Genomic DNA, 95769 nt, shown 5'->3' on the forward strand with positions numbered 1-95769 from the left:
GGCGAAGCCCCTCGATGGCGACGCGCTGGCGTGGTGCGCGGCCGCGCTGCTCGGGGAGCATCGGTTCTTCGGGTTCGCGGTTCGTGGCACGGCGCCGGACGATGACGACCATCGCTGCGAAGTTCGCTTCGCGCGCTGGCGCGTGGTGCCGGGCGGCATGGTCTTCGACGTCGAGGCCAATCGTTTCCTGCACCACATGGTGCGCTTCCTCGTCGGCACGATGGTCGAGGTCGCCACGCACCAGCGCCCGCGCGACGACTTCATCGCGCTGCTCGCCGCCGCTGCCAACGATGAGGTTTCACCGCCGGCGCCTGCCTGCGGACTGTGCCTCGAGCAGGTCACCTATCCCGCCGCCCTGTACCTCACCGCCTGATGCGCATCTTCCACGCTTCCGTCGCCCTCGATGAAGTTCGCTGGGCGTTCGCCGCCGGCTTGATCGATGGCATCGTCGCGACGCCGGCCGTCATCGCCTCGCAGCTCCCCAACGCCGACCCGCGCGAACTCGTCCAGGAGCTCTCGTCCGCGGTCCCGCTCCCCGTCATCGCCTCCGCCCGCGCCGTCAACCGCGACGACCTCTACAAGGGCGCCCGTGAGCTCACGCGGCTCGCCGAGCAGGTGATCGTCGCCATCCCGCTGGTGGAGGACGCCCTCCCCGCCATCAAGCGGCTGAGCGCCGAGGGAGTGCGCGTCGCGGCAACCCTGGTGCACAACGCCGCGCAGGCCACGCTGGCCGCCAAGGCCGGCGCCTCGCTCGTGACCATCGCGGTGGACGCGGCGGCGCACGTGGGTGACGACCCGACGCTCGCCATTTCCGAGTCGCGGGTCATCTTCGACCGCTTCGGCTTCGAGTGTGACATCATTGCCGCCGGCCCGGCGAGCGCCCGCGCGTTCACCGATGCGCTGACGGCTGGCGCCGACGGCGCCGTGGTCGCCACCGACGTGCTCAAGGCGCTGTTGCAGCACCCCCTCACGGACCGCGGCTTCGACCGGTTCCTCGGCGAGATCAGCCGCCGTCCCAAGCCCCGCCGCCCCCGATGAGCATGCGCCGCCTCACTCCGTTCTGTTTCGCCCTCCTGCTGGCCTGCGAGGGCGCCGCGCCCTCGCATTCGGCGGCGCAGGGCGTCACCGCGCGCCGCGACGCCAACGTGCAGATCGCGCAGTCGCGCCGCTCCGCCATCACCGAAGCCGTGGCGCGCGTCGCCCCGGCGGTGGTCACCGTGCAGACGGAAACGGTCTTCCGCTCCCCGGTCGACCCGTTCGCCTTCTTCTTCGGCAACAACCAGGGCGGAACGCAGACGCGATCGGGCATCGGCTCTGGCTTCATCACCGAGCCGAACGGGGTGATCGTCACCAATGCCCACGTCGTCTCGGGCGCGTCGAACGTGAGCGTGGCGCTGCGCGACGGAACCACCTATCCCGCCAAAGTCGTCGGCATTGACGAGATGAACGACCTGGCGGTGCTCAAGATCGAGGCGAAGAACCTCCCGACGGCGCCGCTCGGTGGATCACGCGACCTCCTGATCGGCGAGTGGGTGGTGGCCATCGGCAATCCCTACGGCTTCCTGCTCGGCAACTCCGAACCCTCGGTCACCGCCGGCGTCATCAGCGCCACCGGCCGCAACCTCGTGGGTCAGAGCGAGGGCCAGGGCGTCTACGTGGACATGATCCAGACGGACGCGTCCATCAACCCCGGCAACTCCGGCGGACCGCTCATCAATGCCGCGGGCGAGGTGATTGGCGTCAACAGTTCCATCTACACGCCCACCGGCGGTTCGGTGGGACTTGGCTTTGCCATTCCCATCGACCGCGCCAAGCGCGTCACCGAGGACCTGCTGGCGCACGGCACGGTGCGCCGTCCGTGGATCGGCGTGAAGATCGAGCTGCCGCAGCAGAACAACCGCGACGCGCTGCGCGGCGGCGCGATCATCCGCACCGTCACGCCGGGCTCGCCGGCCGCATCGGCCGGCTTGCAGGCGGGCGACATCATCGTGCAGTCGCGCGACCGCGTCGTGCGCAACGCGTACGACTGGGAAGCCGAACTCCTCGAGATGCGGGTGGGCGAGCAGGCCGACGTGCGCATCCGGCGCGCGGGGCGCGAACGCGCGGTCACCGTCCGCATCGCCGACCTGCCGGAAGTGGCCGCACAGAAGGTCTCCGTGCTCAAGGAGATCGAGCTGGTGTCCCTCACGCCGGCCATTCGCAGCGAACGGGGCATTCGCAGCGGCGCGGGGGCCGTGGTCTATCGCATTTCGACCCGCGTCACCGAGGAGCTGGGCCTGCAAGCGGGCGACGTGATTGTGCAGGTCAACCGCTCGCCGGTCACCGATGCGCAGCAGGCCGGGCGCCTGCTCGAGTCGATGACGGGACGTGGCCCCATCCGGATGATCATCGAACGCGGCGGTTTCCTGTATCCCATCGACTTCCAGATCCGATGACCGATTCCGCGACGTGGAGTTCTCCGCTGGCCGAGCGCTACGCCTCGGCGGCCATGCTGCAGCTCTGGTCGCCGTCGTCGCGCTACGGCCTGTGGCGCCGGCTCTGGCTGGCACTGGCTGAGTCGGAGCGCGCGCTGGGCGCGGACATTCCCGAGGCCGCGCTGGCCGACATGCGCGCGCACCTGGACGACATCGACTTCGCCGCGGTGGCGGCAAACGAGAAGCGCTTCCGGCACGACGTGATGGCGCACGTGCACGCGTTTGGCGATGCGGCGCCCGCGGCGCGCGGCGTCATCCACCTCGGCGCCACGTCGGCCTTCGTCACGGACAATGCCGACCTCATCCTGATGCGTCGTGGACTCGAGTTGCTGCGCGCGCGGGTCATCGCGATCCTGCGGGAAATGGCGGCGTTCGCCGAGCGGTGGAAGGACGAGCCGGCCCTCGGATACACGCATCTCCAGCCCGCCCAGCCCACGACGGTGGGCAAGCGCGCGACGCTGTGGATGCAGGATCTCGTGCTCGACCTTGCCGACCTCGACCATCGCGTGGCGACGCTGCCGCTGCGCGGCGTGAAGGGCACCACCGGCACGCAGGCGAGTTTCCTGTCGATCTTCGGCGGCGATCACCAGAAGGTGCGCGAACTGGACCAGCGCGTCACGCGCGCGATGGGCTTCGCGCACTCGCTGCCGGTGACCGGCCAGACGTACACGCGCAAGCTCGACGCGCAGGTGCTCGACGCGCTGGCCGGGGTGGCGGCGAGCGCGGCGAAGTTCGCGTCCGACATGCGGCTGCTGCAGGCCTTCGGCGAGATCGAGGAACCGTTCGAGAAGGAGCAGATCGGATCGTCGGCCATGGCGTACAAGCGCAACCCGATGCGGAGCGAGCGCATCAACTCGCTCAGCCGCTTCGTGCTGTCGCTCGCGCCCAACGCCAACCAGACGCACAGCGTGCAGTACTTCGAGCGCACGCTCGACGACTCGGCCAATCGCCGGCTCGCGGTGCCCGAGGCGTTCCTGGCCACGGATGCGCTGCTGATCCTGATGGAGAACGTGGTGCGCGGCCTCGAGGTGCACCCGGCGCGCATCCGCCGCCGGCTGGCCGATGAACTCCCGTTCATGGCAACGGAAGAGCTGATCGTGCGGGCCGTCCGGGCGGGGGCCGACCGGCAGGCGGTGCACGAAGTGATTCGCGGGCACAGCATCGCCGCCGCGCGCGCCATGAAGGACGACGGCGTGCCCAACGACATGCTCGACCGGCTCGCGGCGGATCCGGCGTATCCGGTGGCCATCGCCGACCTGCGTGACGCGCTCGATCCCGCCCGCTTCACGGGGCGCTCGGCGCAGCAGGTGACGGAGTTCCTGGCCGAAGTGGTGCAGCCGCGGCTGGCCGCCGCCGGCACCGTCGAGGCCGGACGCGAGGAGGTGCGCGTATGACCCCGACGCTGGTGGGCACCACCGACCTGCCGCTCCCGCTCGTGCGCCGCGGCAAGGTGCGCGACGTCTACGCGGTGGGCGACGACCGGCTGCTGCTGGTCGCGAGCGACCGGGTGAGCGCCTTCGACGTCGTGATGCACGAACTCGTGCCGTTCAAGGGCGCCGTGCTGACCCAGATCACCGCGTGGTGGCTGCGCCAGTTCGAGGACGAAGTGGCGCATCACATGCTGAGCGTGGACGCCGCCGAGATCGTGCGGCAGGTGCCCGTGCTGGCCCCGCATGCGCGGGAACTGCGCGGGCGCGCGATGCTCGGCCGTCGCACCGACGTCTTCCCCATCGAGTGCGTCGTGCGAGGGTTCATCAGCGGCTCGGCCTGGAAGGAGTACCAGGCGTCCGGCACGCTCGCCGGCGAAGCACTCCCGACGGGCCTTCAGGAAAGCTCGCCGTTTCCCCGCCCCGTCTTCTCGCCGGCGACCAAGGCGGAATCGGGACATGACGAGAACATCACGGTCGACCGGATGCGGGGCACCGTCGGCGACGACGTGGCCGGCACGCTGGAGCGGTTGGCGCGCCGCATCTACGAGCGCGGCCGCGACCTCGCGGCCACCCGAGGCATCATCATCGCCGACACGAAGTTCGAGTTCGGGCGCGCGCCGGATGGACGCATCCTCCTGATCGACGAGGTCATGACGCCCGACAGCTCCCGGTTCTGGCCCGCCGATCAGTATGCCCCGGGCCGCTCGCAGCCCAGCTTCGACAAGCAGCCGCTGCGCGACTGGCTGGACGGCGAGCGACGCGCCGGACGCTGGGACGGCAATGCGCCGCCCCCGACCCTTCCGAGCGCAGTGGTCGCCGCGACGAGCGAACGCTATCTCGACGCCTTCCGCCGGATCACCGGATCTCCCCTGGACACGAGCGCGCTGCAATGAGATTTGCCCGCGAAGGGCTGCCGTTCATGTGGGCCGCCGCCGTCCTCGCCCTGGCGGTGGTCGCCGCCGCGTTCCGCTGGCCGCGGCCGCTGCTGACGTCCGGCGCGGTGGTCTTCGTCCTGATCGCGCTCTGGGTCGCCTACTTCTTCCGCGATCCGGAGCGCACCGGTGAGCGCGGTCCGCGCCTCGTCATCGCGCCGGCGGACGGCAAGGTCGTGCAAGTCATGGAGGTGGATGAACCCGCCTTCATGCACGGCCGCGCCATCCGGATTGCCATCTTCATGAACGTCTTCAGTGTGCACGTGAACCGCTATCCGGTGAGCGGACGCGTCGCGTACACGCATTACAATCCCGGCAAGTTCCTCAACGCCGCGGTGGACAAGGCGTCGCTCGAGAACGAGCAGTCCTCGGTGGGCCTAGAGAGCGGCGCCCACCGCGTGCTCGTGCGCCAGATTGCCGGGCTGATCGCCCGCCGCATCGTCACGTACAGCCGGCCCGGCGACCAGGCGGACCAGGGCGAGCGCTTCGGCCTGATTCGCTTCGGCTCGCGCGTCGACGTCTATGTGCCCGTCGGCAGCACGCCGCGCGTGAAGCTCGGCGACCATACCTCGGCCGGGACCACCATCATCGCGGAGCTGCCCTGATGCGCCGCCCCAGCATCCCACGCCCGTCGCTCGTGATGCTCCCCAACGGCTTCACGCTGGGCAGCCTGTTCTTCGGCATCTTTGCCATCGTGGCGGCGGCGCGCGGCGAGCACGTGCGCGCCGGCTGGTACATCATCATCGCCGCGTTCGCCGACATGTTCGACGGTCGCATTGCGCGCGCCACGAACACCGGCAGCCGTTTTGGCGAGGAGCTCGACTCGCTGGTGGACGCGATCTCGTTTGGCGTGGCGCCGGCGCTGATGATGTACTTTGCCGAGCTGAACCACACCGGGTGGGACTGGATTTTCGTCTGGCTGTACGTGGCGTGCGCCGTCATGCGCCTCGCGCGCTTCAACATCGAGCAGGCGGGCAGGTCCAAGACGTTCTTCCAGGGCCTGCCCAGCCCGGCCGCGGGCGGCACGCTCGCCACGTACTACTGGTTCTCGCAAACGACGCTGTATCAGGAAACCATGATCGGCGACCTGCCGTGGCAGTCCATTTTGCGCTTCCTGATGGTGACGCTGGCGTTCCTGATGATCAGCAACGTGCCCTACCCGGCCTGGCCGCGCTTTTCCCTGCGCAACTGGTACGGCGCGTTCGGCGTGGTCGTGTTCCTCGCCGTCATCGCCGGCATGTTCTTCCTGCCGAAGCAGTTCTTCTTCCCGCTCGGCGTCGCGTACGTGGCGTCGGGCATCGTCATTGCCATCGTGCGGGGCCTCTTCGACATGAACTCGCCCTTCGACGTCAAGGACGACGACGACGAGTGCGATGACTCGACGGATGCCGAGCTGGCTCCCGCCGCCGCGGGGCATCGCCGTCCCGACGACTACCAACGCCGCCGGCGCCGCCACCGCAATCGTGGCGAGCGCGGCGGCCCCGACCAGGGCGCGCCCGAGGGCCCCACGCCGTGAAGTCATTCCGCGTCAGCGTTCACATCGTCCCGCGCAAGGGACTCCTCGACCCACAGGGCAAGGCCGTCGCCGACGCCCTGCACACGCTCGGCTTCCATTCCGTCACGGACGTGCACGTCGGCCGGCACCTCGTCATCGAGGCGACGGCGGCCGATGCCGCCGCCGCGGAGAAGGCGGTGCGCGAGATGTGCGCCCGCCTGCTGGCCAACCCGGTGACCGAGGACTTCGACATCGCCGGAGTGGCGGCCACATGAAGTTCGGCATCGTCAGCTTTCCGGGATCCAACTGCGACGACGATGCGGTCTTCGCGGCAACGGAGACGCTCCGCCAGCCCGCGGTGAAGCTGTGGCACAAGTCGCATGACCTCGAGGACTGCGACGTCATCGTCCTCCCGGGCGGCTTCAGCTACGGCGACTACCTGCGCGCCGGCGCGATCGCCCGCTTCTCGCCGATCATGCGCGAAGTCGCGGCGCATGCGCAACGCGGCGGGCCGGTGATCGGCATCTGCAACGGTTTCCAGATCGCCTGCGAGGCGGGACTGCTCCCCGGCGCCCTCATGCGCAATGCCGGACTGCAGTTCCTCTCGATGCCGGTGACGATCCGCGTCGAGAACTGCGGCACGCGCTGGACCTCGCTCTGCCAGGAGGGCCAGCGACTCACGATGCCCATCGCGCACGGCGAGGGACGCTATACCGTGGACGCGTCCACGCTCGAGCGCGTCGAGGGCGAAGGCCTGGTGGTCTTCCGCTACGTCGATGCCGCGGGCGAGGCCACCGACGCCGCCAACGTGAATGGGTCACTCGACAACATTGCCGGTGTACGAAACGAGGCCGGCAACGTCGTCGGGCTCATGCCACACCCCGAGCGGGCGCTCGACCCCCTGCTCGGCTCCGCCGACGGACGCGTGCTGTTCGAGTCCGTCCTTGCCACCGTGCACGCCTGAACGGAGCGACCATGCGACGCGCCTTCCTACTTCTTTTTCTCTCCGCCACTCCGCTCGCCGCCCAGGCGGTCATCGACCCGGGCATGGCGAAGGCCGTGGTCGTCCAGCGCCTCGGCGCGCCTGCCATCGAGCGCAGCAGCGGCGACGCGAGCTACCTGTTCTACAAGAACGGTTGCGAGCGCACGTGCGGCATGAATGACGTCGTCGTGCTCGAGAAGGGCGCGGTGGTTGACGCGGTCTTTCGTTCGGCGAAACGCCGCTACAGCGGCACGAGTTCCTCGCCGCGCATGATTCCGGCCGCCGAGGCGATCAAGGCCAAGCCGACCGCACCGCCGGCGGCCCCCGACGCACCGATCACCATCCAGTTGAAGGGACGCAAGCCCTCGCCGGCTGGCGCCTGATCCGCATCCCCCTGGCGGCTCCCCGCCCCGCCCGATTCACCTCTCCACTTCCGTGCAGCCATGCCTGACCATCACAAGACACATCATCCGGACGACTTCCAGCCGCCACGTCCGGCCGACTTCCGGAAGCCCCGCACCGAGGACGAGTACTTCCTCAAGCTCGACGCCGAGCTGATCAAGGCACACCGCGCCCGCCTCGACGCCGAGCGCAAGCACGCGGAGCGCCACGCGTCGCACAATAAGTGCCCCAAGTGCGGCGCCGACCTGCAGCCGACGAAGCACGGCCACATCATGATCGACGTCTGTCCGAGCTGCAAAGGCGTGTGGCTCGATGCCGGCGAGCTCGAGATGATCGAGCACGTGCAGGAATCCAAGGTCGGCACCTTCCTTTCGGACCTCCTGAAGGGCCTCAGCCAAAAGTGACCGCGACTCCACGCCCCGGCGATCCCGTCATCACCCCCGCGCTCGTCGCCGAGCACGGGCTCACCGCCGACGAGTTTGAGCGCCTGCGCGCCATGCTTGGCCGCGAACCCACGTTCACCGAACTTGGCATCATCTCGGCGCTGTGGAGCGAGCACTGCTCGTACAAGCACTCGCGCCCGGTGCTCAAGACGCTGCCCACCACGGCCCCGTACGTGCTGCAGGGGCCCGGCGAGAACGCCGGCGTCATCAGCATCGGCGACGGGCTGGCCGTCGCGTTCAAGATCGAGTCGCACAACCATCCCTCGGCGGTCGAACCGTATCAGGGCGCGGCCACCGGCGTGGGCGGCATCCTGCGCGACGTGTTCACGATGGGCGCGCGCCCGATTGCCATGCTCAACTCGCTCCGTTTCGGGTCGCTCGACACGCCGCGGGTCCGCTACCTGGTGGGCGGCGTCGTCAAGGGCATCGGCGATTACGGCAACTGCGTCGGCATTCCCACGGTCGCCGGCGATGTGATGTTCGACGCGGCGTACGAGGGAAATCCCCTCGTCAACGCCATGTGCGTCGGCATCCTCCGCGAGGAGGACCTGATCCGCGCCAAGGCCGAGGGCGTGGGCAATCCCATCATTGCGGTGGGCGCCCGTACCGGGCGCGACGGCATCCACGGCGCGTCCTTCGCGTCCGAGGACCTGAGCGACTCCAACGACGCCAAGCGCCCGCGCGTGCAGGTGGGCGATCCCTTCACGGAGAAGCTGCTGCTCGAGGCGTCGCTCGAGCTGATCACCAGCGGCCACATCGTGGCCATTCAGGACATGGGAGCCGCCGGCCTCACGTCGTCGTCGGCCGAGATGGCCGAGCGCGGCGAGGTGGGCGTCACCATCGACACGCGCAAGGTGCCGCAACGCGAACCGGGCATGACGCCGTACGAGATCCTGCTCAGCGAGTCGCAGGAGCGCATGCTCGTCGTCGCCAAGCAAGGGCACGAAGACGGCGTGAAGCAGATCCTGACCAAGTGGGACCTGACGGCTGAGGTGATTGGCGAGGTCATCGCCGAGCCGGTCTATCGCGTGACTGAGGGCGACCACATCGTCGCCGAGTTCCCCGGCACGCGCCTCGTCACCGACTGCCCGCAGTACCATCCGGAAGCGCGCGAGGCCGACGAGGCCGTGGCGCGCCGCACGCGCGACGTGCACGCGATTGCGGAGCGCCCCGAGGAAGCCGATCCGGCATGGACCCTCGAGCGCCTGCTCGAGTCGCCCACGATCGCGAGCAAGCGCTGGATCACCACGCAGTACGACTCGACGGTGCGCACGAACACGGTGATGGGCCCGGGCGAAGGTGACGCGGCCGTTATTCGTATTCGAGGCACGCGCAAGGCGATTGCCCTCAAGACCGACTGCAACGGCCGCTACGTCTATCTCGACCCGCGCGTCGGCGGCCGCATTGCGGTTGCCGAGGCCGCGCGCAACGTGGCCTGCACCGGCGCGCGTCCGATGGCCATCACGAACTGCCTCAACTTCGGCAATCCCAAGAAGCCCGACGTCTTTTTCCAGTTCCGCGAGGCCGTCTTTGGCATGGGCGATGCCTGCCGCGCGCTGGGAACGCCCGTGACGGGCGGAAACGTCTCGCTGTACAACGAGAATCCGCAGGGCGCGGTCTACCCCACGCCGGTCATCGGCATGGTGGGACTGATTGACGACGTGAAGCATGTCACCCGCGCCCCGTTCAGCGCCGAGGGACACAGCATCGTGCTGCTCGGCGACAACACCGCCGAACTCGGCGGCAGTGAATACCTCGCGTGGGTGCACGGCGTGGTGGCCGGCGCCCCGCCGGCCTGCAACCTCGAGGCGGAGAAGCGGCTCGTCGACGCGCTCCTCGCCGCCATCGGCGCCGGGCAGGTGGCGTCGGCGCACGACTGCTCCGAGGGCGGCCTGGCCGTGGCGCTCGCTGAGTGCTGCATCTCGAGGGAGGCGCGTCCGCTTGGCGCCCAGGTGGACCTGTCGGCCTGGTCGTCGCTCCCGCTCCGCGCCCTGCTCTTCGGCGAGGCACAGGGTCGTGTGGTCGTCTCCACCACCGACCCGTCCGCGGTGGTCGCCATGGCGAAGGCGCACGGCGTGCCAGCCGCCGTCATTGGGACGGTTCGCAGTGCCGGCGCCGGCCTCGTCATCACGGTGGGCGACCGGGGCATCCGCGCCTCGACGGCCCGACTGTCGCAGGCATTTCATGGCGCGCTCCCTCGTGCGATGCAGCGCGCCGCCGCCGAGGTCGTCACCGAAGACCCGGCGCTGGTCGGAGGGACTCGCTGATGTGCGGCATCTTTGGCATCAAGGGCAGCCCTGACGCGGCGCGCATCACGCACCTCGGCCTCTACTCGCTGCAGCATCGTGGGCAGGAGTCGGCCGGCATCGTCTCCGTATCGGAAGACGGCACGGCGCAGACCGTGCGCAAGATGGGACTCGTATCCGACGGCTTCGAGGAAGAACGGATCGCCCTGCTCGACGGCCCGACCGCCATCGGGCACACCCGCTACTCGACCGCCGGCACGAGCACGATCGACAATGCCCAGCCGGTCTTCGTGCGCTTCCGCGGCGGACACATTGCGCTGGCGCACAACGGCAACCTCACCAACGCCGTGCAGCTGCGCGAGGCGCTCGAGGCGGAGGGCTCGATCTTCGCGTCCAGCATGGACAGCGAAGTGATCGTGCACCGCATCGCGAAATCGCGCGCCGCCAAGCCGGAGGAGCAATTGGCGGATGCGCTCACGGGCGTGGAAGGCGCGTTCTCGCTGGTGGTCGTCATTGGCACGACGCTGCTCGCCGCGCGGGATCCGCACGGTTGGCGTCCGCTGGTCATTGGCCGGCTCGGCGATGCGTGGGTCTTTGCGTCCGAAACGTGCGCCCTCGACATCGTGGGAGCCAGCATCGTGCGCGATGTGAGCGCCGGCGAAATCGTCGCGGTGGACGCCGACGGCCTGCGGTCGCTGACCTTCGCCGCGCCGGGTCCGCTGCACCGGTGCGTCTTCGAGTACATCTACTTCGCGCGCCCCGACAGCCAGGTCTTCGGCGGGTCGGTGGACCGGGCGCGTCGCGCGCTCGGCCGGCAACTGGCCAAGGAACAGCCCGCGCCCGGCGCCGACATCGTCTTTGCGGTGCCGGACTCGTCAAACGCGGCGGCGCTCGGCTACGCCGAGGCATCGGGGCTGCGCCTCGAGCACGCGCTCATTCGCAACCACTACGTCGGGCGGACCTTCATTCAGCCGACGCAGGCCGGGCGCGACGCGAAGGTGAAGGTGAAGTACAACGCCGTGCGCGAAGTGCTCGATGGCAAGAGCGTCGTGATGGTGGACGATTCCATCGTGCGCGGCACGACGACGCGCGGCCTCGTGGCGCTGCTGCGCGGCGCCGGCGCCCGCGAGGTGCACATGCGGGTGTCGTCGCCGCCAATCACCGGTCCATGCTACTACGGCATCGACACGCCGGAGCGCGAGCAGCTGATCGCCGCCAACATGTCGGTGGCCGAGATCGCCCGTGCCATCGGCGTTGACTCCCTCGGGTATCTCTCGCTGGATGGCATGCTCGGCGCCGTCCCCGACGGACCGGATGGCTTCTGCCACGCCTGTTTCTCCGGCCAGTATCCCACGCAGCCCCCCTTGGACATCAAGCGCTACCGGTCCGGCATCTGACGCCTGATCGCCATCCCCTTGGAGGGGCTGCCCCGTGACGCAAAAGGTCTTTTTCTTTGGCGATGGCCGCGCGGAAGGGACGCGCGAATGGAAGGATCTTCTCGGCGGGAAAGGGGCAAACCTCGCGGAGATGACGAACATTGGCATCCCGGTGCCTCCGGGGTTCACGATTTCGTGCCCGATGTGCGACGCCTATCTGGCCGACGGCAAGATACCGGATGGCCTGCAGGAGGAAGTCGAAGCCGCGATCAGCCGCCTCGAAGCGTCGATCGGCCGCCAGTTCGGCAGCGTCGAACACCCGCTGCTCGTCTCGGTGCGCAGCGGCGCGCGCGTCTCGATGCCTGGGATGATGGAGACGATCCTCAACCTCGGCCTCAACGACCAGACGGTCGAGGGGCTCGCCAGGGAGAGCGGCAACCCGCGCTTCGCCTGGGATTCCTACCGCCGCTTCCTGCAGATGTACGGCGAAGTCGTGCTCGGCGCGTCGGCGCACCTGTTTGAATCGCTGCTCGCCGCCAAGCGCATGGTGTCTGACGTCAAGAACGACTCCGACGTCCCGGTCGAACTGCTGCAGGCGCTCGTCGTCGAGTACAAGGCGCTCATTCGGTCGCACACGGGGCGTCCCTTCCCGATGGAGCCGCGCGAGCAGCTGTGGGGTGCCATCCAGGCGGTCTGGCGCTCGTGGATGATCCGGCGGGCCGTGGACTACCGGCGCCAGTACAACATCGCCGAGGCGCCGGGAACGGCGGTCAACATCTGCTCGATGGTCTTTGGCAACCTCGGCACCGACTCCGGCACCGGCGTTGCCTTCACGCGCGACCCCTCCACGGGCGAGAAGCGGTTCTACGGCGAATTCCTCGTGGACGCGCAGGGCGAGGACGTCGTGGCCGGCATTCGCACCCCGCTCGCCATTTCCGAGATGGCGCGGCTCTGGCCGGGTCCGTACCAGCAACTGATGGAAGTGCAGGAGAAGCTCGAGCGCCACTTCCGTGACATGCAGGACCTCGAGTTCACGGTGGAGCGCGGCAAGCTCTTCCTGCTGCAGACACGCAACGGCAAGCGCACCGTGGGCGCCGCGGTCCGCATCGCGCGCGACATGGTGGGCGAGGGGCTCATCACGCAGGGCGAAGCGGTGCGCCGCGTGCAGCCCAACCAACTCGACCAGTTGCTGCACCCCGTCATCGACACCGGGCGCGGTCACACGCCCATCGCTACCGGCCTGCCGGCGAGCCCTGGCGCCGCGAGTGGCGTCGCGGTGTTCGACGCCGACGTCGCCGAGATGCACGCGAAGAAGGGCGACAAGGTCATCCTGATCCGGGACGAGACCACGCCCGATGACTTCCACGGGATCGTGGCGGCCCGCGCCGTGCTCACCGCCCGCGGCGGCATGACCAGCCACGCGGCCGTGGTCGCGCGCGGGATGGGCAAGTGCGCCGTCGTCGGCTGCGGCGCCCTCAAGGTGGACGCCGTGCATCGGCAGTTCAGTGTCGGCGACACGATCGTGCGCGAGGGCGAGTGGCTCACGGTGGACGGCGCCTCCGGCCACGTCTACGTGGGCGACCTGCCGACGCAGCCAAGCGAAGTGATGCGCGTGATGCTCGGCGAACTGCCGCCGGACAGCGCGCCCGTCTACCAGGCGTACAGCGACATCCTCGGCTGGGCCGACGGCGTGCGGCGACTGAAGGTGCGCACCAACGCCGATACCCCGCATGACGCGCGTCAGGCGCGCCAGTTCGGCGCTGAGGGGATCGGGCTCTGCCGCACGGAGCACATGTTCTTCGAAGGCGATCGCATCACGTCCATGCGTGAGATGATCTGTGCGCACGACGAAGCGGGCCGGCGGCGGGCGCTGGCCAAGCTGCTGCCGATGCAGCGGGCCGACTTCGAGGGGATTTTCGAGGCGATGGACGGTCTCCCCGTCACCATCCGCCTCCTCGATCCGCCGCTGCACGAGTTCCTTCCCCATGGCGGCGGCGAAGAGGCCAAGCTGCTGGCGCGCACGCTCGGCGTCACCCGGCAGGAACTGACGCACGTCATCGAGTCGCTGCGCGAGACAAATCCGATGCTCGGGCATCGGGGCTGTCGCCTGGGCATCACGTATCCCGAGATCACGGAGATGCAGGCCCGTGCGATCTTCGAGGCCGCCGCGCACGTCACCGCGCGGGGCGTGAAGGTGCTCCCCGAAGTGATGGTGCCGCTCGTGGGGTCGTTCCGCGAGTTCGAGAACCAGCGCGCCATCATCGACCGCATCGCCGCCACCGTGGCCAAGGAGACCGGCGTCGAGGTGCCCTTCCTCACCGGCACGATGATCGAGCTTCCGCGCGCCGCGCTCACCGCCGACGAGATCGCCGGTGCCGGCGCGCAGTTCTTCTCCTTCGGCACCAACGACCTGACGCAGACGACGCTCGGGCTCAGCCGCGACGACGCCGGTCGATTTGTGCCGTTCTACGTGGAGCGCGGGGTCTTCCCCAACGACCCGTTCCAGGTCCTCGACGTGGACGGTGTGGGCAAGCTGATCACCTATGCCGTGCGCGAGGGGCGCAAGGTGCAGGCGAAACTCAAGGTGGGCATCTGCGGCGAGCACGGCGGGGAGCCGCGCTCCATCGCCTTCTGCCACGAGCAGGGGCTTGATTACGTGAGCTGTTCGCCGTTCCGCGTGCCGATTGCCCGGCTCGCGGCGGCGCACGCCGCGCTCGAATAGGCAACCTGGAGCGTCGCTCGGCCGGGCCCCGCGCATTCCGCGCGGCCCGGCCGAGTGCTTTTGCGACGCGGCGGACTACGAAGAGAGCGATCGGCTCAGGACGCGCGCCAAGTTGTCGGCCATCGGCGCCACCGCGGCGGTGTCGAAGTCGCCCATGAACGACGTCTGCAGCCACTGTCGCGCGCGCAGGTAGCCGCTCTCCCAGCTGATCGCGAAGCCGGCGTTGTGCATGCGCGCGGCGAGTTCCGACGTGTCGCGCGCCGAGCCCGCCTGCCACGTCGCCACCGAGGGCGATGCATCGGCACCGGACACGAGCGGCTCGTGCCCGCTCGCCGCCATCCGCGCCCGCAGCACGCCATCGGCCGCGACGATCGCGGCGTACCGGGCGGTCCAGTCGGTCGTCGCGAGCGCCGTGGCCAACGCGCCCACGAGCATCGATGACTGCGTGTACGGCACGCCATCACCGTCGAGGTAACGCGCCAGGTCGAGATAGCGCGGCATGGACTCCTCGCCCGACTGCGGCAGCTCGTCGCAGCAGACGACGGACAGCCCGGCCACCGCGCCCAGCGCCTTGCCGCTCACGGCTGCGGCGAACGACACCCCGTCCAGCGTGAGGGGCACCGAGCCCACGCTCGAAGCCACGTCGAGCGCGAGCCTAGCCCCCACCACGCCACCGGCCTCGCGGAGCGCGTCGAGGTCGTTGAGCATGCCCGTGCTCGTCTCGTGGTGGACCATCCAGATCCATCCGGCGCCAATGCGTCGCGCGGCCTTGATTACGCGGTCCATCGGCAGCGGCGATCCCCACGGCACGCGCACCGCCTCGTGCTCGATGCGGTGCCGCCGCGCGTGATCGACCAGTCGCTCGCCAAACTCGCCGTTCGAGCAGACCACGGCGGGCGCACCGTCGCGCGCCAGCTGCGCCGCCACCGCGTCGTTGGCCAGCGTGCCCGATCCGGAGAAGACCGCCACGTGCCGTGCGCCGATCAGCGAGAAGAGCGAGCGCCGGATCTGGGCCAGGTCTTCGGCGAACTCCGGCGAGCGATGCGAGCGCAACGGCCCCTCGACACGCCGGCGCACCTCCGGCGACAACGTCACCGGTCCCGTAAGGAACATCGCGGGCTCGGCGCTGCGGTCGGAGGTGAGCCCGAGGAAAGAACCGGCATGCGCCACCGCCGCCTCGCGCGTGACGTACATCGGCTGAAAGGCGGCCTCTTCGGTGCCGACCAGCGGCCCGAACGGGACGAAGCCCATATGGGTGTACAGTTTCAGCTGCCGCGTCGTCGCCGAGATGACCGCCATGTCGAGCCCGCGCACCTCGCACTCCTCGACGAGGCGCATCAGAAGGGCGCGCAGCACCACGCCGTGGCGGTAGCCGGGCTCCACCGCGAGCAGGCGGATTTCGCATGGCTTCCATCCGGCCGGCAGGTAACGGTCCAGATCCGGCAGCTTGGCGTCGAGCGAGAACGGGCGCTCGTCGCGCAGGGCCAGCATTCCCGCCAGCTTGTCGCCATCGCGGACCACGAAGAAAGTCGAGACCCCCTCAAAACGGTCGACGAGGCGGCCGTCCTGACGGGGGGCATGTTGGGGAATCTCGGTTACGAACGTCTGGTGATTCAGCCGGCGGATGTCGTCGAGATCCGCGTCGGTAGCGATGCGGACCGTCAGGGCGGCACTTGCCTCTCGCATGTCTCCTCCGGGTGGCGAGGGTCGGAGGCCCTGTACGGCACGGCCCCCCCGGAACACGCCAGATAACGTAGCACGCCGCGCCCGAAGCGATAGGATGCCGGACGGGCACGCACGCCGCGACTGAAGCGTTAGTTTTGTAGGCACCGGCACTCACATCACGATCAGGAGATCTCTTCATATGGATCGCAAGGCAGAAGCGCAGTGGTTCGGCGACCTCAAGTCCGGCAAGGGGACGATGGCGGTCGGAAGCGGCGCATTCAGCGGGCCCTACTCGTTCATCAGCCGTTTTGAAGGGAGCAAGGACACGAACCCCGAGGAACTGCTCGGCGCCGCGCACGCGGCCTGCTTCTCGATGGCGCTCTCCAACACGCTCGCGCAGCGCGGCAAGCCCGTCACGAACGTCACGACGACCGCCGTCGTGACCGCCGACAAGACGGAGGCCGGCTTCGCCATCACGAAGATTGCGCTCACCACGCGCGGCATCGTCCCCGGCCTCTCGGCCGAGGAGTTCAAGAAGGTGGCGGAAGAGACGAAGACGGGCTGCATTGTGTCGCGCGCGCTCGCGGCGGTGCCGATGACGCTGGACGCCGATCTCGTCGGCTGAGCCTCGGCATCGTTCAACGCAGCATTGCACGACGGGCTCCCGGCGCGATGCCGGGAGCCCGTCGTGTTTCGCCGTGGCCACGCGTTAGGGCTGCACCGCGCACCCCGCCGCCTTCGCGCACTTCGGATCCACGGGCGGCAGCTTGAGACGCGCCGCCTCCTTGTTGAACGCCACAAGGTCCGTCTTCCACACCTGCGCCAGCCGGTCGGTCTGCACCTTCAGCTGACCCGACTGGATGTTAAGGATCTCCGGAATGTTCGACGTGGGTCGCCCGTCACCCGTGCTGACCGCCCGCAGCAGCGAGGCCAGCCGGTTGTTGATCTTGATCGGGAAGTTCAGGGGATCCTGGCCGCTCTGGTTCTGCACCTGATAGATGTCGTCCTCGACGTCGGCCGCGTTCGACGTGAGCCGACTGCCGGCTCCCTGCAACGCGTCATCGCTCGCGCGCGTCAGCCGGTCGGCCACCTGCGCCCTCACGTTGCGAATATCGATGACGGCCTGGTTCGCCTCGCTCACCTTGTCGCGGATGCGGATCGCAAGGTCGAACTGCGCCTGCAGGTCCGCATCCGTCGCCTCGTTGTTCCACGGATTGCGCTTCACCGTGAGCGGCTGGTTCTGCGTGTGGCCGTCCACGTTGAGCCGCACGGTGTATGTCGCCGGCGGCGCCGCCGGTCCGGCGGTGGTCGCGCCCCACAGGATCATCCCCGGGAAGGTCGTGGCCCCTGCAGAGTTCAGGTCCCACGTGAACCGGTGCAGCCCGGCAGTCTTCGGCGGCGGCGCGCTGACGGCGAAGCGGCGTCCACCCCCCGCCGCCGGCGCGACCGCCGCCGTGTCGGGGGTGAAACTGCGGATGACGTTCCCTTTCGCGTCCAGCACATCGATGACCACCGACTTCGCCGGCGTCTTGAGCCAGTAGTTGATGACCGCGCCGGTCGCCGACCGGTACGCCACCGCCGGCGCGAACAGATACGGCTCCGCCGCCGCCGCAATCGCCGGCGTCACCTGCCGCAGCGCCGACGCGTTGTCGAGCACCCAGAAGCCGCGGCCGTGCGTGGCGACCACCAGCTCGTTCTCCTTGACGAGCAGGTCGGAGACCGGCGCGTCGGGCATGTTGAGCCGCAGGGAGCTCCAGTGCGCGCCCTCGTCATGGGACACGTACACCCCGTGCTGCGCCGCGGCATAGAGCAGCCCGCGACGCCTCGGATCCTCGCGCACCGTGTGCACATAGTCATCGGCCCGAATGCCGGCGACGATCTTCGTCCACGTCTTGCCGTAGTCCGCCGTGCGGAAGATGTACGGCGCCTTGTCGTCCATCAGCGGCCGCCGCACCGAGACATACGCGGCCCCGTCGTTGAACGCCGACGCGTCGATCATGCTCACGCGCCCGAACGCCGGCATCTCCCGGGGCGTCACGTTCGTCCATGTCACGCCGCCGTCGCGCGTCACGTGCACCAACCCGTCGTCCGAACCGGCCCAGAGCACGTTCGTGTTCTTCTTGCCCGGGCCGAGCGCGAAGATCACCGCGTAGACCTCCGGGCCGTTCATGTCGCCCGTGATCGGACCGCCGGACGGCCCCATCGTCTTCGGATCGTGGCGCGTCAGGTCACCGCTGATCGCCTTCCACGTCTTGCCGCCATCCGGCGTCATCCAGACGCGCTGCGACGAGACGTACAGCAGGTTCGGATTGGCCGGCGAGAAGATCACCGGGTACGTCCACTGCCAGCGCTCGCGGATCTCGCGCGACGGTTCGCCGGAGTACATCCACGGATACGGATTGACCTCTCGCCCCTGCCCCAGGCGCCGGTCGTACTTGTCGAGGAATCCGCCGTTGTTGGTGCCGGCAAAGTAGATGTCCGGATTCTTCGGGTCGGGCGCCATGTAGCCGGGCTCACCGCCGCCCGCCGTGTACCAGAGCTGCGGCGCGCGTCCCTCCGGCAGCCCCTCGATCTGCCGGCCGCGCGCTGGGCCGAGGTTCCAGTTGAACGGAATGCACAACGTCGTGTTGTCCTGTTGCGAGCCGCACAGGTGATACGGGATGTGCGCCGTCGTGGCGATGCGATAGAACTGCTCGGTCGGGTAGTCCTCCTCGCTCCACCGCTGGCCGCCGTTCATCGACACCGCACCGCCACCGTCGTTGCCAATCACGAGGTGCTGCGGATCATCGGGATCGACCCACAGGTCATGGAAGTCGCCGTGCGTCCCGCTGCCCACCGACGTCATCGTCTTGCCCTGATCCGTCGACCGGAACGCGCTCGTGTTCAGCATGTACACGGCGTCCGCATTCTTCGGGTCGGCCGTCACATGCGTGTAATAGAACGCGCGCTGGCGCACATTGCGGTTGTCGGTCGTGAGGGACCACGTCGCCCCCGCGTCATCCGACTTGAACAATCCGCCCTTCGCATTCTCCACCAGCGCGTACACCCGGTTCGGGTTCGCCGGCGACACCGCCACGCCACTGCGGCCAATCAGCCCCGCCGGCAGGCCAGGATTGCGCGTGATCTCCGTCCACGTCTCGCCGCCATCGGTGCTCTTGAACAGTCCGCTCCCCGTGCCGCCCGACGACATCGTGTATTCCTTGCGGTACGCCTCCCACAGCGCCGCGTACAGCACGTTGGGGTTCGTGCGGTCGACGGTCAGGTCGATCGCGGCGGTGGAGTCATTGCGGAAGAGCACCCGGCGCCACGTCCGACCGCCATCGGTGCTCTTGAACACCCCGCGTTCCGCGTTCGGCGCCGAGTGCTTGCCGAAGGCGGCCACCCAGATGATGTCCGGGTTGGTGGGATGGATGCGAATCTTGGCGATGTTCTCCGAGCGCTCGAACCCCACGTGCGTCCACGTCTTCCCCGCATCGGTGGACTTGTAGACGCCGTCGCCGGCCATGATGTTGCCGCGAATGCAGGTCTCGCCCATCCCGATGAACACCAGGTCGGGGTTCGACTCCGAGACGGCCACGGCGCCCACCGACGCCGAACGGACCTGTCCGTCCGTCACCGGCGCCCACGTGTCGCCGCCGTCGGAGGTCTTCCACAGTCCGCCGCCGACCGCGCCGAAGTAGGCCTCCTTGGGACGCCCCTTCACGCCGCTCACCGCGATCGACCGGCCGCCGCGATCGGGCCCGACGTTGCGCCACTTGAGCGCCGCGAGCAGCGACGAATCGGGGAGTCCGTCAACGGCGCTGGCAGACGCGCCACTTGGGCGAGCCTCGAGCGGGCGTTGGCCGACGCCGCCGGTCAGGAACACGGCGCTGGTCAGCGCCAGGACCAGGGGCAACGATCGGGGGATTCGCGGCATGCAGGCACCTCGGTATGGAGACTCTGACGGCGGGTGACCAAACAGAACGAAGCAACGCCCGAGAACGTTGCGGTGCCGCCGCCGTCCTTGCAACGGCATAGATTCTGTCATCCTCATCCGATCCGGTATGCGTCCCACACTGATTGTCTCGCTCGCGGCGCTGCTCGCCGTCCCCGCGCTGGCCGCCGCCCAGGACACACCCTGGCGTCAGCATGACCTGAGCCGTCCGCGCCCGCCCGTGGTGTCGTCGGCGGCCGAACCCGGCGCGCCGCCCAGCGATGCCGTGGTGCTCTTCGACGGCACCTCGCTCGCCGCATGGCGCGGCAACAAGGGCGCAGAGGCGGCGCGCTGGGTGGTGCGCGACGGCTACATGGAAGCGGCGCCGGGGACCGGCGCCATCCAGACCGCGGCACCGCTCGGCGACATGCAACTGCACGTCGAATGGGCCGCGCCCACCCCGGTGAAGGGACGCGGTCAGGGCCGCGGCAACAGCGGCGTGATCATCATGGGGCTGTACGAGGTGCAGATCCTCGACTCGTACGAGAACACGACCTATGCCGATGGGCAGGCCGCCGCCGTGTATGGCCAGTATCCCCCGCTCGTGAACGCCTCCCGGCCGCCGGGCGCGTGGCAGTCTTATGACATCGTCTTTCGCGGGCCGCGGTGGAATGCCGCGGGCGCACTGACGCGACGGGCGCGCCTGACCGTCTTCCACAATGGCGTGCTCGTGCAGGACAATGTGCAACTGTGGGGCGGCACGGCCTGGCTGCGCCATGCGCGCTATGCGCCGCACCCCGACAAGCTCCCGCTCGTGCTGCAGGACCACAGCAACCCGGTCCGTTTCCGCAACATCTGGATGCGCGCGCTCCCCGACGAGCCAGCGACGCCGCCGCGCGCCGGCATCGCGAGCGATCTCCGCCGGGTGCCGCCCGCACGGTTGCGCGCCTATGCCGGCACCTATCGCACGGCCGACGGCGAAAGCTGTCGCGTGATCTTCGTCAACGGCCGGCTCGGCCTGAGCATTTTCGACCGGCCCGACACGATGCCGCTCGTGACGGCGGCCAATGGCGAGTTCACCTTCCAGGAAACCGCCGGTCGGGTGCGGTTCACGCCCGCCTCCGGATCGTCGCCGATCCAGCTCGACGTCTCGGTGGCCGAGGTCGAACGGCACTTTGTGCGTGTGCCATAGCGCACACTTCCGCGCCGGGCCGGTGACCGTAGCTTCTCCGTAGCACCTCACCCGAGGGAACATCGCGTGCAACTCGACATCATCGCGCTCAACCTGCTGTATGCCGTCGCCGGCGTCGTGCTCATGTTCGTGAGCTACCGCGTCATTGATCGCCTGACGCCCGAAGTCAACTTTCCCGCCGAGTTGAGCAAGGGAAACGTCGCGGTGGCCATCGTTGTCGCCTCGATCTTCATGTCCATCGCGTTGATCATCGGCAACGCGCTGAACTAGCGCCGCCATGCCCGCCCCGATCGGCCGCGCTCGGATGGCGTGGCGACATGCGCGCACCGAGGCACGTCGCTTCGTTCGCGTGATGCTCCCCGGCATGGCCCTTGCGCTGGCGTTCCCCCGCTCCGCGCCCACGCAGGACCCGCCGCCGAACGGCGTGCCCGCGCCGGACCCGCCGCGGAACAGCGCGGCCGCGCGGCGCCTGGCCGACCGGAACGCGAGCCGCTTCGACGACACGTTTCGCCGCTACAGCAAGCGCTTCTTCGGCCCCGGGTTTGACTGGCGCCTCTTCAAGGCGCAGGGAATGGCCGAGAGCGGACTCGACCCGAATGCCACGAGCTTCGTCGGCGCGCGCGGGATCATGCAGCTGATGCCCTCGACGTACGCGGGCATCGCCTCGCGGCGCGCCGAGTTTGGGGCGATCAATGACCCCGAGTGGAACATCGCGGCCGGCATCATGCACGATCGCTACCTCTGGAAGCTCTGGAGCCGCACCATCAGCGAGCCGGAGCGGCCGGCCTTCATGTTCGGCAGCTATAACGCCGGCGAGGGAACCATCAAGCGCGCCCAGAGCCGCGCGCTGACCGAGGTCGGCAGCGCCGAGCAGTGGACGCACATCGAACAGGTCGCGCCCAAGGTGCCGCGCTGGCGGTATCGCGAGACGCTCGACTACGTGCGGAAGATCGAGCGATATCACTCGGGGTTCGGCAACCGTCGCTGAACGGCGGTCGGCGCGCCACTCACGCCAGGTTCAATTGCTCCCACTGCACGCTGTAGTGGGTGAGGATGGAGGCGCGTTCTTCGGCTTCCTGCGGCGCGATGCTCACGTACGGGTGCTGGAACACCACCCGGCGCACGCCGCGCCGCACGAGGGCGCGCGTGCAGGCCAGGCAGGGCTCGTGCGTGACGTACGCCACGGCCACGTGACCGTCGCAGAAGCCGAGCGCATTTTCCTCGGCGTGGCTGGTGTGGAGGCATCGCTGGCCCGGCCGGCAGTTGTCCGGCGTGCAGTGTGGCATGCCCGGCAGCGCGCCGTTGAATCCGGCCGAGGCCACGCCACCGTCCGGGCGCAGCAGCACCGCGCCCACCTGCAGGCGGCAACAAGTGCCAAGTCGGCTCAGCTCACACGCCATGCGAAGGAAGACCTGGTCCTTGAGTGCTTGTCGGGTCATTGCCGCAGTCCCTGGGTGGTCGCCGCTTCGCCACCGCGCGGTTCGTCGCGGTGCGGCCGCATTTCGGTTGGACGGATGAGAGTCATCGCAGGCATCGAGAGCTCGCTCGACATCGAATGCGACGGCGCAAAAAATGCGACGGGGCCCCGCACGAGGCAATGATGCTCATCGTCTGGATGTACGTCCGCTCTGCCATCGAGGTCATCGTCGAGGATCGCGCCGCACAGACCGTTGTGATTGCGAGGCAGGGTATGGATTTCATCGTGGCCGAATAGGCCAGGCATCGGCGCCGCCACACGAAACCGCGAGAGGGCGCCCGGTTGGGCGCCCTCTCGCGGTCTGTTCCCCGGTACCACAGTGGAGGCGGAGGGAGTCGAACCCTCGTCTTGCACAGGATCATCCACAGCGTCTACGTGCGTAGCTCACCGATTGATGTTTCCGGCGGCTGGGTGGTGAGCGCCCGACCGACGGATGAGCCCTCTAGAGTTTCGCGATGCCGTCGAGGACGTACGGCCGCGCTATCCCGGATTTGCGATACCTGACGAGCCGCCCCGGGAGGGCTTCCCACCAGGCACTGCTGGGGTAAAGCCTAAGCTTTACGCAGCAAGAGCGAAGTTGTTGTTCGCAGTTAACGTTTCCCAGGCGGTTTTACGAGGAACCCGAGGACCTCGGCACGCAGCCACAGAGCCACCTACACAATCGAAACCAGGTCGCCCCCGACTAACCTTGGTAATATAGCGGCATTCCCAACGGTTGAGGATTGGGAATCCGGATTCGGATGCAGGATAACGACTTAGGATCACGACTGGCGACTTGACGTTCATCGCGGGTCATGGTCCGTAATCGTGGTCCACGATCCCGCTCCGAGTTCCATGTCCTAAGTCAGTCCCGCGACGACCTGGTTCCGGCCGCGATGCTTCGCCGTGTACAGCCGCTGATCCGCGGTCTTGAAGATCGTCGCTCGCCCCTCGCCGCCGGCACGGTAGACGGCGACGCCCATGCTCAGCGTCACGCGAATGGTGACCCCGCCCTGCTCCACGGCCATCGCCTCGATGCGTTGCCGCAGGCGTTCGGCCAGCTCCGCCGCGCCTTCCGCCGACGTCTGCGGCAGGATCAGGGCGAGTTCCTCGCCGCCAATGCGGGCGCAGACGTCGACCGTTCGCACCCCGTCGTGCATCACCTTGGACACCGCGCGCAGCACCGCATCGCCGGCCTCATGCCCGTAGGTGTCGTTGACCTGCTTGAAGAAATCGATGTCACCGATCACCAGCGCGCACGACCCGCCGAAACGGTCGGTTTCCGCCAGCACGCGCTCGAGCTGCTCGTCGAAGTGCCTCCGGTTCCACAACCCCGTGAGCGCATCGGTGCGCGACCGCCGGCTGGCATCGGCCAGTTCCCACGATGCCTCCAGCGCATTCACGGCCAGCGCCGACAGCACGCTCCCGTTGCGAATCTCGAGCGCGCGCAGCACGCCGGGGCGCGATGCGCCGACCAGCAGCGCCCCGATCGTGTGCGACCCGCGCAGCATCGGCAGCACGGCCATGGACCCCGCCACGATGCCGCCGTCATCATCGCGCAACAGCCCGCCGCGCTCGGCGAGAAAGCGGGCATCTTCCCAGAAAGCCGCGGTCCCTTCGATGCAGGCCGCGCCGGCCATCGACCCCGCCGTCACCGCCGAGTCGCGCATCGTCGCCGGCGCGCGGTCGCTCGACGCCGCCACGCGGCCGCTTCGCGCCTCCGCGTCCCAGCGCAGCAATACGGCGAACTCGCCCCCGGTGACCTCCACCGCGTAGTCGCAGAGCGATCGTTCCAGCATCTCCGGTTCGTGCGTGCGCTGCAGGTCGCGCGCAATGCGCAGCAGCGCCCGCGTGAAGCGGCTCTGCCGTGCCACCTCGTTGCGCGTCGAGAAGAGGCTCGCGAGGCGCCCCACCTGCGCCGCGTGCCGCGGCAGCCAGTCGCGCAGCGTGTCGCGGGCCGTCGTTAACCGCTCGGCGGTGGACAGCACGATGGCCCCCATCGGCTCGCCCGAGGCGTAGCGCACCGGACAGATGGCAATGCGCGGCTCGCCGTCGCGCCGCTCGAAGCCCACCATTTGCTCCGCGGCCGACCAGGCGACGAGCGCCCGCTCGGGCGCCGTGCCCCACGTGGCGCCCGGCGGCGGATCGCCAGCGCCCGTCCACGCCACGATGTCGAGCGCCGAAGACTCCAGGCCGAACTGCCGCCAAAGGGAAACTTCCGATGCCCCGTGCTGGCGGGCCACATCCTCGAGATACGGGCGCAACTCGGCCGCCAGTTCGCGGGCGTCGCGCTCCGCCAGCGCCGCCAGGTCCTCACCGCGCAGCACTTGCATGGGGTTGAGCGTCGGACGCACCGGTCCCGACACGCGCGGCGGGGGGCTGCTCACCTCGCGCCGCGATCCCCACCAGCGGCCGGCGACGGCACCGATCGCCAGGCCGATGACCAGGAGCGCGAACGCGGCGCCCACCGCTCAGCTCCCCAGCTCGAGAATGCGCGCGGCGGCCACGGCGGCGCCAAAGCCGTTGTCGATGTTGCACACGACGACGCCCGCCGCGCACGAGTTGAGCATCGTCAGCAGGGCCGCGAGCCCACCGAAGCTGGCGCCGTACCCGACGCTCGTCGGCACGGCGATCACCGGCACGCGCACCATGCCGCCGACCACCGACGGCAGCGCGCCATCCATGCCAGCGACCACGACGATCACGCGGGCCGCGCGCAGGTTCTCCTGCTGCGCGAGCACGCGATGGATCCCCGCCACCCCCACGTCCGCCACCCGCCGTGCGGCATGTCCGAAGGCGCGGAGCGCGACAATGCACTCCTGCGCCACGGGGAGATCGCCCGTCCCGGCCGTCACGACCAGCGCCCCCCGCTCGACGGGCGCCGGCGCTCCCTCGCGCCGCAGCAGCACGGTGCGGGCGAGCGCGTCGATTTCGGCGAGCGGGTATGCCTGCGACAGCGCGGCGCGCATGGCCGCATCAGCGCGCGTCACCAGAAATCCGTCCCCCTGCGCCGCGAGCCGCGCACAGACCTGCAGCGCCTGCTCCCCCGACTTCCCCTCGCCGAAGACCACTTCGGGGTAGCCCTGGCGCAGCGCGCGATGATGGTCAATCTGCGCGAACGACAAGTCTTCGATTGGCGCCGCGTCCAGCTGCGCGAGTGCATCCTCCACCGTGCGCCGACCGGCGGCCACGTCTGCCAGCAGGGAGCGCACGCGATCGCGCATCATGCGGCCGGCTCCACAATCGAGTCGGGGTCCGGCACGATGCTCCCACCGCCCCGGTCGTCGCGATGCGCCCAGTCGTTCTCGAGATAGTCGCGGAAGATCCCCTCGACTTCGTCGAACGACTCCACCGCATGCAGCTGCTTCCGCAGCGCCGCCGAATTGTGCAGCCCGCGTACATACCAGCCCAGGTGCTTGCGAAACTCGATCGCCGCCCCGACCGGATCGTGCTCATACTCCTGCACCATTCGCGCGTGCTCCAGCGCCGCCTCGAACCGGCCCGGCACATCCGGCGCCGCCGGCACCGGCGTGCCGTCGATGAGCGCGCGCGCCTCACGGAAGATCCACGGCTGGCCGAAGGCGCCGCGGCCGATCATCACGCCCGCGCATCCGGTGTGCTGCCACATGCGCAGCGCGTCCGCCGACGTCTTGATGTCACCGTTGCCGAGCACCGGGATGTCGAGCGCCTCCACGACCCGCGCAATCTCGTCCCAGTTGGCGGCGCCGGAATACATCTGGGTGCGAGTCCGCGCGTGCAGCGCCAACATGCGCGCCCCGGCATCCTGGCACCGCAGCGCGATGCCCACGGGATCGCGCATGTCCTCGTTCCAGCCGCTGCGGATCTTCACCGTCACCGGCAGATGGGTGCTCGCCGCGACGGCCCGGATGACCGCCTGCACCAGGTCGAGATCGCGCAGGCAACCCGAACCGCCGTTGCGGCGCACGACCTTCTTCACCGGGCAGCCGAAGTTGATGTCGATGTAGTCCGGGTCGAACAGTTCGGTCACCACCCGGGCCGCTGCACCCATCGCGTCCGGCTCCGCCCCGAAGATCTGCACCCCGATCGGCCGCTCGTCCGCCCCGAACTTCAGCTTGCCAAGGGTCGCCTCGTTCTCCCGGCGGATTCCCTCCGCCGACAGGAACTCCGTAACGACCACATCTGCGCCAAAGCGGCGGCAAAGGCGTCGGAATGGCGATTCCGACACCCCCGCCATCGGCGCCAGGAAGACAGGGACGTCCGAAGAAACCTGAAAGGGAAAATGGGGCATCCAGATCAACCTAATTGGAAGGCCAAGTCCGTGCAACAACTTGATTTGACTTCACTTGGCCCCGGCGCTAACTTCGGCTCAACAAGTCAAATCCTGTGTTGCGGGGAACTGCATGGAACTGCGTGAATTCTTTTCCGAAGATGCCGTCCAACTGAACCTGGCCGGCTCTACCAAGGACGACGTCTTGAAGGAGCTCATTGGCCTGCTCGGGCTCGATGAAAAGAACGAGCAGATGCTCTTCAAGATGCTCAAGCGCCGGGAGAACCTCGGCTCCACCGGCATAGGCCGCGGCATCGCCATTCCCCACTGCCGTTCGCTCGTGGTCAGCAAGCTCCGCGTCGCCTTTGGCCGCAAGAAGGAAGGCATCGACTTCAAGGCGATGGATGGCCAGCCGGTCCACTTCTTCTTCCTGATCGTGGCGCCGCCGCTGGAAGTCTCCAATCAGTATCTGCCCGTGCTCGGGAAGATCGCGCAGTTCTCGAAGGAGCCCGATCTGCCGGATCGCCTCCTCGCGCTCTCGCAGCCGTCGGAGTTCATGAAGCTCCTCGACGAAAAGGGCATCTAGCCCACACCGGCGGCGCGCTCCAGGCGCGCCGCAGCTGTTCTGGTGTCAGGAATTCGCGTGTGAATGCTCCACGACGACGCGCGAGATGTCGCTCCGCAGGCGACGCTGGACGCGCCACGCTTGCAGGAGCGACGCCACGATGAGTCCGGACGTCAGCCCCCACCAGATGCCGGCCCCGCCAAGCCGCGTGCGGAATCCCAGCACCGCCGCCAGCGGCACGCCGATCCCCCAGAAGCCGAACAGATGGAGGACCATCGGCACCTTGGTGTCGCCGGTGCCGCGCGCGAGGCCGCTGGCCACGGCCTGCGTGCCGTCGAAGACCTGAAAGACGCCGGCAATGGCGATCAGTCCGGCTGCCACGCCGATCACCGCGGTATCGCTGGTGAACCACCCGGCGATCGGCTGCGGGAAGAGGAGCATCGCCAGCCCGCTGCAGGCCATGAACCCGACGCCGAGCACCCAGGCGCCCGCGGCATGCCGTCGCGCCGAGGGCATGTCGCCCCGCCCCACCGCCTGCCCCACGAGCGCCGCCGCCGCCGTCGAGAATCCGACAGGGACCATGAAGGTGAGCGAGGCGAGGCTCAACGCCACCTCGTGTCCGGCCAGTGGAATCGTCCCCAGCCAGCCGAACATCAGCGTCGCCATCGCGAAGGCCCCCGCCTCGAAGAACCACTGGAAACCGATGGGCGCCCCCAGCCGCACGGTGTTCCAGAGCGGGGTGAACTGCAGGCTGGCCCGCCACGAGCCGGTGAGATGCGCGTGCAGGTCGCGCCATCCGGCCCCGAGCAGCACGGCCAACATGACCCAGCGGGCGAAGACCGTGGACCACGCCGAGCCGGCGATCCCCATCGCCGGCGCGCCTAGGTTCCCGAAGATCAGCACCCAGTTGGCGGCGACGTTCACCACATTCGCCACCACGACGGCGATCAGCACCGGACGCACGCGGAGCATCGCCTGCAACGACTGTCGCAGCACGATGAAGGCGAAGAATGGCGGGAGCCCCGCCGCGCTGATTGCCACGTAGGCGGTGGCGAGCGGCACCACCTCCGCCGGCTGGCGGAGGAGACGAAAGGCCGATCCGCTCGCCAGGAAGCCGGCGCCCACGGCGACGCTTACTAGCAGGGCGAGCAGCACGCCGCGCTGGATCCCCCGCCGCGCGCCGCCCATATCGCCAGCGCCAATGGCCTGCGACACCACCGGATCGAGCGCCATCAGGGTCCCCATCCCGAAGATGGCGATGTTGTAGAAGTAGAAGTTTCCCAGGGCGACGCCGCCGAGCGCGTCGGCCGAGATCCGGCCGACCATCAGGGTGTCGACGACCCCCATCAACTGGAGGCCCACCTGCACGACGACCACCGGCGCGGCGATGCCAAGCATCTCGCGCAGTTCCGAACGGGTGGGCCAGCTCAGGGAATGGGTGGACATGGGCGTCACAGAATAACACCGCGCGCGCGGTAGATGCGAAAGGAACGGCGGGGCGCTATGCTTACGGTCGAGCGGTCCCGGAGACTGCGCCGCGAGGCGCCCCAGAACTCGTCCGTACCGCCGCGAGCGCCCCGTTTCGTGAACCTCGCCGACTGATCCCGTGACCGAAATCCTGCTCCTCGACGACGATCCACTGCAACTCAAGCTGCTGGCCCGCACGCTCAACGGCCTCGGGTACAAGCAATTGCTGGGGTGCAGTTCCGCCGCGGCGGCGCTGACCGCGCTCAATTCACCGACGCGCAACATCGGGCTCATCCTGCTGGACCTCAACATGCCCGGCGTTGACGGCATCGCGTTTCTCCGGCTGCTGGGCGAGCGACGCGCCGAGATCCCCGTGGTGCTGGTGAGCGGTGAGGATGAGCGACTGATCGAGACGGCGGCGCGCTTCGGCGCCTCGCAGAACATCAAGATCCTCGGCTCGGTCCCGAAGCCGGTCTGGCCCGCTGAACTGCGCTCCGTGCTCGAGCGCTGGGAGACGCCCGCGCCGCCACCGCCGCGGCCGAAGCAGTATCCCGCCGAGGAAGTGGCTCGCGCCATCCTGCATGGCGAACTCGTGCCCCATTATCAGCCCATCGTCGAGCTGGCCACGGGTGCGCTGGTTGGCGTCGAAGCGCTGGTGCGCTGGCAGCACCCGCAGGATGGCATTGTCATGCCGGGCCAGTTCATCGCCGTCGCCGAGGAGCGCGGGCTGATCCGGGACCTCACGCGCATCATGATCCGGGCCGGCATGATGCAGCGCCAGCAGTGGCGCGACCAGGGACTCGAGATCTCGGTCGCCGTCAACGTGTCGATGGACGACCTCGGGCGCGCCGATTTCGCCGACTACGTGTTCAGCGAACTCGATCGCACCGGCCTGCCGGCCAAGGACCTCGTCCTCGAGGTCAGCGAGCAGCGCTTCGCCCAGAACCCCGACGCCGCCCTCGCGACGGTCAGCCGGCTCCGCCTGCGCCGCATCACGATGTCCATCGACGATTTCGGCACGGGCACCTCGTCGCTGGCGCAGCTGCGCGACCTCCCCTTCAACGAGGTCAAGGTCGACGGGTCGTTCGTCCACGGCGCGGGGAGCAACGCGATTCTCGGCGCCATCGTCAACTCGAGTCTCGATCTCGCCCAGCGCATCGGCATGCGCACCCTCGCCGAGGGCGTGGAGGACAGCGCCGACTGGGTCTTCCTGCGCGCCAACAAGTGCGACCACGCGCAGGGGTACTTCATTGGCACCCCGATGCCCGCCTCGGAACTCACGACGTGGCTCCCGTCGTGGGAGAAGCGGCGCCGGAAGCTCTTCGAGACCTGAGGGCCCGCCGCGCCGGGCGCGGCCGGATGAGAAGCAACGGGCGCCTTGCCGGGCGCGGTCGCATGAAGACCAACGGGCGCCTCGCGGCGCCCGTTGCTATTCCCACTCGATGGTCGCGGGTGGCTTGGAGCTGATGTCGTAGACGACGCGGTTCACGCCCCGCACCTCATTGATGATGCGGCTCGAGATCCGGCCCAGCACCTCGTGCGGGAAGGCGAACCAGTCGGCCGTCATGCCGTCGGTGCTGGTCACCGCGCGCAGCGCCACCACGTTCTCGTACGTGCGTCCGTCGCCCATCACGCCCACCGAACGCACCGGGAGGAACACGGCGAACGCCTGCCAGATCTTGTCGTACAGGCTGGCCGCGCGAATCTCCTCGAGGTAGATGGCATCGGCCTGGCGCAGGGTGTCGACGCTCTCCTGATCCACCGCGCCGAGCACGCGGATGGCGAGGCCCGGCCCGGGGAACGGGTGCCGTCCGACCATCTCCTCGGGCAAGCCGAGTTCGCGCCCCACGTTGCGCACTTCGTCCTTGAACAGTTCGCGCAGCGGCTCGATGAGCGTGAAGACCATGTCGGGCTTGAGCCCGCCAACGTTGTGGTGCGTCTTGATGGTCGCGCTGGGGCCGCCCTTGGCGCTCACCGACTCGATGACGTCGGGATAGAGCGTCCCCTGTACGAGAAACGCCGCCCCCTGTCCCGCCTCGGCCGCGGCCTCCTCGAAGACATCGATGAAGGTGTGCCCGATGATCCGGCGCTTCTGCTCCGGCTCGCCGACGCCCGCCAGCGCCGACAGGAACCGTTCCTCCGCGCGCACGGTGACCAGCTTGATCCCCAGGTGCCGCCCCATCGTGCGTTCCACCTGCTCGCGCTCGTGCAGCCGCAGGAGCCCCGTGTCGACGAAGATGCAGGTGAGCTGGTCGCCGATGGCCTTGTGCACCAGCGCCGCGGCCACCGACGAATCCACGCCGCCGGAGAGGCCGCAGATCACGTGCTGGCTGCCGACGAGGGCGCGGATCTTGGCGACTTCGATATCGATGAAATGCCCGGGCGTCCAGTCGGGGGTGCAGCCGCAGACGCCGAAGAGGAAGTTCTGGATGATCTCGGCGCCGCGCACCGTGTGCGCCACCTCCGAGTGAAACTGCACCGCGTGGACGGGCTTGGTCTCATGGCGAAAGCCCGCGATCACCCGGTCGCTACGCGCCGTCACCACGTATCCCGGCGGCGGAACTTCCACGTGGTCGCCGTGGCTCATCCAGACCGTGGACCGTTCACCCGCCGCGAAGCCCGCGAACAGCCCGGCCGGCTCGACGACCTGCACCTCGGCGCGTCCGTACTCCCGGCCGCCGCCCCCCACCACCGCGCCGCCTTCGGTGTGCGCGATCCACTGCATGCCGTAGCAGACGCCCAGCAGCGGGGCCGCATCGAGGATGCGCGCGTCGAACGTCGGCGCGCCCTCGTCGGTCACCGAACTCGGCCCGCCCGACAGGATGATGCCGGCCGGCTTCCACTCGCGGATCCACTCGAGCGAGCGCGTGGGCGGATGGATCTCGCAGTAGACGTGCGCCTCGCGCACGCGCCGCGCGATGAGCTGCGTGAACTGCGAGCCGCAATCGAGGATCAGGATGCGCTTCACTAGAGCTTCCACTCCGGTCCGTCGAGCTTCACGAATTCGACGTGCTTCGAGTCGAGGTCGATGATCGCCGCGCAGGGCGCGCCGTACACCCAGCCGCACGCCTCACCGGGATTCACGATCAGCGTGTCCCCGCGCGACTTCATCTCCTGCTTGTGCTCGTGACCGTGCACGACCAGGGCGTGCGACATCATGGACCGTTCGCTCACGTCGGCCAGGTCGTGCACCAGCAGGATCTTGTGGTCGCTGATCTGCGTCGAGTGCGGCGCTTCGAACAGTTCGCAGGCCAGGCACTGCGCCGCCGTCGCCCGCAGCCCCTCGCGATCGCCGTCGTTGCGTCCGAAGACGCCGACCAACGGCGAGGAGTTGTCGAGGAACGGCTGCAGCGAAAACGGCGAGCAGAAATCGCCGGCGTGCAGCACCATCTCCACCCCGCGCGCCTGGAACTCCTGCAGCAGGGCCGAGACGGCTGGCACGCGATCATGGGTGTCGCTGATGAGACCGATGCGCATCACCCCTCCGTCCATTCGAGGGTCTCGGCTTCGAGCCGGACCAGGTCATCCAGCGTCTCGCGGCGGGTGATGACCGCCCACCGCGTTCCGTCCACCAGCACCTCCGGGCCCCGCGGACGCGTGTTGTACGTCAGCGCCATCACGTAACCGTACGCCCCGACCGTATGGACCGCCAGCAAATCGCCGGGCGCCGGGTCGTCCATCAACCGGTCGCGCGCGATGAAATCGCCCGTCTCGCAAATGGGGCCGACCACGTCCACCGTGGCCGTGCCCTCGCGCGGCCGCACCGCCTCGATGGCGTGATACGCATCGTAGTGCGACGGCCGCAGCAGGTCCGACATCCCGGCGTCGCAGATCACGAAATCCGTGCCGCCGCTCGGTTTGCGGTAGAGCACCCGCGTGAGCAGCACCGCCGACTCGCCGACGACGAACCGGCCAGGCTCGACAATCAGCTCGAGCCCGAGCGATTGCACCGCCGGCACGATGATCTCGGCGAAGCGCGCCAGGTCCGGCGCCTCCTCCGCATCGTAGCGCGCCGGCAATCCGCCGCCCGCGTCGAAGAAGCGCAGCGGCGCCCCGCGGCGCTGCAGGTCGCGTGCGAGCTCGGTGAGCCGGCGCACGCCATCCCGGTAGGGCTCGAGATTGGTCAGCTGCGACCCCACGTGCATGTCGAGCCCGGCGAGCTCGATGTGCGACGATGCCAGCGCCTGGTCCGCCACCGCCGGCACGTCGCCCCACGGAATGCCGAACTTGTGCCCGCGCGATCCCGTGGCGATGAACTCGTGCGCGTTGGCCACGTGCACTTCGGGATTCACGCGGAAGGCGATGCGCGCGCGCACCCCGAGCGCCTTGGCCTCTTCCTCGACGATCTGCAGCTCCGCCGCGGACTCGACGTTGATCAGCAGAATCTCCGCCTCGAGCGCCGCCCGCACTTCGTCGCGCCGCTTGCCGACCCCGCCGAAGATGATGTGCTCCGCGGGAAAGCCGGCGCGCCGGGCGCGCATCAGTTCACCCCGCGAGACCACATCGGCGCGGCACCCTTCGGCGCGCAGCACCTGCAGGAGCCCGCGACTGCTGTTGGCCTTCAGCGAGTAATGGATGCGGTGCGGAATGCCGGCCAGCGCCGCATCGAGGGCGCGGTAGCGTTCCCGCAGCGCCGCGGCGCTGTACACGTACGCCGGCGTCCCGACCGCGGCGGCGATCGCCTCGAGCGGGACCCCGTCGCACCACAGGGTCCCGTCGCGGCGCGGAAATGGGCGCCCTAGTACGCCCGCGCCCACACGGCCTCGGCCTGAGACGGCTTGCCGCAGCAGAGGCACGTCGCCGGCGCCACCGGGCTCCGGAACTCCGCATCGGGCATGCAGCGAATGGTGGCCTTGGTCTCCTCCTTCACCTTGGCCTCGCACGCCGCGTCGCCGCACCAGCCGGCGAAGACGAAGCCGCCCTTCCCGTCCATCAGCGCCTTGAACTCGTCGTACGAGATCTTGCCGCGCACGCTGTTCGCCTCGCGCCGCGCCAGCGCCGCCGCGAACATGTCATGCTGGATGCGCTCGAGCAGCGCGGCGGCCGCGGCGGGCAGGCCATCCAGGGAGAGCGACTGCTTCTCGCGCGTGTCGCGCCGGGCGGCAAAGACGGCCTGCTTCTCCAGGTCCTTGGGACCCAGCTCGAAGCGCAGCGGCACGCCGCGCAACTCCCACTCGTAGTACTTTGCGCCCGACCGCATCCCATCGCGCGCGTCCACGTGCACGCGCAGCCGGTCGGTGGCGCCGCGTCCGGTCCACGCCGTCAGCTCTTCCTTCACCTTGAACGCGGCGGCGCACATGTGCGCCCGCTCCTCGTCGCTCTTCCAGATCGGGACGATCACGATCTCGATCGGCGCCAGGCGGGGCGGCACGCGCAGGCCGTTGTCGTCCCCGTGCGTCATCACGAGCCCGCCCACCATGCGCGTGCTCACCCCCCACGACGTGTTCCAGGCGAATGCCATCTCGCCCTTCTCGTCCTGGAACTGTAGTTCGAAGGCCTTGGCGAAGTTCTGCCCCAGGTTGTGCGACGTGCCGGCCTGCAGCGCCTTGTTGTCCTGCATCAGCGCCTCGCAGGCATAGGTCCGCAGGGCGCCGGCAAACTTCTCGCTTTCACTCTTCACGCCGGTCAGCACCGGCATCGCCATCCACTCTTCCATGAACGTGCGATAGACGCCCAGCATCCGGCGCGCCTCTTCCTCGGCCTCGTCGTGCGTGGCGTGCGCCGTGTGCCCTTCCTGCCACAGGAACTCCAGCGTGCGCAGGAACAGCCGCGTGCGCATTTCCCAGCGCACCACGTTGCACCACTGGTTCATCAGGATGGGCAGGTCGCGGTACGACTGTGTCCACTTGGCGAACATGTGGTAAATGATCGTCTCCGACGTCGGCCGAACGATCAGCGGCTCTTCCAGCTCCTTGCCGCCGCCGTGCGTCACCACCGCGCACTCGGGGGCAAAGCCCTCGACGTGCTCCGCCTCCTTCCGCATGAAGCTTTCGGGGATGAACAGCGGGAAGTAGGCGTTCTGGTGTCCCGTCGCCTTGAACATGTCGTCCAGGGCGCGCTGCATCCGCTCCCAGATGCCGTAGCCGTTCGGGCGGATCACCATCGACCCCTTCACCGGCGAATAATCGGCGAGCTCGGAGCGCAGCACCACTTCGTTGTACCACGCGCTGAAGTCCTCCGCGCGGGTGGTCAGCTTCTTGTCGTCAGCCATCGGTCGTTGGGTCAGTCTTCACGCGGAGCGGGAACCCCCGCCTCGGCGAGCGCAGCGAATCCGCGCTCGGGATCCATCAGGTCCAGCAGCTGAATCTCGGCGCCTTCGCGCGACGGGTCGCCCGGCCGGCGCGACAGCGGTCGCACTTCGACGCTCGTTTCGTCGCGCACCACCATCAGCCAGGCGGCGCCGGCCCGCTCGGCCGCCTTGATCTGCGCCGACGACTTCTGCGTCCGCAGCTTCTCCGCGTTCAGCACGTACTCCGCGGCGTATCCCATGCGCCGCAGCGTGGCGGCGGCCCGCAGGACCAGCGCCGGCGGGCTCTGCTCGGTGCTGACCACCCAGAAGTCGGGGCCGTCGCCCAGCGCGTCCTCGAACAGGCCGTGCGCCTTGAGCAGTTCGCCGAGCACCACATCGCCCATGCCGAACCCGAGCGCGGGGAGTTCCACGCCGCCGAGTTGTCCCAGCAGGTTGTCGTAACGCCCGCCGCCGCAGATGGCGCGCAGTTCACCCTTCGCGTCGAACAGCTCGAAGACCGTGCCCGTGTAGTACGCGAGACCGCGCACGATGGCGAGGTCCACGTCCACCCACGCCTCGACCCCCAGCGCGTGCAGGTGCGAGAGGTAGCGTCCGAACTGCGCGATGGCGGGCTTCGCGGATTCGACGTGCCCGAAGTCGCGGTCGAGATCATCCATCGTCGCGATGTCGGGCAGCGCCATCACCCGCCCGATCTGGGCGGGGACCAGCCCGGCCGCCTCGAGTTTCTCCCGCGAGACCTCGTGTGGCTGACGCTCGAACTTGTCGAGCACGCCGTACACGGCGCCCAGCTGTTCCTCGGCGATGCCGATCGCGCCCAGCAGCGCGTTCAGCAGCCGCCGATCGCTCACCCGGGCACGCACGTCGTTGGGGCTGAGCCCCAGTTCGCGCATGATGTCGATGGCCACGCACAGCAGTTCGGCGTCCGCCAGCTCGCTGGGCTCGCCGACGATGTCCACGTTCAGCTGGAAATGCTCGCGCAGGCGCCCGCGCTGGGCGCGCTCGTAGCGAAAGAGCTGCGGCACGGAGAACCACCGCACCGGCTTGGGCAGGGCGTTGGCGCGTGCCGCGACCATGCGCGCGAAGGTCGGCGTCATCTCCGGCCGCAGGGAGACGGCCCGCCCCCCCTTGTCCTCGAAGCTGTACAGCTGGCCGACGATCTCGTCGCCGCTCTTGGCCGTATAGAGCTCCAGCGGCTCGAGCGGAGGTCCGTCGTATTCGACGAATGCGTACCGGCGCGCTACCGCCCGCCAGGCGCGAAAGATCGCCGTGCGGCGTGCGAGGTCTTCAGGGTAGAAGTCGCGGAAGCCGGGAAGAGGGCCTTTCTGTTGCATCCATAGAAATTATCCGGCTGTGGGCGGCCCCGGCAACCACGCGACCTCGCATCGCGGGCCGAATTTGCCGACAAACTGCGCCAATTATGGCGTCGGCGACACCTCAAGCCGAACCATCGCGTCACCCACCGTGTGGAAGCTCCCCGTGACCAGCACGGTCTTCCCTTCCTCCGCGGCGCGGGCGAGCGCCCGGTCAAAGTCGCGCACCACCTCCGCGGCCCAGCCGTGGGCGCGCGCGTGGGCCATCACCTCGGTGACGTTCCACGCCCGGCTGGCCGGCGCCGTGGGCGTATTCGTGAGGACGAAGAGGTCCACATGCGGGGCGAGCGCGCCCATCATCGCCACCCAGTCCTTGTCGCTCAGCACGCTGAAGACGGCGGCGACCGGCCGGGGCATGCGCGTCTCCGCCAGCGTCTGCGCGAGCACCCGCGAGCCGTCGGGGTTGTGCGCCACGTCGAAGACGTACTTCCCCACCTGCTGGAATCGCCCCGGCAGGCTCACACCCTTCAGGCCGCGCACGACCGTGGCCGCATCCGGGCGCAGGTCGTTGGGGAGGCAGTCGAGCATGGCGAGCGCAACCGTTGCGTTGGAGGCCTGGTGCCGGCCCACCAACGGGGTGTGCACGCGCACGGCGGTATCGTCGTGGCGCAGGGTGAAGCGCGTCCCCTCCGCCGAGACCGAGACGTCCTCGATGGCCGACTCCCCGAAGACCGCCCGCACCGGCGTCGCGCCGTGTGCGCGCGCGTGCGTCACCAGCAGGTCGCGAATGCCCAGTTCGGGCTCGCCGACGATGGCCGGCACCCCGGCCTTGAAGATGCCGGCCTTTTCGAAGGCAATCTCTTCGCGCGTGGCGCCGAGGTACTCAACGTGGTCGATCTGGATGTTGGTGACGCCGGCCACGAGCGGCCGCAGCACGTTGGTGGCGTCGAGCCGCCCGCCCAGCCCGGTCTCGATGACGGCCACGTCCACGCCGTCCTCGAGGAAGAACTGGAACGCCATCGCCGTCGTCGCCTCAAAGAAGGTCGCCCCGAGCCGCTCGACCTCCGGCGTCCAACGCGTTACCCACTCCACGATGCGATCGCTCGCCACCGGCGCGTTGTTGACGAGGAAGCGCTCGGGGAAATCGACCAGGTGCGGCGACGTGTACCGGGCCACGCGCAGGCCGCGGGCCTGCAGCACGGCATCGAGCGTGGCGCAGACGCTCCCCTTCCCGTTCGTGCCGGCCACGTGGAGGGCGCGCAAGGCATCCTGCGGATCGCCCAGCGCCGTCAGCAGCGCCTGCACCTTGTCGAGGCCCAGCTTCCACTTGCCGGTCGTGCGCCCGTAGAGGAAATCGAGCGCGTCGTGGTACGTCTTCAGGTTGTTCGCCACCTGGCCACGACCGGCCCTAGGCCGTTGCTTCCCAGGCCGACGCGACCGGCTTGAGGTTCATGTGGGCCAGCAGGCGTCCCACCGTCGCCTTGAGCTGATGGCGGTGCACGACGACGTCCACCATGCCTCGCTCCAGCAGGAACTCCGCGGTCTGGAACCCCTCGGGGAGGTCCTGTCCCAGCGTCTGGCGAATGACGCGCGGTCCTGCAAATCCGATCACGGCGCCGGGTTCGGCGAGGATCGCGTCGCCCAGCATGGCGAACGAGGCGCTGACGCCGCCGGTCGTCGGGTTCGTGAGGATGGACACGTAGGGGATGGCGCGATCGTGCAACTGCGAGAGGACGGCCGAGGTCTTGGCCATCTGCATGAGCGAGAGCACGCCTTCCTGCATGCGCGCGCCGCCCGAGGCCGACACGATGATCAGCGGGAATTTCTTCTCAAGCGAGCGTTGGGCCAGCCGGGCGATCTTCTCGCCCACCACCGAGCCCATCGATCCCCCCATGAAGGCGAAATCCATGACGCCCAGGTTGACCGGCATCTTTTCCATGGTCCCGCTGGCCGTCAGGATGGCGTCGGTGTCCCCCGCCGAAGCCAGCGCCTTCTTCAGGCGCGCCGGATAGTCCGGAAACTGGAGCGGATCGATGGACCGAAGGTCCACGTCCTTCTCCTCGATGGACCCCTCATCGAGCAGGAGCGCGGCATACTCGTGCGCGCGCATGCGCCGGTGAAAGTCGCATGACGGACACACGTGCCAGTTCCGGACCAGTTTCTCCCGGATGTCCGTATGCCCACACGCCTCGCATTTCTCCCAGACGTCGGGCGGAATTTCCAGCCGCTCACGCCGCGGTTCGCGCGGCTTCTTTTCCTTTCGGAACCAAGCCATAGGCTCGAAATGTGATAGGGATCACACGAAGCGGCAAGGACTTAACCCACGCGGAACGAAGAGGGGGTAGAGGCGAAGCAAGGGGGAACGGGACGTGGAACGAGGAGGGAGTCCACTGGCACGCCAAAGATCCCTCTCCTCGTTCCGAATCCCCTCCCTCCTCGCCAGGCCTCTACCTCCTCCCCGTTCCGTCCTCGCTCAGATAACCAGCATATCCGCCGGCCCTCTCCCCTCGCTCGAAATCCGCCCAAGCATTCCCACCGACAGCCAGCACATCAGCATGAACGAACCGCCGTAACTGAAGAACGGCAGTGGAATGCCGGTGATCGGCATGAGGTTCAAGGTCATGCCCACATTCACGAGAATGTGCACGAACCAGGCGGAGGCGAGGCCGAAGGCGACGAGGCTCGGAAACGGGTCGGTGGATCGTGCCGCGATGCGCACCGAGCGCAGCAGGAGGAACAGGAACAGGGCGAGCGCGATCGTCACGCCCAGGAAGCCCAGTTCCTCGCCGACGACGGGGAAGATGAAATCGGTGTGCTGCGCCGGGAGGAAGGCGAGCCGCTTCTGCGTGCCCAGCGTGAACCCCTTCCCCAACCAGCCGCCGGAGCCGATGGCCACCTGGGACTGGATCACATGATAGCCCGAGGCCTGCGGATCGGTGGACGGATCGAGGAAGACCAGGAGTCGCTTCTGCTGGTACGGGTTGAGCCGGTCCCACAGCACCGGCGCCACCACGCCCGTGACGACGTTCGCCAGCACCACGGCAATTCCTTCCACGAGGTACGGTTTGTACCAGAGCACCAGCGCGATCAGCACCAGGAACCACGCCCCCCACAGCCCCGTGCTGAATGCGAGGATCAGGCTCACCACGGGGCTCGCCACAAGCACGAGCAGCTGCCACGACGCCCCGGCCCAGAAGAGCATCGCAAAGAAGATTCCCACGAAGACGATGCCGGTGCCGAGGTCGGGCTGCCGCATGATCAGCACCCACGGCACGAAGACCGCGAGTCCCGGCTGCCAGAGATCGATGAGCGACCGCGGCGCCGTGCGCCGCGCCGCGAGGATGCGGGCGAGCATCAGCACCACCGCGATCTTCGCCAGCTCGGAGGGCTGTCCCAGCCGCACGCCGCCGATGGCCAGCCAGCTCTTGGTGCTCGCCGCCGTGCCGGCGCCGGCGCCGATGAAGAGCAGCAGGAAGAGCAGGAAGATCGAGACGCCGTACGCCGGAATCGTCACCCAGTCCAGGAAGCGCACCGAGGCGCGGCTCACCGCGTAGGCCGCCCCCATGCCCAGGACACACCAGATGATCTGCTGGCGGTAGAGCTTCGCCACCGCGGTGGGGACGTCGGTCTGCCCCGCGCTGTACACCATCGCGATGCCGAAGAGCGACAGCGCGAGGGCGATGGCCAGCAGCATCGGATCCGCGATGCGGCGGCGCGGAGGACTCACTCGCCCTCCGTATTCAGCGTCTGCGTCGTCTGCACCTTCAGGTAGTGCTCGATGATCTTCGAGGCGATGCGCGCCGCCCGCGTGCCGTGCCCGCCAAACTCGAGCATCACCGCCACCACGATCTTCGCGTCATCGGCCGGCGCGAAGCCCACGAACCAGGCGTGGTTGAGTTCGGTGCTGCCGATGTAGCGTCCGCTCTGCGCGGTTCCCGTCTTGCCGGCGATCATCACGCCGCGAATCTGCGACGCCGCCGCCGTGCCGCGCTGCACCACGCCGGCCAGCGCCTTCTTGACGCCGTCCATCTGTTCCGCGGTCAGGTTGAACATCGACACGCGCTTGCCCTCGCCGCGCACGAGGCGCGGCTGGGCCGCCTCGCCGTTGGTGGCGAGCGCCGTGTAGAAGCGCGCCATGTTCACGACCGTTTGCGCGTTCTCGCCCTGCCCGATGGCGAGATTGAGCGACGCCGCGTTGCTCCAGCCGCGCGGCCCGAAGCGCCGGTTGTAGTACTCGGTCGCCGGGCTGCTCGGGAACGACGACCGCGTCTCGGACGGCAGGTCGATGCCGGTGCGCTCGCGCGCCGCCATCTCCACGCCGCCGGCCACCAGCCGCGAGAGCCCGATCTTCAGCCCCAGCTGGTAGAAGTAGACGTCGCACGACCGCTCGATGGCCTGCGCCAGCGTCAGGCTGCCGTGTCCCTTCGCGTCCCAGCACTTGAAGCGGCGGTTGCCGTACTGGTAGCCGCCATTGCAGGCCACCGGCATGCGGTCATCGAGCGTCACCAGCCCCTGTTCGATGGCCATCACGGCGGTCGCGAGCTTCCACGTGGATCCCGGGGCGTACGCCCCCTTGATCGCCTTGTTGTACAGCGGCCGGCGGACGTCCTCGTTGAGCGTGCGCCAGTATTCGGCCGGGATGCCGCCAATGAACCGATTGGGGTCGAAGGTCGGCGCTGAGTGCAGCGCGAGCACCGCTCCCGTCTTGGGTTCGATGGCCACCACGCCGCCGATCAGCGAGTCGCCAAACAGCTGGACGATGAACTTCTGCAGGTCGAGGTCGATGTTCGTGTGGAGCGGCGGAGCCGCCGTGGGAAGCAGGTCCTGCCGCGCCCCGGCCTCTCGCACCACCCGCCCGCGCGCGTCCACTTCGACAAAGCGGGTTCCCTCTCGCCCTCGCAGCAACGACTCGTACTGTCGCTCGAGACCGTCCTTCCCCACCTGCTGCCCCGCCTTGTATCCGCGAAACGCGGGGCTCGACAGCTCCGTCTCGTTGACTTCACCGGTGTAGCCGATGAACGCCGCCATCGCCGGCCCGTCGGGATAGTACCGCTTGGGCGAACTCTGGATGATGAGTCCCGGAAACTCCACGCGGTGCTCCTCGAGCACCGAGACGACGTCGAACGACGCATCCGGGAAGATCACCGCCGGGCGATTGGGCGCGCGCCGGAACCGGCGGATGGCCTGGTTGATCTGCTCGGGCGAGAGTGGAATCGTCCCCGACAGCCGGTGCAGCGCCGCGCGCAGCGAGTCCACGCCCGGCGCGAGCAGCGACACGGAGTAGCCCGGCAGGTTCTCGGCGATGATCTGCCCGTTGCGGTCGTAGACCACGCCGCGCGGCGCGGGGAGCGGCACCTCGCGCAGGCGATTCTCCTCCGACTGCAGCACGTACTGCGCATGCTGCAGCACCTGCGTGCGGAAGAACGACCCGATGAGAAAGACGAACGCGAGGAAGAGCAGCGCGGAGGCCAGCCGCGCGCGGCGCTGCATCTCGTTCGGATGGAAGCTCATCCCCGCGGGGTTCCCATGACCGGGCGCGCCACGACGAACACCGCCAAGCCCGCCAGGGCCGTCACCGCGGCCGCCAGCGGCGACCACAGCAGCGCCTGGGCGAGGAAGTCGCTGCCGCCCAGCCGATGCTCGGCCGCGAGGAAGATCAGGTCACCGACCCATTTCCCGAGAAAGACGAAGACGGCGTTGAGCGCCACGTTGTCGGCGAAGAACGCCGCCTTCAGCGTCGAAGCAGCATAGGCCACCAGGCTGAACGCCAGCGCCCCGGCCCCGAACGCACTCGGGACCAGCGCGTCCGAGGCGATGCCGATAATGAACCCGACGAGCGTCGCCACCCCCGGGCGCGCGCGCACCGCCACCAGCAGCACGGCAATCGCCAGGAAATCGATGGACGCCCGCCAGTCGAGCACCGGCCGCAGCGTGTAGTGCAGCACGATGAGGGCCAGCACGACGATGGCGAACCAGAGTCCGCGCGCCGAGTTCATCGATTCGTCCTCGGCGTGAGAGGCGGACGAACCGGCGGTTTCGTGACCGGCGCCGCGGGCGCGGCGGCGGCCGCCGCGCCCGAGTCCGGGCGCGGCTGCAGCGCCTGCAGCGAGTCGAGCCGGTGCCGCTCAGCGGTGGCCAGCGAGTCCGCGCGACGACGGGCCAGCGAATCACCGGCCCCGACCACCATCCGCAGCGCACTGTCCACCGCCGTCTGCCACGCCGACGCCACGCCTTCCTTCGCGCGCCGGGGTTGCACCACCAACACCGTCAGCGCATCGGCGGGGCGAACGGCCGGACGCAGGAGGTAGCTGCGCGCCCATCCCTCGGCGGTGCTGAGTTCGCTGATCACGTAGCCCACCGGGATGCCGCGCGGGTAGACGCCGCCGAGTCCGGCGCTCACGATGAGCGTGCCCGGCCGCAGCGCGTTGCGGAACGCCACGCCGCGCAACTCGAGCAGGAAGCGCGTGGCGCCGGCGCCGAGGTGCGGATACACGATGCCAAAGGCCGAGCCGTCAGCGGACATCGCGCTCACGCGGAAGTCCGGATGCGGCCAGACGATCGCCACCGACGAGCGCGCGTCGACGCGCTCGATCATGCCCACGAGTCCGTCCGGCGCGACGACGGCGCTGAACGGTTCCACGCCCTCGTTGCGGCCGACGGTGAGCGTCATCGCGTAGTCGTCGCCCAGCCCGCGACCGTGCAGCGCCTCGGCCGGGACGAAGCCCCACTGCAGGGCGGCGCCCAGCCCCAGCAGCCGGCGGAGGCGCTCATTCTCGGCGAAGGCCACCTCGGCCTGCGTCGCCTGCAGGTGCACGCTGTCCGTCACGCGCACCGAGGCGTCGTAGCTGAGCACGGCGCGGCGCGACACTTCCGCGCGTTCCTGCAACGACGCCAGCGGCACCACCACGCTCCCGCGCAGCGCGCCGGCAATCGCCGACCGGATGGAGGACGGAAGCACCAGCGCCGCCAGCGACAGCAGCACGCAGGCGATGAGCATCGCCTGGTCTGCGCGGGAGGAAGTGCGTGCCGGGCGCGGCACCGTGCGTCAGGTGGTGAGGACCGACCAGTACTTCTCTTCGTCGTCGAGGATGCGTCCCGTGCCGCGCACCACGCACGTCAGCGGATCCTCGTCAACGTGGATCGGCAATCCCGTCTCCTGCGTCAGCAGCACATCGAGGCCGCGAATCAGCGCGCCGCCGCCGGTCATCACGATGCCGCGGTCCACGATGTCGCTGGCCAGCTCCGGCGGCGTGATCTCGAGCGCGCGGCGCACCGCGTCCACGATCTGCTGGATGGGCTGCTGCATCGCGTCGCGGATCTCCGCGCTGTGCACGCGCACCGTCTTCGGGATGCCCGAGACGAGATCGCGCCCCTTCACTTCCATCTCGCGCTCTTCGCCCAGCGGCGCCGCGCTGCCGATCTGGATCTTGATCAGCTCCGCCGTCGGCTCGCCGATGAGCAGGTTGTACGCCGAGCGCATGAACTGCACGATGCTCGTGTCGATCTCGTCGCCGCCCGTGCGAATGGACGTGTCGCTCACGATGCCGCTCAGCGCGATGACGGCGATCTCGGTCGTGCCGCCGCCGATGTCGATCACCATGTTGCCCGTCGGCGTCTCCACCGGCAGGCCGACGCCGATGGCCGCGGCCATCGGTTCCGCCACCATGAACACTTCCTTGGCGCCGGCGCCCAGCGCCGAGTCGCGCACCGCGCGCTTCTCGACCTCGGTGATCCCCGAGGGAACGCACACGATGACGCGCGGCTTCACGCGGAAGACATGCTTCTCGATGATCAGTTCGAGGAAGTAGCGCAGCATCTTCTCGGTGACATCGAAGTCCGCGATGACGCCGTCCTTCATCGGCCGCACCGCCACGATGCCCTCCGGCGTGCGCCCCAGCATGCGCTTCGCCTCGAGCCCCACGCCCTTGATCTTCTTCGTCTCGCGGTCCATCGCGACGACGGACGGCTCGTTGAGCACGATGCCTTCGCCCTTGACATACACGAGCGTGTTGGCCGTGCCGAGATCCACCGCAATGGCGTTTGCGGGGAACAGAGTTCCGGACTTCAAGAACGGGAAATTCCAGCGCATCGATGCTCACGCGCGACCGCGACGGGGCACAGTCGGCTCGGGGCGGACAACTATAAAGGGCGGCGGACGGGTGGAAAGTTAGGTGCCGCGTCAGGGTGCGACAAGGCGTGCGGGTCCTACACCCCCCGCACGGTGCACAAAGCCGTCGCCCGCGAGTCCCCGGACCGCCCCGATACCGCCGCTCGCCGCCCCCTTCGGCCCGTCACGTCGCCCCCCGAGGACGGGCCCGGAGCCCCAAAGCCAGAGGGCCCGGGGCACCCGCCCCGGACCCTCTGTAATCTCTCTGTAGTTTCTCTACTGTCTCTCTTTAGAGAAACTTCTCCGGCGCATGATACTCCATCCCGAACGCGTCGGCGACGCCCTTGTACGTCACCTTGCCGTCCACGACGTTGAGTCCCTTCAACAGGGCCGGGTCTTCCTTGAGCGCGGTCTTCCACCCCTTGTTGGCCAGCTTCAGCGCGTACGGGAGCGTCGCGTTGGTCAGCGCCAGCGTCGAGGTGCGCGGCACGCCGCCCGGCATGTTCGCCACGCCGTAGTGGATCACGTCGTCCACCACGTACACCGGGTTCTCGTGCGTCGTCGCATGGATCGTCTCCACGCAGCCGCCCTGGTCGATGGCGACGTCGACGATCACCGCGCCCTTCTTCATCACCTTCAGGTCTTCCTTGCGAATCAGCTTCGGCGCCTTCGTTCCCGGAATCAGCACGCCACCGACCACCAGGTCGGCCGTCGCGATCTGCTCGAGGATGTTGTGGCGGTTGCTGTGGATCAGCGTCACGTTCGCCGGCATCACGTCGCTCAGGTAGCGCAGGCGCGGCAGCGAGAGGTCGAGGATCGTGACCTTGGCGCCCATGCCGGCCGCCATCTTCGCCGCGTTGATGCCGACGATGCCGCCGCCGAGCACGACGACGTGGGCCGGGGCGACGCCCGGGACGCCACCGAGCAGCAGGCCGAGGCCGCCGTAGAGCTTCTCGAGATACTTCGCGCCTTCCTGCGTCGCCATGCGGCCGGCGACTTCCGACATCGGGATCAGGAGCGGCAGGTCGCCGTTCGCCAGTTCGACCGTCTCGTACGCGATGCACGTCGCGCCTGAGGCGATGTGCGCCTTCGTCAGCTTCTCGTCGGCGGCAAAGTGGAAGTACGTGAAGATGGTCTGGCCCTTGCGCATGCGCGGCCACTCGACGGCGATCGGCTCCTTCACCTTGACGATCATCTCGGCTTCCTTCCACACCTCGTCCGCGGTGTTGAGGATCTTGGCGCCGACGGCGACGTACTGCTCGTCGCTGAAGCCGCTCCCCTCGCCCGCTGACTTCTCGACGTACACGGTGTGACCAGCCGAAACGAGCGCCTCAACGCCTGCCGGGACGCAAGAAACGCGGTTTTCGTTCGTCTTGATTTCCTTCGGGATGCCGATGCGCATGGTATGATCGCGGTTTGATGGTCAGGGAAAAACAGCTCGGTAATTCTAGCATATTGCCGTCCGCGCTGGATACTCACTTTTCCCCTAAACGGAGTCAGGCAAATCCCCGTTGACCATCTGGTGCGCCGGCCGCGGGCCCCGCGTGCGACGGCGCCGCCACGCGCTCCGTATCAGCCCTTGGGACCCAGGCTCAGCACCGTCTGGCGCTCGGGGTCAAGGAACTCGGCGCAGGCCTGCCGCACCGACGCGCCGTCGATGGCGTCGATGCTGCGCAGCACCTCGTCCAGCGGGCGGAACGTCTCACGGTACAGTTCCACCGAGGCCAGGCGATACATGCGCGCCGCGGGGCTCTCCAGCCCCAGCGTGATCTGTCCCTTGAGCTGCTGGCGTCCCTGCGCGAGCTCCGCCTCGGGGATGCCCTCGTCGCAGACGCGGCGCAGTTCGTCCTGCACGGCGGCGAGCGCGTCGGCGCGCGTCTCGGGGGCGGTGCCGACGTACACCCCATGCGCGCCCGTGAGCGAGTGGAAGCTCTGGAAGGTGTAGACGCTGTACGCCAGCCCCCGCTCCTCGCGCACCTTCTGGAAGAGCCGCGAACTCATCCCGCCGCCCATCAGCGTGTCCACCAGCATCAGCGCATAGCGGCGCGGATCGCGATGCGGCACGGTGGCGCACCCCAGCACGACGTGGCACTGCGCGCCGTCGCGATCCACGTGGCGCACCTGCGGCGCCATCGGCACCGCGGCCACCTCGATGAGCGGCGTGCCGTCGCCGGCCGGCAGGTCGGCCCAGCCCGCGTCGGCGAGCACCTGCAGCAGGTGGGCGTGCGTCACGTTGCCGGCGGCCGCGACCACGACGTGCGGCGGATGGTACGCCCGCGCGTGCAGCGCGCGCACGTCGTCGAGCTGCATGCGCGACACCGTCTCGCGCGTCCCGAGGATGGAGTATCCCATCGGGTGGTCGCCCCACAGCGACTCGTTGTGCAGCTCGAAGACGAGGTCGTCCGGCGTGTCCTCGACCATCGAGATCTCCTCGAGGATCACCTTGCGCTCGAGCTTCAGGTCCTCGGCCCGCAGCAGCGGCCGGAACATGAGGTCGAACATCACGTCCGCCGCCTCCGGGAGGTGCTCGTCGAGCACGCGCGCCTGGAACGACGTGTGCTCGCGCGACGTGTAGGCGTCCAGCGATCCGCCCAGCGACTCGAGCGACAGCGCCAGTTGGTGCGCGGTGCGCTTCTCGGTTCCCTTGAACACCAGGTGCTCGAGCAGGTGCGAGACGCCCATCACGTCGCGCGCCTCGTGCACCGAGGCGGCGCGCACCCAGGCCCCCAAAGCAACCGACCGCACCCCCGGATAGAACTCCGAGAGTACGGTCAGTCCATTGGGCAGCACCGTGCGCTGCACCCCCGTCTCAGGGGCGGGGGTGTGAGTCACGGCTACTTGCGCGGACCGCGTCCACCGCGCCCGCCCCGACGCTCGCCGCCCTCGCGGGGCTTGCGATCGTGGTGCGGCTGCTCCGCGGCCGGCGCGGTCGCGTCCGGCGCCGCGGCATACGCGTCGCCCTCGGCCGCCGGCGCCGCCGGAGCGGCCGCGTCCGTGGCGCCCGGCTTCGGCAGCAGCGCCTTCATCGACAGGCGCAAGCGGCCGCGCTCGTCGCGCTCCACCAACTTCACCGTCACGCGCTCGCCCTTCTTCACCACGTCCTCGGGCTTCTCGACGCGCGTGTGGCGCATCTCCGAGACGTGCAGCAGCGCTTCCGTGCCCGGCATGATCTCGATGAAGGCGCCGAACGCCGTCACGCTCTTCACCGTCCCCTCGTACGTCAGGCCGACTTCCGGCTCGGCGGTGATGGCCGCGACCATCTGGCGCGCGCGCTCCATCGCCTCGCCGCCCACGGCCGCAATCGTCACCAGGCCGCTGTCGTCCACCGTGACCTCGGCGCCCGTCTCGTCCTGGATGCCGCGGATCGTCTTGCCCTTCGGGCCGATGAGGTCGCCGATCTTCTCGGGGTTGATGTTCAGCGTCACGATGCGCGGCGCCCACGGCGACAGTTCCGGACGCACCGTCGGCAGTGCCTTGTCCATCTCGCCCAGGATGTGCAGCCGGCCCAGCTTCGCCTGCGCCAGCGCCTCGGCCATGATCTTCAGGTCGAGCCCCTGGATCTTGATGTCCATCTGGATGGACGTGATGCCATCCTTCGTCCCCGCGACCTTGAAGTCCATGTCGCCGAGATGATCCTCGGTGCCCAGGATGTCGGTGAGGACGGCGTACTTCTTCCCTTCCTTGATCAGGCCCATCGCGACGCCGGCCACCGCGCCCTTCAGCGGGATGCCCGCGTCGAAGCACGAGAGCGAACCGCCGCAGACCGTCGCCATGGACGAGGACCCGTTCGACTCGAGCACGTCGGAGACGATGCGGATGGTGTACGGGAACTCGGCGAAGTCGGGGAGCACGCCCTGCAGGGCGCGCTCGGCCAGGTTGCCGTGGCCGATCTCGCGGCGGCTGGTGCCGCGCATCGGGCGCACTTCACCCGTCGAGAACGGCGGGAAGTTGTAGTGCAGCATGAACGCCTTGGTGGTCTCCTTGGCGTCGTCGATCGAGTCCATGCGCTGCACGTCGTTGGCCGTGCCCAGCGTCGCGGCGACGAGCGCCTGCGTCTGGCCGCGCGTGAAGAGCGCCGAGCCGTGGGCGCGCGGGAGCACGCTGGTGTCGATGCTGATCGGGCGCACTTCCGTCGGCTTGCGGCCGTCGACGCGCAGCCCCGTCTCGAGCACCTGCTCGCGGAGGGCGTTGTATTCGAGGTCGCCGAGCACGGCGCCGATGAACGGCACCTGCTCCGGCTCCAGCGTCGCGGAGAGCTCTTCCTTCACCGCGTCCTTCACGGCCTCGACGGCCTGGATGCGGGTGTGCTTCTCCTTCTGGTTGATCGCGGCCTCGATCTTCGCCTTCGCCGCCTTCGTGACGATCTTCTGCACGTCGGCGGGGGTCTCGTTCTTCGACCACTCCATCTTCTCGACCTTCACCTTCGACAGCAGCTCCTCCTGCATCGCGATCAGCTCGCGGATGCCGGCCTGCGCGATGCCGAGGCCCTTGATGACATCGTCCTCGCTGATCTCGAGCGCGCCGCCCTCGACCATCATGATCGAGTCCTGCGAGCCGGCGACCACGAGGTCCATGTCGGAGAACTCGAGCGCCTGGAAGGTGGGGTTCAGCACCCACTTGTCTTCCACGCGGCCCACGCGCACGCCGGCAATCGGGCCGGCCCACGGGATCCTCGACGCGCTGAGCGCGAACGACGTGGCCAGCAGGCCGAGCACGTCGGCGTCATTCTCCTGGTCGGCGGAGATGACGTAGATGAAGACCTGGACTTCGTTCTGGAAGCCTTCCGGGAAGAGCGGGCGGATGGAGCGGTCGATGATGCGGCACGAGAGGATTTCCTCGTCGCGCGGGCGCCCCTCACGCTTGATGAACCCGCCCGGGATCTTGCCCGCGGCGTAGGTCTTTTCCTTGTACTCGACGGTCAGCGGGAAGAACGGCAGGGGGCTCTTCTTGTCGCTGACGGTGACGGCGGCGAGCACCATGGTGTCGCCGAACTGCACGAGCGCCGAGCCCGCGGCCTGCTTCGCCATGCGCCCCGTCTCGAGGACGAGCTTGCGACCGGCAAAGGTCCGCTCAATGCGATGCATCATGTGTGATGTGTTCCGGTGGAACGCAAAACGCGCGGGCCGCCAATTGCGCCCGCGCGAGAAGCGTTGCGTGGTTCTTAGTAACGCAGACCCAGGTCAGCAATGAGCTTGCGATAACCTTCGACGTCCGTGCGCTTGAGATAGTCAAGCAGGCGACGGCGCTTGCCGACGAGCTTCAGCAGCCCGCGGCGGCCGTGATGGTCCTTGGCGTGCGAGCGGAAATGCTCGGTGAGGTAGTTGATCCGCTCGGTCATCACGCCGACCTGGACGTACGACGAGCCCGTGTCGGTCTCGTGGCGGCGATTCTTGGTGATCGCCGGCTTCTTGTCGAAAGGCATTCCTGAGTTCTCTGCGTACTTCGGTGACTAGGCCAATTCCGTTGTAGCAGAGGAAGTTAGCCTGACTCCGGGTGTGTGTAAAGTCCTTCAACGACGATTGAGGATAGGGAATCCGGATTCAGATTCAGGATTCCGACTCCGGACCCCGACTTGCGATGGATGTGCCCCAATCGCCAGTCGCGATCCTCCGTCGGAATCATCAATCCTGTTCCGGATTCCAAATCCTCTATCGGAACAGGGCCACGATATCGTTGAACATCACCACCGCAAACAGCGCCACGATCGCCGCCAGGCCCAGGCGCATCACCATCTCGCGGGTTCGGACGCTGATCGGGGAGCCCTTGATGGACTCGGCGATGGTCATCACCACCTGACCGCCGTCCAGGATGGGGATCGGGAGCAGGTTCAGGATCGCTAAGTTGATGCTGAGAAAGGCGATAAGTGCCCACACCGATTCCAAACTGTTGCGGGCGGCCGCCACCGAGGTCCGGGCGATCGCCACCGGGCCGCCGAGGTTCTTCACCGAGATCGACCCCTGGAAGAGCCCCCCGACAACTCCGACCACCGAGGTAGCCATCGCCCAGGTGGCCTGCCCACCCGCGACCGTCGCCGACGGCAGGCTGAGGCGATCCCGTTCCAGGCGGTCCTTGGGGTACGCCCCGATGCGCCCGACGGTCACCTGACGGCCCGTCGCGGCCTCCATCCCCTGCTGCGGGATCGGCGTCACCCTCACGATGACCGGCCGCCCCGCACGCACGATGCCGATGGCGATCTCCTTGCCGGCCGACGCCGAGACCGTGTTGAGCATATCGCTCCAGGCGTGCACCGGTACGCCATTGATCGACGCAATCGAGTCGCCCTTCTGCAACCCCGCGTTCCGCGCCGGCATGTCGGCCAGCACCGAGTCCACCACCGCCGGCACGTACGAGCGGCCGTAGTAGGCGAAGACACCGGTGGACACGACGAACGTCAGCACGATGTTCATCGCCACGCCGGCGAGCATGATGACGAGCCGCGCCCACAGCGGCTTGCTTTCGAACCAGCGGTTTGCCGGGACGGGCTTCGGGCCGAACGGGATCATCGCGTTCTCGTCCCAGTCAGCAGGACGCTCTCCCTCCCCCGCCCCTTGCACCCCACCGTGCCCGTTCCCTTGCACCTGGGACTCCGGCTTCCCTCCCTCGATCGCCGCCATCGTCTCGTCTTCGCGGCTCGCCATCCGCACATAGCCACCAAGCGGCAGCGCGGCCAGCACGTACTCGGTCTCGCCGCGGCGGCGCTTCCAGAGCGCCGGCCCGAAGCCGATCGAGAATCGCGGCGCGTACACGCCGGTCCACTTGGCGGCGAGGAAGTGCCCGAGCTCGTGCACGAAGATCACGAGCCCCAGTACCAGAAGCGGTGCAAGCCACGCTAGCGACATCCCAACCTCTCTCTGACGGTGCGCCGAGCTTCGGCGTCTGCATGCCACAAGGCGTCCAGTGTACCTCCCGCGAGCCCACTGCATCGGTCGAGCGCCGCTTCCACTCCCTCGGCGATCGCCCCGAACGACACGCGCCCCTCGAGAAACAACGCGACGGCCTGCTCGTTTGCTCCATTGAACACCGCGGGCGCGGCGCCGCCGGCACGGCCCGCTGCTACGCCCAGCCCCAGGCTGGGGAACGCGTCGTGGCGCACCGGTTCGAACGTCAGCCGCCCGGCCGCGACGGCATCGAACGCGGGAATCGCCGCGTCGTCGAACCGCTCGGGATGCGACAGCGCGTACAGGATGGGGAGTTCCATGGACGGCACGCCGATCTGGGCGAGCACGCTGCCGTCCCGGAATTCCACCATCGAGTGCACGATGCTCTGCGGATGCACCACCACGTCGATCTGGTCATACCCCAGCCCGAAGAGGAAGTGCGCCTCGATGACTTCGAGCGCCTTGTTGGCGAGCGTCGCGCTGTCCACCGTGATCTTGCGCCCCATCGCCCACGTGGGGTGATGCAGCGCGTCCTGCACCGTGGCGGTGCGGATCCGATCGTCCGGCCACTCGCGGAACGGCCCGCCCGACGCGGTGATGATCAGCTTGCGCACGTCGGCCGTGTGGCGCCCCGCCAAGCACTGCAGGATGGCGGAATGCTCGCTGTCCACGGGCACCACTTCGCCGCCGCCCTGTCGCGACGCCGCCGCCACCAACTCGCCGCCGACCACCAGCGACTCCTTGTTCGCGAGCGCCACGCGTTTTCCCGCGCCCAGCGCCGCGAGGGTGGCGTCCAATCCGGCGGCGCCGACGATGGCGTTCAGCACCACCCGCACGTCTGGTCGCGTGGCCGCCTCGACGAGCGCAGCCGGGCCCCGACGCCAGTGCGCCGGCGCGTCACCGTCGCCCTCCACGAGCGCGACGAAGCTCGGCGTCCACGCCCTTTCCTGCGCGCGCAGCATCGCCGTGTTGGCGTGCGCCGTCAGCGCCCGCACCGCGAAGCGCTCGCGATGCCGGTCGAGCACCCGCAGCGCAGTCGTGCCGATCGAGCCCGTCGAGCCGAGGATGGCGACGCCGTGCGGGGACATCAGGGACGGTAGACGAGGAAGAAGCCGAGCAGCGCGTACCCCACGGGCAGCGTGAACAGCAGCGAATCCACCCGGTCGAGCACGCCGCCGTGCCCGGGAATCAGCTGCGAACTGTCCTTCACCCCGGCCTCGCGCTTGAACATCGACTCGGCCAGGTCGCCCACTTGCGCCGCCACGCTCAGCACGACGCCCACCACGACGATCCCCACCGGGCGCAGCGTCAGGTGGGCCAGCGGCGGCAACACGAACGCCGCCATCGCCCACGTCGTGAGCACGCTCGCCACGACGGCGCCGTATGCCCCGGCCCAGGTCTTCTTGGGGCTCACCGACGGCATCAGCTTGCGCTTGCCGAACGCGCGCCCGGCGAGATACGCGCCGCTGTCGTTCAGCCACGTCACCACCAGCGGCAGCAGCACCAGCGCGGTGCCGCCCCACGCGTCGATGATGTAGTCGTGGTAGCGCAGCGCGTACGCGAAGCTCAGCATGCCGCCGGTGTACACCACGCCGGCCAAGGTCGTCCCGACGGCGGCCATCGGGCCGCCTGCGACGCCGCGCGCGAAGAGCACGACGGTCAAGAGGAGCGGAACCAGCAGGGCCACGACGGCCACCGACGGCACCCAGAGCCCGAGGTAGCGCGCGTGCACGACCACCGGCACGAGGGCGCTGAGCACGATGCCGACGGTGCGCAGCGGCCGCGCGCCGAGCCCCTCGGCGAGGCGAAAGAACTCCCACGCCGCCAGCGCCGAGGCCAGGGCCAGGAGCGTGACGAGGGCGGGGCCGCCGGCATACACCGCGCCGAGAACGATCGGAATGAGCACGATCGCGACCAGCAGTCGCTTCGGGAACTCGTTCACGGGAGGGTCAGGTTACGCCGAGACGCGGCCGAAGCGGCGATCGCGGCTCTGGTAATCGAGGATGGCCTTGTACAGGTCGGCGCGGCCGAAGTCCGGCCAGAGCACCGGCGAGATATGCAGTTCCGTGTAGGCGAGCTGCCAGAGCAGGAAGTTCGAGATCCGCATCTCGCCCGAGGTCCGGATCAGCAGGTCGGGGTCGGGACAATCCGCCGTGAACAGGCGCCCGCTGATCGCCGCTTCATCCACGTCGTCGGGCTTCAGGCGGCCCGCGGCCACGTCCTCGGCGATCAGCCGCGCGGCGCGCACGAGTTCGGCGCGCGATCCATACGAGATGAACAGGTTCAGGACGAGCTTGGTATTGTGGGCGGTCAGCTGCATCACGCCGTCCACCGCGCGCCGCTGCGCGGCGGCGAGCCGGTCGAGGTCGCCCAGGAAGACGACGCGCACGCCCTGCTCGTCGAGCTCGCGCGCCTCCTTGGCGATGTACTCCTCGAGCAGCGCCATCAGCGCCGAGACTTCAAGCGCGGGACGCTGCCAGTTCTCCTGCGAAAAGGCGAAGAGCGACAGCACGTCCACGCCCGCCTCGAGCGACGCCTCCACCACCTCGCGCACCGACTTCATGCCCTCCCGATGACCAACCGGGCGCGGGAGCATGCGCTCCCGCGCCCAGCGGCCATTGCCGTCCATGATGATCGCCACATGGCGCGGAATCGCGCCCTGCGCCTTCACCCGGGCGAGGAACTCGGCGGCGGCGCTCACGGAGCGCTCAAACCTCCATGATCTCGGCTTCTTTCGCCTTGCTCAGCGCATCGACCTTCGCGATGTGGTCGTCGTGCAGCTTCTGCAGCTCCTTCTCCGCGTGCTTCACGTCATCCTCGGAGACGCCGTCCATCTTCTTGAGCTGCTCGCGGGCGTGCGTGCGCGCGTGGCGGATGGCGATGTGCCCTTCCTCCACGTACTTGTGCACGATCTTCACCAGCTCCTTGCGGCGCTGCTCGTTCATCGCCGGCAGTGGCACGCGAATGAACGTCCCCTGGATCGCCGGGTCGAAGCCGAGCCCGCTCTCGCGGATCGCCTTTTCGATGGCGCGGATCTGCCCCTTGTCGAACGGCGTCACGATCAGGGCGCGTGGCTCGGGGGCGTTGACCGACGCCACCTGGTTGAGCGACACGAGCGCGCCGTACGCCTCGACCTTCACGGCGTCCAGCATGCTCGGCGCAGCCTTGCCCGAACGCACCGACATGAACTCGCGCTTCACTGCCTCGACGCCCTTTTCCATGTGGGCGCGGCATTCCTTCAGAGTTTCGGGAATCGATGTCATGAAACCAGGGTCCCCACCGGCTTGCCGCGGATCGCATCGGCCACGGCATCCGGAGTGTTGATGTTGAGCACGATCAACGGCAGCGAGTTCTCCTTGCAGAGCGTGATCGCCGTCTGGTCCATCACGCCCAGTTCCTCAAGCATCACGTCACGGTAGCTGATGCGATCGTACCGCGTGGCCGTCGGCTCCTTCTTCGGGTCGGCCGAGTAGACGCCGTCCACGCTCGTCGCCTTGATGATGACGTCCGCCTTCATCTGGATGGCCCGCAGCACGGCTGCCGTGTCCGTGGAAAAGTACGGGTTGCCCGTCCCGCCGGCAAAGACGACGCAGCGCCCTTTTTCGAGGTGACGCATCGCCCGCCGGCGGATGTACGGTTCGGCCAGCTCTTCCATGCGGATGGCCGTCATCACGCGGGTGTCGAGCCCGTCGCGTTCCAGCACATCCTGCAGCGCCAGGGCGTTGATGACCGTCCCCAGCATGCCCATGTAGTCGGCGCTCACGCGGTCCATCCCCATGCGCGAGATCTGCGACCCGCGCACGATGTTGCCGCCGCCAATCACCACCGCGACCTGCACGCCCATGGCGTGGATGGTGCGGATCTGGTGTGAAAAGCGCGTGATGGCGTCGAAGTCGAACCCGAAGCCCTTCTCCCCGGCGAGCGCCTCGCCGGAGAGCTTGAGCAGGATGCGCGAGTACTTGAGCGCCGACGACATGACGGTCAGCCCTCGCCCATCTTGAAGCGGGCGAAGCGCGCCACCGCGGCGCCGGCGCCGGCTTCCTTGATCAGCTGGCCGATGGTCTTGGTGTCCTCGCGGACCCAGGGCTGCTCGGTCAGCACGATTTCGCCGAAGAACTTGTTGATGCGTCCCTCGACCATCTTCTCGGCGATGTTCTGCGGCTTGCCGCTCGCCACCGCCTGATCCACGAAGATGTCGCGCTCGCGCTTCACGACCGCCGCGTCCACATCGGCGCGGTTGACGGCGATCGCCGGAGCCGGCACGCCCGCCGCCACATGCTCGGCGATCGTGTTGGCCAGCGTCGTGCCCGCCTCGCCGGCGATCCCCGTCACCTCGACGAGCACGCCGACCTTGCCATTGAAGTGCAGGTAGAAGCCCACCACGCCGCCCGCCTTGGCAGCGAAGCGCGCCACGTGCTTCAGCACGACGTTCTCGCCCGTCTTCGCCGAGGCGGCCTTCACCACCTCGCCGACGGTGCGCGAGCCGTCCGCGTACCACGGCGTGCCCAGGTAGGCGCCGTCGGCCCCGACCTTCACGACGCCGTCGACGCTCGCGTCCTTCGCCACCTGCTCGCACATCGTCTTCGCCACGGCGATGAACTCGTCGTTGCGCCCCACGAAGTCGGTCTCGGAGTTGATCTCGATCATCGCCGCGGCCGAGCCATCGGGCGCGACCCAGGTGACGATCTGCCCCTCGGAGGCCGCGCGATCGGCGCGCTTCTCGGCCTTGGCGATCCCCTTCTTGCGCAGGATGTCGACGGCCGCGTCCATCGCGCCGCCGGCCTCCTCGAGCGCCTTCTTGCAGTCCATCATGCCGGCGCCGGTGCGGGCGCGGAGTTCGGCAACGTCTTTCGCGGAAATAGCGGCCATATGCAGATGCCTTCTCGTGGATTCAGTCGGTGTGAAGACGCCGCCGGCTGGGCGGCCGGCGGCGTCGGAAAAATACGCGCGTCGCGGCGTGGTGACCACGCCGGGGCGCTTACGCGCTCGGCTGGTCGGTCGGTTCGGCCGGCTTGGTGTCGGCCGCTTCCGGGGCGTCGCCCTTCAGGCGGGCCGCGATGGCGTCCGGCTTGGCGCGACGGCGGCGCGGACGGTCGCCCCCACGCTCCCCGCCCGCACCGTGGCCGCCGCGACGGCGGTCCCGGTCCTGCGGCTCGGCGCCGCGGTCGGACGAGTACGTGTAGGCCTGGCCTTCCTCGACCTCCTCACGCACCGGCGCCTCGCGGCGCGCCTCGACGATCGCGTCGGTCACGGCCGCCGTCAGCAGCTCCACCGCGCGGATGGCGTCATCGTTGCCGGCGATCGGCACGGTGATGAGATCCGGATCCGAGTTGGTGTCGCAGATGGCGATGATCGGGATGCCAAGCTTCTTGGCCTCGTCCACCGCGATGCGCTCCTTCTTGGCGTCCACCACGAAGAGCAGCCCCGGCAGGCGCGACATGTTCTTGATGCCGGAGAGGTTCTTGAGGAGCTTGTCTTTCTGACGCGTGAGCATCAGCTGCTCCTTCTTCGTGTAGTTCTCGAAGCCGCCACCGGCCTCCGACCCCGCCTCGAGCTCCTTGAGCCGGCGGATCTGCTTCTTGACCGTCGAGAAGTTGGTGAGCAGGCCGCCGAGCCAGCGCTCGGTCACCGAGAGCGCGCTCGCGCGCTCCGCTTCCTGCGTCACGATGGCCGCGAGCTGGCGCTTGGTGCAGACGTAGAGCACCTGGTCGCCGCGCAGCACGACTTCGCGCGCGAGCTTCTGGGCGAGTTCCATCTGCCGCAGCGTCTTCTGCAGGTCGATGATGTGGATCCCGTTGCGCTCCGCGAAGATGAAGCGGCGCATCTTGGGGTTCCAGCGGCGCGTCTGGTGGCCAAAGTGGACACCGGCCTTGAGCAGATCGTCGAGCGTGGGCTGAGCCATGGGTACTGTCGTCCTTGAGACTGGTTTGATCGTCCTGCGAGTTCAGCGCCCGGACAGACCGGCGAACCGGACCCCTGCCGAGCTCCCTCGCAGTGAGGGATGGATGAACAACGGTGCAGGGGCACTGGCACGGACGAGCCGTGCGACACGGATGAGCCGTGCGGCCGGAGAAGGCGGTCCCTGCGACCGCCTCCCCCGCCCCGAAACGTCTAGCGCTTCGAGAACTGGAACCGCTTGCGAGCCTTCGGACGGCCCGGCTTCTTGCGCTCCACCGCGCGGGCATCGCGCGTCAGCAGCCCAAGATCGCGCAGCTTGCGGCGGTGCACCTCGTCCACCTGCACGAGCGCGCGGGCCACCGCGAGACGCAGCGCCCCGGCCTGGCCGGTGACGCCGCCGCCGTCGATGTTCGCATGCACGTCAAAGCGGCCGAGCGTGTCGGTCGCCGTGAACGGCTGCTGGATGGCGGAGACAAGCACGGGGCGCGGGAAATAATCCCCGAGCGTGCGCCCGTTGACGCTCCACTTGCCGGAGCCGGGCTTCAGGTACAGGCGGCACACCGCTTCCTTGCGACGGCCGATGGTGTGAATGGTCTGGTCGGCCATTGCTTACTTCGCCTCGAGCGTCGGGAAGGTGAGCGGGGTGGGCTGCTGGGCCACATGCGGGTGATCCGCGCCAGCATACACGCGGAGCTTGTTGCGGAGCTTGCCGCGGCCGAGGGCGTTCTTCGGCAGCATGCCATACACGGCCTTCTCGATGATGCGCTCCGGGTGCTTGGCGAGCATCGTCGCGAACGGCGTGTAGAGCTCGTGGCCCATGTAGCCCGTGTGGCGGAAGTACTCTTTCTGCTCCGCCTTGCGGCCCGTGACCTTCACCTTCGAGGCATTGATCACGATGACGAAATCGCCGGTGTCCATGTGGGGCGTGAACATCGGCTTGTGCTTGCCGCGGATGATCTTGGCCACCTCGGCGGCGAGCCGGCCCAGGACCATCCCGCTGGCGTCGACGACGAACCAGCGATGCTCGATGTCCTTGGGTGTAGCGCTGAAGGTCTTCATGTGAAACGATTGGGGCAGTACTTCGACTGCGTGGGACTTCGCCTCACCGGTGCGGAATGCAACCCGGGTCTCGGCCGCCACGAAGGGCTGTTTTCGGACAGACATGTAAGCTAGGCAACGACTTACATTGGGTCAAGGTCCGTACGTCCCTTTGGCTCCGCTGGCGAGCTCGCCAGGCGGGCGCCCCAGCGAGCTCCCCTAGCGGGCGCCCCAGCGCACTCCCCTAGCGGGCGCCCCGCGCCGGGAGCGCCGACCACGTGGGCCCCGCCTCGCGTACCCGGTGCAGCGTGAGCAGCACGTCGGCGCCGGTGCCCAGATCGGTCCGGCCGGAGTGTTGCAGGAACGGATGGAGCAGGTCCAGCATCCGGTCCAGGTAGCGGACGGCCGCATCGGGGTCGTTCAGGGCCACGCCCAGCCGGGTGAGGCACGACAGCAGGTCCACTTCCCCTTCGGCGGCGACGGAACCGGTCGCCAACTGCTCCTCCCGCGCCTTCTTCGTGCCCACGAACGACTTGGCGCGCGACCGCACCGCACGCCCCGGCGCCGGATCCGACTTCACCACGTCCATCGCATCGGCGCAATCCAGCGAGAGGGTGTACATCCCGGACGAGGAGGCGCCATCCTGTTCGATGGGCACCAGCTGGGCCAGTGTCGCCGCCGAAATTGTGTCGCCAAAAGCCTGCCACGCATCCAGCAAGGCCTTGCGCGTCCAGTGGTACCCGTACGGCGTGGCGCGCTCGAACGGCTGTCCCGTCCGGAACCGCCGCGCGAGGAGAATCCCCTCGGGGCGCCGCTGGAGCATGTTTGCCAGCAGGAAGGTGCGCAACTGCACGTATGACGCGCGGTCCTCGGTTTCGGCGAAGTAGCGCATCACCGGCGCGAGGTCTGACAGATAGACGTAACCGTCGCTGCGCGACAGCCGTTCCGGGTGCTTCGAGAGCCCGCTGACGGTGCGGAGGTAGTCCTCCATGATCAGCACGCGCTCCATGGACGGCTCGAGCGCCCGCTGCATCGGCCGCTGGGCCATCGCGGCCGGGGCGGCAAGCGCGGAGAGTGCGGCAAGCGCGGAAAGCGCCGCCAGCCCCACGACCACGACCCGCAGGCGTCCACTCATATGAGTTCCACCAGCACGGCGCTTTTCTCGACCGCCTGGCCCGGCTTCACGAGGACGGCCTTGACCGTCCCGGCCGTCGCGGCCCGCAATTCATTTTCCATCTTCATGGCTTCCATGCTAATCACACCCTGTCCTTGCGTCACCGTGTCGCCCGGCTGGACGTGCACGCGGACGATCATCCCAGGCATCGGCGCCGTCACGGGGAGCGGGCCCGCATGCGCGGCCTGCTCGGCGGTCAGGTCGCGAATGACCCGCGTGCGCTCGTCGAGCGCCTCCACGTCGAAGCGCCATCCGTCGAAGCGCAGCGTGTAGCGTCCGCGCTCCGGCAGGCGACGCGCCACCACGCGATGCACGCGACCGCCGATGCCGACCAGATGCACGGGGGTTCCCTCGACATCCGACAGATGGACCGGCCGCGAGACGCCGCCAATGCGCGCCGTCTCGCCGTCGAGGTCCACCTCGAGCCGTTCCTTGCCGATGTCCACGAAGTACTTCACGCGCCCTCCGGCACCAGTTCGCACACCGTCTCAACGTGGGCGGTCTGCGGAAACATGTCGAAACATTCCAGCGACGCCACTCGCCAGCCCGGCAGCCGCGAGACGTCGCGCGCGAGGGTGGCCGGGTCGCAGCTGACGTACACGATGGCACGCGGCGTGGGTGCGGCGGCGGCGAGCGCCGCGGTCACCACCGCGTCCACTCCGGCGCGCGGCGGGTTCAACAGCACGACATCGGCCGGGGGGAGCGAGGGCAACACGTCTTCCACCCGCGCCTCGATGGCCCGCGACGGTGCCACGAGGCGCGCCCCACAGACCGCGCTGGCGTCCGCATCGAGTTCGATCGCGGTCACCGTGATGCCGCTCGCCGCGAGCGCCACCGCGACATCGCCCGTCCCCGCATAGCCGTCGATGACCGTGGCTGGCGAATGCGCGCGCACCAGCGCCTCGACCCGCGCGCCAAGCTGCGCCGCGACGGCGGCGTTGACCTGCACGAACGAGGCGCCGGCATCGCGTGTCGCGCGGCGGTCCAGCAGCACGCGCCGCCGCCCGTGGTCGTCCACCCACCAGGTCGCGGCCACGGCGGTGAGGGCGGCGGCGAACGCCTTCCCTTCCGCCCACTGCGTACCGCCCTCGATGACGAGCAGCAGGTCGTCGCCGCCGCGCCGAAGCGACGCCCGAAGTTCCGGGGCGCGCGGCAGCAGATGCGCGCCCCGCGCCAACACCTCGTGCAGGCACTGCGTGAGCGCTTCGTCGGCGATCAGGCAGTCGCGCAGCGAGAAGATCTCGTCGGGAGCGCCGAGGCGATGCAGCCCCGCCTGCCACCCATCCGCCGATCGCCGCAGGGCGAGCGTCAGCTTGCGCCGATAGCGCCACGGCTCCCCGGCGCCGAGCACCGAGGGGAGCGGCACGGCGCGCTTGCCGATGCGCGCAAAGGCATCCTGCACGATCCGCGCCTTGGCGGCGCGCTGCGCCTCGAGCGTCAGGTGCTGCAGCTGGCAGCCGCCGCAGCGGTCGCGCTCGTAGTGCGGACAGGCGGGCGTGGTGCGTCCCGGCCCCGGCGACTCGACCGTCGCAAGCACGCCGCGCCCGAAGCGTCCTTTCGCCTGCACGCGCGCGACGACGCGATCACCCGGCGCCGTGCGCGGCACGAAGACCACGAGTCCCTCGTGGCGCGCCACGCCGTCGCCGCCGGCCGCGATGCCGGTGATGTCGAGCGTCATGAGCTCGCGCACGCGTCGCTCAGCGTCTCGTCACGCGCGGGTCACGCGTCACGCAGCCCGGACTCGCGCGAGAGCCGCGCCCAGGGCTGAAGTTCGGGCAAGGTGCCGTTGGACGAGGCGGCCGGCGCCGGGCTCGACGCGCCGCGTGCGGAACGCCGCTGGCGGTCGCGCTCGGCCAGCAGCGCGGCGGCGATGGCCGCGGCCTCTACCTGCTCGCGGGGCGCCGACGCGCTCACCAGCGAGTCCAGCCGCCGCTCCAGCCACTGGATGTCGATGGCACCGCGCCGGAACTCGTCGTCCTCCATCACACGCAGGTGGAACTCGCGCGACGTCTCGACGCCGTGGATGGTGAGCTCGTCCAGCGCGCGATGCATGCGGGCGATCGCCTCGGCGCGCGTCGGCGCCCAGACGATGAGCTTGGCGAGCATCGGATCGTAGTAGAGCGTGACTTCGCTCCCCACGCCCACGCCGCTGTCCCAGCGCACCCCGGGGCCGCCCGGCAGGCGCAGGTACTCGATGCGCCCCGTGCTCGGGAGGAAGCCGTTGGCCGCGTCCTCGCTGGTGATGCGGCATTCCATCGCCCAGCCGCGTGGATCGATGCTCGACGTGAACGGCAGTCGCTCGCCGCCGGCGATGCGCAGCTGCCACTGCACCAGGTCGATGCCGGTGACGAGCTCCGTCACCGGATGCTCCACCTGGATGCGCGTGTTCATCTCGAGGAAATAGAACTGCCCGTCGGGCGCGAGCAGGAACTCGCACGTCCCCGCATTCTGGTATCCGGCGGCCTTGGCCACCCGCACGGCCGCGGCGCCCATTGCCTTGCGCAGCTCGGCGTTGACCGCCGGACTCGGCGCCTCCTCGATCATCTTCTGGTGGCGCCGCTGCACCGAGCACTCGCGCTCGCCCAGCGACACACACCGGCCGTGCGAGTCGGCCAGCACCTGGATCTCCACGTGCCGCGGCCCGTCAATGTACTTCTCCACGTAGACCGCGTCGTCGCCGAAGGCGTTCATCGCCTCGCGCTGGGCCGCCTCGAGCGCCGCGCCGATGGCCGACGCCTCGCGCACGACACGCATCCCCTTCCCGCCCCCGCCCGCCGCCGCCTTCAGCAGCACCGGGTAGCCGAAGCGCTCGGCAATCGCCGTTGCTTCGTCCGCATCGCGCAGCGCGTCGGTGGTCCCCGGGACGACCGGCACGTCGTGCGCGACGGCGAGCGTGCGCGCGGCGGTCTTGGAACCCAGTGCCGCGATCGCCTCGGCCGGCGGCCCCACCCAGATCAGTCCCGCGTCGCGCACGGCGCGCGCGAACCATTCGCGCTCGGAGAGGAAGCCGTACCCCGGATGGATGGCCTCGGCACCGACGCGCTGCGCGGCCGCGATGATCAGGTCGCCCTTCAGGTAGCTCTCGCTCGACGGCGGCGGCCCCAGCCGCACCGCCTCGTCCGCCTCGCGCACGTGCGGCGCGCGGGCATCGGCGTCGGAGTAGACGGCGACCGACGCTATCCCCAGTTCGCGACACGCCCGGATGACCCGCAGCGCGATCTCGCCGCGGTTCGCGACCAGGACCTTCTTCACAGCGGGATGTTCCCGTGCTTCTTGGGCGGCATTCGGTCGCGCTTGCCCTGCAGCGTTTCGAGGGCGTCGATGAGCTTCAGGCGCGTGTCGCGCGGATCGATGATGTCGTCCAGGTACCCGCGGCTCGCCGCCACGTACGGGTTGGCGAATTTCTCGGTGTACTCGGCGACGCGCTGCGCCATCGCCGCCGCGGGATCGCTGCTTTCGGCGATCTCCTTCTTGAACAGGATCTCGACCGCGCCCTTGGGCCCCATCACCGCGATCTCCGCCGTCGGCCAGGCCACGTTGTAGTCGCCGCGGATGTGCTTGGAACTCATCACGTCGTACGCCCCGCCGTACGCCTTGCGCGTGATGACCGTCAGCTTGGGCACCGTCGCTTCGCAGTACGCAAAGAGCAGCTTGGCGCCGTGCCTGATGATGCCGCCGTGCTCCTGGGCCACGCCCGGAAGGAAGCCCGGCACGTCCTCGAGCGTCACGATCGGGATGTTGAAGGCATCGCAGAAGCGGATGAACCGCGCCGCCTTGGTGCTGGCGGCGATGTCGAGCACGCCCGCCAGCACGGCCGGCTGGTTGGCGACGATTCCCACCGAGAAGCCGCCGAGGTGCGCGAAGCCGACCAGGATGTTGCCGGCGAAGTCCTTGTGCACCTCGAGGAACTCGCCGTCGTCCACGATGCGCGAGATCACCGCGTGCATGTCGTACGGCTTGTTGGGTTCGTCGGGAACGATGTCGAGCAGGGCCTCGTCACGGCGGTCGCGCGGGTCGGCCGACGCGCCGCGCGGCGGCGGCTCGACGTTGTTGGACGGAAGGAAGCGCAGGAGGTCGCGGATGCCCTGCAGCGTCGCCAGTTCGCTGTCGCAGGTGAAGTGCGACACCCCCGACGTGCCCCCGTGGGTGTCGGCGCCGCCAAGCGCCTCCATCGTGACGTCTTCGTGGGTCACCGTCTTCACGACATTCGGGCCCGTCACGAACATGTAGCTCGTGTGCCGCGTCATGAACACGAAGTCGGTGATGGCCGGCGAGTAGACTGCGCCGCCGGCACAGGGTCCGAGGATGGCCGAGATCTGCGGCACCACGCCCGAGGCCAGGGTGTTGCGCAGGAAGATTTCCGCGTAGCCACCGAGCGAGACGACGCCCTCCTGGATGCGCGCGCCTCCCGAATCATTGAGGCCGATGACCGGCGCGCCGTTCCGCATCGCCAGGTCCATCACCTTGCAGATCTTCTCGGCGAAGGCCTCGCTGAGCGAACCGCCGAAGACGGTGAAGTCCTGCGAGAAGACGTAGACGAGCCGGCCGTCGACGCGGCCGTAGCCGGTGACGACGCCGTCGCCGTAGTAGTGCTGCTCCTCGAGGCCGAAGTCGTGCGACCGATGCACCACGAACCGGTCGAGTTCGACGAACGATCCGTCGTCGAGCAGCAGGTCGAGCCGTTCGCGCGCGGAGAGCTTGCCCTTGTCGTGCTGGGCCTTGAGGCGCTGGGCGCCACCGCCGAGTTCTGCCTCGGCGCGGCGGCGCTCCAGGAGGTCGAGTTTATCGCGCATGCTCATGGGGACAAAACAAACGTGCGGGCCCTTGGGCCGAAAGGCCGACGATGCCCCGGGGGGCACGGGCACGGTTCAGGGTGAGGTGCAGGGGCACGGTGCACGGTGTGGTGCAAGGTGTGGGGAAGTCGCTCGACCTGTCGCCGCACCCCGGCATCCCCGCGAGCCCCGTGCGCCCCACCCTGTACCGTGTCCCCTGCACTACACCGTGCCCCTGCCCCTGCACCCCGTATCAGGGCTTGTCTCTCTCAAACCCGATCCCGTCCAGCAGCACCGTCCCTGTCGCCGTACGATCGAAGACGAAGCGCACCGATCGCACCCGGGAGGCCACGAAACCCGGAACGGAGCGCTCCAGATCGCCGAGTGGCACCGCGTATCTCGTCAGCACCTGGTCATAGTCGCGGCTCGCCGCGCCATAGCGTCGTTCGATGCGCGCCCATTTGTACAGCCGAATCGTGAGCGGCGGCGGCAGCGGTGAGAGGTCCGACAGCGCGACCGAACCCTTCACGCCGTCGGCCGTCTCGACCTCGACGAGAAAGTCGAGCACCATCACGGAGTCCTTGGCGGCCTTGCGCGTGCCCGCGGCGGACTTGGTGTTGGCCTCGGCTCCCTTCGCCGCCGTCTTCGTCAAGTCGGTGGACCCCTTCGCCGCGGAGTCGGCGCCGCCACCCCGCAGCCACTTCGGAAGCCAGGCAAAGCGCGGTGCGCGCGGCATCGGGCCGGTGGCGGGGGCGGTGTCGGAGGGGGCGAGGGCTTTCGGCTTGTCCGTTTCGGCCTCGACCTCGAAGACCAGCGACGAGCGGGCGTCGAGCGCGAGCGCCGTCGACAGCGAATCGGCCCAGCGCACCTCGTAATCTGCCGGCCCCTCGCTGGCCCGCGGCTTGGCCCAGCCCACGCGCACGACGTGATTCTCGTAGGCGGAGCCACCGCGCGAGCGCATCGTCAGCCCGAGTTCGCGCCACGCCGCCAACCGGTTTCCCTGGATGCGAACGCCGGGGAGCGAGCCCGTCGTGACGTCCACGTCCTCCTCGAACGCGGCGAGCCGGCGCGTGCTGGGGTCTTCGTAGCGCGTCAGATAGATCGTCGGCGGCAGCCACGCTCCGCCGCGCCGTGCATCGCGGAAGAGCGGCTCATAACCGCGCGCATCGCGCAACGTCAGGTCGAGAAAGGCGCTGATGAAGACCTTGCCGGCCCGCCGCTGCTGCTCGCCCGTCAGCAGGTTGCGCTTCTGCAGCATCAGCCCCAACTCCGGGCCGACATTGCTCGAGCCCCACACCGTGTTGAACTGCCCGTGGTTGGCGCGGTAGATGTAGATCGCCGACTTCCGCCACGGCCCCGGACGCGTGAAGGCGACGCGCTGGAACTGCCGCTGCCCCATGAAGGTCGACACGTCCGAGTCGTGGGCGCCGTGCAGCACCAGGTAGTTGATGTCGGTGACCGGCGTTCCCTGGTCGGCCGGTCGGTATTGTCCGTCGACCGGCGCGATGGCGACGAGCGTGCGAATGTCGAAGTTGAAGTCGAAGCGCACGCGCGCGTCGTCGGGATAGCGCGGCAGGCGATTGAAGGCCGCGGCCACCGCCACCGCCTCCCCGCCGCGCGAGTGCCCCATCAGCGCAATGCGGGAGAGATCCACCTGGCCGAAGAGCGGTGACGCGCTGTCGGCGGTGAAGCCTCGCCAGGCCACGAGGTGCTGCAGCAGCATCCAGCCGCGCGCGTCGTTTTCGGCGCGGAGGTTGCCGTTGAGAAAGTTCTCATCCACCGACGCCAGGATGTAACCGCGACTCGCGAGCAACTCGCCCAGATAGGCGTAGCCCGGGTCGGAGAACTCCTTCATGCCGTGATTGCCGTGCACGATGAGCACGAGAGGGAACGGTCCCTTTCCCTCGGGATACCAGACGCGCCCGTTCACGGGCAACCGCTTGGCATCGAAGCCCCAGTACGCCCAGCGTTCCTTCAGTAGCTTCGGGTTGGCGCCCTTCAGAAACGGTGCGCCGTTGACGACCCCGGTACGCAGGGTCACCGAGTCGCGGTACTCGGCCCGCCGTCGGTCGGTGCCGCTTCCATAGAACAGGCGCCGCACCGCGAACGCGCCGGGCTGCGCCGGATCGGGCATTTCGAGACCCACGCTCGCCGGCGGGACGAAGCGCGCGGGATCAACGAGGCGACTGGGCTGGTAGCAGGCCGCCAGCAGGACGAGGAGCACGATGCGTCGAGGCATGGCGCTGAGGCTACCCAGGCGTCGGGCTGGGCGGAAGGGTTCATTCGTGGTACAAGGGCACGGGCACGGTGGGGTGCACGGCGAGGGGAACAGCGCGGCTACCTGTGCACCTGACTGTGCCTGTGTCCCTCACCCCACTGTGCCCATGCCCTTGCACCCCACTGTGCCCGTGCCCCTGCACCCCACTGTGCCCGTGCCCTTGCCCCCAAACGACGCGCCCCCTCCGGTAGTCCGGAGGGGGCGCGTCGTTTGAAGCCGTCTTACGCTTCGTCGATCTCTTCGATGACCGCCGACAGGTCGGCCGGAACTTCCGGAATCGCGTCGCCTTCCTCGGTGTGCACCTTGGACGGCTCGGCCGGGCGCTCCTGCCCTTCCGGAATGTTCGTCACCGCAAGCACGATGCGGCGATGGATGGGATCGACCTCGAGCACGCGCAGGTCGAGCGCCATCTTCTCCCAGGCGATTTCCGCCGGGCTCTGGATCGTCTTGCCGGTGATGTTCAGCTGCGAGATGGGCACGAAACCTTCGATGTCGTTGCCGACATCCACCACCACGCCCTTCTCCATCAGGCGCACCACGTGGCCGTGGAGCTCGGTGCCGACCGGGTAGGTCTCGCCGATCTTCAGCCACGGATCTTCCTCGGCCTGCTTGAGGCCGAGCGAGATGCGCTTGTTGTCGCTGTCGATGTTGAGGATCACCACGTCCACCGCGTCACCCTTCTTGACCACTTCCGACGGGTGCTGGACGCGCTTGGTCCACGACATGTCGGAGATGTGGATCAGGCCGTCAATCCCCGGCTCGATCTCGACGAACGCGCCGAACGAGGTCAGGTTGCGGACCTTGCCGTTGATGCGCGTGCCCACCGGGTACTTGAGCGGCAGCACCATCCACGGATCCTGCTCGGTCTGCTTCATGCCGAGCGAGATCTTCTCCTCGTTCGGATCGACCTTGAGCACCACCGCCTCGATGGCCTCGCCGATGCTGACGAGCTTCGACGGATGGCGGACGTTGCGCGTCCAGCTCATCTCGCTGATGTGCACCAGGCCCTCGATGCCCGGCTCGAGCTCGATGAAGGCGCCGTAGTTCGTGATGCTGACGACCTTGCCCGAGACGCGCGTGCCCACCGGGTACTTGGCGGCGACGTCCTTCCACGGATAGGCCTGGAGCTGCTTGAGGCCGAGCGAGATGCGCTCGCGCTCCCAGTCGATGTCCAGCACCTTGATCTCGAGCTCCATGCCGATCTGCACCATCTCGCTCGGGTGCTGGATGCGGCCCCACGACATATCGGTGATGTGGAGCAGGCCGTCCACGCCGCCGAGGTCGATGAAGGCGCCGAAGTCCGTGATGTTCTTGACCACGCCCTTCCGCACCTGGTCCTTCTGGAGCTCCTTCATCAGCTTCTCGCGCTTGCCGGCGCGCTCGGTCTCGAGGATCACGCGGCGCGAGACGACGATGTTGCGGCGGCGCTTGTTGAGCTTGATGATCTTGAACTCGTACTTCTGGCCCAGCAGCTCGTCGATGTTCGGGACGCGGCGCAGCGCGATCTGCGATCCCGGGAGGAACGCGTCGACGCCCATGAGGTCGACGACCACGCCACCCTTGATCTTCTTGACGAGGACGCCCTCGACCGGCTGGTCGGACTCGTACGCGACGCGGATCTTCTCCCACACGCGCATGAAGTCGGCCTTCTTCTTGGACAGGACGACCGAGCCTTCCTGGTCCTCGAGGTGCTCAAGCAGGACTTCGACTTCGTCCCCGACCTTGAGCTCCGGCATGTCCTTGAACTCTTCGAGCGGGATCGACCCTTCGGACTTGAAGCCGATGTCGAGCACGACGAGGTTGTCGCGGATCTCGAGCACAACGGACTTGACGATCTCGCCTTCCTCAATGGAGGCGAGCGTGCCGTTGTACAGGTCCATCATCGCTTCGTAGTCGGAGGACGAGTACTCGTCTTCCTCGTAGAGCTCGGGACGGCGGTTCGCGAGCGGGCGCAGGACGGCCTTCTGGGCCATGCGCTTTTCACGCTCGATCATTTGCGGGGTGGCTTCCGGGGTGACGCTGCTGGTCATGTGTTGCCTGGACGCGGAGTTTTGCGGCTCGCCGCGCGCGAGGATGCGGGTGGTGGTTGGCCGGAAGACGAGGGCGCGTGGGCCGTCGAGGTCCCGGGGCCCGCCAATCGGCGGGAACTATTTAATATGGCGGCGAACCCGTCTTAGGGGAAGGGGCACGGGCACGGTGTAGTGCAAGGGAACGAGAAGACGCTGGCGCCCGGAGCCGAGACCGCTACGGCCATGCTCGAGCGCGTCCCTGTACCCCACCGTGCCCGTGCCCTCGCACCCCACCGTGCCCGTGCCCTTGCCCCCCACCGTGCCCTCGCGTCAGCGCCGCTCTCTCGCCAGTGCGACGATCCGCTCCACCTGCTCCGCCTGCGTGATCCCCGTCGTGTCGATCCAGATGGCGTCGGCCGCGGGCTGGGTCTGTACGCGGTCCTTCTGGTCCCGAGCCTCGAGTTCGGCCGTCTCCGCCTCCAACTCCCCTGCCGCCGGGGCGCGTCCCGTGCGCTGCAGGATGCGCCGGCGCGCGCGCTCGGCGGGGAGCGCCACCAGCCAGATCTTGAGCCGCGCCTCGGGGAAGACCGCCGTCCCCATATCGCGGCCGTCCACGACGATCTCGTGCGCCGCCGCGGTCGCCCGCACCAGGGCGTTCACCCACGAGCGCACCTGCGGCATCTTGGCCACCAGGCTTACCGTCCCCGTCACGGCCTCGCCGCGGATCTCGGCCTCGCAGTCCACCCCATCGAGCCGCGGCTCGAAGCTCGTCGCCCCGGGCGCCACCGACACGTGCCGTGCCGCGTCGAGCACCGATGCTTCGGTCCATTTGTCCGGCGGGTCGCCGCGGCGCAACCGCGCGGCCGTCACACAGCGGTAGATCATCCCGCTGTCCAAGTGCCGGAGCCCGAGTGCCTCGGCCACCATCTTCGACGTGCTCGACTTGCCCGAGGCGGCCGGGCCGTCGATCGTGACCACCAGCGGGGACCGGCTACCCGACGACACGCGCGAGCTCCTCCCAGAACGTGGGGAACGACACGGCCGCGCAGGCGGGGTCGTCCACCGTAATCTGGCTCCCGGGGACCGCGCCAAGCACGCCGAACGCCATCGCGATGCGGTGGTCGGCGTGCGTCGTCACCCGCCCGGTGAACGGACGGCGGCCAGAGCCGCGCACGACGAAGCCGTCGGTCAGCTCCTCCGCCTCGGCGCCGACGGCGCGCAAGTTCTCGACGATCGCCTTGATGCGATCGCTTTCCTTCACGCGCAGTTCGCCGGCGCCGGTGACTCGCGTTTCGCCCTCCGCGCAGGCCGCGGCGCAGGCGAGCACGGGGAGTTCGTCCACCAGCGATGGCACCTCGCTCCCCTCGATGACGGTGCCGCGCAGCCCGCCCGGCGCGACGACCACGCGCGCAATCTCTTCCCCGCCGTCAAGGCGCGCGCCCTCGAAGCGCAGCGCCGCGCCCATGCGCTGGAGCACCCGGAAGGCGCCGGCGCGCGTCGGGTTGATGCAGACGTCGTCGAGCGCGAGTTCTCCGCGGTCTGCGATGGCGGCGAGCACCGCGAAGAACGCCGCCGAGGACGGGTCGCCCGGCACCAATTGATCGGCCGCGTCGAGGCGTCCGGACGGGACCAGCGACACGACGCTGCCCTCGACGCGCAGGTCGACGCCGCGCCCCAGGAACATCCGCTCGGTGTGATCGCGCGTCGGCGATTCCTCGTGCACTTCCACCGGCACGTCGGCCACCAGGCCCGCCAGGAGGATGGCGCTCTTCACCTGCGCGCTCGCCGCCTCCATGCGCCACGTAAGTCCCTGCAGGGCGCCGCCGTGCACGGTCATCGGCAGCCCGTCGCCCGCGGCGAACTCAAAACGCGCGCCCATCGCGGAGAGCGGCCGTGCCACGCGTCCCATCGGGCGCCGGCTGAGGCTGGCGTCGCCGATGAATCGCGCCGACAGCGGCGAGCCGGCGACGATGCCCGCCATCAGGCGCGTGGTCGTGCCGCTGTTGCCGCAGTCGAGGTCCACCACCGGAGCGCGCAGGCCGCGCCGTCCGACGCCGGGAATGACGAGGTCCGCATCGAGCGCGGGGATGGCCACGCCAAGCGCACGGAGCACGCCGGCGGTGCTGTGCACATCGAGCGACTGCAGGACACCGCGCACGCGCGACGCACCGTCGCCGAGCGCGCCGAGCATCAGGGCCCGATGCGAGATTGACTTGTCCCCCGGGACCCGCACCTCACCGGCAACGCGCATGACCGCCATCACTCCTTGACTAACGGGGTGGCGCCGCGAAGGCCGCGCCTCGCACCACGTTCGCCAGAAGTCTAATCACCGCAGCCACCCCTCGAGAGCGGTGGCCACGTCGGTCTTGTCGTCGCGGTACTTCACGATCACCGGCGTCTGCAGCGAGAGCCCCTGCTCCCGGCCCCATCCCTGGCTCACCTGCCGCGCGCCCGGCACGACCACGGCACCAGACGGAATCTGCAGCACGCCGCCGGCCGGCGCGCGGATCACGCGCTCATGCACCAGGTCGAAGACCGGCGTGCCGCGCGTCAGCACCACGCCGGCGGCCAGCACCGCGCGCGCGCGCACCACCGTGCCCTCGTAGACGCCGCAGTTGCCGCCCACCACGACGTCGTCCTCGATGACGACCGGCGAGGCGTTGACGGGCTCGAGCACGCCGCCGATCTGCGCGGCCGCGCTGAGGTGCACCCGCTCACCGACCTGCGCGCAGGAGCCGACCAGCGCGTGCGAGTCGATCATGGTGCCGGCGCCGACGTACGCGCCGACATTCACGAACATCGGCGGCATGCAGACGACGCCGCGCGCGAGGAACGCCCCGCGGCGGACGGACGACCCGCCGGGGACGACGCGGATGCCGTCGTCGAGCGTCAGGGCGCGGGTGGGGTACGTGTGCTTGTCGAAGAACGTGAACGGCCGGCTGACGCGCGCGTCGCCGAGCACCGACTGGTCGATCATGCGCCCGACGCGAAAGCCCGCGAGGATGCCGCGCTTGACCCACGGGACGGCCACCCACTCGTCGTGATCGGCCCGCATGGCGGCGCGCACCACGCCCGTCTCGAGCGCGGTCAGCAGGAGGTCGATCGTCTCCTCGGCGTCGTTCGGCGCGGGAACGTGGCTGGGCAGGTTGAAGAGGGCTTCGACGCGCTGCTCCAGCGCGACGACTTCGAGGCGAGGCGGCATTTAGAGAGAGACCCCTGCGCTGATCAGCGCCGTGCGGAGCAGCGGTTCGTGACGCGGGTCGAGCGGGACCAGCGGCAGGCGCAGCACGTTCTGTATGCGTCCCATCATGGCCAGCGCCGCCTTGATTGGCATCGGGTTCGACTCGACGAACGCCGCGCCGAAGAGCGGCGCCAGTTGGCTGTGCAGGGTGAGCGCCGCGGCCCGGTCGCCACGTCCGGCCGCCACCGTGAGCGCGTGCATGGCGGCGGGGACCGCGTTGCCAACCACGGAAATGATCCCCTCGCCGCCGCGGGCCATCACGTCCGCGGTCAGTCCGTCGTCACCCGAGAGCACGGCAAAGCCGGCGGGGCGGCGCCGCAGGATTTCGCCGATCTGCTCGATGTTGCCCGACGCTTCCTTCGTCGCGCAGATATTCGGATGCTCGGCGAGCGCGAGCTGGGTATCGGCCTCCACGTTGCTCGCCGTGCGGCCGGGGACGTTGTAGAGCACCACGGGGACCGGCGCGGCGTCGGCGACGGCGCGAAAGTGCGCGAGCAGGCCGCGCTGCGGCGGCTTGCTGTACATCGGCGACACGTGCAGCAGGTGCGTGGCGCCGGCCCGCGCGAGGACGCGCGACGTCTCGATGGCGACGGCGGTGTCGTTGCTCCCGGCGCCGGCGATGACCGGCACGCGCCCCGCGGCAACCTCCGCCGTGATGGCCACCACGCGCTCGCGTTCGGCGAGCGTGAGTGTCGCCGCCTCGCCGGTCGATCCCACGGGGACGAGGCCGTCGATCCCCTGCTCGATCTGCCACGCGACGAGCGCGCGCAGGGCAGGTTCGTCAATGGCGCCATCGGGCGTGAACGGCGTCACCAGCGCCGTGATGGCGCCGCGCAGATTGCAGGAACCCATTAGGCGCCTCCCGAGGCATCGAGCATGTCATCGAGCGTGAAGACGCCGCGGCGCCCGACGATCCAGCGCGCCGCGGCCAGCGCGCCCAGCGCGAAGACGCGGCGGTCCCGCGCCTCGTGGACGAGGCGCAGCTGTTCGAACATCCCGTCGAGCAGGAAGGCGTGCGTCCCGGGCACTGATCCGACGCGCACCGAGGTGATGGGGACGGCGGTCCCCGAGGCCTGCTCCGCCACGCGGGCGAGCTGGCGCGCCGTGCCGGAGGGCGCATCGAGCTTGGCCGTGTGATGCGTTTCCACGAGGTGCGCGTCGAACCCGCCGGCGGCGCCGGCGCGACGGGCCGCCTCCGCCACGAGCGCCGTGAAGATGTGCACCCCGAGCGAGAAGTTCGGCGCCCAGAGCAGCGCGCCGCCCGCCGACCGGACCTCGCCAATGACCACGGCGCGCTCCGCGTCCCAGCCCGTGGTGCCGCACACGACGGCGCACCCGGCCTGCGCGCAGGCACGCACGTTGGCCGCGGCCGCGTCGGGCTGGGTGAACTCAACGGCGACATTCGCGCCGTTCAGCGAGGCGGCGGTGATCCCCGCGCCCAGCACATCATCCCGCCCGAGAAAGGCGGCGACGTCCACGCCCTGCTCGGCGGCCAGGTCCCGCACGAGCCGCCCCATCTTGCCGTCGCCGATCACCGCCAGCCGCAGCGCGCTCATCGCCCCTCCTCGAAGAATGCCCGGTGCAGGCGACGCATCGCTTCGTGCACCTGGTCGCCGTCCACGATCAGCGTGAGGTTGATCGCGCTCGCGCTCAGCGAGCACATCTGCACGCGCATCTCGCCGAGCGCCGTCAGCGCGCGCGCCATCGTGGGGGTGTGCTCGCCGAGTCCGGCCCCGACGATGGCCACGATGCCGCGGCCGCGCTGCACCGTCACGTCGCCAAACGCGCGCAGCGCCGCCAGCACGGCGTCGAGCTGCGCATCCTCGTCGATGGTGGCCGACACGCTGACCTCCGACGTGGCGATCACGTCCACGGACAGCTTGAAGCGCTCGAAGACGGAGAAGATGCCGCTCACCACGCCGGGGGTGCCGAGCATCGCGCTCGACTTGACGTTCACGAGCACCACGTTGCCGCGGCCGGCGATGGCGCGCACCGACAGTCGCGGCGCGTCGAAGGTGATGCGCGTCCCCGCCGCCTGCGGCCGGTGCGAGTTGTAGATGAAGACGGGAATGCTGCGCTGCACCGCGGGGGCGATGGTGCTGGGGTGCAGCACCTTGGCGCCGAAGCTCGCCAGCTCGGCCGCCTCGTCGAATCGAATGTGCTCGATCAGCTGCGCGGCCGGGATCACGCGCGGGTCGGCCGTCAGCATGCCGTCCACGTCCGTCCAGATCTCGATCGCGTCCACGTCGAGCGCCGCGCCGAACAGCGCCGCGCTGTAGTCGGAGCCGCCGCGTCCGAGCGTGGTGGTCACGCCCAGCGGACTGGCCCCGATGTAGCCGCCGAGCACGGGCACGCGTCCGTCGCGGACAATCGGCAGCAGCTGCTCGCGCGCCGCGTCGGCAATCGCCTCGGGCTGCGGGCGCGCCTTGCCGAACGCGTCGTCGGTCACCATCACCCGGCGCGCATCGACCCACGTGGCGGGAATGCCGCGCTGCCGGAAGGCCGCCGCAACGATCGGCGACGACAGGCGCTCACCATAGGCCGCCACCGCGTCGAGGGACCGCGCGCTGACTTCACCGAGGACGGAGAGTGCCTCGCCCAGGTGGGCCAGTTCGTCGAACAGCATGCTCACGTCGGCGGCCACGTCGGACGCCTCGGGGCTCGCGCCGAGCAGTTCGTCGACCACGGCGAGGTGCCGCTCGCGCAGCGCCTCGATGCCGCGGATCGCCGCGATGAACTGCCCGTGGGCCGTCTGCGCGGCGATCTCGAGCAGCGCGTTGGTGGTGCCGGCGAGCGCGGAGACGACGACCACCGGCTGGTGGGCGAGGCGCCCGCGCACGATGGACGCGGTGCGTTCAATCGCGGCGGCGTCGCCGACCGACGTGCCCCCGAACTTGCAGACGATCATCTGGCGCCCGCGCGCCCGGTCGCCACCAGCAGCTCGGCGTTCAGGATGGACCCGCCCGCCGCCCCGCGAATCGTGTTGTGCCCCATGCAGACGAACTTCAGGTGGAAGAGCGGATCGCGGCGCAGGCGCCCGACCGACACCGTCATTCCCCCGCCGCGCATCACGTCGCGACGCGGCTGCGGCCGGTCGTCCGTCTCGAAGAAGTGCAGCGGCGCGGCCGGCGCCGACGGCAGGCCGCGCACGGCGGCGTGCCCGCGCCACTCCTTCAACTGGCGCGCCGCCTCCTCGAGCGCCGGCTCGCGCGCGAACTCCACCGAGAGGCAGACCGTGTGTCCGTTCTCCACGGCGACGCGGTTGGCATGCGCGCTCACGGCGAACGGCGCGGCGATCACCCCCTGCGCACCCATCACGCCGAGCATCTTCTGCATCTCGCGCTCGATCTTCGGCTCTTCGTCGCCGATGTACGGAATGACATTGCCGAGGATGTCGAGCGACGGCACGCCGGGATACCCCGCCCCGCTCACCGCCTGCATGGTCGCGACGAAGACGCGGCGCGCGCCGAACGCCGCGTGCAGCGGCGCGAGCGCCACCGCGGCCATCGTCGCGGCGCAGTTGGCGTTGGTGACGATGCCGCCCGTCCAGCTGCGCGCCGCGCGCTGCGCGTCGAGCAGCGCGAGATGGTCGGCGTTCACCTCGGGAATCACGAGCGGAACGTCCGGCTCCATGCGGTAGTTCTTCGCGTTGCTCAGCACCAGGCGGCCGGCCGCCGCGAAGGCGGCTTCGACCTCGCCCGCCACGCCGCTGTCGAGCGCGGAGAAGACGATGGGCGCCGTCACCGACGCGGGGTCGCAGGGCTTCACGACGAGCCCGGCCACGCCCTTTGGCATGTCGCCTTCGATCCACCGCGTCACTTCGCGGTACGGCTTCCCCGCCGAGCGCTCCGACGCCGCGACCTCGGCGAGCTCAAACCACGGATGTCCCTCGAGCAGGCGGACGAAGGTCTGGCCCACCGCGCCCGTGGCGCCGAGGACCGCAACTTTGATGGGGGGACGAGGGGCGTTCATGAGGCGAGCAGGGTGCGCACGAGGCGCTCGTAGGTGTCGACCGCGGCGCGCAGTTCATCGAGCGCGATGAACTCGTCGGGCGTGTGGGCGACGTGAATGGAGCCGGGGCCGAAGAGCAGCGGCGTGCCCCAGCGTGGAAGGAGCGGGATGTCGGACGTGTAGGCCATCGACGCCGTCTCGAACCCCGGAACGACGTGAAAGTGCTGCGCCGGGATGAACGACCCGAAGGTGAGTTCCGCCCGCTCGCCGGCCCACCGCTCGAGTGCCGCCTGCACCGGCGCGCGGTCGCCGACCATCCGCACGAGCAGTTCGGCCTCGCACAGTCCGGGAACGATGTTCGCCTCGGTGCCGCCCCGGACAACGCCGACGTTGATGGTCGTCGCGCCGAGCCTGGCATCGACGGGCAGTTCGAGGTCGGCCAGCTGCGGGAGCAGCTCGCACATCGGGAGGATCGCCGACGCGCCGAGCTGCGGATAGGCGGAGTGCGCCTCGCGGCCGCGCGTGCGCGCCGTCACGCGCCACGCGCCCTTGCAGCCGGTGGCGAGCCGGCTCTCCGTCGGCTCGCCGTTGATCAGGAACCGCGACGTCGCCTCGAGCTGGTTGGCGGCGCGGGCGCCGTCGGAGCCGCGCTCCTCGCCGACGACGAAGAGCAGGTCGACGCGCTCCTCCCCCGCTTCGGCGAGGCGGTCGGCCGCGACGAGCATCGCCGCCGCGATTCCCTTGGCATCGCACGCCCCGCGGCCGTAGAGCCGGTCACCGTCGAGGCGCGGCGCGACGTACGGCGGGACCGTGTCGAGATGCGTGGAGAGCGTGACCCCGCCGCCGCGCCGCGACGCCCACACGTTGGAGCGGCCGGCAGACACTTCCTGCAGCGTGACGTTCCATCCACGCGCGATGAGCCAGCGGGAAACAAACTCGACGGCCCGTCCTTCGTCGCGAGACGGTGACTGGACCGCGAGCAGTTCAGCGGCGAGTGAGACGACGTCGGACATGTGAGCCAATCTATTGAGGTCCCGCGATGGACGGCAGTTGTTCGGGACTCGCCCGTGAGCCGTATACCTACAAAAGGACACGTACTTGACAAGCTTTTCCCTGACGTGCCTCTTAGTCCGCGTGCGGAGGCGGGTCCCCCAGTGGTTCATCCGTTTCACGCGAGGTGTCTCGAAAGTGAACGTCTGGCGACGCATGCCGGGCGTTCTCGCTGTACGGAAGCGCTTTTCAGGTGCCGTGCTGTCTGGTTCTCACCGATTCGCAGTCCGGGAGGTTGTCCGTGCGTCCCACCCCACGCTTTCAGGCAGTCAGTCGCTGCCTGACAATCGCCCTTGCCTTCCTGCTCGCCGCGCGAGCGGAAGCGCAGACCGGCAAGATCACCGGCGTCGTCACCGACGCGGCGACAGGCCAGCCGATTGAAGGCGCCCAGGTCCTGTTGCAAGGCACCGGCTACGGCCAGGTGTCCGGGGCCAACGGGCGCTTCTTCATCCTCGGCGTCGCCCCCGGCGACTACACCGTCCAGGCGCGCCGCATCGGCTACGGCACGCAGCAGACGACGGTGTCGATCGCCATCGATGTGACGCGCGAGATCAACTTCAAGCTCTCCAGCGCCGCCAACACGCTGCAGGCGGTGCAGATCGTGGAGAACCAGGAGAACCTGGTGGAGTTGAAGCAGACGGGAACCACGCAGTCGATCTCGCAGGAGGAGCTGCAGACGCTGCCGGTGCGGAACATCAAGGACGCGCTGCAGCTGCAGGCCGGCTTCACCGAGGTGCCGCAGGTCTCCACCGACCTGACGGCCTTTACCGCGGCGCGCCGGCAGGGCATCACCGGCGTGCAGATCCGCGGCGGCCGCGCCGGCGAGACGATGACGCTCATCGACGACATCCCGGTCAACAACTTCCTCTTCGGCGGCCCCGCGCTCGACCTGACCAACAAGGCGGTGGCGGGCGTCTCGACGATCAAGGGCGGCATGGAGCCGCAGTACGGCAACGCGCTCTCCGGCGTGATCTCCACGGCGACGCGCGAGGGCGGCACGACCATCCAGGGCGCGCTCGACTACGAGACGTCGAAGGTCGGCAAGGCCGTTGGCGGCGTCTCCGACGGCCTCAAGGGCTACGACTTCATCGAAGGATTCCTCTCCGGTCCCGTGCCGGCGACCAGCAACAAGCTCCGCTTCTTGCTCGCCGGCCGCTCGACCGGCAGCGCGTCGCAGGTGCTGCAATACGACAACAAGGTCTTCCAGCCGTTCGAGAGCGACACGATCGCGCGCAACATCAACGCGGGGGACCTGCTCGCCGGCTGGCGGGCGCAGGGCTACACCTCGGAGCGCGACGCCTTCGCCAAGCTCACCTATCTCTTCGGCCCCACGACCAAGCTGAACTTCAGCGCGATGCACTTCGAGAACGCCCGCATGAACGTGGGGTTCGACTGGGGGCTGATGGGCTTCAGCCGCGCCAACCAGTGCATCGACACGTACCGCAATGCGTACAAGTCGATTGACGTCGTGGACGCCTGCAACACCTTCTACGACACCGACCGCCTCACGCCCACCGGCCGCCCGACGGGCGCCGCCCGCAACACGTATGTGGCGCCGGCGACCGTGAGCGAGGCGCGCGACCTGCTCACGGCGCGCTTCGAACAGACGGCCGGGCGCCTCAACTACAAGATCGTCGTCGGCCAGCTGAGCGGACGGCGCGAGACCTGCGCGACGTTCTTCTCCGGCGTCTGCATGGGCGAGCGCGTGGCCGACACCAACTTCGACGGCCGGTTCGCGGTGGCCGGCGTGACCTCGGTGGACATCACGCCCACCGAAGGGACGGATGAGATCGCCGGTCACGACAAGAACACCACGCGCCTCGCGCGCTTCGACGTGCAGTACCAGGCCACGGATCACCACAACCTCGCCATGGGCCTGTTCTACCAGGGCCACGACATCCTGTTCCGCGAGGTGCGCGACGTCGGCCTGAACAACATCCAACTGCAGCCGAGCGACTACAAGGCGAAGCCGTGGGACGCGGCGGCCTATCTCCAGGACCGCATCGAGTACGACTTCCTCACGGTGCGCGTCGGCGCCCGCTTCGACTACGGCCGCGCCGGCGGCACCTCGTTCAACAATCCGCTCGATCCCACCAACGGCACGACGCAGCTCACGGTCTGCACCGACCCGCAGCGCTTCGGGCTGCCGGCCACCTGGGCGACCGGCATCGACCCGGTCACCAAGCAGCCGGTGACCGGCATCGCCGCCTGCGGCCTGATCGCCAGCAAGGGCGACTCGGCGCGCGACATCGCGTTCAGGAACGACATGGGCCAGGCCGCGGTGCGCCGCGCCTTCAGCCCGCGCCTCGGTCTCTCCTTCCCCGTGACCGATCGCTCGAGCGCGTTCTTCAACTTCGGCGTCTACTACCAGAACCCGCTCTACAACAACGTCTACCAGGGGACCGGCATCGGCACGCCGACCGAGGGAACGGCCCAGGCGACGCAGTTCAACGCGCAGACCTACGTGGGCAACCCCCGCCTCCGCGCCGAGCAGTCCGTCTCGTACGAGATGGGCTACGTCTCGGAGTTCGGAAAGGGCAACAAGTATTCGCTACAGTTCGTCGCCTTCTCCAAGGACCAGTCCGGGCTCACCGGCATCCGCAACGGCGGCTACCTGAAGGGAACCATCGTCCGCGTCTTCGACCCGGGCGTCACGTACGGCACGAACTCGCCGAGCTACACGGTGCTCGTGAACCAGGACTTCCAGACGGTGCGCGGCTTCGAGCTCGAGTTCCGACGCCGCCTGAGCAACTTCTGGACCGGGCGCCTGAGCTACGCGTATTCGCAGGCGACCACCAACGCCTCGCCGCCGGACCTCGAGACGCAGCGCACCACGGAAGAGGGCGACATCGTCGCCCGCAAGGAGATCCGCAGCGACCTCGACCAGAATCACCAGCTCGGCGGGTCCCTCAGCTTCATCGTGGCCAACAAGACGCCGGGCATCTGGGGCGGCCGGTACCTGAAGAACTCGTCGGTGTCGTTCACGACGCGCCTGGCGAGCGGCTTCCCGTACACGCCCTCGCTCACCTTCACGGGCAACTCGGCCGATCGCCTCGAGCGCAACAGCGGCTCGGCGCCCTTGACCTTCACGATCAACATGCAGGCGCAGAAGGACTGGACCGTGGCCAACGTGCGCTACGGCGCGTTCCTCCGCATCAGCAACCTGCTCGATCGCAAGAACTGTTCGCAGGTCTTCGCCACCACGGGCAACTGCGATGGCGGCGCGTCGCCACAGGCACGGCTGCAGTCCGGAAACTTCACCGGCGAAGGCGAGTCCTCGACGTTCTTCGACCGTCCGCAATACCTCGCCGGTCGCCGGTCAATCAACGGCGGCCTCTCGATCAGCTTCTAATCCGACGTCGCCGGCGGAGCCCCCCGCCGGCCGCACCTGAATCAGGAGTGCCTCAGATGGATCGGTTTGGCAGACTCTCCGTTCGACGCCTGATGGCTGTGCTTGGCGCGGCGCTCGCGCTCAGCGCCGCCGCGTTGCCGGCCCAAGTGGCCGTCGAGTCGCATCCGGACGATGAGCTGGTGCCCTCGAAGACCAAGAAGGCGGCCGGCTTCTCGATGTTCGGCCTCGGCGACTTCGCGCTTACCGGAATGCGCTCGGCGGGCAACTCGTGGTGGAAGACCACCTCGAACGGCCCGTCGGACGACAACACCCTCTACAGCGCCGACCTGCCGGGACGCGTGCTCAGCCTCGGCGGCAACGGCGGCTTCTTCGAGCTTCAGCTCTGGATGGCCGCCTCGCGCGGTGACTGGGCGAAGTTCCGCGACATCGTCCCGTCACTCGAGAACGTGAAGGGCGGCGGCTGGAACCATCGCACCCAGCTCTCCCGCTGGACGTCGGACCGCCGCGAGCTCGCCTTCACGGGACGCGACGGATCGGTGGGCTCGCTGTTCAGCGGCGTGACCTCCGAGTCCGGGACGGGGAGCTGTCGTGACAACAGCGCCCGGCCCAACTCGTTCATTGCCGCCGGACTCCCGCTGCTCGCCGGCTCCGACTGCCCCGACACGTGGGCCGGAAGCACCTTCGCCGGCGAGCGTCCCGTCCCCGATTCGGCGTGGCTCAACACGTTCAAGGCCGACCCGAACGGCTTCTCGTGGGACGACTGGAAGATCCCGGACAGCCGGCGTGCGCAGGACAAGCTCTACGGCGCGTTCCAGACCTTCGGCTCCGCGGTGGACTTTGGCCGCGAGCAGCGCTCGTACTTCGGCTCGGTGATTCCGGGCGGGAGCGGCGCGCCGATCAAGGAGGGCTACCCGATGGGCATCGAGTGGCGCTTCGAGGCGTGGTCGTACGCGGTGCCGACGGTCGCCGACGCGATGTTCTGGAAGGCGAACGTGATCAACCGGAGCGCCGAGCTCTACGGCGTCGGGCTGAACTACGACTCGCTCTTCCTCGGCTTCATGACGCGTCCGTTTCCCAGTTCCACGCAGTCGCCGACGTTCTACCTCGACCTGAAGCGCCAGGCTTACATCGGGTCGATGATCAACCAGAACGCGACGAACTGCTACGGGGCGAACCACGGCGCGAACGTGACCGGCGGGTACACCGCCGGCGGCCTCCTGGTGTCGCGCCTCTGCCTGTCGAACGCCTCCACGGCGCGCGGGCCGTTTGGCTCCTACCAGGCGATGGTGGTCTTCAAGAGCCCCATCGGCGACCTGCGCAACAAGAAGTTCACCGACCCGTCGTCGCCGTTCTACAACCCGACGCACCCGAACCGCGGCGACACGCTGAACATCAACCAGGCGAACGCCTGCGGCTTCACCTGCATCACGTCCAACGGCATCGGCGTGAGCGCGCGCGCGACGTACGGCCTGCTCACGGGCAACGAGACGGATGTCTTTGCCGCCGTCCGCCCGCCGTCGGAATGGAGCGCGCAGGGCTACTTCGACATGTTCCACAACTACGACTTCCCGACGCGCTGGTCGCCGCAGACGGGGCGCGCCGGCGGATTCGCGCGCTACGTCCCGCCCGGCAATTGGGACTACAACCACGACGGCAAGCTCGACACGCTGAAGGTCTTCCACTGCACCGACCCGGTGGCCTCGCTCAACCTCAACGGGTGCGTGGTGCCCTTCTCCGACACCATGCTGGGCGGCTTCCCGGCGACGGTGCACAACAACTACTGGGCCGGCGTGGGCCCCATCAAGCTGAAGGCGGGCGACACCACCAGCTTCTGGGTGGCGTACCTGTCGACGACCGACTCCACGTCGCTGGAGAAGCTCATCGACAACTCGGTGGCGCTCTACCAGAACTTCTGGCTGAGTCCCGAGCCGCCGTGCCCGGTGAATGTCGTGTCGGCGGTGCCGACCGGCGGCAACCGGCAGTTCGACACCTTCCTGCGCCTGTACTTCGACCAGCAGCACAACGACTGCCAGGACAAGTTCCTGATCGAGCAGGCCAGGATATTGAAGGCCAGCCGGTCGCCCGGGGACGTCCGCCTGAAGGTCTTCAACCCGCGGATCGTGAACAGCATCCGCAAGATCGCGCTGCCGCGCGGCACGATCCTGCGCGACACCGTGGCCGTGGACACGATGCCGGGCACGCAGGCCACCTGCTCGACGTCAGCGACGTTCAATGCGGCGCTCTGCCGCGTCGTGGTGGACACCGCGCTGGGCGTCATTGATTCCCTGCTCGTCTACAAGTCCTGCACCGGCGGCGGTTCGTACACGTCGTCGAGCGGCGTGGCGTGCTATCCGACCGTGGCGCGCGACGCCGCGGGCGGCGCCACCCGCTATGCGTGGCAGCGCTATGCGACGCTGGCGCGCGGCGCGAACGGGATGTGGCCGTCCGTCTACAGCGACGGCAGCATCACCGGCGGACTCACCTATACGTATGTGTTCGTCGGCCAGTCATTCCCGGCCTCGTGGGACATCGTCGATCTCGACAAGGACGGCCGCGTCGTCCCGTCGAAGTACACGATCCGCCCGGCGACCTTCAACGCGCTCTCCGCCAACACGGCGAACCGCAACGTGGCGTCGGTCTACATCCCGGTCAGCCGGCAGGCGGGCTCGACGGTCTCGTCCATCACGCTGACGCCGATCGCCAACGACACCATCGCGTCGTACTCCATCGCGACGCGCATCGAGAAGACCGTGCGCGGCAAGGATCCGATCGTCGGACGCCTGGTGCTTTCGGATTCGGCGGAAGTCGAGGCGTTCTATCAGACCGCCTCGGCGACGGTGCCGACGAAGACCACCGTGCGCCTGTTCCAGTTGGGCGACTCCGGCACCGTCGGCGCGACCAAGCGCTACCCGGTGCGCACGGAGTCGTATACGGTGAACGGTGCCGTGGATGTCGCCGGCCGGCCGACCGTCACCGAGGTGGTGAGTGGGGCGAGCCGGACCGTCTTCTCGCGGTTCCGCACGCCGGCCACGCGACGGCTGCAGTTGACGTTCCTGCAGGGGGGCGTGCCGATGTACGTCTCCGACACGCTCTCCGCGTCGGATGACAACACGCCACCGAACACGCTGGTGAACCCGAACTACGTCGGCATGCTCTTCGCCATCGACACGTCGCGCCAGCGTTCGCTGCGCGGCACGTTCTGGCAGGCCGAGGGCATTCCGGTGCAGCTGTCCGGAACGTCGCCGACGCTCGGCTGGGTGCCCGGCACCGTGCGCGACACCACCGCATACACCCGCTACCAGATCACCTTCAGCGGGCGCGAGTTCGGGCCGGGGTATCCGTTCACCTTCGACCGGACGCGTCAGGACAAGCTGGCGTCGGATTACGCCGCGTCGCTCGCGGCGCGCACGAACGCCGGCAAGACCGACAACTCGGCCAACGCGGCCGCGGCGCTGAACCTGGCGCTCAACCGCACCAACATCACCACCGACTCGCTGGCCTCCATCGGCATCCCGTTCACGGTCAAGAACACCTTCCTCAACGCCGGCGTCTCGGTGGCGGTGCTGAAGAGTGCCCGGCCCACCACCGCCGTGCTCGGCACGAATGCCGACACGCTGCGCGTGCCGGTGCCGGCCGACCAGTGGATTCCCGGTGACCAGCTGTACTTCATTGAAACGTTCAAGGTGGTGCGCCTCGACACGGTCACCGCATCGCCGCTGGTGCGCCGTATCCGGCTGGCGAACGGCGTCCCCGACTCGGTGACCGTCTCCCGCGTCACCTGGGGCCCGACGCGCATCGCGTGCGGCACGCCGGTCACCTGCAACCCGCTCAGCGGCATCGGCGGGACGGGCTACACGGCGACCAACGCGAATCAGACGCTGAACGTGCTGTACTACCGCCCCATCCGCGGGATGCCGGCGTTCACGTACAGCATCACCCCGGACGTCGCGGGCGAGAACATCACGTCGGTGAAGGAGGGCGACCTGTCGCTCGTCCGCGTGGTGCCGAACCCGTACATCATGTTCTCGCATTACGAACAGACGGCGGGGCTGTCGCGCCTGATGTTCACGCACCTCCCCCCGACCGGCACGATCCGCATCTACACGGCGTCGGGGCAGCTCGTGCAGCAGCTGAAGTGGACCCCGTCGGACCTGCAGCGCAATTGCCGCGCGACGGTGAACACCACGCAGTGCAACGACGCGGGTGACCTGATGTGGAACATGCGCACGCGCGAGGACCTCGAAGTCGGACCTGGCTTCTACGTCTTCGTGGTGAGCACCGAGGTCGGCGGCAAGAAGGTCGACAAGCTCGGCAAGTTCGTGATCATCCGCTAACCGGGGCGACCACTCATGACATTCAACACCCATCGCCTTGCCTCCGCCGCGTGCGCCCTCCTCTGGGGGGCGTCGCTGGCGGCGCAGGGCACCATCATCGTCCCGGAAGCGACCGACCGCACATCACGCGTCGGCACGCGCGGGGCCAACTTCCTCGAGATCTCCATCGGGGCGCGCTCGACCGCGATGGCGTCGTCGGTCGTGTCCACGATCGACGGACCGGAGGCCATGTTCTGGAATCCGGCCGGCATCGTGACGAACGCCGACATCTCGGCGATCGTCAGCTACATGCAGCTGTACGGCAGCAGCAGCGGCATCACCAACACCGCGGCGGCGCTGACGATGCCGCTCGGCCAGGGCGCGCTGGGGCTCGCCTTCACGCAGTTCACCTCCGGCTCCATCGATCGCACGACGGAAGTCGCGCCCGATGGCGACGACCCGGCCTTCCCGGGACAGTTCTCGTACACGGGATCGGCGCTAGCGCTGCAGTACGCGCGCAACATCACCGATCGCCTGGCGGCCTCGGCGGGGCTCCGCCTCGTGCAGGAGGGCATCGACTTCGCCCAGAACCGGTACTTCGGGTTCGACCTGGCGACGCGCTTCCGCACCGGCCTCTACGGGCTGAGCGTGGCGGCGGCGATCACCAACATCGGGCCGAGCAACCGGTTCACGGGGAGCGGCATCGAGCGGCGCGTCTCGGCGCCGCGCGAGAACGGCTTCGCCACCGGCGGCTCCATCCCGGTGCAGTTCAACACGCGGCAGGTGCAGCTCCCCACCGGCTTCCGGGTCGGACTGGAGTCGCACCTCATCGGCGACGCGGAGGCGCTGTTCGGCGCGAACAAGAAACACTCCCTCGTGGGCGAGCTCGACTTCTTCGACGCCATCGACACGGACGTGCAGCCGTCCCTCGGCTTCGAGTACGGCTACAAGGCGAACTACTTCCTGCGCGTCGGCAAGCGCTGGTTCAACGAGCAGCACGCGCCGTGGAAGTTCGCCGACGGCCTCTCGTTCGGCGGCGGCGTGAACATCCCGGTGCTCGGCCGCAAGCTCACGCTTGACTACGCCTACACCACGATGGGGGAACTGCAGAACAATCAGGTTCTCAGCTTCCACATCGGCAAATAACCCTCGGGAGACCATCAAACATGCGCAGACTCATCGCGCTCGTCGGTGCCGGGCTCCTGGGCGCGTCGTCGCTGGGAGCACAGACCCAGCCGAAGATGTTCGACCTGGGCGTGCAGTTTGGCCAGCAGACGTTCGACAAGTCGACGGCGCTCAAGGCGACGCCCTTCGTGGGGCTCGACGCCACCTACGAGCTCCCGTGGAATCCGCTCAAGCTCGCCATCAAGGGATCGACGCTCGGCGTCGGCCTGCTGGTGGACGTGTCGCGGCCGGTGACCGACGGCTCGCAGTTCCCCGTGGTCGCCTTCGACTTCGGCGACACGACGTTCCTGTACGAAGTGGCACAGCGCATCACGCTCGTCCAGGCCGGGTTGCAGGCCGTGGCGGGCATCCCGGTGGCCCGGGGGCGCGTGTATGGCTTCGCGGGATCCGGCATCTACGCGATGTTCATGGATCCGCGCGCGGAGCGTCACAACCACAAGGTCTCGAATCCGATGGCCACCTTCGGCGGCGGCGTCAACTATCCGCTGACGTCCACGATCGGGTTGAGCGCCCAGGCGCGCGCCGTGACGTACACGAACTTCAACCGCCGCGAGCTCGACGCGACCATCGGCTACATCCAGGACCGGCGCATCCGCGACGCCCTGCCGGCGCCGCACCCCGCGTCCAAGACCCCGACGAACATGCAGTACTCGCTCGTCTTCAAGTACATCCCCGGAGGGAAGTGAGATGCGCACCTCTCATCGAGCCCTCGCCATCGCCATCGGGGCCGCGTTTGTGCTGGCGGCCTGCCAGACCGATCCCATCTCCGGCCCGTCGCGCGTCGTGGGCGAGCCGCTGCTCGACATGGTGTTCGGACCGGCCGGCAATGCCGCCTTCCCCATCGTGTCGGGCGCGCGCATCACGTCGGCGAGCGCGCGCGACACCATCGAGTTCAACGTGTCGAACCTCCCGCCCACGGGCGCCGGCGTCACCTATCAGGTCACGCTGGTCGACACCGCGTCGGGGCTCATGGCGGCGCCCGCGGCGCGCATCATTCGCACCATGCGCAGCCGCCGTCCGGTGAACCGTGACTCGTCGGTCGCCATCGTCAGGGCCGACACGGCCGCGGCCGCGCAGTTCTCCATCAGTGACACCGCGACGACGGTGAGCATCCGCATTGCCAGCGCCAGCATCCCCAACTTCACGCACGTGATGCTGCGAGCGTCGGGCGAAGGGTCGGTGCCGACGACGATGCCCGCCGCGCGCACCGGCTTCCTCGCGTTCCGCTTCAAGAGCGGCGCCGCGTACGCCGTGCAGGGCAGCACGTTCGGATCGTTTGCCAAGGCCTCCGCCGACCGGCTCCCCTTCGTGGTGTCGGCGTACGTGGTCAACGCGAGTTTCTGGGGTGACCAGATCCGCCTGAGTTTCCGCAACCTGATCCGTCCGCCCGCGGGCTTCCGATACGCCGCCTGGCTGGTGGATGAGCGCACCGGAACCGCCACGCGCGTGGGCGGCATCCTGTCGCCGGTGCCGGAGAACGCGCCGCTCGACGACGCGGACCTCGGCACGGGCCAGTGGTACAACAGCGTCGGCGTGCTCGAGGCGCAGGTGCGCGGCGACATGAAGGCGCTCAACGTGCAGCCGCAGGATTACTCGTTCCTCGCACTCGTGCTCGAGCCCTACGGCGGCACTGCCGTTCCGACGCGCCCCGGGGTGGCGTACGTGCTGTCGGCGACCATTCCGAACTCCGTCGCCAGTCGCTCCGCCACCCCCGGCAAGATCTTCGGAACCGTCACGAGCAGTTCGGGCAAGAGCCCGTTGAACACCACGGTCTACCTGCAGGGCATCAACATGACGGTGCCAGGACAGATTGGCTCGGCGTCCGCCACCGGCACGTGGCAGTTCCGCGCCGTGCCGACGGGCACGTACAAGGTGTACGCGATCCCGCTCGGAGATGCCGTCATCCGCGACTCGACGACGGTGACGGTCGGCTCGAAGAAGGTGAACAACGTGCTGACCGGCGATTCCGTGTTCGTGACGCTTCGCATTCCGTAGCGCGCGCCGAGTTGAGACAGACGGCCGCCGGACTTTATCCGGCGGCCGTTTGTTTTTGTGCAGCTCGCTTTGCGAACATCGCGTCAGTGTGCGCGTTGGTCATCCGCCATCCGCCATCCGCGCTCCGCCATCCGCGTCCGCCGCTCCCGTGACAGCCCGGCCCAGTCGTCGTAAGTTTTCCGCGCGCCCCCGGCTCGTGCGCACCGCAGGACACGCGAGGACACAGACATGGCAGTAATCGGGCTTGATCTTGGCGGCACGAAGCTCGCCGGGGCAGTCTTCGATGCAAGCGGCGCCGTCATCGCCGAGGACAATAGCCTCATCGAGCGGCGCGGCGGCGGCGAGGTGGGGACGCTCGTGATCGCCGCCCTGCAGCGCCTGATGGCCAAGGCGCCGGACGTGGCCGCCATCGGACTTTCCGTTCCCGGCATCGCGCATTCAAAGTCGGGGCGCGTCTGGGCGCCCAACATCGCGGGATGGGACGACTATCCCCTGCGCGACGAGATTCGCGCCTCGCTGTCGTACGAGGACCTGCCGGTGGTGATCGAGGCCGACCGCTCCTGCTGCATCATGGGCGAGGTTTGGCACGGCGCGGCGCGCGGCTGCCGCAATGCCGTCTTCCTGACGGTGGGCACGGGGATTGGCGCCGGCATTCTCGTGGACGGACGGATCCTGCACGGCGCCCACGACATTGCGGGCGCCATCGGCTGGCTCGCGCTCGAGCGGCCGTGGGACGAGAAGTATCGCAGTTGCGGCGCCTTCGAGCATTACGCCTCGGGCGACGGCATTGCCCGGTACGCGCACGAGCTGATGGCGGAGCGTCCCGGATACCAGGGCGCGCTGCGCGCCGTTCCCGCGGGGACGCTCCGCGCGCCCGATGTCTTCCGGCTCTACGACACCGGCGACGAAGTGGCGATGGCCGTGCTGCATCGCGCCGTGGAGCTCTGGGGGATGGCCGCGGCCAATCTCGTGAGCCTGTTCAATCCGGAGCGGATCATTTTCGGGGGCGGCGTCTTCGGTCCGGCGGCGCGGTTCCTGCCCGACATCGCGCGTGAGGCGCGGCGCTGGGCGCAGCCCATCAGCATCACGCAGGTGGAGCTGGCCGCGTCGGCGCTGGGCGGCACCGCCGCGCTGCACGGCGCGGCGCATTTCGCGCAGCGCACCGTCTCGTCCCTCGCCTAGCGAGTCTCCGCCGTGTACCGCAAGCCGCTGGTCTTCGCTGCCGCCTGCATCGGGATGCTGATGTTCGGCATCTCGCTGCTGGCGATGGGTTCGCTGCTCCCGGGCATCACCGCCCGCTTTGCCCTCGACGGCACGGCGAGCGGCGCGCTCGTCAGCATCCTGCCGTTCGGCCTGCTCGCCGGTTCGCTCGTCTTCGGCCCGGTGGTGGATCGCTTCGGCTATCGCGGACTGCTGGTGGCCAGCGCCGCGCTGGTGGTCGCGGGGCTGGAAGCGCTGGCGTTCGCGCCATCGGTCGGCGTCCTGCGGATCGCCATCCTCGCCATCGGGTTCGGCGGCGGCATCCTGAACGGCGGCACCAATGCGCTGGTCGCCGACATCTCCGCCGGTGAGCGCGGCGCCAGGCTGAGCCTGCTCGGCGTCTTCTTCGGACTCGGCGCGCTGGGCATGCCCGCCCTGCTGGCAACGCTCCGCGCCGTGGACCACACGACGGTGCTCAGCGGACTCGGCGCGCTGCTGCTGCTGCCAGTCCTCTTCATCGGCGCCACCGCGTATCCGGTGCCCAAGCAGGCGCAGGGATTCCCCGTCGCCGCCGGGGCTGGCCTGCTGCGTGACGGGGCGCTGCTGACGATCGCGCTCACGCTCGCACTCCAGAGCGGCGTGGAAGGCGTGGTGAACAATTGGTCCACGACGTACCTGCAGGGGGCCCGCGGCGTGGCGCCGGCGGACGCGCTGCTGGCCCTGTCGGCCTACGTCGCGGGCATGACGGTCGCCCGACTGGTGCTCGCCGCGGTGCTGCAGCGACTGCCGGGCGGCCGCGTCCTGCTCGCCGGGCTGGTGCTGTCCGTCGCCGGCATCGGCGCCGTGCACTGGGCGCCGAGCGCGACAGTGACCGCCGTCGGCATGGCGTGCATCGGCGCCGGCCTGTCGGTCGGGTTCCCGTTGCTGATGAGCTACGTCGCCGACCTCTTCCCGACGATTTCCGGGACCGCGTTCAGCGTGGTGCTGGTGATCGCGCTGCCCGGCAACATGCTGCTGAACTACGGCATGGGCGTGCTGTCGGACGCGGCGGGCGTGGGCGCGCTGCCGGCCTATCTGACGGTCTGCCTGGTCCTCGAGCTGCTGCTCGCCCTCGTCGCGCTGCGCGCCTACCGGGCGCGGCGCGCCGCCTAGACGAGCGCGACGCGCCGCTTGTACTCGGCGAGCGCCGCATCGAGGCGCTCACGCGCCGTCGTGTCGCCGGGCACATTGTGCGACGGGTGGATGTGCAGTGTCACGCCGCGATCGGCGAGGATCTCCGCCACCGTGGCGATGGTCATCCACACCGTGGTGACGAAGGCCATCGTGGAGAGCGGCCCGATCCGGTCGAAATGGTTCTTGAGCGGGACCGAGGCGTCCACCGCCGGGACGCACGTGTCGATGACGACGTCGGCGAGGTCGAAGATGGTCTTGCCGCACGAGTGCCGGGTCACCTTCCCCTTCGCCTCGGCGGCCGACCCGCAGACGACGACGGTCATCCCCTGTTTCCTGGCCTCGAGCGCGACGTCGATGTTCACGGCGTTGATCCCCGTGTGGGAGAAGATCCACATCGTGTCCCTCGGATCGAACGCGTACCCCTTCATGATCGCGACGCCATAGCCTTCGGCGCGCTCGAGAAAGAGGAACTGCTGGATTCCCATCTGGCCCGTGATGCCGGTGAAGAAGGTCATCGGCAGCTCGACGATGGGGTGGAATCCGACGAAGCCGCCGATGCGCGGATACATCTCCTCCACCGGAATCGTGGCGTGCCCGCACCCGAACGTGTGCACCCAGCGCCCCGCCGCGATGGACTCGGCCATGACGGTCGCGGCCTGGCGGATGTTCTCCTGCTGGGTCTGTTCGATGGCGCGCATCACCGCGCGCGCGTTGTCGAGCCATTGAAGGGCGAGCATTCGTGATCTCCAACGCCGGAACGCGGCACGGCGCGAAGGCGTGGTGGTTTGGTGTAAGGTGGCGGCCTAGGGGATCGCCGCCGCGTGGCGAGTCACGCTCGAATTCTAGGCGCGGGAGGCGCGGGGGCCAGAGGAATGGGCGATCGGAGCTGTGACATTCTTGAGCACCGGCGAGTAATAGCGACTCAAATGAGAACGATTATCGCCTCAACTTGCGGTGTAAGCCAAAGCGAGACATGATTTTGCGCACGAATCCCCTCGCGGCGCTCCCCCCGGCGCCGCCTCGTACCCTTACAGGTGCCACCTTCATGAGTTATCGCAAACTGCTCTACTGCCTCGCGACCATTGGATGGGCGGTGGCTACGCCCAGCACGATGCTCGCGCAAGCCACTCAGGGGACCATCACCGGGCGCGTGACGGAGGTGGGGACCAATTTGCCGGTCCCGTCCGCTCAGGTGATGGTCATCGGCTCACCAGCCGCCGCCCTCACCAATGCCGACGGCGGGTTCACCATTCGCGGCGTGCTCGCCGGCAACGTCACGGTCCGCACGCTGCGCATCGGATACGCCGAGTCGCGGCAGCAGGTGACCGTGCGTGCCGGGCAGAGCGTCACGGCGAACTTCGTGATGAACCCGGTGCCGGCATCGCTGAGCGCGGTCGTGACGACCGCCATCGGTGAACAGCGGCGCATCGAGGTGGGCAACGCCATCGCGCAGGTCAGCGCGGCGGACATCAGCAAGACGCAAGCCATCGCGAACGTCGGCGACCTGCTCACCAACCGCGCCGCGGGCGTGGCGGTGTTCGGCGCGACGCAGCCGGGCGCGGGCATCCGCGTCCGCATTCGCGGCACCAGCTCGCTGTCGCTCTCCAACAACCCGATCTACTTCATCGACGGCATCCGCGTCGAGGGAACGACGGGGTCGTCGACGGTGAGCGTCGGCGGCACGCTGCCGAGCCGCATTGGCGACCTCAATCCGTCGGAGATCGAGAACATCGAGATCGTCCGCGGGCCGTCGGCGGCGACGCTGTACGGCACCGACGCGGCGAACGGCGTGATCGTGATCACGACCAAGAAGGGCGTCGCCGGCAAGCCGCAGTGGAGCTACTTCACCGAGCAGACGATGGCGTCGGACCGCAACGACTATCCCACGGCCTACACCGGCTGGAAGACGGGAACGACGACGTCCACGCGGTCCACGACCTCCAACCTCAACGCCGTCTTCTGCAACCTGACCGGCGTGGCGACGGGCGCGTGCGTGCAGGACAGCCTGACGTCGTACGACATGACGAGCGACAAGCAGTCCACGCCGTTCGGGGTGGGCTACCGCTACCAGCACGGATTGCAGGTGCGCGGCGGCTCGGACGCGGTGCGCTACTTCCTGCTGGCGCAGATCGAGAATGAGGATGGCGTGACGAAGGTGCCGGATTTCGACAACGCGTACATCGACGCGCACCAGCGCTCGCTGACGGCGCGCCAGCGCAACCCGGGCGGCGTGGCGAAGGTCTCGACCCGCGCGAACCTCAACATCGCGCTCTCGCCGCAGGCCGACCTCGCCTTCAGCTCGGGCTACACGTCGGAAGAGATCAAGCTGCCGCGCAGTGACGACAGCGGCACGCCGGGCATCGCGGCCAATATCTACGGCGGCCCGGGCTACAAGTTCAACACCAACGCCGCCGGCGACACGCTGTACGGCTGGCGCGAGTTCACGCCGCGTGACATCTACCAGGCCGAGACGACCCAGGGGATCGAGCGGTTCATCACCTCGATGTCCGCCAACTGGCGGCCGCTCGCCTGGGTGGCGATGCGCGCCAACGCCGGCGTCGACTACATCAACCGCACCGACACGCAGCTCTGCCGCTTCGCGCAGTGCCCGAGCATCACCGACAAGCAGGGCTTCAAGATCGACAACCGCACCAACTTCTTCACCTACACCGTGGACGGCAGCGCCACCGCGACGCGGACGCTGTCCAAGACGGTCGAGTCGAAGACGACGGCCGGCGTGCAGTTCTACCGCAGCACGTTCGACCGCAACGGCGCCACGGGCCTCACGCTGCCCCCGGGCGCGGTGCAGGTCACCGCGGCGGCCACGGCACAGGCCGACGAGAGCACGTCCGAGAGCCGCACGCTCGGCGCGTATGTCGAGGAAGGGATCGCCTGGCGCGACCGGGTCTTCGTGACCGGCGCCGTGCGCTCCGACCGCAACAGCGCCTTCGGCGCCGACTTCAAGACGGTGTTCTACCCCAAGCTGTCGCTGTCGTGGGTGCTGTCCGACGAAGGCTTCTTCCCGAAGTATGGCTGGATCAACCAGATCCGCCTGCGCACGGCCACCGGCGCCGCCGGCGTGCAGCCCGGCACCACCGATGCCGTGCCGTACTATTCGGCGAGCACCTTCCGCGGCGAAAGCGGCGACGTGCCGGCCGTCGTGTACACCACGCTGGGCAATCGCAACCTGAAGCCCGAGCGGTCGCAGGAATACGAACTCGGCTTTGACGGCACCTTCTGGGACAGCCGCGTGGTGACCGAGTTCACGTACTACAGCAAGCTGTCCACCGACGCGCTGGTGAGCCGCGTGCTACCGCCGTCGCTGGGCACCGGCGCCACCGCCCGCCTCGAGAACGTCGGCAAGGTCAAGAATGCCGGCCTCGAGGCGCTCGTGCGCCTCGAGGTCCTCAAGCGTGATGCGCTGGGCTGGGACATCACGATGAACGGCTCGATGAACGCGAACAAGCTGGTCAGCCTGAACGGCCTGCCCAACATCGTCCTCTCGTCCACGCTGCAGGACCGCGAAGGATATCCGCTGAATGGCTGGTGGTCCAAGAAGCTGCTCGGGTACAAGGACAAGAACGGGAACGGCATCATCGAGTACAACGCCGATGCCAACCTGAGCGAGATCTCGTTCAGCGACACCAACCAGTTCCTCGGCAACCCGCTGCCCAAGTACGACGTCGTGATGACGCAAGCGGTCGAGTTCTGGAAGCGCCGCCTGCGCCTCTCGGCCCAGCTCGACTACAAGGGCGGGTTCAAGATCTACAACAACACCGAGCGCATCCGCTGCGCCAGCCGCAACAACTGCCGCGCCCTGTTCGACAAGACCGCTCCGCTCGACCAGCAGGCGCGGACGATCCTGGTGCGCGAGACTCCCGCCCGGTCGGTGGCGGGCTTCATCGAGCCGGGCGACTTCATCCGCTTCCGCGAGCTGTCGCTCAACGCCAACCTGCCCGAGACGTGGGCCCGCTATGCCCGCGCCAAGACCGTGCAGGCGACGTTCGCCGTGCGAAACCTCGGCGTGCTCTGGACCAAGTACGGCGGCGTCGACCCGGAGGCCTTCGGCACCACCGGCGACGCGCCGTCGTCATTCCAGGCCTTCGGCCCGCCGACGTATGTCACGTTCCGCTTCACTTTCGGCTTCTAACGGAGAGCGCCCAGAATGAAAGTGTCATCCATGCTCAGCGCGCTCCGGTCACGCTTGCCGCGTCCCGCGGCGCGGACCTTTGCGCCCTTCATCGCCGCGCTCGTGCTGGCGGCCTGCAATCCCACCGATGTGCTCGAAGTCACGGACCCCGACATCATCAACCCGGGTGATGTGACCTCCGCCGCCGGCGCGGACGCCGTGCGCCTCGGCGCGCTGGCGCGCTTCAATACCTCCACCAGCGGTGACGAAAGCCTGCTGCAGCTCGGCGGCCTCCTCACCGACGAGTGGAACAACGGCGACTCGTTCATCGCTCGGCAGGAGATCGACCAGCGCGTGATCACGCGCGAGAACTCGTTCCTCCTTTCGGCGGTGCGCAATCTCTCGCGCGCCCGTCTCTCGGCCGAGCAGGCCATCCTGCTGCTTCGCAAGTACAACCCGACGGCGGCGCCGTGGCAGGTGGCCGAGATGTATTTCGTGCAGGCGTACCTCGAGAACCTGGCCGCCGATCACATGTGCAGCGGCATCGTGTTCAGCACGGTCGTGGACGGCGCCGAGATCTACGGCGGGCCGATGACGACCGTGGCCGTGTATGCGCGGGCGCTCGCCCACGCCGACTCGGGCCTCGCCCTGATCACCGGGACGACCAGCAACGACGTCCGCGTGCAGTCGGCGCTGGCGATCGTGAAGGGGCGCATCCTGCTCAACCAGAACAAGTACGCCTTGGCGGCAACCGCCGTCGCCGGCGTGGCGACGACGTACCAGTACCTCGAATACCACGCGCAGACCGCCACGAGCAACACGTACTGGACGCTGGGCAACATCGCCGGCCGGTACAGCGTGTCCACGGGCGAAGGCATCAACGGACTTGACTTCGCCACTGCGAACGACCCGCGCGTGCCCACGTGCCAGGGCAATGACGCCGTGTGCAAGCTCATCGGCGCCACCCGCGCCAACCGCGACGACCTTAGCAAGCCGTTCTGGGTGCAGCGCATCTGGCCGGCGCGCGAGTCGTCCGTGGGGATCCTGCAGGGCAAGGAAGCCCGGCTGATCGAGGCCGAGGCCCAGCTGGCGGCTGGCAACACGACAGGCTCGCTCGCCACGCTCAACGCGCTCCGCGCCACGGTGCCCGGCCTCGCGCCGCTCACCGATGCCGGCACGACGAACGCGCGCGTGGACCAGCTGTTCCGGGAGCGCGGCTTCACGCTCTTCGGGCTTGGCACCCGCACGGGCGACATGCGTCGCCTGATCAGGCAGTACGGCCGCGCCGCCACCTCGGTCTTCCCGACCGGTGCGTGGCACAAGGGCGGCAACTATGGGTCGGACGTGAACTTCCCGATCCCGTTCGCCGAAACCAACAACCCGACGCCGGGCGCCGGCGTTTGCATCGATCGGAATCCGTAGTTCGCAGGTGCACGGATGGTAACGGAGACGGGGGG

Annotated in this window: 78 protein-coding genes and 1 other RNA gene (1 of these 79 only partly in view); 29 read left to right on the forward strand and 50 right to left on the reverse strand. The window is 68.8% G+C overall.

The window, feature by feature from the left end:
• The 14 genes in view from truA to ppdK are tightly spaced (at most 60 nt apart) and all read left to right on the forward strand, a layout consistent with a single transcriptional unit that may run on beyond the window.
• Positions 1-373, forward strand: the end of a protein-coding gene (truA, locus tag VGJ96_06750; protein ID HEY3286805.1) for a tRNA pseudouridine(38-40) synthase TruA. The gene continues 401 nt to the left of window position 1, outside the view; the window shows 373 of its 774 coding nt (coding positions 402-774); its start codon lies beyond the left edge, outside the window; the stop codon is at positions 371-373.
• Positions 373-1038, forward strand: a complete 666-nt coding sequence (locus tag VGJ96_06755; GenBank protein ID HEY3286806.1) for a transaldolase family protein — start codon at positions 373-375, stop codon at positions 1036-1038. The genes truA and VGJ96_06755 overlap by 1 nt, the downstream gene beginning before the upstream one ends.
• Positions 1035-2435, forward strand: coding sequence for a trypsin-like peptidase domain-containing protein (locus tag VGJ96_06760; protein ID HEY3286807.1), 1401 nt, complete (start codon positions 1035-1037; stop codon positions 2433-2435). Before VGJ96_06755 ends, VGJ96_06760 begins: the two co-directional genes overlap by 4 nt.
• Positions 2432-3868 carry an adenylosuccinate lyase gene (purB, locus tag VGJ96_06765; protein ID HEY3286808.1) on the forward strand — a complete coding sequence of 479 codons (1437 nt, stop codon included), beginning with the start codon at positions 2432-2434 and terminating at the stop codon, positions 3866-3868. The genes VGJ96_06760 and purB overlap by 4 nt, the downstream gene beginning before the upstream one ends.
• Complete coding sequence (locus VGJ96_06770; GenBank protein HEY3286809.1) at positions 3865-4797, forward strand: phosphoribosylaminoimidazolesuccinocarboxamide synthase; 933 nt, start codon at positions 3865-3867, stop codon at positions 4795-4797. Before purB ends, VGJ96_06770 begins: the two co-directional genes overlap by 4 nt.
• On the forward strand, positions 4794-5441 hold the full coding sequence (locus VGJ96_06775; GenBank protein ID HEY3286810.1) for a phosphatidylserine decarboxylase family protein: 648 nt from the start codon (positions 4794-4796) through the stop codon (positions 5439-5441). Before VGJ96_06770 ends, VGJ96_06775 begins: the two co-directional genes overlap by 4 nt.
• On the forward strand, positions 5441-6352 hold the full coding sequence (gene pssA, locus VGJ96_06780; protein HEY3286811.1) for a CDP-diacylglycerol--serine O-phosphatidyltransferase: 912 nt from the start codon (positions 5441-5443) through the stop codon (positions 6350-6352). The genes VGJ96_06775 and pssA overlap by 1 nt, the downstream gene beginning before the upstream one ends.
• The gene (gene purS, locus VGJ96_06785; protein HEY3286812.1) at positions 6349-6606 is read left to right on the forward strand and encodes a phosphoribosylformylglycinamidine synthase subunit PurS; all 258 of its coding nucleotides are present in this window, start codon (positions 6349-6351) and stop codon (positions 6604-6606) included. The genes pssA and purS overlap by 4 nt, the downstream gene beginning before the upstream one ends.
• Positions 6603-7295 carry a phosphoribosylformylglycinamidine synthase subunit PurQ gene (gene purQ, locus VGJ96_06790; protein HEY3286813.1) on the forward strand — a complete coding sequence of 231 codons (693 nt, stop codon included), beginning with the start codon at positions 6603-6605 and terminating at the stop codon, positions 7293-7295. Before purS ends, purQ begins: the two co-directional genes overlap by 4 nt.
• An 11-nt stretch (positions 7296-7306) precedes the next feature.
• Entirely contained in the window at positions 7307-7696 is a 390-nt protein-coding gene (locus tag VGJ96_06795; GenBank protein HEY3286814.1) for a hypothetical protein, read from the forward strand.
• A gap of 60 nt (positions 7697-7756) precedes the next feature.
• Positions 7757-8119, forward strand: a complete 363-nt coding sequence (locus VGJ96_06800) for a zf-TFIIB domain-containing protein (GenBank protein ID HEY3286815.1) — start codon at positions 7757-7759, stop codon at positions 8117-8119.
• Positions 8116-10425, forward strand: coding sequence for a phosphoribosylformylglycinamidine synthase subunit PurL (purL, locus tag VGJ96_06805; protein HEY3286816.1), 2310 nt, complete (start codon positions 8116-8118; stop codon positions 10423-10425). The genes VGJ96_06800 and purL overlap by 4 nt, the downstream gene beginning before the upstream one ends.
• Complete coding sequence (gene purF / locus VGJ96_06810; protein ID HEY3286817.1) at positions 10425-11801, forward strand: amidophosphoribosyltransferase; 1377 nt, start codon at positions 10425-10427, stop codon at positions 11799-11801. Before purL ends, purF begins: the two co-directional genes overlap by 1 nt.
• Positions 11802-11835: 34 nt before the next feature.
• Complete coding sequence (ppdK, locus tag VGJ96_06815) at positions 11836-14502, forward strand: pyruvate, phosphate dikinase (protein ID HEY3286818.1); 2667 nt, start codon at positions 11836-11838, stop codon at positions 14500-14502.
• A 75-nt stretch (positions 14503-14577) separates the two neighbouring features.
• Here ppdK and VGJ96_06820 read toward each other — a convergent pair whose 3' ends face one another.
• Positions 14578-16188, reverse strand: a complete 1611-nt coding sequence (locus tag VGJ96_06820) for a GNAT family N-acetyltransferase (GenBank protein ID HEY3286819.1) — start codon at positions 16186-16188, stop codon at positions 14578-14580.
• Positions 16189-16366: 178 nt separating this feature from the next.
• Between VGJ96_06820 and VGJ96_06825 the strand changes: the two genes are divergently transcribed.
• Positions 16367-16792 carry an OsmC family peroxiredoxin gene (locus VGJ96_06825; protein HEY3286820.1) on the forward strand — a complete coding sequence of 142 codons (426 nt, stop codon included), beginning with the start codon at positions 16367-16369 and terminating at the stop codon, positions 16790-16792.
• Between the two features lie 84 nt (positions 16793-16876).
• On the opposite strand, the gene VGJ96_06830 is transcribed toward VGJ96_06825, so the two are convergent.
• A complete protein-coding gene (locus VGJ96_06830; GenBank protein ID HEY3286821.1) occupies positions 16877-20083 on the reverse strand; it encodes a glycosyl hydrolase in 3207 nt (1068 codons plus the stop codon).
• Positions 20084-20210: 127 nt separating this feature from the next.
• Between VGJ96_06830 and VGJ96_06835 the strand changes: the two genes are divergently transcribed.
• The 3 genes from VGJ96_06835 (at position 20211) to VGJ96_06845 (ending at position 22260) form a co-directional block, all read left to right on the forward strand.
• Positions 20211-21272: a DUF1080 domain-containing protein gene (locus VGJ96_06835; protein HEY3286822.1), complete on the forward strand. Its 1062-nt coding sequence runs from the start codon at positions 20211-20213 to the stop codon at positions 21270-21272.
• 66 nt (positions 21273-21338) lie between these two features.
• Entirely contained in the window at positions 21339-21542 is a 204-nt protein-coding gene (locus tag VGJ96_06840) for a DUF350 domain-containing protein (GenBank protein ID HEY3286823.1), read from the forward strand.
• Between the two features lie 7 nt (positions 21543-21549).
• The gene (locus VGJ96_06845; protein HEY3286824.1) at positions 21550-22260 is read left to right on the forward strand and encodes a transglycosylase SLT domain-containing protein; all 711 of its coding nucleotides are present in this window, start codon (positions 21550-21552) and stop codon (positions 22258-22260) included.
• Positions 22261-22279: 19 nt separating this feature from the next.
• On the opposite strand, the gene VGJ96_06850 is transcribed toward VGJ96_06845, so the two are convergent.
• From VGJ96_06850 to dusB, 5 genes are all read right to left on the reverse strand, one after another.
• Entirely contained in the window at positions 22280-22711 is a 432-nt protein-coding gene (locus tag VGJ96_06850; GenBank protein ID HEY3286825.1) for a hypothetical protein, read from the reverse strand.
• 355 nt (positions 22712-23066) lie between these two features.
• Positions 23067-23429: a transfer-messenger RNA gene (ssrA, locus tag VGJ96_06855) on the reverse strand.
• A gap of 159 nt (positions 23430-23588) precedes the next feature.
• On the reverse strand, positions 23589-25196 hold the full coding sequence (locus VGJ96_06860; protein HEY3286826.1) for a diguanylate cyclase: 1608 nt from the start codon (positions 25194-25196) through the stop codon (positions 23589-23591).
• 3 nt (positions 25197-25199) lie between these two features.
• Positions 25200-25955: a nickel pincer cofactor biosynthesis protein LarB gene (gene larB / locus VGJ96_06865; protein HEY3286827.1), complete on the reverse strand. Its 756-nt coding sequence runs from the start codon at positions 25953-25955 to the stop codon at positions 25200-25202.
• Positions 25952-26998, reverse strand: a complete 1047-nt coding sequence (dusB, locus tag VGJ96_06870) for a tRNA dihydrouridine synthase DusB (GenBank protein ID HEY3286828.1) — start codon at positions 26996-26998, stop codon at positions 25952-25954. Before dusB ends, larB begins: the two co-directional genes overlap by 4 nt.
• 112 nt (positions 26999-27110) lie before the next feature.
• Between dusB and VGJ96_06875 the strand changes: the two genes are divergently transcribed.
• On the forward strand, positions 27111-27563 hold the full coding sequence (locus VGJ96_06875; GenBank protein ID HEY3286829.1) for a PTS sugar transporter subunit IIA: 453 nt from the start codon (positions 27111-27113) through the stop codon (positions 27561-27563).
• A 45-nt stretch (positions 27564-27608) separates the two neighbouring features.
• Here VGJ96_06875 and VGJ96_06880 read toward each other — a convergent pair whose 3' ends face one another.
• Entirely contained in the window at positions 27609-28988 is a 1380-nt protein-coding gene (locus VGJ96_06880) for an MATE family efflux transporter (protein ID HEY3286830.1), read from the reverse strand.
• A gap of 160 nt (positions 28989-29148) precedes the next feature.
• On the opposite strand from VGJ96_06880, the gene VGJ96_06885 reads away from it, so the two are divergent.
• Positions 29149-30342 (forward strand): EAL domain-containing response regulator, encoded by a 1194-nt coding sequence (locus VGJ96_06885; GenBank protein HEY3286831.1) that lies wholly within the window; start codon positions 29149-29151, stop codon positions 30340-30342.
• 96 nt (positions 30343-30438) lie between these two features.
• Here VGJ96_06885 and guaA read toward each other — a convergent pair whose 3' ends face one another.
• The 41 genes from guaA to VGJ96_07090 all read right to left on the reverse strand — a co-directional run bounded on the left by guaA (position 30439) and on the right by VGJ96_07090 (position 76928).
• Positions 30439-31977: a glutamine-hydrolyzing GMP synthase gene (gene guaA / locus VGJ96_06890; protein ID HEY3286832.1), complete on the reverse strand. Its 1539-nt coding sequence runs from the start codon at positions 31975-31977 to the stop codon at positions 30439-30441.
• The gene (locus tag VGJ96_06895) at positions 31977-32486 is read right to left on the reverse strand and encodes a metallophosphoesterase (protein HEY3286833.1); all 510 of its coding nucleotides are present in this window, start codon (positions 32484-32486) and stop codon (positions 31977-31979) included. Before VGJ96_06895 ends, guaA begins: the two co-directional genes overlap by 1 nt.
• A complete protein-coding gene (gene lysA / locus VGJ96_06900; protein ID HEY3286834.1) occupies positions 32486-33766 on the reverse strand; it encodes a diaminopimelate decarboxylase in 1281 nt (426 codons plus the stop codon). Before lysA ends, VGJ96_06895 begins: the two co-directional genes overlap by 1 nt.
• On the reverse strand, positions 33748-35220 hold the full coding sequence (gene proS / locus VGJ96_06905) for a proline--tRNA ligase (GenBank protein HEY3286835.1): 1473 nt from the start codon (positions 35218-35220) through the stop codon (positions 33748-33750). Before proS ends, lysA begins: the two co-directional genes overlap by 19 nt.
• Before the next feature lie 11 nt (positions 35221-35231).
• Entirely contained in the window at positions 35232-36590 is a 1359-nt protein-coding gene (hisS, locus tag VGJ96_06910) for a histidine--tRNA ligase (GenBank protein HEY3286836.1), read from the reverse strand.
• Between the two features lie 84 nt (positions 36591-36674).
• Positions 36675-37961, reverse strand: coding sequence for a folylpolyglutamate synthase/dihydrofolate synthase family protein (locus tag VGJ96_06915; protein ID HEY3286837.1), 1287 nt, complete (start codon positions 37959-37961; stop codon positions 36675-36677).
• Positions 37962-37977: 16 nt separating this feature from the next.
• A complete protein-coding gene (gene accD / locus VGJ96_06920; GenBank protein HEY3286838.1) occupies positions 37978-38844 on the reverse strand; it encodes an acetyl-CoA carboxylase, carboxyltransferase subunit beta in 867 nt (288 codons plus the stop codon).
• Between the two features lie 198 nt (positions 38845-39042).
• On the reverse strand, positions 39043-40296 hold the full coding sequence (gene rodA, locus VGJ96_06925) for a rod shape-determining protein RodA (GenBank protein HEY3286839.1): 1254 nt from the start codon (positions 40294-40296) through the stop codon (positions 39043-39045).
• Complete coding sequence (gene mrdA, locus VGJ96_06930) at positions 40293-42080, reverse strand: penicillin-binding protein 2 (GenBank protein HEY3286840.1); 1788 nt, start codon at positions 42078-42080, stop codon at positions 40293-40295. The genes rodA and mrdA overlap by 4 nt, the downstream gene beginning before the upstream one ends.
• Entirely contained in the window at positions 42077-42565 is a 489-nt protein-coding gene (gene mreD, locus VGJ96_06935; protein ID HEY3286841.1) for a rod shape-determining protein MreD, read from the reverse strand. Before mreD ends, mrdA begins: the two co-directional genes overlap by 4 nt.
• The gene (gene mreC / locus VGJ96_06940) at positions 42562-43566 is read right to left on the reverse strand and encodes a rod shape-determining protein MreC (GenBank protein HEY3286842.1); all 1005 of its coding nucleotides are present in this window, start codon (positions 43564-43566) and stop codon (positions 42562-42564) included. The genes mreD and mreC overlap by 4 nt, the downstream gene beginning before the upstream one ends.
• A 48-nt stretch (positions 43567-43614) precedes the next feature.
• A complete protein-coding gene (locus VGJ96_06945) occupies positions 43615-44658 on the reverse strand; it encodes a rod shape-determining protein (protein ID HEY3286843.1) in 1044 nt (347 codons plus the stop codon).
• 307 nt (positions 44659-44965) lie between these two features.
• Positions 44966-46078: an alanine dehydrogenase gene (gene ald / locus VGJ96_06950; GenBank protein ID HEY3286844.1), complete on the reverse strand. Its 1113-nt coding sequence runs from the start codon at positions 46076-46078 to the stop codon at positions 44966-44968.
• Between the two features lie 170 nt (positions 46079-46248).
• Positions 46249-47508: a pitrilysin family protein gene (locus VGJ96_06955; protein ID HEY3286845.1), complete on the reverse strand. Its 1260-nt coding sequence runs from the start codon at positions 47506-47508 to the stop codon at positions 46249-46251.
• A 2-nt stretch (positions 47509-47510) separates the two neighbouring features.
• A complete protein-coding gene (locus VGJ96_06960; protein HEY3286846.1) occupies positions 47511-49763 on the reverse strand; it encodes a polyribonucleotide nucleotidyltransferase in 2253 nt (750 codons plus the stop codon).
• Between the two features lie 74 nt (positions 49764-49837).
• Positions 49838-50098 carry a 30S ribosomal protein S15 gene (rpsO, locus tag VGJ96_06965; protein ID HEY3286847.1) on the reverse strand — a complete coding sequence of 87 codons (261 nt, stop codon included), beginning with the start codon at positions 50096-50098 and terminating at the stop codon, positions 49838-49840.
• A gap of 226 nt (positions 50099-50324) precedes the next feature.
• On the reverse strand, positions 50325-51515 hold the full coding sequence (gene rseP, locus VGJ96_06970) for an RIP metalloprotease RseP (GenBank protein ID HEY3286848.1): 1191 nt from the start codon (positions 51513-51515) through the stop codon (positions 50325-50327).
• On the reverse strand, positions 51506-52642 hold the full coding sequence (gene dxr / locus VGJ96_06975) for a 1-deoxy-D-xylulose-5-phosphate reductoisomerase (protein ID HEY3286849.1): 1137 nt from the start codon (positions 52640-52642) through the stop codon (positions 51506-51508). Before dxr ends, rseP begins: the two co-directional genes overlap by 10 nt.
• Positions 52642-53496, reverse strand: coding sequence for a phosphatidate cytidylyltransferase (locus VGJ96_06980; protein ID HEY3286850.1), 855 nt, complete (start codon positions 53494-53496; stop codon positions 52642-52644). Before VGJ96_06980 ends, dxr begins: the two co-directional genes overlap by 1 nt.
• A gap of 12 nt (positions 53497-53508) precedes the next feature.
• On the reverse strand, positions 53509-54255 hold the full coding sequence (locus tag VGJ96_06985; GenBank protein HEY3286851.1) for an isoprenyl transferase: 747 nt from the start codon (positions 54253-54255) through the stop codon (positions 53509-53511).
• A 7-nt stretch (positions 54256-54262) separates the two neighbouring features.
• Positions 54263-54817, reverse strand: a complete 555-nt coding sequence (gene frr / locus VGJ96_06990) for a ribosome recycling factor (protein ID HEY3286852.1) — start codon at positions 54815-54817, stop codon at positions 54263-54265.
• Entirely contained in the window at positions 54814-55530 is a 717-nt protein-coding gene (gene pyrH, locus VGJ96_06995; protein ID HEY3286853.1) for a UMP kinase, read from the reverse strand. The genes frr and pyrH overlap by 4 nt, the downstream gene beginning before the upstream one ends.
• A 5-nt stretch (positions 55531-55535) precedes the next feature.
• Positions 55536-56423, reverse strand: a complete 888-nt coding sequence (gene tsf / locus VGJ96_07000) for a translation elongation factor Ts (protein ID HEY3286854.1) — start codon at positions 56421-56423, stop codon at positions 55536-55538.
• A 109-nt stretch (positions 56424-56532) separates the two neighbouring features.
• Positions 56533-57456, reverse strand: coding sequence for a 30S ribosomal protein S2 (gene rpsB / locus VGJ96_07005; protein HEY3286855.1), 924 nt, complete (start codon positions 57454-57456; stop codon positions 56533-56535).
• 209 nt (positions 57457-57665) lie between these two features.
• The gene (gene rpsI, locus VGJ96_07010; GenBank protein HEY3286856.1) at positions 57666-58058 is read right to left on the reverse strand and encodes a 30S ribosomal protein S9; all 393 of its coding nucleotides are present in this window, start codon (positions 58056-58058) and stop codon (positions 57666-57668) included.
• 3 nt (positions 58059-58061) lie between these two features.
• Entirely contained in the window at positions 58062-58511 is a 450-nt protein-coding gene (rplM, locus tag VGJ96_07015; protein HEY3286857.1) for a 50S ribosomal protein L13, read from the reverse strand.
• 223 nt (positions 58512-58734) lie between these two features.
• A complete protein-coding gene (locus VGJ96_07020; protein ID HEY3286858.1) occupies positions 58735-59625 on the reverse strand; it encodes a hypothetical protein in 891 nt (296 codons plus the stop codon).
• The gene (locus VGJ96_07025; protein ID HEY3286859.1) at positions 59622-60122 is read right to left on the reverse strand and encodes a biotin/lipoyl-containing protein; all 501 of its coding nucleotides are present in this window, start codon (positions 60120-60122) and stop codon (positions 59622-59624) included. Before VGJ96_07025 ends, VGJ96_07020 begins: the two co-directional genes overlap by 4 nt.
• Positions 60119-61354 carry a TRAM domain-containing protein gene (locus VGJ96_07030; protein HEY3286860.1) on the reverse strand — a complete coding sequence of 412 codons (1236 nt, stop codon included), beginning with the start codon at positions 61352-61354 and terminating at the stop codon, positions 60119-60121. The genes VGJ96_07025 and VGJ96_07030 overlap by 4 nt, the downstream gene beginning before the upstream one ends.
• Before the next feature lie 29 nt (positions 61355-61383).
• Complete coding sequence (locus VGJ96_07035; protein ID HEY3286861.1) at positions 61384-62916, reverse strand: acetyl-CoA carboxylase biotin carboxylase subunit; 1533 nt, start codon at positions 62914-62916, stop codon at positions 61384-61386.
• Complete coding sequence (locus VGJ96_07040) at positions 62913-64463, reverse strand: acyl-CoA carboxylase subunit beta (protein HEY3286862.1); 1551 nt, start codon at positions 64461-64463, stop codon at positions 62913-62915. The genes VGJ96_07035 and VGJ96_07040 overlap by 4 nt, the downstream gene beginning before the upstream one ends.
• Positions 64464-64689: 226 nt before the next feature.
• Positions 64690-66675, reverse strand: a complete 1986-nt coding sequence (locus VGJ96_07045) for a hypothetical protein (protein HEY3286863.1) — start codon at positions 66673-66675, stop codon at positions 64690-64692.
• 260 nt (positions 66676-66935) lie between these two features.
• A complete protein-coding gene (locus VGJ96_07050; GenBank protein HEY3286864.1) occupies positions 66936-68744 on the reverse strand; it encodes a 30S ribosomal protein S1 in 1809 nt (602 codons plus the stop codon).
• 309 nt (positions 68745-69053) lie between these two features.
• Positions 69054-69728: a (d)CMP kinase gene (cmk, locus tag VGJ96_07055; GenBank protein ID HEY3286865.1), complete on the reverse strand. Its 675-nt coding sequence runs from the start codon at positions 69726-69728 to the stop codon at positions 69054-69056.
• Complete coding sequence (gene aroA, locus VGJ96_07060) at positions 69715-70983, reverse strand: 3-phosphoshikimate 1-carboxyvinyltransferase (protein HEY3286866.1); 1269 nt, start codon at positions 70981-70983, stop codon at positions 69715-69717. Before aroA ends, cmk begins: the two co-directional genes overlap by 14 nt.
• Before the next feature lie 66 nt (positions 70984-71049).
• On the reverse strand, positions 71050-71925 hold the full coding sequence (locus VGJ96_07065; GenBank protein ID HEY3286867.1) for a 2,3,4,5-tetrahydropyridine-2,6-dicarboxylate N-succinyltransferase: 876 nt from the start codon (positions 71923-71925) through the stop codon (positions 71050-71052).
• Positions 71926-72816, reverse strand: a complete 891-nt coding sequence (dapA, locus tag VGJ96_07070; GenBank protein HEY3286868.1) for a 4-hydroxy-tetrahydrodipicolinate synthase — start codon at positions 72814-72816, stop codon at positions 71926-71928.
• Complete coding sequence (locus VGJ96_07075) at positions 72816-73520, reverse strand: dihydrodipicolinate reductase C-terminal domain-containing protein (protein ID HEY3286869.1); 705 nt, start codon at positions 73518-73520, stop codon at positions 72816-72818. Before VGJ96_07075 ends, dapA begins: the two co-directional genes overlap by 1 nt.
• On the reverse strand, positions 73517-74872 hold the full coding sequence (gene lysC / locus VGJ96_07080; GenBank protein ID HEY3286870.1) for a lysine-sensitive aspartokinase 3: 1356 nt from the start codon (positions 74870-74872) through the stop codon (positions 73517-73519). The genes VGJ96_07075 and lysC overlap by 4 nt, the downstream gene beginning before the upstream one ends.
• A complete protein-coding gene (gene asd, locus VGJ96_07085) occupies positions 74869-75936 on the reverse strand; it encodes an aspartate-semialdehyde dehydrogenase (GenBank protein ID HEY3286871.1) in 1068 nt (355 codons plus the stop codon). Before asd ends, lysC begins: the two co-directional genes overlap by 4 nt.
• Complete coding sequence (locus VGJ96_07090) at positions 75933-76928, reverse strand: M20/M25/M40 family metallo-hydrolase (protein ID HEY3286872.1); 996 nt, start codon at positions 76926-76928, stop codon at positions 75933-75935. The genes asd and VGJ96_07090 overlap by 4 nt, the downstream gene beginning before the upstream one ends.
• A 278-nt stretch (positions 76929-77206) precedes the next feature.
• Between VGJ96_07090 and VGJ96_07095 the strand changes: the two genes are divergently transcribed.
• The 7 genes from VGJ96_07095 (at position 77207) to VGJ96_07125 (ending at position 90162) form a co-directional block, all read left to right on the forward strand.
• Positions 77207-80317, forward strand: a complete 3111-nt coding sequence (locus VGJ96_07095) for a TonB-dependent receptor (protein HEY3286873.1) — start codon at positions 77207-77209, stop codon at positions 80315-80317.
• Between the two features lie 92 nt (positions 80318-80409).
• Positions 80410-84651 carry a hypothetical protein gene (locus VGJ96_07100; GenBank protein ID HEY3286874.1) on the forward strand — a complete coding sequence of 1414 codons (4242 nt, stop codon included), beginning with the start codon at positions 80410-80412 and terminating at the stop codon, positions 84649-84651.
• Between the two features lie 15 nt (positions 84652-84666).
• Complete coding sequence (locus VGJ96_07105; protein ID HEY3286875.1) at positions 84667-85776, forward strand: PorV/PorQ family protein; 1110 nt, start codon at positions 84667-84669, stop codon at positions 85774-85776.
• Positions 85777-85796: 20 nt separating this feature from the next.
• The gene (locus VGJ96_07110) at positions 85797-86501 is read left to right on the forward strand and encodes an outer membrane beta-barrel protein (protein HEY3286876.1); all 705 of its coding nucleotides are present in this window, start codon (positions 85797-85799) and stop codon (positions 86499-86501) included.
• A gap of 1 nt (position 86502) precedes the next feature.
• The gene (locus VGJ96_07115; GenBank protein HEY3286877.1) at positions 86503-87810 is read left to right on the forward strand and encodes a hypothetical protein; all 1308 of its coding nucleotides are present in this window, start codon (positions 86503-86505) and stop codon (positions 87808-87810) included.
• Positions 87811-88038: 228 nt separating this feature from the next.
• Positions 88039-88992 (forward strand): ROK family protein, encoded by a 954-nt coding sequence (locus VGJ96_07120; protein ID HEY3286878.1) that lies wholly within the window; start codon positions 88039-88041, stop codon positions 88990-88992.
• 12 nt (positions 88993-89004) lie between these two features.
• Positions 89005-90162 (forward strand): MFS transporter, encoded by a 1158-nt coding sequence (locus tag VGJ96_07125; protein ID HEY3286879.1) that lies wholly within the window; start codon positions 89005-89007, stop codon positions 90160-90162.
• Here the strand turns inward: VGJ96_07125 and VGJ96_07130 are convergent.
• Positions 90159-90920, reverse strand: coding sequence for a sugar isomerase domain-containing protein (locus tag VGJ96_07130; GenBank protein HEY3286880.1), 762 nt, complete (start codon positions 90918-90920; stop codon positions 90159-90161). The genes VGJ96_07125 and VGJ96_07130 overlap by 4 nt on opposite strands.
• 308 nt (positions 90921-91228) lie before the next feature.
• On the opposite strand from VGJ96_07130, the gene VGJ96_07135 reads away from it, so the two are divergent.
• Together VGJ96_07135 and VGJ96_07140 are read left to right on the forward strand one after the other, a co-directional pair.
• Positions 91229-94333, forward strand: coding sequence for a SusC/RagA family TonB-linked outer membrane protein (locus VGJ96_07135; GenBank protein HEY3286881.1), 3105 nt, complete (start codon positions 91229-91231; stop codon positions 94331-94333).
• A 15-nt stretch (positions 94334-94348) separates the two neighbouring features.
• On the forward strand, positions 94349-95734 hold the full coding sequence (locus VGJ96_07140; GenBank protein HEY3286882.1) for a hypothetical protein: 1386 nt from the start codon (positions 94349-94351) through the stop codon (positions 95732-95734).
• Positions 95735-95769: the final 35 nt, after the last annotated feature.

It is taken from the genome of Gemmatimonadaceae bacterium (assembly GCA_036504815.1).
Classification (GTDB): Bacteria; Gemmatimonadota; Gemmatimonadetes; order Gemmatimonadales; family Gemmatimonadaceae; genus PNKL01.

Excerpts from the sequence above, each read along its gene's own strand:
- VGJ96_06755 (HEY3286806.1), top strand. The coding sequence starts at position 373 with ATGCGCATCTTCCACGCTTCCGTCGCCCTCGATGAAGTTCGCTGGGCG.
- VGJ96_06760 (HEY3286807.1), top strand. The coding sequence starts at position 1,035 with ATGAGCATGCGCCGCCTCACTCCGTTCTGTTTCGCCCTCCTGCTGGCC.
- purB (HEY3286808.1), top strand. The coding sequence starts at position 2,432 with ATGACCGATTCCGCGACGTGGAGTTCTCCGCTGGCCGAGCGCTACGCC.
- VGJ96_06770 (HEY3286809.1), top strand. The coding sequence starts at position 3,865 with ATGACCCCGACGCTGGTGGGCACCACCGACCTGCCGCTCCCGCTCGTG.
- VGJ96_06775 (HEY3286810.1), top strand. The coding sequence starts at position 4,794 with ATGAGATTTGCCCGCGAAGGGCTGCCGTTCATGTGGGCCGCCGCCGTC.
- pssA (HEY3286811.1), top strand. The coding sequence starts at position 5,441 with ATGCGCCGCCCCAGCATCCCACGCCCGTCGCTCGTGATGCTCCCCAAC.
- purQ (HEY3286813.1), top strand. The coding sequence starts at position 6,603 with ATGAAGTTCGGCATCGTCAGCTTTCCGGGATCCAACTGCGACGACGAT.
- VGJ96_06795 (HEY3286814.1), top strand. The coding sequence starts at position 7,307 with ATGCGACGCGCCTTCCTACTTCTTTTTCTCTCCGCCACTCCGCTCGCC.
- VGJ96_06800 (HEY3286815.1), top strand. The coding sequence starts at position 7,757 with ATGCCTGACCATCACAAGACACATCATCCGGACGACTTCCAGCCGCCA.
- purF (HEY3286817.1), top strand. The coding sequence starts at position 10,425 with ATGTGCGGCATCTTTGGCATCAAGGGCAGCCCTGACGCGGCGCGCATC.
- VGJ96_06820 (HEY3286819.1), bottom strand. The coding sequence starts at position 16,188 with ATGCGAGAGGCAAGTGCCGCCCTGACGGTCCGCATCGCTACCGACGCG.
- VGJ96_06825 (HEY3286820.1), top strand. The coding sequence starts at position 16,367 with ATGGATCGCAAGGCAGAAGCGCAGTGGTTCGGCGACCTCAAGTCCGGC.
- VGJ96_06830 (HEY3286821.1), bottom strand. The coding sequence starts at position 20,083 with ATGCCGCGAATCCCCCGATCGTTGCCCCTGGTCCTGGCGCTGACCAGC.
- VGJ96_06835 (HEY3286822.1), top strand. The coding sequence starts at position 20,211 with ATGCGTCCCACACTGATTGTCTCGCTCGCGGCGCTGCTCGCCGTCCCC.
- VGJ96_06845 (HEY3286824.1), top strand. The coding sequence starts at position 21,550 with ATGCCCGCCCCGATCGGCCGCGCTCGGATGGCGTGGCGACATGCGCGC.
- VGJ96_06850 (HEY3286825.1), bottom strand. The coding sequence starts at position 22,711 with ATGACCCGACAAGCACTCAAGGACCAGGTCTTCCTTCGCATGGCGTGT.
- larB (HEY3286827.1), bottom strand. The coding sequence starts at position 25,955 with ATGATGCGCGATCGCGTGCGCTCCCTGCTGGCAGACGTGGCCGCCGGT.
- dusB (HEY3286828.1), bottom strand. The coding sequence starts at position 26,998 with ATGCCCCATTTTCCCTTTCAGGTTTCTTCGGACGTCCCTGTCTTCCTG.
- VGJ96_06875 (HEY3286829.1), top strand. The coding sequence starts at position 27,111 with ATGGAACTGCGTGAATTCTTTTCCGAAGATGCCGTCCAACTGAACCTG.
- VGJ96_06880 (HEY3286830.1), bottom strand. The coding sequence starts at position 28,988 with ATGTCCACCCATTCCCTGAGCTGGCCCACCCGTTCGGAACTGCGCGAG.
- VGJ96_06895 (HEY3286833.1), bottom strand. The coding sequence starts at position 32,486 with ATGCGCATCGGTCTCATCAGCGACACCCATGATCGCGTGCCAGCCGTC.
- proS (HEY3286835.1), bottom strand. The coding sequence starts at position 35,220 with ATGGCTGACGACAAGAAGCTGACCACCCGCGCGGAGGACTTCAGCGCG.
- hisS (HEY3286836.1), bottom strand. The coding sequence starts at position 36,590 with ATGCAACAGAAAGGCCCTCTTCCCGGCTTCCGCGACTTCTACCCTGAA.
- accD (HEY3286838.1), bottom strand. The coding sequence starts at position 38,844 with ATGGCTTGGTTCCGAAAGGAAAAGAAGCCGCGCGAACCGCGGCGTGAG.
- mrdA (HEY3286840.1), bottom strand. The coding sequence starts at position 42,080 with ATGAGCTTCCATCCGAACGAGATGCAGCGCCGCGCGCGGCTGGCCTCC.
- mreD (HEY3286841.1), bottom strand. The coding sequence starts at position 42,565 with ATGAACTCGGCGCGCGGACTCTGGTTCGCCATCGTCGTGCTGGCCCTC.
- mreC (HEY3286842.1), bottom strand. The coding sequence starts at position 43,566 with ATGCTCATCGCCTGCGTGCTGCTGTCGCTGGCGGCGCTGGTGCTTCCG.
- VGJ96_06945 (HEY3286843.1), bottom strand. The coding sequence starts at position 44,658 with ATGCGCTGGAATTTCCCGTTCTTGAAGTCCGGAACTCTGTTCCCCGCA.
- ald (HEY3286844.1), bottom strand. The coding sequence starts at position 46,078 with ATGCGCATCGGCATCCCGAAGGAAATCAAGACGAACGAAAACCGCGTT.
- VGJ96_06960 (HEY3286846.1), bottom strand. The coding sequence starts at position 49,763 with ATGATGCATCGCATTGAGCGGACCTTTGCCGGTCGCAAGCTCGTCCTC.
- rpsO (HEY3286847.1), bottom strand. The coding sequence starts at position 50,098 with ATGCCTTTCGACAAGAAGCCGGCGATCACCAAGAATCGCCGCCACGAG.
- rseP (HEY3286848.1), bottom strand. The coding sequence starts at position 51,515 with ATGTCGCTAGCGTGGCTTGCACCGCTTCTGGTACTGGGGCTCGTGATC.
- dxr (HEY3286849.1), bottom strand. The coding sequence starts at position 52,642 with ATGTCCCCGCACGGCGTCGCCATCCTCGGCTCGACGGGCTCGATCGGC.
- frr (HEY3286852.1), bottom strand. The coding sequence starts at position 54,817 with ATGACATCGATTCCCGAAACTCTGAAGGAATGCCGCGCCCACATGGAA.
- pyrH (HEY3286853.1), bottom strand. The coding sequence starts at position 55,530 with ATGTCGTCGGCGCTCAAGTACTCGCGCATCCTGCTCAAGCTCTCCGGC.
- tsf (HEY3286854.1), bottom strand. The coding sequence starts at position 56,423 with ATGGCCGCTATTTCCGCGAAAGACGTTGCCGAACTCCGCGCCCGCACC.
- rpsB (HEY3286855.1), bottom strand. The coding sequence starts at position 57,456 with ATGGCTCAGCCCACGCTCGACGATCTGCTCAAGGCCGGTGTCCACTTT.
- rpsI (HEY3286856.1), bottom strand. The coding sequence starts at position 58,058 with ATGGCCGACCAGACCATTCACACCATCGGCCGTCGCAAGGAAGCGGTG.
- rplM (HEY3286857.1), bottom strand. The coding sequence starts at position 58,511 with ATGAAGACCTTCAGCGCTACACCCAAGGACATCGAGCATCGCTGGTTC.
- VGJ96_07020 (HEY3286858.1), bottom strand. The coding sequence starts at position 59,625 with ATGAGTGGACGCCTGCGGGTCGTGGTCGTGGGGCTGGCGGCGCTTTCC.
- VGJ96_07040 (HEY3286862.1), bottom strand. The coding sequence starts at position 64,463 with ATGAGCATGCGCGATAAACTCGACCTCCTGGAGCGCCGCCGCGCCGAG.
- VGJ96_07045 (HEY3286863.1), bottom strand. The coding sequence starts at position 66,675 with ATGCCTCGACGCATCGTGCTCCTCGTCCTGCTGGCGGCCTGCTACCAG.
- VGJ96_07050 (HEY3286864.1), bottom strand. The coding sequence starts at position 68,744 with ATGACCAGCAGCGTCACCCCGGAAGCCACCCCGCAAATGATCGAGCGT.
- aroA (HEY3286866.1), bottom strand. The coding sequence starts at position 70,983 with ATGGCGGTCATGCGCGTTGCCGGTGAGGTGCGGGTCCCGGGGGACAAG.
- VGJ96_07065 (HEY3286867.1), bottom strand. The coding sequence starts at position 71,925 with ATGCCGCCTCGCCTCGAAGTCGTCGCGCTGGAGCAGCGCGTCGAAGCC.
- dapA (HEY3286868.1), bottom strand. The coding sequence starts at position 72,816 with ATGGGTTCCTGCAATCTGCGCGGCGCCATCACGGCGCTGGTGACGCCG.
- VGJ96_07075 (HEY3286869.1), bottom strand. The coding sequence starts at position 73,520 with ATGAGCGCGCTGCGGCTGGCGGTGATCGGCGACGGCAAGATGGGGCGG.
- lysC (HEY3286870.1), bottom strand. The coding sequence starts at position 74,872 with ATGATCGTCTGCAAGTTCGGGGGCACGTCGGTCGGCGACGCCGCCGCG.
- asd (HEY3286871.1), bottom strand. The coding sequence starts at position 75,936 with ATGAACGCCCCTCGTCCCCCCATCAAAGTTGCGGTCCTCGGCGCCACG.
- VGJ96_07090 (HEY3286872.1), bottom strand. The coding sequence starts at position 76,928 with ATGTCCGACGTCGTCTCACTCGCCGCTGAACTGCTCGCGGTCCAGTCA.
- VGJ96_07100 (HEY3286874.1), top strand. The coding sequence starts at position 80,410 with ATGGCTGTGCTTGGCGCGGCGCTCGCGCTCAGCGCCGCCGCGTTGCCG.
- VGJ96_07105 (HEY3286875.1), top strand. The coding sequence starts at position 84,667 with ATGACATTCAACACCCATCGCCTTGCCTCCGCCGCGTGCGCCCTCCTC.
- VGJ96_07110 (HEY3286876.1), top strand. The coding sequence starts at position 85,797 with ATGCGCAGACTCATCGCGCTCGTCGGTGCCGGGCTCCTGGGCGCGTCG.
- VGJ96_07115 (HEY3286877.1), top strand. The coding sequence starts at position 86,503 with ATGCGCACCTCTCATCGAGCCCTCGCCATCGCCATCGGGGCCGCGTTT.
- VGJ96_07120 (HEY3286878.1), top strand. The coding sequence starts at position 88,039 with ATGGCAGTAATCGGGCTTGATCTTGGCGGCACGAAGCTCGCCGGGGCA.
- VGJ96_07130 (HEY3286880.1), bottom strand. The coding sequence starts at position 90,920 with ATGCTCGCCCTTCAATGGCTCGACAACGCGCGCGCGGTGATGCGCGCC.
- VGJ96_07135 (HEY3286881.1), top strand. The coding sequence starts at position 91,229 with ATGAGTTATCGCAAACTGCTCTACTGCCTCGCGACCATTGGATGGGCG.
- VGJ96_07140 (HEY3286882.1), top strand. The coding sequence starts at position 94,349 with ATGAAAGTGTCATCCATGCTCAGCGCGCTCCGGTCACGCTTGCCGCGT.